A 115,343-nucleotide genomic window follows, 5' to 3' on the forward strand; every position below is an offset into this window, starting at 1 on the left:
TTGGTGTCCGGGGATTTTGCCAAATCAGGAAGTCTTTTTCAGGATTTCCCTAGTGTTCATTACGCCACCATCGAGCGCAGAATCCCCACCTGGCTCAAGCAGGCTCCGCCAGAAACCCAGAGCGCGATGCGCAACTGGCATCAAGCCCCTGCCTGGCTGTCGACGGCAATCCAGCAACAACCGGAAGTCGCCAAGGCATGGCAGGAAGAGCACGCACGTCACCGCGAGCACCAGGTGCAGGTGCACAAGCTGTTCGAAAAGCTTCCAACCCTGGAAGCGTACGCCACCAAGACACTCACCGAAGCCATCAAGCAGCGATTCAGGCTTGACCTGGACGTGCGCAACACCTACCTCGTCGATGCCCGCCAGATCGAAACGACCAATGCCATCGACAGCCGCCAGGCCGTCGACCGGGCTACACGCTCGCTGCTGCACTGCGCCTTGCACAACTTCGACCAGGATGCCGCTGCCGAACATGGCATGGACGCGCCCGCCTCCCTGCTCAAGAGGTCGGTCATAGTCGATCACCGGCGCTTCATGGGCACCGTGCCGATCAACAATGCACTGGATATCGCCGCCGAAGATTTCGCCGACTTGTGTCGTACGCTGGATATCGGCGGCAAATACCATCAACAGGTACATGCCATCTACTATCCAGCGGCCACGCCGCCACTCGGCGCGGATGAAGCCGCACTGGCCGTTTATGAAACACTGGGGCGTGCAGAGGTATCGGCATTCCGGCAATCACTGCATTTCGCCCGCCTCAAGGGGGATATCAGCGAGGCGCTATATTCCGCCGCTCTTGCCACGCCACTTGACCAGGCGCCATCGCCCTCTTCGCCGGTGACGTTCAGCCTGCTCGACTTGTGGGAAGCCGAGCTGACCGGCGTTGTGCTCATCACCCTGCAAGCTGAAGAGCATCACGCAGTGGCGCTGTACATCCCCGAAGACAGCACCACGCCCCTCAAGGAATTCGCCAGCCAGGAAGCCATGAACGAAGAGTTGCGCGACAGGCTCCAGGCCGATATCGGCTACCTGGACAGGCACCTCGCCGACCGCGACAAGGCGCCGATAACCACCCGTCTGAAGGATCGGCTAATGCCCCTGGCCTGGAGTGCCCGCGGCCTGCATGAGCGTGTTCCGGATCCGCACGCCACCCTGTATCCGGTCAAAAAGCCTTTCAGCCACGCCTTCCAGGGCGTGATGACGTTCCAGAAGACCCAGCGTCATGAGAAGGATGTGCTGTTCCACGCCACGCCAACCGAAATCGTCGATCGGCGCACCGCCCAAGCCCACCGAGAGCTGATTGCCGGCCGTGTGCTCACGGCCTTGAACATCGCCGGCTTCTTCGTGCCAGGGCTTGGCGAGGCAATGCTTGCTGTTTGCCTGGCCCAGCTGGCCCATGAGGTGTATGAAGGGATCGACGCCTGGGAAAACGACGAACGTGATACTGCCTATGGCTATCTGGTCGATGTGATCGAAAACGTGGCCATCATGGCCGCCCTCAGCGCAGCAGCCAAAGCTTTGAGAGGCTTGCACGGCAGCGAAACCGGCACGTCGCTGGAAGGGCCGGAGATTGAAGAGCCAGAGGATGAGGAGCCAGGGATAACCCGTATTCCGGTAGAAACGCCTTCATTCATCGAAGAACTGGAAGACGTGGAAACATCCGATGGTCAGACGCGGTTGTGGAAACCCGACCTCACGCCCTACCGGAGTCACGAGACGCTGCCCCATGACCTGGTACCGGACGAACTGGGCCTACGGCATCACCAAGGCAAACGCTGGCTGGTACTGCAGGGCAATCAGTACATCGTCAGCCAAACGCCAACGACTGGCGAATATCGTTTGCAACACCCTGCAAGTCCTCGCCGTTACCAGCCGCCAGTGCGGCACAACGGTGCCGGAGCATGGTTGCACGTTACCGATAAGCCACTGAGTTGGTCGGGCATGACACTCCTGCGCCGCATCGGCCACTTGAGTGGGCACTTCGACGAGCCGACGCTGCAACGGATTATCGCCGTCAGCGGCGTACACGAAGACGAGCTGCGCCGCGCCCTGGCCGAAAGCCAGCGGCTGCCGGCCTTGCTGGAAGACACCCTGCAACGTTTCAAGCTGGACGAAACGGTCCGCCAGCTGGCGGACGAGAGCACTCGGCCCGCTGAGTTTGCCAGGGCCTACGCCGGCCTTTCGCGCGACCTGGCGCCGGGCGCCGAGGCCATCCAGAGGGCGTATCCGAAATTGCCGTCAGCAGTCGCCAATGAGCTGGCGCGCGAGGCCAGTGCCAACGAACTGCAGATACTCGACAACGGCAAGGTACCACTGCGCCTTGCCGAAGAGGCCCGCATCTACCAGCAACAAATTCGCCTTGCCCGCGCCTGCGAAGGGCTGTACCTGTCCAGCGTGCCGAACTGGGATAGCGACCTGTTGATCGTGCATACGCTCGAACGCTTGCCAGGCTGGCCTGCACAGACCAGGCTCCGGCTGCTCCAGCGCATGTCCTGGCCGACCCAGGATCATGCCATAGGCACACTGGACACCCGCCCATTCAAGACCATCACCCATGCCCAGGCAGGGTACATCGTCCACGACGAAAGCCTGCCCAGCGCGGCGGTCAAGGTGTATTCAAGCCTTTACGCTGCATTGTACGAGGCACTGCCAGCGGCCATGGCAAGCATGGACGTCGCCGATCAGCAAGCGCTGCAGCGCCTTGTACAGGAAAGCCCGTTGCTGCCTCGCCCGGCCTTGAGGGTGCTGCTGGGCATGCAGCCCGTACGCCCAGGCTACCGTTCTCCCATGCGCCTGGCTGATGGCCGCCTGGGCTACCCACTCAGTGGCGGCGGCCCGGCCACCCATGGCATCACCCGCCAGCAGCTGTTCGAAGCTATCGAAGCCACAGGGCTCGCCGAACGCACCGGCCGCTCGGCGGCTCAGGTTCTGCAGGCACTTGCCAGCCGCGGCCGTACGCAACTGCAGATATTCGAACATTTGCAGACACTACTGGAGCAGCGCAACGAGCTGCAAAGCAGCCTGGACGATTGGAGTGAAGCCATTTCGCCGGCAAGCGACCAAGCAGCACAGGACTACGACAGCCTGCGTGACTCGATCATGCAACACTGGTACGACACTGCGCTGGACGAGAGCACCGGGCCCACCACGGAACTGCGTATCGCCCGCGTCCCCCTTGCCGATGTGCCCCTCACCTTGCCCGCTTTTTTCAACGCACGCGTGCGCAGCCTGAGCCTGATCGACTTACCGTCAGGGTCCTTGGCGGGCTGGGCGCAAAACGAGCGCCTGCTGCAACGCCTGCTCAGGCAGATGCCGCAGATCGAGTCGCTGGAAATCAGCCGTCCGTTTGACCCCAGGGCAACGCCCTCGCCCTTCCTGTTCAGCGTGCCCACCATCACCGAGTGCCTGCCAGGCTTGCAACGACTGGTGCTCACCAACCAGAACATGGCGCTCTCCGAAAGCGACCTGAACCTGCTGTCAGGGCTTCGCCAATTGAGATACCTGGACCTGAGTGGTAACCGGCTGGCGCAGAGCAACAGGCCAAGTTTCCATGAGTTGACCCTGGACTACCTGGGCCTGGACCAGATGCAGCTGGCCCAATGGCCGATCGGGATTGGCAGCGACGCCCTGGCGCGCATTGCCCACCTGTCGTTGCGCCACAACAATCTCAGGTCTTTGCCCTCGTTCCTGCTTCATGAAGCGGACATGCTGACCACCCCACCGGTGATCTCGCTGGAAGGCAACAGCATCAATGAATCTCACCTGCAGCGATTGTTGCTGAACGAGCGCGTCGACACCTCGGGCATCACCACGGACCAGCCAGAGGCAATGTCCGAACAACTCGCACGCATTCGCGATGAGCGACGGCAGATGCGCGATGCGATCGATGGCTGGGCCCAGGCATCCAGTTCGAGCAACCCATTGACCCAGGCCGCACTGACGGACAGGCAACGTATCGCGTCAGCGATCGATCAATTCTGGGAACAACAGGAGCAGGGCCAGTCATACCTGCGCCTGCAACTCGAGGACGTGGCCATCGAGCATTTCCCCAGGCGGCTTCCAGCGTTCTTCGGCGCCCGCGTACACGCGCTCAGCCTGACGCGGTTGCGGGGCAGCGCCTCGCAGCTCGACGAACTACTCAGCCGGTTCCCTAACATCAGCCGGTTGACCATCGATGCACACCAGGCCGCCATGCCCTCGCTGGCATCTGCCCTGGCTCGCCTTCCCCAACTCACCTACCTGGAGTTTCGCAACATGGGGCTGGAGGTCGACCAGGCCATGATGGACATTTTCGCAGGGCTGCGAAACCTGACCTCGCTGGACCTGTCGGGCAACCGTGCAGGCAACATCGACCATGTGCCCGCATCGCTGGCCAGCAACCTGCAGTCACTCGCATTGACCAACATGAACCTCCAAGCCTGGCCCAGCTGGTGTGACAGTTTGCTGCCATTGGAACTTCTGGACCTGAGCTCGAACAACATCACCCAGTTGCCCGAGCACATCCTGACGAACCTGAACAATCCCATGCCAATCTCGTCGATCGCCTTGTTCGACAACCCGCTGCCTCCTGAAACCATCCTGCGGGTACGCAGCTTCTCGGACAGCCAGCACAGCTATTCCTTTGCCCTGGATATCCCCGACGACCTGATGTTCTTCGATACTTCCAGCGAAGGATCTCTCGACCACCTTCACTTCCCACTGCTGGGCGATGATACGCCCAGGCTGAAGGACTGGATGCTGGGTAGCGAAGCACAGAATGCCGCATTGCAGGACTGCTGGGAGCGGCTCGAAGGTAGTGATCTGTTGCGTCTGGTGGGCCGTTTGCACAATGCCGCCCCATACCTTGACCCAAATACGCAAGCCACCTTCTGCGAACGGGTGCGCTTGATGCTGGTGGTGGCTGCAAGCAACGAAACCGAACGCCCGATCATGGAGAGCATCGCCGCAGCGGCATTGCCAGACCCGGTAACCGGCTCGCAGACCTGCCATGACGGAGCGCTGCAGGAGTTCAACAATATTGAACTGTACCTGATGAGCCAACGCCTGTTGGTCGACGCCGGCGATTCCCTGCAAGCACTGCGTCGTCGGCTATTGCAGCTTTTCCGGATCGAACAGCTGGAGCTGCTGGCCAACCAACGGACTGGCCCGGGTGACCTGGTCTCGGTACGTCTGGCCTACCGCCGGGAACTGGCCAGGGAACTGGACCTGCCGATCGCCGATAGCATGCGTTTTCGAGGTGCTGCGAACCTGGCGCGGGACGAGCTATCCAGTGTGCTGGAAAAGGTTCGGAAAAGTGAACTGAGCGATGCACTGGTCGGATACATGCTGGCGAATACGGATTGGACCACGCGTCTGCGAGCCGAATTTGCCGACCGCTTCGCCGAAATAGAAGCACGTTTCCGCCTGCGGGTGCTTGAGCTGGCAAGCAAGGACCACTCGCTTCAGGACGAGTTGAACTTGCAGCAAGGCCTGCAAGATGACAAGGAGCAGGAAGAGAAGGAGCTACTGCGCGAACTTACCATCAAGCAGATCAACAACAACTGAGCAGTAGTGACTGGCGACGCGAACAACCTGCATCGCGTCGCCATTCTTACTGGCGAACTTCACCGCCCGTAATGCGCCTTGCCCCAGTCCAGCACTGCCTGCAGAAGCTGCTTCAACACCTCCTGTGTCGGCCGTGCCAGGTCTTCGCGGTAAGCGAACGGCTCGGCTTCTTCCATGTAAGTGCTCTGCGCCAGCTCCAGCTGCACCGCATGGATGTGGTTGGCCGGATCGCCGTAATGCCGGGTGATATGCCCGCCCTTGAAGCGGCCATTGAGCACGTGGCTGTAACCTTGGGCCTGGGCGCACACCTCTTTCAGCCGTTCGGCCAGGGCCGGGTCGCAGCTGGCGCCGTTGAAGGTACCCAGGTTGAAGTCCGGCAGCTTGCCGTCGAACAGGTGCGGGATCAGCGAACGGATCGAATGGGCGTCCCACAGCAGGGCGTAGCCGAACTGCTCGCGCAGCCGCGCCAGCTCGCGACGAATCGTGTCGTGGTAGGGGCGCCAGATCTGCTCCAGATACTGCTTGCGCTCCTCGCCTGTCGGCACCAGCCCGTCCTTGAACAATGGCTCGCCATCGAACAGCGTGGCCGGGTACAGGCCAGTGGTGGCACCGGCGTACAACGGCTTGTCGTCATCCGGCCGATTCAGGTCGATGACGAAGCGCGAATACTCCGCCGCCACCACGCTGGCGCCCATTTCACGGGCAAAGTCATACAGCCGTGGAATATGCCAGTCGGTGTCCGGCAGGCTGCGCGCCTGGTCGACCAGGCCGTCTCTTACCGCCGGCGACAGTTGCAGGCCGGCATGGGGCATGCTGATCAGCAGCGGCAGGCGCCCCTGGTGAAAACTCAGTACCTTGTCCATCGTGCCTCACTCAGTTGGAAATCTCGTGGCCCTTGCGCACCACGCGCTTGGGCAGGTCGCCGCCCAGCCAGTAGGCCAGGTCGGCGGGGCGTTCGATCTGCCAGGCGACGAAGTCCGCGACCTTGCCCACTTCCAGCGAGCCGTGGCTGTCGCCCAGGCCCAACGCAGTGGCGGCGTGCACGGTGACACCGGCCAGGGCTTCTTCCGGGGTCATGCGGAAGCAGGTGCAGCCCATGTTCAGCATCAGCCGCAGCGACAACCCTGGCGAGGTGCCGGGGTTGAGGTCGCTGGCCAGGGCAATCTTCACGCCGTGGCGGCGCAAGGCGTCCATCGGCGGCAGCTGGGTTTCGCGCAGGAAGTAGAACGCGCCCGGCAGCAGCACGGCGACCGTGCCGGCTTTTGCCATGGCAATGGCGTCTTCCTCGGTCATGAATTCCAGATGGTCAGCCGAAAGCGCCTGGTAGCGCGCAGCCAGGCTGGAGCCGTGCAGCGACGACAACTGTTCGGCGTGCAGCTTGACCGGCAGGCCCAGCTCGCGCGCCTTGATGAACAGCCGCTCGACCTGGGCCGGGGAGAACGCCAGGTGTTCGCAGAAGGCATCCACTGCGTCCACCAGGCCTTCGGCGGCCAGGGCCGGCAGCATTTCATCGCAGATGTGCGCGATGTAGTCGTCAGCCCGGCCGACGTATTCCGGCGGCAAGGCATGGGCTGCCAGGCAGGTGGCGCGCACCGCCAGAGGCAACTCGTCGGCCAGGCGCCGGGCCACACGCAGCATCTTGCGCTCGTTGGCCAGGTCCAGGCCGTAGCCTGACTTGACCTCGATGGTGGTCACGCCATCGCGCATCAACGCCTGGACCCGCTGGCGAGCACTGGCGAACAGCTCGTCCTCGCTGGCCGCACGGGTGGCCCGCACGGTGCTGGCGATGCCACCGCCCTGTGCGGCGATTTCGGCATAGCTCACACCCTGCAGGCGCTGCTCGAACTCACCGCTGCGGTTGCCACCGAACACCGCGTGGGTGTGGCAGTCGATCAGCCCCGGGGTGACCCAGGCGCCGCCCAGGTCCACCGTACGCTCGGCATCGACCGACGCCAGCTCGACGCGTGGGCCGATCCACTCGATCAGCCCGGCGTTGGTGACGATGGCCGCGTCCTCGATGGCCGAGTAACGGCCCTCGGCCATGGTTGCCACATGGCAGTGCTGCCAGACGGTTCTCATACATTGACTCCTGTACTTAGCGGTGCAGCTCGGCCGGTTCCGCTACCGGTTTGCCCTGCCCTGCGCGCGGCTTGCACCACAGCAGGTAGGACGCCACCAGGAACACCACCCAGACCACGCCGACGAGCAGTGCCGCCTGGGTATCCGGGAAGTAACCGAGCACGCCAAAGATGAACACCATGAACGCAATGGCCATGGCCGGGCCGTAAGGCCAGAACGGTACCGGGAACTGTAGCTGGGCCACTTGTTCACGGCTCATGCTGCGGCGCATGGCCACTTGGGTGAGCAGGATCATCAGCCATACCCACACGGTGGCGAAGGTAGCGATCGAGGCGATCAGCAGGAACACGTTCTCCGGGATCAGGTAGTTGAGCAGCACGCCGATCAGCAGCGCAGCACCCATCACCACCACGGTCATCCACGGCACGCCGTGCTTCGACAGCTTGCTGAAGCCGCGCGGCGCGTGGCCTTGCTGGGCCAGGCCGTACATCATGCGGCCGGCGCCGAAGATGTCGCTGTTGATGGCCGAGATCGCGGCGGAAATCACCACGATGTTCAGCACTGCGGCGGCAGAGCCGATGCCCAGGTTACTGAAGATCTGCACGAACGGGCTGCCCTGGCTGCCGATTTGCGGCCATGGGAACAGGCACATCAGCACGAACAGGGTGAGCACGTAGAACAGCAGGATGCGCAGCGGCACGGCGTTGATCGCCTTGGGGATGACCCGCTGCGGGTCCTTGGCCTCACCGGCGGTGACGCCGATGATTTCGATACCGCCGAACGCGAACATCACCACGGCAAAGGAGGCGATCAGGCCACCCACGCCATTGGGCATGAAGCCGCCGTGGTCGAACAGGTTGCTGACACCCACGGCCTGCCCGGTGCCTACCTGGCTGAAGCCGAAGGCCATGATGCCGAGGCCGGCCAGGATCATCGCCACGATGGCGCCGACCTTGAGCAGCGACAGCCAGAATTCCATTTCGCCAAAGACCTTGACGTTGCACAGGTTGAGGCCGCCGATCAGGAAGACGATGCCCAGCACCCAGATCCAGCGGGCCACTTCCGGGAACCAGAAGCCCATGTAGATACCGAAGGCAGTGACGTCGGCGATGGCGACGATGACCATCTCGAAGGCGTAGGTCCAGCCGAGGATGAAGCCGGCCATGGGGCCGAGGTAGGTGCTGGCGTAGTGGCCGAACGAACCGGCGACCGGGTTGTGCACAGCCATTTCGCCGAGGGCGCGCATGACCATGAACACGGCGGCGCCGCCGATCAGGTAGGCCAGCAGCACAGCCGGGCCGGCCATCTGGATGGCCGAGGCGGAACCGTAGAACAGCCCGGTGCCGATGGCGGAACCGAGGGCCATGAAACGGATGTGGCGGGCACTTAGCCCGCGCTTTAGACCTTGAGCTTGTTGCATGTCACGTCCTTAAATTGTTTTTGTGGTCGTGAGATCGAGGGGGGCTGCCTTGCAGCCCAATCGCCGGCAAGCCAGCCCCCACAGAGATGGTGTGTCGCATCTCCATCTGTGGGAGCCGGCTTGCCGGCAATGAGCCGCACAGCGGCCCCTGGGGGCATTACAGGCTTGGCAGCACACCAGCCGGCAGCAGGCCGGTCAGGCGACCCTTGGCCAACAGTTCCACGGCCTTTTCGATGTCGGGCGCGAAGAAACGGTCACGGTCGTAGTGCGGCACTTCGCTGCGCAGCGCCTGGCGCGCCTGCTCCAGCTTGGCCGAGGTCTTCAGGCCCTTGCGCAGGTCCAGGCCCTGGCAGGCGCCCAGCCATTCGATGGCCAGCACGCCACGGGTGTTTTCGGCCATTTCCCACAGGCGCTTGCCGGCAGCCGGGGCCATCGACACGTGGTCTTCCTGGTTGGCCGAGGTCGGCAGGCTGTCGACGCTGTGCGGATGCGACAGGGCCTTGTTCTCGCTGGCCAGGGCAGCAGCGGTGACCTGGGCGATCATGAAGCCCGAGTTGACCCCGCCGTTTTCCACCAGGAACGGCGGCAGCTGGGACATGTGCTTGTCCATCATCAGCGAGATACGGCGCTCGCTGAGCGAACCGATTTCAGCGATGGCCAGGGCGATGTTGTCGGCGGCCATGGCCACCGGCTCGGCGTGGAAGTTACCGCCGGAAATCACGTCACCTTCGGCAGCGAACACCAGCGGGTTGTCCGACACGGCGTTGGCTTCGATGCCCAGTACCTCGGCGGCCTGGCGCAGCTGGGTCAGGCAGGCGCCCATGACCTGCGGCTGGCAGCGCAGCGAGTACGGGTCCTGAACCTTGTCGCAGTTCTTGTGCGACAGCGACACTTCGCTGGAGTCGCCCAGCAGGTCACGGAAGCAGGCAGCGGTGTCGATCTGGCCGCGCTGGCCACGCACTTCGTGGATGCGCGCATCGAACGGCGAGCGCGAGCCCAGTGCGGCTTCGACGCTCAGGCCGCCGCAGGCGATGGCAGCGGCGTACAGGTCTTCACCCTGGAACAGGCCACGCAGGGCATAGGCGGTGGACGCCTGGGTGCCGTTGAGCAGGGCCAGGCCCTCCTTGGCGGCCAGGGTCAGCGGCTCGAGGCCGGCCACGGCCAGGGCTTCGGTGGCTGGCAGCCACTGGCCCTTGTAGCGGGCCTTGCCTTCACCCAGCAGCACCAGCGACATGTGCGCCAGCGGGGCGAGGTCGCCGGAGGCGCCCACCGAACCCTTCAGCGGGATGTGCGGATAGACTTCGGCGTTGACCAGGGCAATCAGCGCGTCGATGACTTTGCGACGGATGCCGGAGAAACCACGGCTGAGGCTGTTGATCTTCAGCACCATGATCAGCCGCACCAGGGCGTCATCCAGCGGCGCGCCGACACCGGCGGCGTGGGACAGCACCAGCGAGCGCTGCAGGTTTTCCAGGTCGTGGCTGGCGATGCGGGTCGAGGCCAGCAGGCCGAAACCGGTGTTGATGCCGTAGGCGGTACGGTCTTCGGCAATGATCTGCTCGACGCAGGCAACGCTGGCGTCGATGGCCGGCGCGGCGCTGGCGTCCAGTTGCAGGCGCACGGGCGCGGCATGGATGGCGCGCAGCTGGGCCAGGGTCAGGGTGCCGGGCTTGAGGGTCAATTCGGTCACTTCACTACTCCAATCGCGTGGAGCCGCAGGCCCGTTTGTGAGTGCCTGCGTGCTCCTTCTTGTTGTTCAGTATCACCCCTCGTGGGGTGCGATCCAAAGCGTGGCGATCAGCCAGTGATCATCGGCAGGTCCAGGCCCTGCTCCTTGGCGCACTCGATGGCGATGTCGTATCCGGCATCGGCATGACGCATCACACCGGTCCCTGGGTCGTTGGTCAGCACGCGAGCGATACGCTCGGCGGCTTCGTCGGTACCGTCGCAGACGATGACCATGCCAGAGTGCTGGGAGAAGCCCATGCCCACGCCACCACCGTGGTGCAGCGAAACCCAGGTAGCACCGCCGGCGGTGTTCAGCAGGGCGTTGAGCAGCGGCCAGTCGGAGACAGCGTCGGAACCGTCGCGCATGGCTTCGGTTTCACGGTTGGGGCTGGACACCGAACCGGAGTCCAGGTGGTCACGGCCGATCACGATCGGTGCCGACAGCTCGCCGCTGCGTACCATTTCGTTGAACGCCAGGCCCAGCTTGGCGCGCAGGCCCAGGCCAACCCAGCAGATACGTGCCGGCAGGCCCTGGAAGCTGATGCGCTCGCGGGCCATGTCCAGCCAGCGGTGCAGGTGGGCGTCGTCGGGGATCAGTTCCTTGACCTTGGCGTCGGTCTTGTAGATGTCTTCGGCATCACCGGACAGCGCCGCCCAGCGGAACGGGCCGATGCCACGGCAGAACAGCGGGCGGATGTAGGCCGGCACGAAGCCCGGGAAGTCGAAGGCATTGGCCACGCCTTCTTCCTTGGCCATCTGGCGGATGTTGTTGCCATAGTCGAAGGTCGGAACACCCTGCTTCTGGAAATCGAGCATGGCTTGCACGTGCACGGCCATCGACTGCTTGGCGGCCTTGACCACTGCAGCCGGCTCGGTCTGCGCACGGTCGCGGTACTGTTCCCAGGTCCAGCCGGCTGGCAGGTAACCGTTCAGCGGGTCGTGGGCGCTGGTCTGGTCGGTGACCATGTCCGGGCGCACGCCACGCTTGACCAGCTCTGGCAGGATTTCAGCAGCGTTGCCGTGCAGGGCGATGGAGATGGCCTTGCCTTCGGCGGTGTACTTGGCAATGCGTGCCAAGGCGTCGTCGAGGTCAGTGGCCTGCTCGTCGACGTAGCGGGTTTCCAGACGGAAGTCGATGCGGCTCTGCTGGCATTCGATGTTCAGCGAGCAGGCACCGGCCAGGGTGGCGGCCAGTGGCTGGGCACCGCCCATGCCGCCCAGGCCGGCGGTCAGTACCCACTTGCCTTTCAGGCTGCCGCCGTAATGCTGGCGGCCGGCTTCGACGAAGGTTTCGTAGGTGCCTTGGACGATGCCCTGGCTGCCGATGTAGATCCAGCTGCCGGCGGTCATCTGGCCGTACATGGCCAGGCCCTTGGCGTCCAGTTCGTTGAAGTGTTCCCAGTTGGCCCAGTGCGGTACCAGGTTGGAGTTGGCGATCAGTACGCGCGGGGCGTTGCTGTGGGTCTTGAACACGCCGACCGGCTTGCCCGACTGCACCAGCAGGGTTTCGTCGTCTTCCAGGCGGGTCAGGGTCTCGACGATCTTGTCGTAGCACGCCCAGTTACGGGCAGCGCGGCCGATACCGCCGTACACCACCAGTTCTTTCGGGTTTTCCGCGACCTGTGGATCGAGGTTGTTCATCAGCATGCGCAGTGGCGCTTCGGTCAGCCAGCTTTTGGCAGTCAGCTTGTTGCCACGTGGGGCACGGATTTCAACGTCACGGTATTTGTTGTTGTCGGTCACGGGAAAGGTCCTCTGCGGTCGTCCGCGGGCGGGTATGTCGTGGTAGATATACAAACACACCTTTACTTGTATGTACAAGCATGGACAACCAAAATAATTGGACTTTTCCGCTGAGCGGCAAAAGAAATGGGGCCGCTGCGCGGCCCTTCGCGGGCTTGCCCGCTCCCACAGAGAGCTCCACTGCCTTCAAGGCGTGCGCTGTACCTGTGGGAGCGGGCAAGCCCGCGAAGGGCTGCGCAGCAGCCCCCGGCTATCTCAACGTGAAACGAGTTCGATCAGGCAGAACCGCCCCTGCACATCCAACCCCAGCAACTGGTCATTGCCCTCCAGCCGCAGGCAGTCATACAACCCCAACCGCTGCGTCTCGCGCCCGGCAATGCCAACCTCGACCTGGCTGCTGGCAGCGAACAGCAACACTGTCGACGCCGAACTGTACAAGCGGCTGGTGCCATCGAACCACTGCAACCGCGCCCGGTAGCGCTGCGGTGCGTAGATCAGGTTGAAATCGCGGATCGCCCCGCCCAGCAGCTTGCAGCTGACCTGACTCTCGCCACTGAAGGCGAAGGCATCGAACGGCAGCAACGGCCTGCTGGCCTGGCCGTCGACCAGCAGGCGCATGCCGTCACCCTGCAGCACGGTGATGATCCGCTGGTAGCCGGCGAAGGTGGAAAACCCGCCGGACTCCTCAATATCGGCAATCGACAAGCGCCAGCCAAAGCCGTCCAGGCCTTCGCCACTGTCGCGGGTAATCTCTTCGGTGAAACCGCCACCGTTCTTCCACGGCATGCGCGGGTAGCCCTGCGCACGCAACAACTGCAGCTGACTCATTTACTGAAACGTCCTTCCAGGCGGTGACGGGAACCGGGGTGGATCAGCCGCGCGGCGGTCACCGGCTGGCGGCCGGACCAGGTGCGACGGCGGATCAGCAGGCAGGGCTCGCCCCGCTCGATCTGCAACAGGCGGCATTCTTCCGGCTCGGCCAGGATTGCCTCTACCACGTGCTCACCCTCGGTCAGCGGCGCCACCTGCGACAGGTAGGCGTATGGCGTCTGCCGGGTGAAGTCCTGCTTGAGGTAGTCGGGGGCAATCGCCGCATTGACGTAGCGGTCCTCGATCTGCACCGGCACGCCGTTCTCGAAATGCACGATCAGCGAGTGGAACACTCGCTGGCCTTCGCGCATGTCCAGGGCCAGGGCCCGCTCGGAACCGGCCGTTTCCTCGGTGAGGGTAATCACCTGGCAGCTATGCTGGTGGCCACGCGCGGCAATTTCGTCGGCGATGTTGTTGACCTCGAACAACGCCGAACGTCCCTTGGGCTCGGCCACGAAGGTACCGACCCCTTGCATGCGCACCAGCAGGCCTTCTGCGGTGAGCTCGCGCAGGGCGCGGTTGATGGTCATGCGGCTGAAGCCCAGCTCGCTGACCAGTTCGCTCTCCGAGGGCACCCGGTGATGCGGTGGCCAGCTGCCGTTGTCGATCTGCTGGATGATCATCTGTTTGACCCGGGCGTAAAGCGGAGCCGGGCCCTCGCCCATCTGGGCAACCAGCGCGGAGACAGGAGGTGTCGGCACGGCGTTGGATCCTTGTGCAAATGGAATGAGCGGTAGCTTGCCGCAGTTTACCCGGCAGGCAAACGCCTGTATATGTATATACAAGTTAACAATAACAGGATTTTCACCGATGTCCGCCTACTTCGCCGAACGCGCCCTGCTACCCACGGGCTGGGCCAGCCATGTTCGCATCGAGGTCACCAGTGATGGCCATGTGGCCCGCATCGAACCAGGTGCCTCGGCCGAAGGCGCCGAGCGGCTGGCCGGCCCGCTGCTGCCCGGCATGCCCAACCTGCACTCGCATGCCTTCCAGCGCGCCATGGCAGGGCTGGCAGAAGTCGCCGGCAACCCCAACGACAGTTTCTGGACCTGGCGCGACCTGATGTATCGCCTGGTCGGCCAGATCAGTCCAGAGCAGCTGCAGGTCATCGCCCGCCAGCTGTACATCGAAATGCTCAAGGCCGGCTATACCTCGGTCGCCGAGTTCCACTACGTGCACCATGACCAGGCCGGCAGGGCCTACGCCGATCCGGCCGAACTGTCCCACCGCATCAGCGCGGCTGCAGCCGACAGCGGCATTGGCCTGACCTTGCTGCCGGTGCTTTACAGCCACGCAGGCTTCGGCGGCCAAGCCCCGAATGACGGGCAACGGCGCTTCATAAATTCCACTGAACAGTACCTGCAACTACAAGCGCAGCTGGCCCCGCTGCTGGCCGCGCAACCCGCGCAGCAACTGGGTCTGTGCTTCCATTCGCTGCGCGCGGTGACGCCCGGGCAGATCGCCGAAGTGCTGGCAGCCAGCGACAAACAGTGCCCGGTGCATATCCATATCGCCGAGCAGCAGAAGGAAGTCAACGACTGCCTGGCCTGGAGCGGCCTGCGCCCGTTGCAGTGGCTGTACGAGCATGTAGATGTGGACCCGCGCTGGTGCCTGGTGCACGCAACCCACGCAGAGCCGGATGAAGTCACCGCCATGGCCCGCAGCGGCGCGGTAGCCGGGCTTTGCCTGACCACCGAGGCCAACCTGGGCGACGGGATTTTCCCGGCAGTGGACTACCTGGCGCAGGGTGGGCGCATGGGCATTGGTTCGGACAGCCATGTGTCGCTGAGCGTTGTGGAGGAACTGCGCTGGCTGGAATACGGCCAGCGGCTGCGCGACCAGCGGCGTAACCGCCTGTATCGCGGCGACCAGCCGATGGTCGGGCGAGCGCTGTATGACGCTGCCCTGGCGGGCGGTGCGCAGGCGCTGGGGCAGGCGGTCGGGGAACTGGCCGTGGGCAAGCGCGCCGACTGGCTGGTGCTCGATGGGCAGGACCCTTACATCGCCATGGCCGATGGGGATGCGATTCTCAACCGCTGGCTGTTTGCTGGCGGCGATCGGCAGGTGCGGGATGTGATGGTGAATGGGCAGTGGGTGGTGCGCCAGGGGCGGCATGCGCAGGAAGAGCAAAGCGCGCTGGCGTTTGCCGAGGTACTGCGGCAGCTTTTGGGCTGATCTGCCGGCAGTTCTATCGCATTCGCGGGTAAACCCGCTCCCACAGGTGAGGCGCTGAACTCAGATACTGTGCAGTACCTGTGGGAGCGGGTTTACCCGCGAACACCGGCGAAGCCGGTGCCATAAATCGCGGTTGCGGGTAGGCCCACACCCACAACTACTCTGAACCTCAGTGCATCTTGACGATCTGCTGGTCAGACGCGCGCCAGATCAGCCGGCTGGTGTCATAACCCTGCTGCCGGGCCTTGGACATCAGGTTCTCGCGCTCCCAGGCTGGTAGCGTCGGCGTACGCGACAGCAGCCACAAGTGCTTGCGGTCCGGGCTGCCGACCACCGCCGTGCGATAGCGATCATCCACATACAGAATCCAGTACTCGCCCCTCGCCACCCCTGGCACCAGCTTGGTGAACCAGTTGTCGAACTCGACCCACAATTTGTCGGTGTGCCCTGGCTCCTGGATGTTCGCATGCCCTTCGGCGCGCAGCCATTCGTCACCCATGGTGCGGCAGCGGTTGAGCACGCCGAGGCTACCATCGAGTCTGAGGTTGTAGTGCGCTTCGGACTGCTCACAGCCGGTCTGGTAGCGCATTGGCAGGCGCGCCAGTTCGTACCACTTGCCCTGGTAGCGCTTGAGGTCGATGTTGCCCGCGGTCTTCGGCGCCAGCGGGTCGTGCACGGAGCCGGCACAACCGCCCAGCAGCAACGCCAGGCATACCCCCATCAGCAGATACACGCGCCTCATTTGAGACCCTGCCCTGAATACATGAGCACCTTGTCAGCCGCGTACTGCACACTGATGAAGCTCTTCTCGTCCCCCCAGGTGCAGCTGCTCATCCCCAGCGCGCCAGAGCACTCGGTCGGCGTGCCGAGCAGCTGCTCGACCTCGGCCTTGTTCATACCGGCCTTGATCTTGGAATAGTTTTCCTGGTTGATCTTGCTGCAGGCAGTCAGGACGACGCACAGCGACAACAGGGCGAGGGAACGCAACGACATGAAGGACACTCCTGGAGAGGGGATACAGGCGAGTGGCCTGCAGTGACCTTCGACGGTAAAAACCCTCCCAGGTTCCCTGCTCCCCCTCCTCTACCCCTACGCCATTGGTCGGATGGCCACTACTGTGCGATTAATCACAAAGCATTACCCCGCACAAACAAAAAGGCCGCCCCGTGCAGGAGGCGGCCTTGCGTCGCGACGGCCTGCGCAGCAGGCCACGAAACCTCAGAACCTGGACCCAGGTTCCAGCAAAAAGTCCATCTCTTCGCTGGTACTCGGCCGCTCCAGCACCAGGTTGCGGTGCGGGAAGCGCCCGAAACGGGCAATTACCCGCTGGTGCTGCTCGGCATAGTCGAGGAAGCCTTCGAACAACCGGCGGTTGGCTTCGGGTTGCTCGTCCAGCAGCACCTGGTAGCGCTCGACGCACAGGTTCTGCCAGTCCAGCACTTCGGCATGTTCCAGAACCAGCAGCACGAACACCCGCTGTATCGGCAGCAGTTGGTAATCCCAGTTCTTCTGCAAACCCTGCATCGCCACCACCTGGGCACGCCGGTCGCCCTCGAAGGCACGCGGCGTGTCGCGGTAGATCATGCGCGGCAACTGGTCCAGCAGGATCAGCAGGCCCAGCCAGCCCTGCGGGCTTTGCTGCCACTCGTCGAGCCCACCCGCCAGGGCATGCTCGACCAGGTCGCCAAACAGCGCATGGGCGTCGGCGTCATGATGCTTGCCGAACCACAGCGTGCTCTTCTCGTCAGCCACGGCCTGGGGACTGGTGCCCCAACCGAACCACCACTCCAGCAACGGCTGCCAAGGTGCGAGCATGACTTACTCCTTGTGGTAGGCGGTGACGCGCTCGACCTCTTCCTTCGAGCCGAGGATTACCGACACACGCTGGTGCAGGCTTTCTGGCTGGATGTCGAGGATGCGATCGTAACCGTTGGTGGAGGCACCGCCGGCCTGTTCGATGATGAAGGACATCGGGTTGGCTTCGTACATCAGGCGCAGCTTGCCCGGCTTGCTCGGTTCGCGAGCGTCACGTGGGTACATGAACAGGCCGCCACGGGTCAGGATGCGGTGTACGTCCGCCACCATCGAGGCGATCCAGCGCATGTTGTAGTTTTTCTTCAGCGGGCCGGTCTCGCCTGCCAGCAGTTCGCCCACGTAACGCTGAACCGGGGCTTCCCAGTGGCGCTGGTTGGACATGTTGATGGCGAATTCTGCGGTAGTTTCCGGCACGCGGATGTTTTCGTGGGTGAGGACGAAGCTGCCCAGTTCGCGGTCCAGGGTGAAGCCCTTGACGCCGTTGCCCAGGGTCAGGATCAGCATGGTCTGCGGGCCGTAGATGGCGTAACCGGCGGCGACCTGCTGGGTGCCTGGTTGCAGGAAGGCTTTTTCGTTCAGGGTTTCGTTCTGGCTCAGGTATTCGTTAGGGCAACGCAGTACCGAGAAGATGGTGCCGACCGAAACGTTGACGTCAATGTTGGACGAGCCGTCCAGCGGGTCGAATACCAGCAGGTAGGCGCCTTTCGGGTACTTGCCCGGGATCTGGTAGGCGTTGTCCATTTCTTCGGAAGCCATGCCGGCCAGGTGGCCGCCCCACTCGTTGGCTTCCAGCAGGATATCGTTGGAAATCACGTCCAGTTTCTTCTGGACTTCGCCCTGCACGTTTTCAGTGCCCATGCTGCCCAGCACGCCACCGAGGGCGCCTTTGGACACGTGATGGCTGATTTCCTTGCACGCACGCGCCACCACTTCGATCAGGAAGCGCAGATCGGCAGGGGTATTGTTGCTGCGGGTCTGCTCAATCAGATAGCGACTCAGGGTAACGCGGGACATGTATGGCTCCGAAAGGATTGGGGGATAAAAACCCCCGCAGTTTACAGGGAGAGTTGCAGGCTAGCGAGTGATGAGACTCGCAACGGCTCTCAGACGGCACAATAGGTCGGTAGTTCAGCGCGCGCCAGGCCGGTGGTCTGGTTGTGGGCCCATTCGCGGGCACGCCCGCTCCCACAGGGACTGCACAAGATTTCCAAGGTTGTGCAAATCCTGGGGGAGCGGGCGTGCCCACGAAGAGGCCGGCACAGGCTTACCTCAATCCAAAGCCTTCCAGATCTCGCTGGCATATTCCCGAATGGTCCGGTCCGAGGAGAACCAGCCCATCCGCGCGGTATTCAGCACCGCCATGCGCCACCATTCCTGCGGCGTGTGCCAAAGCTCCTCGACCCGTCGCTGGGCATCCCAGTAGGCATCGAAATCGGCACACACCAGGAAACGGTCATGAGCTACCAGCCCGTCGATCAGCGCGCTGTAGCGCGACGGGTCGTCCGGTGAGAACACCCCGCTGCGAACAGCCTGCAACACGTCGTTCAGGCGGCTGGACGCGGCAATCGCCGCACTGGCGCCAAAGTCACCGTCGCGCCGCCTGGCCTCCACCTGCTGCGCAGTAAGGCCGAAGATGAACATGTTTTCGGTACCCACCTGCTCGCTCATCTCGACATTGGCACCATCCAGGGTACCGATGGTCAACGCGCCGTTCAGGCCGAACTTCATGTTGCTGGTGCCGGACGCTTCGTAACCGGCGGTGGAGATCTGCTCGGAAAGGTCCGCCGCCGGGATGATGCTTTCAGCCAGACTGACGTTGTAGTTGGGCAGGAACACCACCTTCAGCAGGCCGCGCACGGTGGGGTCGTTGTTCACCACCCGGGCGATGTCGTTGGCCAGCTTGATGATCAGCTTGGCCTGGTGATAGCTGGCCGCGGCCTTGCCGGCGAAGATCTTCACCCGCGGCACCCAGTCGGTACCGGGGTCGTTGCGCATGGCCTGGTACAACGCCACGGTGTGCAGCAGGTTGAGCAACTGGCGCTTGTATTCGTGGATGCGCTTGACCTGCACGTCGAACAACGCCTCGGGGTTCACCGTAACGCCCAGGCGGTCCTGGATGATGCTGGCCAGGGCACGCTTGCTGTGCAGGCGCTGCGCGGCGAACTGCTTGCGGAAACCGCTCTTGTCGGCGAACGGTACCAGATTGGCCAGGCGTCCTTCGGGGTCGTCCAGCAGCTCAGGGCCCAGCGCCTCGATCAGCATCGCGGTCAGCTGCGGGTTGGACTGGTACAGCCAGCGGCGGAAGGTAATGCCGTTGGTCTTGTTGTTGATCCGTTGCGGGTAGAGCTTGTGCAGCTCGGCGAACACCGTGCTTTTCATCAGTTTGCTGTGCAGCGCCGACACACCGTTGACGCTGTGCGAGCCGAGGAACGCCAGGTTGCCCATGCGCACCCGGCGGCCATTGTCTTCCTCGATCAACGACACAGCCCGCAACACGTCGAAGTCGTGCAGGCCTTTCGCCCGCAGCGCGTCGATGTGGTAGGCGTTGATCAGGTAGATGATCTGCATGTGCCGCGGCAGCATGCGTTCCATCAGCGCAACGGGCCAGGTTTCCAGGGCTTCGGGCAGCAAGGTGTGGTTGGTGTAGGCCAGGGTGCCGACGGTCAGCTCCCAGGCGGTATCCCAAGGGATCTCATGCTGGTCGACCAGCAGGCGCATCAGCTCGGCCACGGCGATCGACGGGTGGGTGTCGTTGAGCTGGATGGCCGCCGCATCCGGCAGGTTGAGCAGGTTGTCGTGCATGTTCAGATGGCGGCGCAGCAGGTCCTGCAACGAAGCCGAGACGAAGAAGTATTCCTGGCGCAGGCGCAGTTCCTGGCCCGCCTCGGTGCTGTCGGCCGGGTACAGCACCCGCGAAATGCTTTCGGCCCGTGCCACCTCGGCCACCGCGCCCAGGTGGTCGCCGGCATTGAAGCGTTCCAGGTGCAGCTCTTCCAGCGCCCGCGCACGCCACAGGCGCAGGGTATTGACGCTGGCCCCGCGCCAACCGACCACCGGGGTATCGTAGGCCACCGCCCGCACGGTCTCGCCCGGCCACCACACCTGACGCTGCTGGCCGTGGGTGTCGTGCACCGTTTCGACGCTGCCGCCAAAGCTGATGGGGTAGATCACCTCGGCGCGCTCGAACTCCCAGGGGTTGCCGAAGTCGAGCCAGTTCTCGGTCTGCTCCTGCTGCCAGCCATCGACCATGGCCTGACGGAACAGCCCGTGCTCATAGCGGATGCCATAACCGTGAGCAGCGATGCCCAGGGTCGACATGCTCTCCATGAAGCACGCCGCCAGGCGGCCCAGGCCACCGTTGCCCAGCGCAGCATCGGGCTCGAGCAGGCGAATGCGCTCCAGGTCCACGTTCAGCCCTTCCAATGCGTCGCGGGCAATGTCGAGCAGGCCCAGGTTGCTCAGGCTGTCATACAGCAGCCGGCCGATGAGGAATTCGAGAGAAAGGTAATAGACCCGCTTCTGGCTGCAGCGATACGCCTGGCGGGTGTGGTCCATCCAGTGATCGACCATGTGATCGCGCGCGGCCAGGGCGATGGCCTCGAACCAGTCGTGGTCGAAGGCGTGCTCTGGGTCCTTGCCAACCGCGTAGGTCAGCTTGTCCAGTACAGCGGCGCGAAATTCGGCCACCTCGGCGTCACGAGCTTTGGGTTCCTGGGACATGCGGCATCCTCGGGCAAGTTGACGAAAACGGAGGGAGACTGTTGAGCCTAGACCCTTCGACAGGGAGTGACAGTTAGCGTTCGCAGTTTTCATGCCCACTTTGCGATTCCGGCAAAAGGTTGTTCATAAATTGAACAATTCCGGTATGATCGCGCGCCCCAAGACCGTGATACACCCCATAAAGATGAAAACGACCCTGATCGCCGCAGCCGAAGTCGACCGCCTGGAGACCTGGCAGCGCTACACCAGCAACATGTGCCATGGCTGCCATTCGACCTGCTGCACCCTGCCGGTGGAGGTGAAGATCAAGGATCTGATCCGTATCGGCGTGGTCGACGAGTTCGAGAAAGACGAACCGCCGAAGAACATCGCCAAGCGCCTGCAGAAGGACGGCATCATCGAACGCTTCAACCAGAAGTCGGGGATCTTCACCCTGACCCGGATGAGCAATGATGACTGCCTGTATCTGGATCGTAAAAGCCGGCTGTGCACCATTTATGACAAGCGGCCGGATACCTGCCGCAACCACCCCAAGGTCGGGCCACGGCCGGGGTATTGTGCATACAAGCCCAAGGTGGTCGGGCGCTGATCGCTAGACTTCAAGGGCCTCTTCGCGGGCTTGCCCGCTCCCACAAGGGTCGCGCAAATCATGGGTTCAGCGACACACCTGTGGGAGCGGGCAAGCCCGCGAAGGGCCGCAAAGCGGCCACTGCTGGCCAATTATGTGCCAAGCCAGATTTCTACTTTCCGCCAGAGGGAAAGCTCCTGCATGCACCACCCTGCTCCGCCGGTGGATGTTCGGGATAGGTCTGCGGCAGCACGCTGACCGGGCTGGTAGCGATAAAGCCATCAGCAAACTTCGCTTCGACGAACTGCGCCTGCCATCCCACCGCCGGCGGCGTGCGCTGCAGGGTGAAGCTCTGCATGGGAGCGAGCGTCTCGGATTGGTAGCGCACCCCGCAGGCAAAACGGAAGTCGCGGTCCTGGCTGTTGCTCGCCGTCCACACCTTCACCGCCACTGGCGGCTCAGAGAAGTCGACGCTCATCTGCCCGGCATACCCGCTGGCCGACACCTGCACGCTTGGCAAAGGTGTGCCATCGCGCAGGCGCGTCACTGCAGGTACCAAGGTACTGACTACCGCTTGACGCACCCCGCCATGGTCAGAGTTCGGCAATACCCTGAGGCTGGTCTGGCCCGGCAGGCGCTGCTGATAATCGGTGACCGGGTCAGGGGCGAAGAAATCGTCACCACTGGCGGACACCAGGTACTTGGGAATGGCCAGACGCTGCCTTTTCTCGTTCAGGTACTGCATCGGGTCCATCATCGCCATCAGCCGCTCGAATGCCGGGGTACCCAGCTGCTGCAGGACACCAGCCTGCTGGTAGGAACCCAGCGCCAAGGGCCAGTGACCACCATAACGCTTGCGCAATCCGGCCAGCATGTCCGAAGTATCCGCGACGTCGATCACACTGGGCACGATGGCCATCACCCGCTCATCGGCCAATGCCGTGAGCCATGCGCTCCAGCCGCGCTTGGAGGCACCCGTGATAATGAAGCGGTCCACCGTGAGCCCTTGCCCTGCCAGCTCTTGCTCGGCCAGATCCATCGCCCGGCTTGCCGCCGCGGCCATCGGCACGTGCAGTGGCAATTCCGGCGCGGCGCCGCGAAGCGCATGAGCCCAGGTATGGGCCACGGCGTCATCCTCGCGCAAGGGCTTCTCGTTATCGTTGAAGGTCACATACTGATTGGGCACATCGCTGATCATGACCACGGCCATCCGCGCCTTGAGGGCGACCTCGCGCAATGCCTCGCGGGTATAGTCCGGGGTTTGCGCCGGTCCGAACCGTACACCGTTGTTCACCACCAGCAAGGCTTTGCCGGGCACGGCATTGTGCGGGATATGCAGCTCGACATCATGCTCCCAGCGGCGCGGCTCAACCACCGGCGCTGGCTCCCAAACCTGCGAAACCATCTGCAAGCGACGGAACGCATACCCAGGCTCGGAGGCTTGCTCGAGCAATACGGCTTCCAAGGGTGCCTGACGCACCTTGCCAATATGGCACTGGACAACATCCTGCGGACGCAGGCTGGCACAATCCTGCAGGGTGCAAGCCTGCAAGCCAGCCATCAGGCAGGGGATGGCCAGCGCTAAACGGTAATTCATGTGCATGCTTCCTGCTTCGAGAAAGCACTTCACGCTAGGCATCACAACAAGCGCGCACAAGTCGCAAAAGGCCGTGAAAGATGCCACCTACATCAGCTTGAGATATCACCTACAAAAACCTGCGTCAGACAAACAAAAACGCCCCCGGCCTTTCGACCGGGGGCGTTTTCGTTTCAGCTCAAGCTAGACGATCAAGCCTTGGCTTTCTTGGCAGCGCGGGTACGCTCGCCTTCGTCCAGGATCTTCTTGCGCAGGCGGATCGACTTCGGAGTCACTTCGCACAGCTCGTCGTCCTGGATGAATTCCAGGGCCTGTTCCAGGGTGTGGCGAACCGGCGGTACCAGGGCGATGACTTCGTCTTTGCCCGAAGCACGCATGTTGTCGAGCTTCTTGCCTTTGGTCGGGTTCACGCCCAGGTCGTTGTCACGGCTGTTCAGGCCGATGATCTGACCGTTGTAGATGTCCTGGCCGTGCTCGATGAACAGCTTGCCGCGAGCCTGCAGGGTTTCCAGCGAGTAGGTCAGCGCCTTGCCGGTCTCGATCGAAACCAGTACACCGTTCAGACGACCGGACATCTGGCCGGCTTTCATGGTGTCGTAGCGATCGAAGATCGAGGTCAGGATGCCAGCACCGTTGGTCAGGGTCAGGAACTGGTTACGGAAACCGATCAGACCACGAGCAGGTACGTTGTACTCCAGACGTACACGGCCTTTGCCATCCGGCGCCATGTTGGTCAGGTCGCCTTTACGCAGGCCCATTTCTTCCATGACCTTGCCCTGGGATTCTTCAGGGATGTCGATGGTGACGTTCTCGAACGGCTCCTGCTTCACGCCGTTGACTTCGCGGATGATCACTTCAGGGCGGCCTACAGCCATCTCGAAGCCTTCACGACGCATGGTTTCGATCAGAACCGACAGGTGCAGCTCACCACGGCCGGAAACCTTGAACTTGTCAGCCGAGTCGCCTTCTTCAACGCGCAGTGCAACGTTGTACAGCAGCTCTTTGTCCAGACGTTCCTTGATGTTACGGCTGGTGACGAACTTGCCTTCCTTGCCGCAGAACGGCGAGTCGTTGACCTGGAAGGTCATCGAAACGGTCGGCTCGTCAACGGTCAGTGGCTTCATCGCCTCGACGTTGTTCATGTCGCACAGAGTGTCGGAGATGAACAGCTCGTCGAAACCGCTGATGCAGACGATGTCGCCAGCCTGGGCTTCTTCAACGTCGACGCGGTGCAGGCCGTGGTGGCCCATCAGCTTGAGGATACGGCCGTTACGCTTCTTGCCTTCGGTGTCGATGGCAACAACCGGGGTGTTCGGCTTGATACGACCACGGGCGATACGGCCAACGCCGATAACACCGAGGAAGCTGTTGTAGTCCAGAGCGGAGATCTGCATCTGGAACGGGCCATCGACGTCAACGTTCGGCGCCGGTACGTTGTCGACGATCGACTGGTACAGCGGGGTCATGTCTTCGGCCATGTCGGTGTGGTCCAGACCGGCGATGCCGTTCAGGGCCGAGGCGTAGACAACCTGGAAGTCCAGCTGGTCGTCGGTGGCACCGAGGTTGTCGAACAGATCGAAGATCTGGTCCAGAACCCAGTCAGGACGCGCGCCCGGGCGGTCAACCTTGTTGATCACGACGATCGGCTTCAGGCCAGCTTCGAAAGCCTTCTTGGTCACGAAGCGGGTTTGCGGCATCGGGCCGTCCTGGGCATCGACCAGCAGCAGCACGGAGTCGACCATCGACATTACACGCTCAACCTCGCCACCGAAGTCGGCGTGGCCGGGGGTGTCGACGATGTTGATGTGGTAGCCGTTCCAGTTGATGGCGGTGTTTTTCGCCAGGATGGTAATGCCGCGCTCTTTTTCCTGGTCGTTGGAGTCCATCACGCGCTCGTCGTTGAGCTCGTTACGCTCCAAGGTGCCGGACTGGCGCAGGAGTTTGTCGACCAGGGTGGTTTTACCATGGTCAACGTGGGCGATGATGGCGATGTTACGCAGATTTTCGATCACAACTGTATCTCGATCAGAGGATTCGGTTGCCGCCAGTGTAGGCGGCGAATATGTACGGTTTGAGGCTCAGCGGGCCCGGTGGTCGGGAGGGCGATGGCGGATGCTGCCGCCATACAGCCCTGGCGTCTTATGCCGGACGATAAACACGCACATTGGCATGTCCCTCACTGAGCAGGTGGTGTGCGTGCAGACGGCTCATCACACCTTTGTCGCAATACAGCAAGTACTGGCGGTTGGCATCCAGCTGCTTGAACTTGCTGTTGATGGCATAGAACGGCATGGCCTGGACTTCGATACCGTCCAGCACCAGAGGTTCGTCTTCCTGGGCATCGGGGTGACGAATGTCGATGACGATCTGGCCGGGCAGCGCCTCGGTCACTTCCTCGATTTCGATGTCCTTGCCCAATTCGTCGATCACATGGTCGATGGAGATCAACCGGGCGCGTTCCAGGGCGCGCTCCAGCACGGCCATGTCGAACTGCTTCTCTTCATGCTCCATGCGGTGGCGCTTGGCGTGGGTGGTCGGGTTTACCGAGATCACGCCGCAGTATTCTGGCATGTGCTTGGCGAAGTCGGCAGTGCCGATCGCGTAGGCCTGGTCGATGATGTCCTGCTTGTGGCTGGCCAGCAGGGGGCGCAGCACCAGCTTGTCGGTGGCCGAGTCGATGATCGACAGGTTCGGCAAGGTCTGGCTGGACACCTGGGAAATCGCTTCGCCGGTGACCAGGGCATCGATCTCCAGGCGGTCGGCCATGTGCGCGGCACCACGCAGCATCATGCGTTTGAGGGTCACGCCCATGTAGCTGTTGTCGACCTTGTTCAGAATCTCGCCGACCACTTCCTCGAACGGCACGCTGATGAACAGCACGCGCTGGCTGCTGCCGAACTTCTTCCACAGGTAGTGAGCCACTTCCATCACGCCCAGCTCGTGGGCACGGCCACCGAGGTTGAAGAAGCAGAAGTGGGTCATCAGGCCGCGGCGCATCATCTGATAAGCCGCCACGGTGGAGTCGAAGCCACCGGACATCAGTACCAGTGTCTGCTCCAGGGCGCCCAGCGGGTAGCCGCCGATGCCCTGGTGCTGGTTATGGATCACGTACAGGCGCTGGTCGCGGATTTCGATGCGCACCAGGACTTCCGGGTTCTTCAGCTCGATGCCGGCGGCGCCGCACTGCTGGCGCAGCTGGCTGCCGACGTAACGGTCGACGTCCATCGAGGTGAAGTCGTGGTGACCACCGCGCTTGCAGCGCACGGCGAAGTGCTTGCCGGCCAGCAGGTGGCCGAAGTGCTGCTTGCACTTGGCGACGATGTCATCGAAGTCGCCGAGCGGGTATTCCTCTACCTGCAGGAAGTGGGTGATACCCGGGGTGCAGGTGAGGCGCTCGATCATCTCGCGCTGGACCTTTTCGTCCTCGACGCGGGTGACCACTTCGAGATTGTCCCAGACACCATCGACCACGAGCTCAGGATCGAGGTCCTTGAGCACGTTGCGGATGTTCTTGCCGAGCTGGCGGATGAAGCGCTTGCGCACCGGCCGGCTCTTGATGGTGATTTCTGGGAAGACTTTGACGATAAGTTTCATTGGTTAACAGCGCGCGCAGGGCCTGCCGAAAATGAGGGGCGCGAATTATAGCGGAAATTGCTCAGGATTTGACCAACTTTTGTACAGAAGGTCGGATTTATATTGCCTGCACCGGCCTCATCGCCGGCAAGCCAGCTCCCACAGGCTATCCACAGTCCTCAAGACCTGCGCCCTGCCTGTGGGAGCTGGCTTGCCGGCGATGAGGCCCTCAAAGAAAGCACATAACTCAAGCAATGCACACTATTGGTGCACTGCTACCAAAATTCGCATCTTAAGGGTGCACTTTTCCCCAGCAACCCACCCCCAGATGCCCGCAAACGCCCCCTTTTATCCCGCCCTCGCCATTTTCGGGCACTGGCATGCAATTTGCTCCCTTGTGAGGCAGGTAAGCTTGGCCGACTATCCGCGCCCGGCAACACCCTTTTTCCAGGGCAGCGGCCCACCGCGCTCTAGACCATCCGGAGGACAACATGTCGAAGTCGGTTCAACTCATCAAAGATCATGACGTCAAGTGGATTGATCTGCGTTTCACGGACACCAAAGGCACTCAGCACCACGTGACCATGCCGGCGCGTGATGCACTGGAAGACGACTTCTTCGAAGTCGGCAAGATGTTCGACGGTTCCTCCATCGCTGGCTGGAAAGGCATCGAAGCCTCCGACATGATCCTGATGCCGGTCGACGAAACTGCCGTACTGGACCCGTTCACCGAAGAGCCGACCCTGATCCTCACCTGCGACATCGTCGACCCATCGAGCATGCAGGGCTACGATCGTGACCCTCGCGCCATTGCCAAGCGCGCCGAAGAGTACCTGAAGAGCACCGGCATCGGTGACACCGTATTCGCAGGCCCGGAGCCAGAGTTCTTCATCTTCGACGAAGTGAAGTTCCAGTCGGACATCTCCGGCTCGATGTTCAAGATCTTCTCCGAGCAAGGCTCGTGGATGACCGGCGCTGACGTGGAAGGCGGCAACAAAGGCCACCGTCCAGGCGTTAAAGGCGGCTACTTCCCGGTTCCGCCGTTCGACCACGACCACGAAATCCGTACTGCCATGTGCAACGCACTGGAAGAAATGGGCCAGACCGTCGAAGTTCACCACCACGAAGTGGCGACTGCCGGCCAGAACGAAATCGGCGTCAAGTTCAACACCCTGGTGAAGAAGGCTGACGAAGTACAGGCGCTGAAGTACGTCGTGCACAACGTTGCCGACGCCTACGGCCGCACCGCCACCTTCATGCCGAAGCCACTGTACGGTGACAACGGCTCGGGCATGCACGTGCACATGTCGATCTGGAAAGACGGCAAGAACACCTTCTCGGGTGAAGGCTATGCCGGCCTGTCCGACACCGCCCTGTACTTCATCGGCGGTATCATCAAGCACGGTAAGGCCCTGAACGGCTTCACCAACCCGTCGACCAACTCCTACAAGCGTCTGGTCCCAGGCTTCGAAGCCCCGGTAATGCTGGCCTACTCGGCTCGCAACCGTTCCGCCTCGATCCGTATTCCTTACGTCGGCAGCCCGAAAGCCCGCCGTATCGAAGCTCGCTTCCCGGACCCATCGGCCAACCCATACCTGGCCTTCGCGGCCCTGCTGATGGCCGGCCTGGACGGTATCCAGAACAAGATCCACCCAGGCGATGCTGCCGACAAGAACCTGTACGACCTGCCGCCTGAAGAGGCCAAGGACATTCCGCAGGTTTGCGGCAGCCTGAAGGAAGCTCTGGAAGAGCTGGACAAGGGCCGTGCGTTCCTGACCAAGGGCGGCGTGTTCTCCGACGACTTCATCGATGCCTTCATCGAGCTGAAGAGCGAAGAAGAAATCAAGGTCCGCACCTTCGTTCACCCGCTGGAATACGAGCTGTACTACAGCTGCTGATCTGATCGGCGCCTCGCGCCGATGACATGATCACGAACGGCCTCCTTCGGGAGGCCGTTTTCGTTTCCGTGGCTGCGTCCTCGATTTCATACAGAACCGGCAGATGCCGCTGACATTTCGCCGCCCCCCTCAGCACGCAGGGTAGGCGTCCCTTCAGTCAAAGGACATCACGCCATGCGCAAACTTCTACCTGCAATGATTACCGTATCCGCCCTCCTCACCGGCTGCGCCAGCAATGGCACCGCGCCAGGCCAGGCAACGTCACAGGTGCTTCACCGCGCCACCGGCAGTTGGGACGGTACTCCCTATCTCGATTACCCCGAAGGACGACCAGTGCTGTCGCTTGTGAAAGTCAGCATTCCCGCCCACACCACCCTTGGCTGGCACTGTCACCAGGCGCTCAATCTAGGCTATCTGACCGAGGGACGACTCGAGGTGGAAACCCGCGACGGCAAGCGGACAAGCCTGGTTGCAGGCCAGACGCTGGCCGAACTTCAAGGGGAAGTGCACCGCGGGCACACCACTGGGCAGCCCGCCACTGTCATGGTGTTCCACGCAAGCAATGAAGACCTTGCGTTTTCAACGCCAGAAGCCGAATGCCCGCCAACTGTGCGATAAACCCTGAAACCACCTATGCTCCATATTGGTGCGCGCTGTGGACTAACGCCCCCGAATGCACCCCAAAAGCGATCACATGAACCGTTTAATCAGTTCATTCTGGTGCGAATTTTCCCGTTTCCAGGGCTTTATCGGCAAATTCCGCTTCTTTTCGGAGCCTTGGTTTGGTTCTTGCATTTTTTGCCCAAAGACTGGAATCAGCGGATCCACCGCGCGCCCGACCATGGCCGCGCCCATGCCCGACACGCGCCAAAAGAGGTCGACGACGCCCTATGACCATCAGCGATGCCCAGCACCGTCTACTTCTGGACAACCTGACCACCGCCACGCTGCTGCTCAACGCCGAGCTGCGCCTGGAGTACATGAACCCGGCCGCGGAAATGCTTCTGGCAGTGAGTGGCCAGCGCAGCCATGGGCAGTTCATCAGCGAGCTGTTCACCGAGTCGACCGAAGCGCTCAGCTCGCTGCGCCAGGCGGTCGAGCAGGCGCATCCGTTCACCAAGCGCGAAGCGCAGCTCACCTCGCTGACCGGGCAGACCATCACCGTCGACTACGCGGTTACGCCGATCCTGCACCAGGGCCAGACCCTGCTGCTGCTCGAGGTGCACCCGCGCGACCGGCTGCTGCGCATCACCAAGGAAGAGGCCCAGCTGAGCAAGCAGGAAACCACAAAGATGCTGGTACGCGGCCTGGCCCATGAAATCAAGAACCCCCTCGGCGGCATTCGCGGCGCAGCTCAGCTGCTGGCCCGCGAGCTGCCTGAAGAAGGCCTGCGCGACTACACCAACGTGATCATCGAGGAAGCCGATCGCCTGCGTAACCTGGTCGACCGCATGCTCGGCTCGAACAAGCTGCCGTCGCTGGCCATGACCAACATCCACGAAGTGCTTGAGCGGGTCTGCAGCCTGGTCGAGGCCGAAAGCCAGGGTTGCATCACTTTGGTGCGCGATTATGACCCCAGCCTGCCTGACGTATTGGTCGACCGCGAGCAGATGATCCAGGCGGTGCTCAACATCGTGCGCAATGCCATGCAGGCGATCAGTTCGCAGAACGAACTGCGCCTGGGCCGCATCACCCTGCGCAGCCGTGCCCTGCGCCAGTTCACCATCGGCCATGTGCGCCATCGCCTTGTGGCGAGGGTGGAGATCATCGACAACGGCCCGGGCATCCCGCCGGAACTGCAGGACACCCTTTTCTATCCCATGGTCAGCGGTCGCCCGGACGGTACCGGGCTGGGCCTGGCCATTACCCAGAACATCATCAGCCAGCACCAGGGCCTGATCGAGTGTGAAAGCCATGCAGGCCACACCGCATTCTCGATCTACCTGCCCCTGGAACAAGGAGCCACCGCCTCATGAGCCGAAGTGAAACCGTATGGATCGTCGACGATGATCGCTCCATCCGCTGGGTCCTGGAAAAAGCCCTGCAACAGGAAGGCATGACCACCCAGAGCTTCGATAGCGCCGATGGCGTCATGGGCCGCCTGGCACGCCAGCAACCTGACGTGATCATTTCCGACATCCGCATGCCGGGCACCAGCGGCCTTGACCTGCTGGCACAGATCCGTGAGCAGCACCCGCGCCTGCCGGTCATCATCATGACCGCCCACTCCGACCTGGACAGCGCCGTTGCGTCGTACCAGGGCGGTGCATTCGAGTACCTGCCCAAGCCATTCGATGTGGACGAGGCGGTCTCGCTGGTCAAGCGCGCCAACCAGCACGCCCAGGAGCAACAAGGGCTGGATGTGCCGCAGAGTCTGGCGCGCACCCCGGAAATCATCGGTGAAGCACCGGCAATGCAGGAGGTGTTCCGCGCCATCGGCCGCCTCAGCCACTCCAACATCACCGTGCTGATCAACGGTGAGTCCGGTACCGGCAAGGAGCTGGTGGCCCACGCCCTGCACCGCCACAGCCCGCGTGCGGCCTCACCGTTCATCGCCCTGAACATGGCAGCCATCCCCAAGGACCTGATGGAGTCCGAGCTGTTCGGCCATGAAAAGGGCGCCTTCACCGGCGCCGCCAACCTGCGCCGAGGGCGCTTCGAGCAGGCCGACGGCGGCACCCTGTTCCTCGACGAGATCGGCGACATGCCCGCCGACACACAGACCCGCCTGCTGCGAGTGCTGGCCGATGGCGAGTTCTATCGCGTGGGCGGCCACGTACCGGTCAAGGTCGATGTGCGCATCATCGCCGCCACTCACCAGAACCTGGAGTCGCTGGTGCAGGCCGGCAAGTTCCGCGAGGACTTGTTCCACCGCCTGAACGTGATCCGCATCCACATTCCGCGGCTGGCCGACCGCCGCGAAGATATCCCTGCCCTCGCCCGCCACTTCCTCGCCCGCGCCGCCCAGGAACTGGCGGTCGAACCGAAGATCCTCAAGCCGGAAACCGAGGAATTCATTCGCAATCTGCCGTGGCCGGGCAACGTACGGCAGATGGAGAACACCTGCCGCTGGATCACCGTGATGGCCTCCAGCCGCGAAGTGCTGATCGGCGACCTGCCGCCGGAGCTGTTGAACCTGCCACAGGACGCCGCACCGGTAACCAACTGGGAGCAGGCCCTGCGCCAGTGGGCCGACCAGGCGCTGGCGCGCGGGCAGACCAGCCTGCTGGACAGCGCAGTGCCGAGCTTCGAGCGGATCATGATCGAGACAGCCCTCAAGCACACTGCTGGCCGTCGGCGCGATGCGGCACTGTTGCTGGGTTGGGGACGCAACACCCTGACGCGCAAGATCAAGGAGCTGGGGATGAATGTGGCGGGGGGCGATGATGAGGAAGGTGACGAGCACTGAGTTCCAGGTAAACCAATAGTTGTTAGGGGCCGCTTTGCGGCCCCTAACATTTCAGCCCTTCGATGCACCGATCCTGTGCCCGATGCACCTCACTAAGGCACAAATCCCCTCAAAAAACGGCCAATTCACCCTGAAAGCCCAGATTCACGGGCTTTTCAAAACTGGCACGCCCCCTGCAATAAACAATACATATCCAGTTTCGGGGGCCCTGGTACAGGCAGGCCGGGTGAACCCCTCTTTTATTCGCAACATCGCCAGTTTTGGGGACCTCGGTACAGGCAGGCCGGGCCATCCCCTCTTTATACGCAGTACCCCTTTCGGGGACCCTGGTACAGGCAGGCCGGGATATCCCCTCTTTTATTCGTGAAGTTTCACCTGCAACCGCCAGCGCCCAGCGTCCTCTGCACCGGCCCACTCGCCGTGCAGGGGGCGCGCGGCCACCACCGTCAGCAACAGCCCTTCCTTGCTATTCTGCACCCGCCAACTCACAGGCTTGCCCTGCAGGCTCAGTTGCCCTTGCCGGGCCTTGCCTTGGGCCTGGAACAACAGTGCTACGGTTCCGTCCACATTCTCGCCATGCAGCTGAGGCTCTTCGTTGAACCACAGCTCCAGGCCATCCTGCACCACCTCCACCTGCTGCAACTCGCGCTCGTCGGGTGTAGTCAGGCGGCCGATCATCAACCCTACCATCAAGCCGACGATCGCCAGCGACAGCATCACCCGCGGGAACGCCTTCGAACGCACGTCCGGTTCGGGGGTAGAATGCCCGTCATCTTCACGCTTGGAGCCGTGCATGTTTCACGTCATCCTTTTTCAACCAGAAATTCCGCCGAATACCGGCAACATCATTCGCCTCTGCGCCAACAGCGGCTGCGACCTGCACCTGATCGAGCCCATCAGCTTCGAACTGGACGACAAGCGCCTGCGGCGCGCGGGGCTGGATTACCACGAGTATGCCACGCTCAAGCGCCACGAGAGCCTGGCCGGATGCCTGGAAAGCCTGGGCAACCCACGGCTGTTCGCCTTCACCACCAAGGGCTCGCACCCGTTCCACGAAGTGGCTTACCAGCCGGGTGATGCCTTCCTGTTCGGGCCAGAAAGCCGCGGCCTGCCGGCCGAAGTACTGGACAGCCTGCCGGCCGAACAACGCCTGCGCCTGCCGATGCGGCCGGGGTGCCGCAGCCTGAATCTGTCCAATACCGTGGCTGTGACGGTGTATGAGGCGTGGCGGCAGAATGGGTTTGCCGGCAGTTGATGCGCTGCCGGCGATAGGGCCGGAACAGGCCAACAAAAAAGGCGACCGAAGTCGCCTTTTTTCAAACGCAGCTATTACTGCACAGTCGGCGCTTCGCCGGCTTCCTGCATGCGCTGCATTTCTTGCGCGTACAGGGCGTCGAAGTTGACCGGCGACAGCATCAGGGCCGGGAACGAACCGCGGGTCACCAGGCTGTCGAGGGTCTCGCGGGCGTACGGGAACAGGATGTTCGGGCAGAACGCACCCAGGGTGTGGCTCATCGAAGCCGCGTCCAGGTTCTTGATCAGGAAGATACCGGCCTGCTGCACTTCAGCGATGAAGGCCACTTCGTCACCGTTCTTGACGGTAACCGACAGGGTCAGTACCACCTCGTGGAAGTCGCCTTCCAGGGCTTTCTGCTTGGTGTTAAGGTCCAAGGCAACGCTCGGCTCCCAGGTCTGGCGGAAGATCTGCGGGCTTTTCGGGGCTTCGAACGACAGGTCGCGCACATAGATGCGCTGCATGGAGAACTGAGGGCTGTTGTCTTCTGCAGCAGCGCCGTTGGTCTGTTGGTCAGTCATGGCAGATCCTTATCCTAATGTTTTTGAATGCAGTGCAAATCAGGCCGCCAGCAGCGCGTCGAGCTTGCCGGCGCGCTCCAGGGCATAAAGGTCATCGCATCCACCGACGTGGGTGCTGCCGATCCAGATCTGCGGCACAGATGTACGGCCGGCCTTCTGGCTCATCTCGGCACGAACCTGTGGCTTGCCGTCGACCTTGATTTCCTCGAAGGCCACGCCCTTGCTCTCGAGCAGGTACTTGGCGCGCATGCAGTAGGGGCAGTAGTCGCTGGAATAGACGATGACGGGCTTCATATCACTTCACCAGGGGCAGGTTATCGGCTTTCCAGCTGGAAACGCCACCGCTCAGTTTGGCGGCGTTGTAACCAGCCTTGAGCAGCTCGCGGCAGATGGTGCCGGACTGCTGGCCCATCGAGTCGACGACGATCAGGGTCTTCTCTTTGTGCTTGTCCAGCTCGCTCATGCGGTTGACCAGCTTGTCCTGCGGGATGTTCACCGCACCGACGATGTGACCGGCGGAGTATTCCTTGGTCGGGCGGATGTCGATGACCAGGGCTTTCTCGGCATTGACCAGGGCAGTCAGCTGGCCGTTGCTCAGGCTCTGGCCGCCGCGACGGATTTCGTTGACCAGCAGCGCGACCAGCAAAACAACGAAGATCGCCACCAGGATGTAGTGGTTTGTCGCAAATTGAATCAGGTTAGCAACCATCTGGGGTGTTCCACGCGATTGAAAATGCCGGCCAGTATACACAGGCCCTTATTGCCACCAAAGCCCGACGGGCCGGCCGGAAAGGTACCTTCATGTTGCCACATTGGCCACGCTGGTCAGGGAACAGGACGAATATTCGCCGCCGGTGGCGCATTTGCCCTAAAATGCGTGTCTTTATCATCTTTGAACAACCGTGAGTTTGATTGATGACGAGTACGCCCAAACCCCTGGTCCTGATCATCCTGGATGGCTTCGGCCACAGCGAAAGCCCCGAATACAACGCCATCTATGCCGCCAACACACCGGTCTATGACCGCCTGCGCGCCAGCCAGCCGCATGGCCTCATTTCCGGCTCGGGCATGGATGTCGGCCTGCCGGACGGGCAGATGGGCAACTCCGAAGTCGGTCACATGAACCTCGGCGCCGGCCGCGTGGTGTACCAGGACTTCACCCGAGTGACCAAGGCCATCCGCGACGGCGAGTTCTTCGAGAACCCGGTTCTGACCGGCGCCGTGGACAAGGCAGCCAGTGCCGGCAAGGCCGTGCACATCCTCGGCCTGCTGTCGGACGGCGGCGTACACAGCCACCAGGACCACCTGGTAGCCATGGCCGAACTGGCCGCGCAGCGCGGTGCGGAAAAGATCTACCTGCACGCCTTCCTCGATGGTCGCGACACGCCACCACGCAGCGCGCAGTCGTCCATCGAACTGCTCGACGCCACCTTCGCCAAGCTGGGCAAGGGCCGCATCGCCAGCCTGATCGGCCGCTACTACGCCATGGACCGCGACAACCGCTGGGACCGCGTCAGCGCCGCCTACAACCTGATCGTGGACAGCGCTGCCGAATACACCGCCGACACCGCCTTGGCCGGCCTGGAAGCGGCCTACGCCCGCGACGAGAGCGACGAGTTCGTCAAGGCCACGCGCATCGGTGAAGCCGTCAAGGTCGAAGACGGCGATGCGGTGATCTTCATGAACTTCCGCGCCGACCGCGCTCGCGAACTGTCGCGCGTGTTCGTCGAAGCCGACTTCAACGAATTCCCGCGTGCCCGCCTGCCAAAACTGGCCGCCTACATCGGCCTGACTCAGTACTCGGCGAAAATCCCGGCCCCCGCCGCCTTCGCCCCGGCCAGCCTGAACAACGTGCTGGGCGAGTACCTGGCGAAGAACGGCAAGACCCAGCTGCGCATCGCCGAGACCGAGAAATACGCCCACGTCACCTTCTTCTTCTCCGGTGGCCGCGAAGAGCCGTTCGAAGGCGAAGAGCGCATTCTGATCCCATCGCCGAAGGTCGCCACCTACGACCTGCAGCCGGAAATGAGCGCACCGGAAGTTACCGACCGCATCGTCGAGGCTATCGAGCAACAGCGTTATGACGTGATCGTGGTCAACTACGCCAACGGCGACATGGTCGGCCATACCGGCGTGTTCGAGGCTGCGGTGAAAGCCGTCGAGGCCTTGGATGGCTGCGTCGGGCGCATCGTCGAAGCTCTGGACAAGGTCGGCGGCGAAGCGCTGATCACCGCCGACCACGGCAACGTCGAACAGATGGAAGACGAATGCACCGGCCAGGCGCACACCGCGCATACCACCGAGCCGGTGCCGTTCATCTATGTCGGCAAGCGCAACGTCAAGGTGCGTGACGGCGGCGTGCTGGCCGATGTGGCGCCGACCATGCTGAAGCTGCTGGGGCTGGAAAAGCCGGTGGAAATGACTGGTACCTCGATCCTGGTCGACGCCTGATTCTGTTTATTGGGGCCGCTCTGCGGCCCCAATAACACATGAATTCCAGACAAACGCCCCTCTGCACCCGCAGCGAGGCGTTTTTTTTGCCCGCCCGCGCGGGCATACTAGGCCAGTCTCCATCCTTGGTACGCCAAACCCCATGCTTCGCGCCCTGATCCTCCTAGCCCTGTCTTGCCTGCTCAGCCCGGCCTTTGCCGATGAGCGTGCGCAGACCCAGCAGCAACTGGACGCCACCCGCCAGGACATTGCCGAGCTCAAGAAGACGCTGGGCAAGCTCCAGGAAGAAAAGGCCGGTGTGCAAAAGGACCTCAAAGCCACCGAGACCGATATCGGCAACCTCGAAAAGCAGGTGGAGGCCCTGCAGCAAGAACTAAAAAAGACCGAGGGCGAGCTGGAGCGCCTTGATACCGAGAAAAAAAAACTCCAGAGCGCCCGCGTTGAACAACAGCGACTGATCGCCATCCAGGCCCGTTCGGCCTACCAGAACGGCCGCGAGGAATACCTCAAGCTGCTGCTCAACCAGCAGAACCCCGAGAAGTTTGCCCGCACCCTCACCTACTACGACTACCTGAGCAAGGCGCGCCTGGAGCAACTGCGCACCTTCAACGAAACCCTGCGCCAGCTGGCCAACGTCGAACAGGAAATCGCTACCCAGCAGCAACAGTTGCTGGCCCAGCGCGCCGACCTCGACAGCCGCCGCCAGGCCCTGGAAACCGAGCGTGGCAAGCGCCAGCAGGTGCTGGCCAAGCTCAACAGCGACATGAAGGACCGCGACCAGAAGCTGCAATCGCGCGAGCAGGATCAGGCCGATCTGTCCAAGGTACTCAAGACCATCGAGGAAACCCTCGCCCGCCAGGCCCGCGAAGCCGAAGAAGCGCGCAAGAAGGCCCTGCTGGCCCAGCAGGAAGCGGAAAAACGCCGCCAGCAGGAAGCCCTGGCCGCCGCTGCCGCCCGCGAGCAGGCCCGCGAACCGGTGGAGCCACCGAAAAAGGCCCGCACCACCCTGGGCCCGCTGGTTTCCAGCGACGGCGCGAACTACGGCGGCGCATTTTCTGCCGCACGGGGAAAACTTCCCTGGCCAGTCAATGGTCGATTGCTGGCACGTTTCGGTGATGCCCGCGGCAGCGATGCCCGTGCCAAGTGGGACGGGGTGATGATCAGCGCCAACCCGGGCACCCAGGTCCGTGCCGTGCACGGCGGGCGCGTGGTGTTCGCCGACTGGTTGCGCGGTGCCGGGCTTCTGGTCATTCTCGACCATGGCAACGGTTACCTGAGCCTGTACGGCCATAACCAGAGCCTGCTCAAGAGCGCCGGTGATATCGTCAAGGCTGGCGAGGCCATTTCCACCGTTGGCGACAGCGGCGGCCAGGACGCTTCCGGCTTGTACTTCGCCATCCGCCAGCAGGGCCGGCCTACCGACCCTTCGCAGTGGTGCCGGGGCTAAGTCAAATTTCTACGGGGTAGCCCACGGGCTGCGCCGATGCTCCCAAGGGAGCGCTTACAGGATCAGGAGTTCGTTCGACATGCTGCACTCGCCTCGTCTCACCCAGCTGGCCCTGTCCATCGCCCTGGCGGTCGGCGCGCCCCTGGCCACTGCCGCGGAGCCGGCCAAGCCGGCCGCAGTACCGGCCACCGAGGTGACCGCCAAGGCGCCACTGCCGCTTGAAGAGCTGCGCACCTTCGCCGAGGTCATGGACCGTATCAAGGCGGCCTATGTGGAGCCGGTGGATGACAAGACCCTGCTGGAAAATGCCATCAAGGGCATGCTCAGCAACCTCGACCCGCACTCGGCCTACCTCGGCCCAGAGGACTTCCAGGAGCTGCAGGAAAGCACCAGCGGCGAGTTCGGCGGGCTGGGCATCGAAGTAGGCCAGGAAGACGGCTTCATCAAGGTGGTCTCGCCGATCGATGACACCCCGGCCTCGCGTGCCGGCGTGCAGGCCGGCGACCTGATCGTCAAGATCAACGGCGCCCCGACTCGTGGCCAGACCATGACCGAAGCGGTCGACAAGATGCGCGGCAAGGTGGGCGAGAAAATCACCCTGACCCTGGTGCGCGACGGCGGCAATCCCTTCGACGTGACCCTGGCCCGGGCGGTCATTCAGGTCAAGAGCGTGAAGAGCCAGCTGCTGGAGAACGACTACGGCTACATCCGTATCACCCAGTTCCAGGTCAAGACCGGCGACGAAGTAGGCAAGGCCCTGGCCAAACTGCGCAAGGACAACGGCAAGAAGCTGCGCGGCGTGGTGCTGGACCTGCGCAACAACCCGGGCGGCGTGCTGCAGTCGGCGGTGGAAGTGGCCGACCACTTCCTGACCAAGGGCCTGATCGTCTACACCAAGGGCCGCATCGCCAACTCCGAGCTGCGCTTCTCGGCCGACCCGGCAGACGCCAGCGACGGCGTGCCACTGGTTGTGCTGATCAACGGCGGCAGTGCCTCGGCCTCGGAAATTGTCGCCGGCGCCCTGCAAGACCAGAAACGCGCCGTGCTGATGGGCACCGACAGCTTCGGCAAAGGCTCGGTGCAGACCGTGCTGCCACTGGCCAACGATCGTGCGCTGAAGCTCACCACCGCGCTGTACTTCACCCCCAACGGCCGCTCGATCCAGGCCCAGGGCATCGTCCCCGACATCGAAGTGCGCCCGGCCAAGCTCACCGCCGAAGCCGACACCGACAACTTCAAGGAAGCCGACCTGCAGGGCCACCTGGGCAACGGCAACGGCGGCGCCGACCGACCGACCGGCAGCGGCAAGCGCAAGGAGCGCCCGCAGGATGACGACTTCCAGCTGAGCCAGGCCCTGAGCCTGCTCAAAGGCCTGAACATCACCAAGGGCGACTGATCCACCCCATGCGTTATCTGCTGTGTCTGCTGTTCTGCCTGATGGCCGGGGTCGCGCAAGCGGCACCGGCCGGCAAGGCCTACATGAGCATCATCATCGACGACCTGGGCCAGAGCAGCGAGCGCGACAGCCGTACCTTGGCCCTGCCCGGCCCGGTGACCATGGCGATCATGCCCGACACCCCGCATGCCACAACGTTCGCCCGTCAGGCGCACAAGGCCGGCAAGACGGTGATCCTGCACATGCCCATGGACCCGGCCACCGGCCCTTACGCGTGGCACCCCGGCACGCCGATCGATGAACTGGCCAAACGCCTGGACGCAGCCCTGGCCAAGGTTCCGTATGCCGCCGGCATCAACAACCACATGGGCAGCCTCATGACCGCCCAGCGTGAGCCGATGGCCTGGCTGATGGGAGAACTGCAGCGCCGACACCTGTTCTTCGTCGACAGCCGCACCAGCGCCGCCACCGTAGCGGCGGCCGAGGCCCAGGCGCTGGGGCTGGCACATGTTTCGCGGGATGTGTTCCTGGATGACGTGCGCACCCCCGAGGCGATTACCCTACAGCTTCAGCAAGGCATCGCACTGGCGCGCAAGCAGGGTTCTGCCGTGCTGATCGGCCACCCCTACCCGCAGACACTTGAAGTATTGGCGCACGAGCTACCACACCTGCGCAGCCAGGGCGTCAGGCTGATAAACCTGCAGCAGATGATCGCCGAGCGGAGTAATCAGGCCATGCCCGCACATGGCAAGCATGGCCGCTACAGCAACCGCTGAAACATCCACCACTTGGCCGCTGCACTATTCGGGTGGAAGCCTTCAGTCGAACGGAATGATCCCGTCTACCTGCTCCAGGCGCAGGTCACCGCGGTAGATCGATAGCAGCTCTTTACGCTGGGTCGCTGCACGCAACTGGGCCTTGCGCCCTAGCTTGCGCTCCCTCCAGAGCTTGAGGTGGCCTTTGACGAACTCGCGTGCCGCTGCACTTTCACTCGTATAGTGGAAGTGCGCCTCCCACACACAAATGCCCTGTGTTCGCCCAGTCGCCGGCGGCCGACGGATCTCGTAGATGTCGAGGTAGTCCTCGACACTGATCCGCTTCCGCTCAGGGACGCGAGAGATGGTCACTAGGCGCCGCTTCCACAGAAACCGCAAACTTTCAGCCGTGGGACGGTGGCTAGAAAGGTATAGTTCCGTCAAACATTCATCATGCGAAGTTTCCAGCCGGGTGATGCCATCGCTCAGCGCCTCGATCACCTGTTTCGTCGAGTCGAGACGCGGCAACCGCCCAAGCACTTCTTCAAGTTTTTCCTTATGCCCGTCAATGATGGTTGAAAGACTAATGGGCTGATCAGACTTGATATATTGCCTGGCAAGCTTGATGACCGACTCGATGTCACCTATCAGCGCTTGCGCCTGCTTGGTGAGCGCACCCGAAGCCACGGGCGTTACTAAATCCTCTGGAGTAACCGTGACATCCTCGACCCACTTCCCATCCTTTTCACGGAACGTTTTCAGCACGGCCTTGCGATAGTCGAGTTGCTCAATGACCGACCGCCCATCGACCTCCCGCTGTAGGCCGACAACGCTCCTGCCCCGCTGGGTCCGCACGACTCGGCGCTTACCGCCGCGGGCGGGGTAAAGTGATACCCGCGGCCTTGGCTGCTCGGCCAGCTCCTGCTCGCGCACGAGCTCCTCAAACGCAGCCTCGGCCCTTGCCTTCAATCCCTTCAGAACCCTTCGGTAGTCTTGCAGCGACGCCGCTCTGATCGCCTCGCCGCCAAAACTGCGCAGGTACTCACTCATGGCCAGCGCCTGCTCGTAGGCGTCCACCACACCTTTCAGAATTTCAATGCGTTCCACGGTAGAGAACACGCCTCCCGCAAGATCTGCATGAGCGGCCCCGGCGCTCTGCAATTCAGGCCCATTCAGATAGGCCTCGTATTCCACGAGTACGCGCTCGTCGACCTCCGCCAGGCGGTCCAGGCTAGCTTCCGCCAAGTCCGTCAACTGACGAAACGCCAGGTCTGTTGCCGACAGCCGACGCCGCTCGATGAGACCGTTGAGTTCCTTCGTTTTACTCATACTCTTGCCAGTGACGGCATCGGTAAAGACAATCTCGTCGTCCTTGAGCGTGCACTCCAGTAGCCGGTCGAAGTCGACCAATATTTTTTCAAGGTCGCGCTCCCACTCCACCACTTGCTGAAGCTTTGTGTAGAAGTCCCGATAGTGCTGCTTCTCACCTTCCAGTTCAGGCAGGACGACCAGGGATTCGGCAAGCGTGTTTATATCAGCAGCGTTAATCAGGCTCGCCAATTCGTTGTAGTAACTTTCGCAGTTCGAGATCAGCTCTTGCCGGCTTGAACTGCGTTGCTGCTTCAAGGCGTCTTCCAGGCTGAGCCCATAAGAGCTCAGCGGAATGATCTTGGTGAGTACCTCATCGTGCTCGAGCGCGTTGCGTATCACACTTTTCAAATCAGCCAGAACCCGCAACTTGGCTTGGTGATTGAGTGACTCCAGGAGTTTGACCTGTTCACTGCCGCTGCTTCTGGCCGCCTCGAGCTTCTTGGTACTGTCCAGCAGAAACTCACGATGTTTGCGGAATTCCTCGCTAAGTGCGTTATTTTTCAGGGTCAAGTTTTTTTCAAGGTCCATCAATTCTTCAAGCTTCTGCCTGTTCTGCCGCTGCAGAATTTCCCGGCGGGTTTTCGGCCCTCCACCCAACAGTCGCAATGACCGGTCGATGCGCCATGCGCCGTTTTCCAAACTTAGCCAAGGCCCGATGCTGCCCTGCGGACCGACGATGCGGACCTGATCAGTGATCAGCTCGACCCTGTAGACCTCTGCACCCATCTGCGCATATAGCCGATCTTCGATCTGGTACAGCCCTTTGGTAGAGCCTGAAACCACCGGCGTTCGAGCGCTCAAGTCCTGGCCCGAGCGTAGCGCCTTGAGCGATTCACGCTGGGACGGTGTTATCCAGTTGAAACCCTGGTTTCCTCGCCAGGAGAAGTCCAGTTGAATGCCAGTCAGAGACCCTGGCAGCCCCACCTTGCCTTGAGCAGGCACCACCTGCTGCTGGCTGCCTGACGGCAAGGGCCGAGCGCCCCACTCCAACGCCACGGCAGAAGGGGGCGACGCCAGTTGTGGGCCGGGCAACCGCGCGTGCATCAGGGTCATGCCGACGTTGAGTATCAGGTCGACCACCGCAGCCGAACGCTCGAACTCGCTGCCTTCACTCAAAGCCGACACATCGTCCCTGACTGCCGCAACACCCTGCGCCAACCAGGCCACAACGGCGACAGGCCCTCGCAGCAGCGGCGTAACGGTCTGGAACAGCAACCAGGCACCGCGCTCGAGCAGCGCCCAGCGGCTTTCGGCATTGGACGTGACATCTTGCTCTGCAATCGCCACCAGCAGGTCACGATTGGCGTTGTAGAGCTTGGTATCCACATCGATGCTCCACAGACGCAGGGCAAGCTGTGCCGACTCAGGCAGCAGCAAAGGGTCTCCTCCCACGTGCACCAGGCGAGTGTCAGCGCTCAGATCGCTGTGGTAGAACGCACGCGCTTCAGCGCTCATCCACTGCAAGATGCTCGCTTGCAGCGACTCCGACTGGGCAATGTAGGCTTTGAGTTTATCCAGGCTGGCAAACTCCCGGAGCGCTTCGCTTTTGTACAATGGCCGATAGAGCAGAACCACGGAAGGCTCCGCGCAATACAGCAGGTACATGCCCGAGACCAGGTCGTAGCGTTCGGACTGGGTAGCCGTGGTGAATGCCAGCGGGATCAACGACGCCGCCGGCCCCGCGCTGTAAAAGCCTCGGCAGTAGTCGGTAACAACCTGCAGACCGGCATCACTGAGCCTGCGCTCCAGCCTCGCGTCGAGCGCACTGAATATCATCGTCTGCCGCCATTCGCGGGCAAAACGCTCGACCCGTTGCGGGCGCTTCACGGGCTCGTTCATGGCCTGCGCCACATACGCGGGATATTTGCCGCCTATATCAACGCGCTGGACCAGTTCACGCAGGTAGGCGCCTGTCAGCCAAGGCATGATCAACTGGTCATTCTTATGCCGGATACCGGTGATGACGGCATCACCCAGCGAGCTGAGGTTACCGATGGCGAATTCGGTCAACGTCTTGTCGGCAAGCCGTACCCACGGCTCCCCACCGCCCGCCCCAGTAGCAGCACCACCCGGCACGCCTTGGGACAACTTGAGCTCCAGTATCAGATCATCAGGCTGGTAATTGGCCTCGAGCGGATAGTCCGCCAGTAGCGCTTCGCGAAGTTTCTGGCGGGTATAGGAATGCAGATCCAGAATCTCATCCGGCGCCGTGGAGCCTTCGCATATCGCCTGCTCCAGGGCCAGTTCGAATACCGCATCCTGATAGGCAAAACTGTCAGCCGCCTTGGCCTTGAGCAGGCCAGGCAGGGGCTTCGCCGGCTCATCCTGACCGACGAAGTAGCCGTCGATGAACCACTGCTCCGGGGCGCTCAGCGCGTCGAACACCTGCTCCAGTTCCGCCACGTTACCCAGGTGATAATGCCGGACGCCGCTGGCACGGGTAAGCATATTGTCCAGCAGAAGTGCCGTTTGCTGGGCGAAAATATCGCCTTCCAGCTCCTGACGGTGCCAGGTGAATGCATCGTATTGGAACCGTTCAGCCAATGTGTCCCGCAGGGCTTCGGCAAACTCATCAAGCGAATCGAACGCACGAACAACGCTTGAGGGAGAACACCACAGCACGACCTGCCTTTCATCCCATTCTCCGGTAACCAGCAGCATGGTCTGCATCTCGCGGGTTTGCTGCCCGCGCAAATCCAGTTGCACTTCCACGACGAACACTGAAGGCGATGCCGTACCACCACCCAGCAGCCCGTGCACACAGGCCTGCTGCTGGGCATCCAGGCCCTGCAGAGGCAAATTACTCAGCAATGCTGTCTTCAGCAGCAACTGCAACCAGCGGTCGCGTGACACACCTGCTGAGCCAATGGCTTGCCAGTAGTCGATCTGCGCCTGGCACCAGTCTTCGTCCAACTGCGCGATCAATGCGTCGAAACCATCCGTCCCGGCAACCAGTTGTATCACACCGAATGCGTCATCGGCCCCTGGGAACAGGAAAGGGGAAGCCAGAGTCAGCGCAAAAGCTCGCCCGTTTATCGGCTCCAGATCTAGCGACTTGCCATCCAGCCAAGCCTGCAGCACTGCATCAATCAGGGGCTTTCGATCCCAGTGCGGCTGGCTTGGATGAGGTATCAGCAGCTCCAGCGCTTCAGCGGTAAGTACCGGTTCGACATCAGTCAACACTGGGTGCCGCACTTTCAGCTGCGCCAGCAATTGGTCGCCGACCACCTTTCGCAGGGTAGGTCGGCCTGCGAACTGGCGAGCGACCGCCGCCTTGAAATCGAATACAGAATCAGGGGGGGTTGGCATGACAGGTCCTCTTGTTGGTGGGGTGGCCAACCTAGAGAAACCGCTCTTATCCATGGTGCTGGATAAATAGCACCCGCCCAACAAAAAAGGCCCTGTTCTTGGGAACAGAGCCTTTCTCACTCAACGCAGCGATCAGCTGTACACACGCCCCAGCAACTGGCGGTGGCTTTCGAACTGGTCCAGCACATCACGCACGATCTGCTCCGGCGCAAAGCCCATCAGGTCGTACTCCTGGCTGCCATCGTGCAGGTACACCTCGGCGCGGTAGAAGCGCTGGCGCACTTCCGGCTCACCTTCCACCGGCGCTTCGCTCGGCGCGGCCAGGTAGCCATCCAGGCTTACTTCATAGACGAACGGGTTGCCCTCTTCCATCAACACCCGCAGGCCCATCATGTTGCGCGACTGGCCAACCCGGGTTTCCACCTCGAAGCCCAGGGTCTGCAACTGCGCGGCGGCTTCTTTCAGCGCCGGGCTGACCTGCTTGTCCATGAAACGCTGCACCACGGCCTGGGTCGGCTGCAGTTCCAGCTGGGTCAGGCGCTCGCTGAAGCCACGACGGCCACGTGCGGCCAGCTCGGCACGCTCCTGCTCCACCACCACGTCCTGCTTCATGGCCTTGTACAGGCCGAACATGAACAGCACCAGCACCACCGAGAACGGCAGGCCCGCCAGTACCACCATGGTCTGCATGGCCTCGAAGTTACCGGCGAACAGCAGGCCGATGGTGACCAGGGTGATGACCACCGACCAGAACACCACCATCCAGTGCGGGGCGTCTTCGTCAACCTTGCCACCTTTGCACGACAGGTTGGCCATCATCACCGCGCCGGAGTCGGCCGGGGTGAGGAACAGCACGAAGCCGACGAACACCGCTACACCGATGACGATCTTGGCCGCCGGGAAGTATTCCAGCAGCTGGTAGATCGACATCGACGGCTGTTCCAGGGCGGTCTTGCCGAGTTCCACGGCGCCCTGGTTGATCACCAGGTCCAGCGCGGTGTTGCCGAAGATCGACAGCCAGGCCAGGGTGAAGCCCAGCGGGATCAGCAACACGCCGCTGACCAGTTGGCGCACGGTGCGGCCCTTGGAGATACGGGCAATGAACATGCCGACGAACGGGCCCCAGGAGATCCACCAGGCCCAGTAGAACACGGTCCACAGGCCCAGCCAGCGCTCGGACTTGCCGGCTTCGCCTTCATACACATAGAGGTCGAAGGTTTTCAGCACGATGCCGTTGAGATAGTCGCCGATGTTCTGCACGAAGCCGTTGAGCAGGTGCAGGGTTTCGCCGCCCAGCAGGACGAAGATCAACAGGCCGCTGAACAGCACGATGTTCAGGTTGGACAGGCGGCGAATGCCGTTTTCCACACCCGAGACCGCCGCCACGGTGGCAACGCCGGCCATGACCAGGATCACCACCAGCAGGTTGGTCTTGCTGTGGTCCATGCCGAACAGGTATTCCAGCCCGGAGGCCACCTGCATCGAACCGATGCCCAAGTTGGTCACCAGGCCCAGAAGTGTGACGAACATGCCGAAGATGTCCACGGCATTGCCGGCAGCACCCTTGACCCAACGCTCACCCACCAGCGGGTACAGCGCCGAGCGCAGCGCCAGCGGCTGGTTGTGGCGGTAGGCGAAGTAACCCACGGCCAGGCCGACCAGGGCGTAGATCGCCCAGCCATGCAGGCCCCAGTGCAGGAAGGTCAGCTGCAGGCCCTGGCGCGCTGCGTCGAGGCTGGCAGAAGTGCCTTCCGGTGGGTTGAAGTAGTGGTCCAGCGGCTCGGAGGCGCCGAAGTACAACAGCGAAATGCCGATACCGGAGGAGAACAGCATGCCGGCCCAGGCGCCATAGCTGAAGTCGGGCTGGTCATCCTTGCCGCCAAGCTTGAGCTTGCCGTAGTCGGAGAAGGCCAGGTAGATGACGAACAGCAGGTAACCGCCGATTACCAGCATGTAATACCAGCCGAAGGTGCGCGTCAGCCATTTCTGGGCTACGCCCAGCACTTGGCCGGCGGTTTCGGGTACAGCGATAAGCAAGGCAGTCAAAACGAGAATCATCAGCGCGGAGGTGAAGAACACCACGCGGTTGACCCGTACCCTCTCGGCCGGAGGGTTGGTAAGTGAGGCAGAACTCATTGCACGAATGCTCCGGGCAGTGCGGCTGTGGAGGCTAATCAGTCTTTCCCGAGCAATTGGTGGAATATCCCCACTGCATCAGGTGTTATAAAAGCACCCTTGGAAACCGTGATCCCGAATCGATACGTTGCAAAAAACAGACAGGTGGCCTGCTGCAAATGCCACGCCTCAGCTGAGGTGCGCGCATTCGTCACAGATCACCCCGCCCGCTCCAAGGGCCCGCCGCAGGGTCCATGACCGCACGGCAGAATCTGCATTTCGCATCGCTCATGCCCGTCAACGCCTTGTATTCAGGGGGTTACGCGATTTCCTGGGGTGTCAATCCGTGCTTTCTCGACCGCCTTAAAAACTGTCAATGGCACAAATTGTCGCAGAGCTTATTCTTTATTGATTGAACGTTCAATCAAAACAAAATAGACTGGCCTTCGCCGAGTCAGCCGCCCGTCGTCTGCTCGCAGGCCTGAGGAGAACGCAAGATGCCCAAGGTCGGTATGCAACCCATCCGCCGCCAGCAGTTGATCGAAGCCACGTTGCAGGCGGTCGATCAGGTCGGACTGGGTGACGCCAGCATTGCGCTGATTGCCCGTTTGGCCGGTGTGTCGAACGGCATCATCAGTCACTACTTTCGGGACAAGAACGGCCTGATAGCAGCGACGATGGGTTACATCATGAACATGCTCAACGAAGGTGTCAGAGCACGTCGCCAGGCCCTGACGGACGACAGCCCGCGCGCCCACCTGAAAGTGATCATCGAGGGCAACTTCGATGCCAGCCAGGTAAACGGCCCGGCGATGAAAACCTGGTTGGCCTTCTGGGCTTCCAGCATGCACCAGCCCGATTTGCACAGGTTGCAGCGGATCAACGACCACCGCTTGTATTCCAACCTGTGCTGCCAGTTCCGCCGCGCCCTGCCGCTCTACCATGCGCGCAAGGCAGCCCGCGGCCTGGCAGCTTTGATCGACGGCTTGTGGCTGCGTGGCGCCCTGTCGGGTGATGCATTCGACACCGACCAGGCGATACGGATTGCTTACGAATACATGGATCTACAACTGGCTAAACAGCACACCCTGGGTACAAACGACCAGGCCGCTGAACAACCGCGCACGGCCCTTGCCAACCCAGCAGGAGCGTGACGCGCAAGCCAAACCACACACTGCACTTGCGAGGACACTATGGCCCGTTTCGGAACGCAAAAACTCTACATTGATGGCGCTTACGTCGACGCTGGCAGCGATGCCACCTTCGAAGCCATCAACCCGGCTACCGGCGAAGTCCTCGCCCACGTGCAACGTGCCACCGAGGCTGACGTCGAGAAAGCCGTCGAAAGCGCCGAGCGTGGCCAGAAAGTCTGGGCCGCGATGACCGCCATGCAGCGTTCGCGCATCCTGCGCCGCGCCGTCGAGATCCTGCGCGAGCGCAACGACGAGCTGGCCATGCTGGAAACTCTGGACACCGGCAAGTCGTACTCGGAAACCCGCTACGTCGACATCGTCACCGGCGCCGACGTGCTGGAGTACTACGCAGGCCTGGTTCCGGCCATCGAAGGCGAGCAGATCCCGCTGCGTGAATCGTCCTTCGTCTACACCCGCCGCGAGCCGCTGGGCGTGACCGCCGGTATCGGCGCCTGGAACTACCCGATCCAGATCGCCCTGTGGAAATCCGCTCCGGCCCTGGCCGCCGGCAACGCGATGATCTTCAAGCCGTCGGAAGTCACCTCGCTGACCACCCTGAAACTGGCCGAGATCTACACCGAAGCCGGCTTGCCGAACGGCGTGTTCAACGTCCTGACCGGCAGCGGCCGTGAAGTCGGCACCTGGCTGACCGAACACCCACGCATCGAAAAAGTCTCCTTCACCGGCGGCACCACCACCGGCAAGAAGGTCATGGCCAGCGCCTCGAGCTCGTCGCTCAAGGAAGTCACCATGGAGCTGGGCGGCAAGTCGCCACTGATCATCTGCGCCGACGCCGACCTGGACAAGGCCGCCGACATCGCCATGATGGCCAACTTCTACAGCTCGGGCCAGGTTTGCACCAACGGCACCCGCGTGTTCATCCCGGCTGAAATGAAAACTGCCTTCGAGGCCAAGATCGTCGAACGCGTTGCCCGCATCCGCGCTGGCAACCCGGAAGACGAAAACACCAACTTCGGCCCGCTGGTCAGCTTCCAGCACATGGAAAGCGTGCTTGGCTACATCGCCAAGGGCAAGGAAGAAGGTGCCCGCGTGCTGTGCGGTGGCGAGCGTCTGACCGCCGGTGATTTCGCCAAGGGTGCATTCGTGGCCCCGACCGTGTTCACCGACTGCACCGACGACATGACCATCGTCAAGGAAGAGATCTTCGGCCCGGTGATGAGCATCCTCACCTACGAAACCGAAGAAGAAGTCATCCGTCGTGCCAACGACACCGAGTACGGCCTGGCCGCCGGTGTCTGCACCAACGACATCACCCGCGCCCACCGCATCATCCACAAGCTGGAAGCCGGTATCTGCTGGATCAACGCCTGGGGCGAATCGCCGGCCGAAATGCCGGTCGGTGGCTACAAGCAGTCGGGCGTCGGCCGTGAGAACGGCGTCAGCTCGCTGGCTCAATACACTCGCATCAAGTCGGTCCAGGTCGAGCTGGGCGGCTACAACTCGGTCTTCTAAGGCCCTGTCCAGCCACGCCCGTGCCTCAGCGCACGGGCGTTCCTGCTCCCTGAACACCGCCAACACGAGGGTACTTTCATGTCCCAAGAATTCGATTACATCATCGTCGGTGCCGGTTCGGCCGGTAACACCCTGGCGACCCGCCTGACCGAAGACGCAGGCGTCACCGTATTGCTGCTGGAAGCCGGTGGCCCCGACTACCGCTTCGACTTCCGCACCCAGATGCCAGCAGCCCTGGCCTTCCCGCTGCAGGGCCGCCGCTACAACTGGGCCTACGAGACCGATCCGGAGCCGTACATGGACGGCCGCCGCATGGAATGCGGTCGCGGCAAAGGCCTGGGTGGCTCGTCGCTGATCAACGGCATGTGCTACATCCGCGGTAATGCCCTGGACTTCGATGGCTGGGCAGAACTGCCAGGCCTGGAAGACTGGACCTATCTGGACTGCCTGCCGTACTTCCGCAAGGCCGAAACCCGCGACATCGGCCCGAACGACTACCACGGTGGCGAAGGCCCGGTCAGCGTGACCACGCCGAAAGCCGGCAACAACCCGCTGTTCCACGCCATGGTCGAAGCCGGCGTGCAGGCCGGTTACCCGCGCACCGAAGACCTGAATGGCTACCAGCAGGAAGGCTTCGGCCCGATGGACCGTACGGTGACCAAGAACGGCCGCCGCTCCAGCACCGCCCGCGGCTATCTGGACCAGGCCAAGAAGCGCCCGAACCTGACCATCGTCACCCACGCCCTGACTGACCGCGTGCTGTTCGACGGCAAGCGCGCCATCGGCGTGACCTACCTGGTCGGTGACAGCGAAGAGCGCGTTGAAGCCCGTGCCCGCAAGGAAGTCATCGTCAGCTCCGGCGCCATCGCTTCGCCGCAGCTGTTGCAGCGCTCCGGCGTTGGTCCGCGCGCCCTGCTGGAAAGCCTCGACATCCCGGTGGTGCACGATCTGCCAGGCGTTGGCGAAAACCTGCAGGACCACCTGGAGCTGTACCTGCAGTACGCCTGCACCCAACCGGTGTCGCTGTACCCATCGTTGCTGTGGTGGAACCAGCCGGCCATCGGTGCCGAGTGGATGTTCAACGGCACCGGCATCGGCGCCAGCAACCAGTTCGAGGCCGGTGGTTTCATTCGTACCCGCCCTGAATTCAAATGGCCGAACATTCAATATCACTTCCTGCCAGTGGCCATTAACTACAACGGCTCCAATGGCGTGAAGGAACACGGCTTCCAGGCACACATGGGTTCCATGCGCTCGCCTGCCCGCGGCCGCATCCAGGCCAAGTCGAAGGACCCGCGCCAACACCCGAGCATTCTGTTCAACTACATGTCCACCGAGCAGGACTGGCAGGAATTCCGTGACGGCATCCGCCTGACCCGTGAAATCATGGCCCAGCCGGCACTGGACCCGTACCGTGGCCGTGAGATCAGCCCCGGCGCGCACGTGCAGACCGATGAAGAGCTGGACAAGTTCATCCGCGAGCACGCCGAAACCGCCTTCCACCCGTCCTGCTCGTGCAAGATGGGCACCGACGACATGGCGGTGGTCGACGGCGAAGGCCGCGTGCATGGCATGAAGGGCCTGCGTGTGGTCGATGCGTCGATCATGCCGCTGATCATCACCGGTAACCTCAACGCCACCACGATCATGATCGCCGAGAAAATCTCGGACAAGATCCGTGGCCGCAAGCCGCTGCCGCGCAGCACTGCCAAGTACTACGTGGCGGGCGATGCACCGGTGAAGGGCAAGCCGATGCGCGAGGTCAAGCAGGCGTAAGCCTGCACCGGCCTCTTCGCGGCTAAAGCCGCTCCCACAGGGCTCACACAGGTTTTGCAACTGTGCAGTACCTGTGGGAGCGGGTTCACCCGCGAAAGGGCCCGCCCAGGCAACACCCGAAAAGGCACCCACCGCGGTGCCTTTTTTTCATCTGCAGAAACGCTTTACAGCCTGCCAATTCATCAGGTTAGAATCATTTGGCACGCGACCTGCTAGCGTCATGCTATCAAGTCCCCTCCCCCGCGGTCCCCGGAGTACCTGCCTTTGGATGCAAGCACCATCAACAGCCTGTTCCTGATCGGCGCATTGCTGGTGGGCGCAAGTATCCTGGTCAGTTCGCTGTCGTCGCGCCTGGGCATCCCTATCCTGGTCATCATCCTTGCGGTCGGCATGATCGCCGGCGTCGATGGTGGCGGCATCATCTTCAACAACTATCCGACCGCCTACCTGGTGGGCAACCTGGCGCTGGCCGTGATCCTGCTCGACGGTGGCCTGCGCACACGGGTGGCGAGCTTCCGCGTGGCGCTGTGGCCGGCGCTGTCGCTGGCCACCATCGGCGTAATGATCACCACCGCCCTCACGGGCCTGGTCGCCGCCTGGCTGTTCGACCTGAGCCTGATCCAGGGCCTGCTGATCGGCGCCATCGTCGGTTCCACCGACGCTGCGGCGGTGTTCTCGCTGCTCGGCGGCAAAGGCCTGAACGAGCGGGTCACCGCCACCCTGGAGATCGAGTCGGGTAGCAACGACCCGATGGCAGTTTTCCTCACCGTCACCCTGATCGACATGATCGCCAGCGGCCAGACCGGCCTGCACTGGAGCCTGCTCACCCACCTGCTGCGCGAATTCGGCATCGGCGGGCTGGTGGGCCTGGGCGGCGGCTGGCTGATGCTGCAACTGGTCAACCGCATCAAGCTGGCTGGCGGCCTGTACCCCATCCTGGTGATCGCCGGCGGCCTGGTGGTGTTCTCGCTGACCAACGCCCTGCACGGCAGCGGATTCCTTGCCGTGTACCTGTGCGGCCTGGTGCTGGGCAACAAGCCCATCCGCAGCCGCCACGGCATCCTGCACATGCTCGACGGCATGGCGTGGCTGGCGCAGATCGGCATGTTCCTGGTGCTGGGGCTGCTGGTCACGCCCCACGACCTGCTGCCCATCGCCCTGCCGGCGCTGGGCCTGGCGCTGTGGATGATCCTGGTGGCGCGCCCGCTGTCGGTGGTCGCCAGCCTGTTGCCGTTCAAGGCCTTCCACGGCCGTGAAAAAGCCTTCATTTCCTGGGTCGGCCTGCGCGGTGCGGTTCCGATCATCCTCGCGGTGTTCCCGCTGATGGCCGGCCTGCCGGACGCCCAGCTGTTCTTCAACCTGGCCTTCTTCATCGTGCTGGTGTCGCTGCTGGTGCAAGGCACCAGCCTGCCGTGGATGGCCAAGCTGCTGAAAGTGACGGTACCGCCAGACCCGGCGCCGATCTCCCGTTCGGCGCTGGAAGTGCACATCACCAGCGAGTGGGAAATGTTCGTCTACCGCCTGGGTGCCGAAAAATGGTGCATCGGCGCCGCCCTGCGCGAGCTGAAGATGCCCGAAGGCACGCGAATCGCCGCGCTGTTCCGGGGCGAGCAACTGCTGCACCCGTCCGGCAGTACGGTACTGGAAGTAGGCGACATGCTCTGCGTGATCGGCCACGAGCACAACCTGCCGGCCCTGGGCAAGCTGTTCAGCCAGGCACCACAACGTGGCCTCGACCTGCGTTTCTTCGGCGACTTCGTGCTCGAAGGCGATGCCGAACTGGGTGCGGTGGCAGCGTTGTACGGTCTGAAACTCGACGGCCTGGACGCGAAAATGCCACTGGCCCAGTTCATCCGACAAAAGGTCGGAGGCGCTCCAGTAGTAGGTGACCAGGTCGAATGGCATGGCACGATCTGGACCGTGGCCACCATGGACGGGAACAAGATTCAGAAAGTAGGCGTCAGATTCCCCGAAGGAACGCGACCCGGACCAGGATTGTTCCTCTAAACTTCGTTTCTGCCGGATCCACAAGTAGTCTGCCTATGTCCCTGCGCGTGTACCTCCGCACAGCCCTGTTCGGGCTGTGCCTGTCTCTCTCGTTCGCCGCTGGCGCGGCCGAGCTTCCCACCACGACTAGCATCCAGAGCAGCCTGAACAAGATTTCCCAGCCCAAGGGTGCCGAGGCCGACCCCAAGGCTGCGCAACAGACACCGGAGCAGAAGGCCCAGCAACAGGTGCTGGAACAGACCCTGGCACTGCTGCTCAGCAAGGAAGACAGCGAAAAGAAGCTTGAGGCACTCAAGCAGCAATTGGCTGGCGCGCCCAAGGAAACCGCCGACAGCCAGCGCGAGCTGATCAAGCTCAAGGCCAGCAAGCCACTGCCGGTGGCCCAACGCTACGCCACCCTGAACGTGCCACAGCTGGAGCAGATGCTCAGCGAGCGCAGTACGCAACAAGGCGAACTGCAAAAGGCACTGTCGGATGCCAACAGCCTGATCATCAACTCGCAGACCCGCCCAGAGCGGGCTCAGGCAGAAATCAGCAACAACCAGACACGTACCCAGCAGATCAACCTCAGCCTCAAGAGCGGCAAGGAGAACGGCAAGCCACTCAACAGCGACCAACGCAACAAGCTCAATGCCGAGCTGGCGTCGCTCAATGCCCTGACCTCGTTGCGTCGCCAGGAACTGGCCGGCAACGGCCTGCTGCAGGACCTGGGCAATGCCCGTCACGACCTGCTGATCGAGCGCGCCACACGAATGGAGCAGGAAATCCAGGACCTGCAATCGCTGATCAACGAAAAGCGCCTGGCCCAGTCGCAGCAGGCGGTCACCCAGCAATCGATCGAAGCGCAGAAAGCCGGCGGCAGCACCCTGCTGGCCAACGAAAGCGCTGCCAACCTGAAACTGTCCGACTACCTGCTCAAGAGCACCGACCGCCTCAACGAGCTGACCCAGCAGAACCTGCGCAGCAAGCAGCAGCTAGACAGCCTGACCCAGGCCGACCAGGCCCTCGATGAACAGATCAGCGTGCTCAAGGGCAGCCTGCTGCTGTCCAAGATCCTCTACAAGCAGAAACAGGCCCTGCCGCACCTGAAAGTGGACCGCGACCTGGCTGACCAGATCGCCGATATCCGTCTTTACCAGTTCGAGGTGAACCAGCAACGCGAGCAGATGAGCAGCCCCGCCGCGTACGTCGACAACCTGCTGCTTGGCCAGCCACAGGAGCAGGTTACCCCTCAGCTGCGCAAGGCGCTGCTGGAGGTGATGATTACCCGCGTCGACCTGCTCGAACGCCTCAGCCGGGAGCTGTCGGCACTGCTCAACGAATCGATCACCTTGCAGCTCAACCAGAAGCAGCTGCTCGGCACCGCCCAGGGCTTGCGCACCACGCTCGAAGAGCAGATGTTCTGGATTCCCAGCAACAAGCCACTGGACTGGGAATGGCTGAGCCTGGTGCCGGCACGCTTTGCCGACCAGGTAGCCAGCCTGCCCTGGGGTTCGGGCCTCAAGGAACTGGCCGATGGGCTGGGCCAGCGCCCGCTGCTGTTCCTGCCCTTGCTGTTGGTGATCGGCGGCCTGCTGTGGCGGCGCAAATACCTGTACCAACGGCTGGGCAAGGTGCACCAGGACATCGGCCACTTCCGCCGTGACAGCCAGTGGCACACGCCCCAGGCGATCTTCATCAACATCCTGCTGGCAATGCCGGTCAGCCTGGGCCTGGCCCTGTGCAGCTACGCCCTGCAGATCGACGCCCGCGGGCAGAATGCCAACCTCGGCGCCGCCCTCTGGCAACTGGCCCAGGCCTGGCTGGTGTTCTACACCGCCTACCGCATCCTCGCCCCGGGCGGCGTGGCGGAAATCCACTTCCGCTGGCACAAGCCGCAGGTCGAGTTCCTGCGCGGCTGGGTGCGGCGCCTGGGCACCGTGGTACTGGCACTGGTCGGTGTGGTGGCGGTGGCCGAACATCAGCCTTCGGCGCTGGCCGATGATGTGCTGGGTATCGGCGTGGTACTGACCTGCTACGCACTGATGGCCTGGCTGCTCAGCCGCCTGCTGCTCAGCAGCCCGGCACACCGCGACACCTCGCTGTTCCGCAAGGCCGTGGGCGTGGCCTTCACCGCCCTGCCCATCGCCCTGTTCGTGGCCGTGTGCTTCGGCTACTACTACACCGCGCTGAAACTTACCGACCGGCTGATCTACACCCTGTACCTGCTGCTGTTCTGGCTGGTGATCGAAGCCGCGTTCGTGCGTGGCCTGTCGGTGGCGGCACGGCGCCTGGCCTACCAGCGCGCGCTGAGCAAGCGGGCGGCGGCCAAGGAAGGGCTGGATGGCGAAGTCATCACCGAAGAACCAACGCTGGATATCGAACAGGTCAACCAGCAGTCGCTGCGCCTGATCCGCCTGGCCCTGCTCGGCGGCTTCATCGCCGGCCTGTACTGGGTGTGGTCGGACCTGATCTCGGTGTTCGCCTACCTCAACAATTTCACCCTGTACGAGTACTCCAGCGGCACCGGAGCCACCGCCAGCATGGTGCCGATCAGCCTGGGCGACTTCCTCGGTGCGCTGGTCATCATCGGCATCACCTTCGCCCTCGCACGGAACTTGCCCGGCCTGCTCGAAGTCCTGGTGCTGTCGCGGCTCAACCTGGCCCAGGGCAGTGCGTATGCCACTACAACCTTGCTGTCCTATGTCATCGTCGGCGTCGGTATCGTCAGCACCCTGTCGACCCTGGGGGTCAGCTGGGACAAGCTGCAATGGCTGGTGGCCGCGCTGTCGGTGGGCCTGGGCTTCGGTATGCAGGAGATCTTCGCCAACTTCATCTCCGGCATCATGATCCTGTTCGAGCGCCCGGTACGGATTGGCGACACCATCACCATCGGCAACCTGTCAGGCACGGTGAGCAAGATCCGCATCCGCGCCACCACCATCACCGACTTCGACCGCAAGGACATCATCGTCCCCAACAAGACCTTCATCACCGGCCAGCTGATCAACTGGTCGCTGACCGACACGGTCACGCGGGTAACGCTGAAGCTGGGCATCGACTATGGCTCCGACCTGGACCTGGTCCGCGACCTGCTGCTCAAGGGTGCCCACGAAAACCCGCGGGTGCTCAAGGACCCGGAGCCGATCGTGTACTTCCTCAACTTCGGTGAGAGCTCGCTGGACCACGAGCTGCGCATGCACGTACGCGACCTGGGCGACCGCAACCCGACGCTGGACGAGATCAACCGCTACATCAACCGCGAGTTCAAGGCTCACAACATCAAGATCTCGGTGCGCCAGGTCGAGGTGTTTCTGATGGATCCGAAGGGCGGCAAACAGCAGCTGATTCCGGTGGAGCAGCCGAAACCGGATGGCACTGCTTCGGCCTGAGTGGGCTCTAATACTTTATTCTGTGCAGAATCCCTGCGAGGGCTTCGCCCTCGTGCGCGCCTGCTCCCACAAGGGCCGCGCCGCTCTCAGGCACTGCGCAATACCTGTGGGAGCGGGCTTGCCCGCGAAGGGCCGCAAAGCGGCCCCAGTCCATCAATTTCTGGAGCCGGCCCCGTGAAAGCCCTCGACCAACTCACCTTCGACAATCGCTTCGCCCGCCTGGGCGACGCGTTCTCCACCCAGGTCCTGCCCGAACCCATCGCAGACCCACGCCTGGTGGTAGCGAGCGAGTCGGCCATGGCGCTGCTCGACCTCGACCCAGCCCAGGCAGACCTGCCGGTTTTCGCCGAGCTGTTCAGCGGCCACAAGCTATGGGAAGAGGCCGACCCGCGGGCGATGGTCTATTCCGGCCATCAGTTCGGCTCCTACAACCCACGCCTGGGTGATGGCCGCGGCCTGCTGCTGGCCGAAGTGCTGAATGACCAGGGCGAGCACTGGGACCTGCACCTCAAGGGCGCCGGCCAGACGCCCTACTCGCGCATGGGCGACGGCCGCGCCGTGCTGCGTTCCTCGATCCGCGAGTTCCTCGCCTCCGAGGCCCTGCACGCCCTGGGCATTCCCAGCAGCCGGGCACTGTGCGTGATCGGCTCGAGCACCCCGGTTTGGCGCGAAACCCGCGAAAGCGCGGCCATGCTCACCCGCCTGGCGCAGAGCCATGTGCGTTTCGGGCATTTCGAATACTTCTACTACACCAGGCAGCCGGAACAGCAGCGCGTGCTGATCGACCACGTGCTGGAGCAGCACTACCCCGAATGCCGCGATGCCGAGCAGCCTTATCTGGCCATGTTCCGCACCATCGTCGAGCGCAATGCCGAGCTGATCGCCCGTTGGCAGGCCTACGGTTTCTGCCACGGGGTGATGAACACTGACAACATGTCGATCCTCGGCATCACCTTCGACTTCGGCCCGTACGCCTTCCTCGACGACTTCGACGCCAACTTCATCTGCAACCACTCCGACGACCGTGGCCGCTACAGCTACGCCAACCAGGTACCGATCGCCCACTGGAACCTCAGTGCGCTGGCCCAGGCGCTGACCACGGTGATCGAAGTCGAACCACTCAAAGAGGCGCTGGGCCTGTTCCTGCCGCTGTACCAGGCACACTACCTGGACCTGATGCGCCGCCGCCTGGGCCTGACCACCGCGGAAGAGGACGACATGGCGTTGGTCGAGCGCCTGTTGCAGCGCATGCAGAGCGGTGGTGTGGACTACAACCTGTTCTTCCGCAAGCTGGGCGATCAGCCCGTGGCCGAGGCGCTGAAGGTGGTGCGTGACGACTTCATCGACCTGGCCGGTTTCGATGCCTGGGGGGCGGACTACCTGGCCCGCTGCGAGCGCGAAGCGGATAATGTCGAAGGGCGGCGTGAGCGCATGCATGCGGTGAACCCGCTGTATGTGCTGCGCAACTACCTGGCACAGAAAGCTATCGAAGCGGCCGAAGCGGGGGACTACAGTGAAGTGCGACGGTTGCATCAGGTGTTGAGCAAACCGTTCGAGGAGCAGGCCGGGATGCAGGGCTATGCCGAACGCCCGCCGGAATGGGGCAAGCACCTGGAAATCAGCTGCTCCTCCTGACCAACTCCGAACCCTGTGGGAGCTGGCTTGCCGGCGATAGGGCCCGAACAAACAACACAAGGAATTGATATGTCCGAACCACTGGTTATCCCCTGCCCCCACTGTAACGGCCTCAACCGCCTGCCCGCCGAGCGCCTGGGCGACGCGCCGAAATGCGGCCGCTGCAAACAGGACGTGCTGCTGAGCACCCCCTTCGAACTCACCGAAGCCAGCTACGCCAGCCAGATCAAAGGCGACCTGCCACTGCTGGTCGACATCTGGGCCGACTGGTGCGGCCCGTGCAAATCCTTCGCCCCCACCTTCGAACAGGCCGCCCGCCAACTGGCCGGCCGCTGCCGCCTGGCCAAGCTCGACAGCGAAGCCAACCGCAACCTGGCCGGGCAACTGGGCATCCGCTCTATCCCCAGCCTGCTGCTGTTCAAGAATGGCCGTGAAGTCAGCCGTCAGGCCGGGGCGTTTCCACTCCAGTCATTGCTGGAGTGGTTGCGTAGCCAGGGGGTTTAAGCGTTCTCTTCGAGCAGCGAATGCAACTCGACAAACTGCTGGGTCAGCTTGTGCCTGGGCTCCAGGTGAATCAGCGGAAGGCTGGCATGGTGCGACTCACGCATCTTCACCGAGCTGCCCAGGTACACCGGTAGCACCGGGAGCCCTTCGGCCAGCAGCTCGTCGAGCATCTGCTGTGGCAGGCTGGCACGGGACTGGAACTGGTTGACCACGATGCCTTCGACCACCAGGTCTTCGTTGTGGTCATCCTTGAGCTCTTCGATCTCAGCCAGCAGGCCATACAGGGCCTGGCGCGAGAAGCTGTCGCAGTCGAAAGGAATCAGCACGCGATCGGCGGCGATCAGTGCGGAAACCGCATAGAAGTTCAGCGCTGGCGGGGTATCGATGTAAATGCGCTCGTAGTCCTCGTCCAGTTCGTCGAGCAACTTACGCAGCTTGTTGATCTTGTGCTTCGCCTCAAGCTTCGGCTGCAGATCGGCCAGCTCGGCCGTGGCGGTGACCACATGGAGGTTGTCGAACGGGGTTTCGTAGATATCGACCTGGTTCTTCTTGCTGAACGGCCCGCTGGACAGGCTTTGCTTGAAGAAGTCGGCGATGCCCATGGGGATATCGTCGCCGGTCAGGCCAGTCAGGTACTGGGTCGAGTTGGCCTGGGCATCCAGGTCGATCAGCAGGGTCCGATAACCTTCGCTGGCGCTCACAGCCGCCAGGTTGCAAGCGATGCTCGACTTGCCCACACCACCTTTCTGATTGAACACCACGCGCCGCATGATTGACCTCCGTGTATCAACGAATGCCCGAGTATGTGGCGCCGCTGCGGCAATGACCAGTGCCATTTGCCCGGAACAACTACACTGCCCCGCCAACCACCTGCCCCGTGAGCAACTCGGCAAATGCCCGTGCCATCGCCGACCCACCATGCTCGCGCTGCACCAGCCACACAGCCGACATCGCCCCTTCATCCAGCAGCGTACGATAGACCACCCCCTCGATGCGCATGCGCTGGAACGACGCCGGCAGCACCGATACCCCAAGCCCTGCCGATACCAGCCCGATGATGGTCATCGCCTCCCCCGCCTCCTGGGCAAAATGCGGGCTGAAACCCGCCTGGCGCGCCAGGCTCAGCAACTGTGCGTGCAACCCGCTGCCATAGCTGCGCGGGAAGAACACGAACGGCTCATTGGCCAGGGCGGTCATGTGCACGCCATGCTCCGTACCTTCGGCAAGTGGATGCGAGGCGTTGATCACCGCCACCAGCGGCTCGCGAAACAGTTCGGTGGCCATCAGCCCTTCCGGCAGCGGCATCGGCCGCATCAGCCCGACCTCGATGGACTCGTCGAACACCCCTTCCGCCACATCGCGGCTGCTCATTTCCTTGAGGTTCAGGTGCACCGCCGGGAAGCGCTGGCGAAACGCGTGGATGGCCTTGGGGATCTTCGAGGTGAACGGTGCCGAGGAGGTAAAGCCGATCTTCATCTCCCCCAGCTCCCCCAACTGCGCACGCCGGGCGACATCGGCAGCCTTTTCCACCTGCGCCAACACCTGACGGGCCTCCTCGAGGAACAATCGACCTGCCTCGCTCAGCTCCACCCGACGGTTGGTGCGCTCGAACAGCCGGGCACCCAGTTCCTGCTCCAGCGCCTGGATCTGCTGGCTCAAGGGCGGCTGCGAAATACCCAGTTGCTGGGCAGCGCGGCCAAAATGCAGCTCTTCGGCCACGGCGATGAAGTAACGCAAATGGCGCAGTTCCATGATCAGCTCCGAACAGGTCGCAAAACATCTCAAATAGGTCGAACAATATATTGGATCTAATCATTAGCCAGCTATATGCTTTTTTCATTGCGCCAGAGGTACCCCCCGTGAAAACTGCTGCAGCTGCCCTTCCCGCCGAGCCCGAACCTGCCCCGCTGAACGAAATGTGGATCGAAAAAGGCACCCCCGCCTTCATGAAGACCGTGCTGGCGCTATTCAGCGGCGGCTTCGCCACCTTCGCCCTGCTGTACTGCGTGCAGCCGATGATGCCGTTGCTGTCGAAGGAATTTGCCATCAATGCGGCGCAGAGCAGCCTGGTGCTGTCGGTCTCCACAGCCATGCTGGCGTTCGGCCTGCTGATCACCGGCCCTATCTCCGACCGCATCGGGCGCAAGCCGGTGATGGTGTTTGCCCTGGTATGCGCCGCCCTTTCCACCCTGGCCAGCGCGGTGATGCCGAGCTGGGAGCTGGTACTGGCCACCCGCGCCCTGGTCGGCCTGTCGCTGAGCGGCCTGGCGGCGGTGGCGATGACCTACCTGAGCGAAGAGATCCACCCGCAGCACATTGGCCTGGCCATGGGCCTGTACATCGGCGGCAACGCCATTGGCGGCATGAGCGGGCGCCTGATCACCGGCGTGCTGATCGATTTCGTCAGCTGGCACACGGCGATGCTGACCATCGGCGGCCTGGCCTTGGTTGCGGCGCTGGTGTTCTGGAGGGTGCTGCCCGAATCGCGCAATTTCCGCCCGCAGACGATGAACCCACGCAGCCTGCTGGATGGCTTCGTCATGCACTTCAAGGATGCCGGACTACCCTGGTTGTTCCTCGAAGCCTTCCTGCTGATGGGCGCCTTCGTCACCCTGTTCAACTACATCGGCTACCGCCTGCTGGCCGAGCCCTATCACATGAACCAGGCGCTGGTCGGCTTGCTGTCAGTGGTGTACCTGTCTGGCATCTACAGCTCGGCGCAGGTCGGCGCGCTGGCTGACAAACTGGGCCGGCGCAAGGTGTTCTGGGCCAGTATCGTGGTGATGGCGGGCGGTTTGCTGATGACTCTGGCCAGCCCGCTGGTGATGGTGATCCTCGGTATGCTGGTGTTCACCTTCGGCTTTTTTGGCGCGCACTCGGTGGCCAGCAGCTGGATCGGCCGCAGGGCTTTGAAGGCCAAGGGACAGGCGTCGTCGTTGTACCTGTTCAGCTATTACGCAGGGTCGAGTGTGGCCGGTACGGCGGGCGGGGTGTTCTGGCACCAGTGGGGCTGGAATGGCATCGGGCTGTTCATTGGCGGCCTGCTGGCGGTGGCGTTGCTGGTGGCGCTGCACCTGAGCAGGCTACCACCGAAAACTGCTTGAGGCCCATTCGCGGGTAAACCCGCTCCCACAGGGACCGCGTTGGAAATAAGGGAAGCGCCGTACCTGTGGGAGCGGGTTCACCCGCGAAGAGGCCAGCGGATCAGTTGATGATCTCGACCATATCCACATCCACCTCCCGGCTCATCAGGTGCTTCTCCACCTCACCGGTCAGCTTGACCTTGGTATTGTCGTTGAACGGCGTCGGTGGCAAGTCTTCATCATCGATTTCCACGGTGATGGTGCCGGTGTTGTCCTTGAACTCGTACTTGTCGTCGTTGTTGATCTTCTTGGTCACGAAGCCTTGCAGCACCACTGGAGTGTCGTCGGCAGCATCGTTGGCCGCAGCTACGGTGGTGACCGACTGGGCGCCAGGGCCGGTGTAGCCGGCAGCCAGGGCGGCAGTGCTGAACAAGGGGGCAAGAATCATCGCAATGTAACGTGCTTTCATGAGGATCAGGTCCTGTTTCGGTTTCGATGGGACCAGATTAACGACGATCGCTGAATTAAAACTTAATGAACAAAAAGCCCGACACATGGCCGGGCTTCGTGTTCAGCGATCGACTCACTGATGGTACTGCGCCGACAGCTCATGCACGGCGTTGATGAACACGCCGGCGTGCTCTGGGTCGACTTCCGGTGTGATGCCGTGGCCGAGGTTGAACACATGGCCTGTGCCGTGGCCATAGCTGGCCAGGATGCGCGCCACTTCCTTGCGGATGGCCTCGGGCTTGGCGTACAGCACGGTCGGGTCCATGTTGCCCTGCAGCGCAACCTTGTCACCCACGCGGCGGCGGGCATCGCCGATCTCGCAGGTCCAGTCCAGGCCCAGCGCGTCGGCGCCGGCTTCGGCGATGCTTTCCAGCCACAGGCCGCCATTCTTGGTGAACAGGATCACCGGCACCTTACGCCCTTCGTGCTCGCGAATCAGGCCGCTGACGATCTTGCGCATGTAGGCCAGGGAGAACTCCTGGTAAGCGGCCGCCGACAGGTTGCCGCCCCAGGTGTCGAAAATCTGCACGGCCTGGGCACCAGCGAGGATCTGGCCGTTGAGGTAGCTGGTGACCGACTGGGCCAGCTTGTCCAGCAGCAGGTGCAGGGCCTGCGGATTGTCGTAGGCCATGGCCTTGGTCTTGCGGAAGTCCTTCGACGAGCCGCCTTCGACCATGTAGGTGGCCAGGGTCCACGGGCTGCCGGAGAAGCCGATCAGCGGCACGCGGCCGTTGAGCTCACGGCGGATGGTGCTGACCGCGTCCATCACGTAGCCGAGGTCTTTCTGCGGGTCGGGGATTGGCAGCGCCTCGATGTCAGCCGGGGTGCTGACGACTTTCTTGAAGCGCGGGCCTTCGCCGCTTTCGAAGTACAGGCCCAGGCCCATGGCATCGGGGATGGTGAGGATGTCCGAGAACAGGATCGCCGCGTCCAGCGGGTAGCGGTCCAGCGGCTGCAGGGTGACCTCGCAGGCGAACTGCGGGTTCATGCACAGGCTCATGAAGTCACCGGCCTTGGCGCGGCTGGCGCGGTACTCCGGCAGGTAGCGGCCGGCCTGGCGCATCATCCACACCGGGGTGACGTCTACGGGTTGCTTGAGCAGTGCACGCAGGAAACGATCGTTCTTCAGGGCAGTCATGTCGGCATCCGGAAAAATAGTGCGGGCATTTTCTCAGACGCCAGCGCAAAAGGCACGGTCAAGGCCATGCGTTTTGTCTATTGGATGCCATGGATCAAGGGTTTTTGTATACAAAAAATGCCTTTGGGGCTGCTTTGCAGCCCATCGCGACACAAGGCCGCTCCTACAGGAAGTACGCGATCCCTGTAGGAGCGGCCTTGTGTCGCGATGGGCCGCGAAGCGGCCCCGACAATCAATCAGACTTCCAGGTAGTCCAGAATGCCTTCAGCAGCAGTACGCCCTTCGAAGATAGCCGTCACCACCAGGTCCGATCCACGCACCATGTCGCCGCCGGCAAACACTTTCGGGTTGCTGGTCTGATGCTTGAACTTGCCTTTCTCCGGTGCAACCACGCGGCCCTGGCTGTCCAGTTGGATGCCATGCTGCTCGAACCAAGGCGCCGGGCTTGGGCGGAAGCCGAAGGCGATGACCACGGCATCGGCCGGCAGAATCTCTTCAGACCCCGGGATCGGTTCCGGGCTGCGGCGGCCACGGGCGTCCGGTTCGCCGAGACGGGTCTCGACCACCTTCACGCCTTCGACCTTGTCCTCGCCGACAATGGCGATAGGCTGGCGGTTGTAGAGGAACTTCACGCCCTCTTCCTTGGCGTTCTTCACCTCACGACGCGAACCCGGCATGTTGGCCTCGTCACGGCGATAGGCGCAGGTCACCGATTTGGCGCCCTGGCGGATCGAGGTGCGGTTGCAGTCCATCGCGGTGTCACCACCGCCCAGTACCACCACCTTCTTGCCCTGCATGTCGACGAAGTCTTCCGGCGACTTCTCGAAGCCCAGGTTGCGGTTGACGTTGGCGATCAGGAAGTCGAGCGCGTCATGCACGCCCGGCAGGTCCTCGCCCGGGAAGCCGCCCTTCATGTAGGTGTAGGTACCCATGCCCATGAATACCGCGTCGTACTCGGCGAGCAGTTGCTCCATGGTCACGTCCTTGCCCACCTCGGTGTTCAGGCGGAACTCGATGCCCATGCCGGTGAACACTTCACGGCGGTTGCTGAGCACGGTCTTTTCCAGCTTGAACTCGGGAATACCGAAGGTCAGCAGGCCGCCGATTTCCGGGTTGCGGTCGAACACCACCGGGGTCACGCCGGCACGTACCAATACGTCGGCACAGCCCAGGCCGGCCGGGCCGGCACCGATGATGGCAACGCGCTTGCCGGTTGGCTTGACCTTGGACATGTCCGGGCGCCAGCCCATGGCGAAGGCGGTGTCGGTGATGTACTTCTCCACCGAGCCGATGGTCACCGCACCGAAGCCGTCGTTCAGGGTGCAGGCACCCTCGCACAGGCGGTCCTGCGGGCATACGCGGCCGCACACTTCCGGCAGGGTATTGGTCTGGTGCGACAGCTCCGCCGCAGCCAGGATGTTGCCTTCGGAAACCAGCTTCAGCCAGTTGGGGATGAAGTTGTGTACCGGGCACTTCCATTCGCAATACGGGTTACCGCAGCCCAGGCAGCGGTGTGCCTGCTCCACGGACTGCTGCGGCTTGAACGGCTCGTAGATTTCCACGAACTCCTTCTTGCGCTGGCGCAGCAGCTTTTTCTTCGGGTCCTTGCGGCCCACTTCGATGAACTGGAAGTCGTTGTTCAGACGTTCAGCCATTTTTCAAAACCTCTTTACCGCAGTTGCCAGCCTCAGGCTGCAAGCTGCAAGACGATCACTTGAGCACGACGGGCCCCGCGCACGGGGCCGTCACTTGCAGCTGTTGTTACTGCGGGTTGGCACGGGTGCTGGACAGCAGTTGCTTCAGGTTGGCTGCCTTCGGCTTGACCAGCCAGAAGCGCCGCACGTAGTCGTCCAGGTTCTCCGAGAGCTCACGCCCCCACTCGCTGCCGGTCTCTTCCACGTACTCGGCAAGGACCCGCGCCAGGTGGCTGCGGTACGCCTCCATCGCTTCACCACTGATACGCTGGATTTCCACCAGCTCATGGTTGAGCTTGTCAACGAAGGTATTGTCCATGTCGAGCACGTAGGCGAAGCCGCCAGTCATGCCAGAACCGAAGTTGTAACCGGTCTTGCCCAGCACACAGACAAAGCCGCCGGTCATGTATTCACAGCAGTGATCGCCAGTGCCCTCGACAACAGCGTGGGCGCCGGAGTTACGTACAGCGAAGCGCTCGCCAGCAGTACCGGCGGCGAACAACTTGCCGCCGGTGGCGCCGTACAGGCAGGTGTTGCCGACGATGGCGCTGTGCTGGGTTTCGAACGGGCTGCCGGCTGGCGGCACGATGGTGACCTTGCCACCGGTCATGCCCTTGCCGACGTAGTCGTTGGCATCGCCTTCCAGGTGCAGGTTCAGGCCACCAGCGTTCCACACGCCGAAGCTCTGGCCCGCAGTGCCCTTGAAGCGGAAGGTGATCGGTGCCGCGGCCATGCCCTGGTTGCCGTGCAGGCGGGCGATTTCACCCGAGACCCGCGCACCGATGGAGCGGTCGCAGTTGCAGATGTCGAGGCTGAACTCGCCACCGGCCTGGTCGCGGATGGCCGGCATGGCCATTTCCACCATCTTCTCGGCCAGCTCGCCCTGGTCGAACGGCGGGTTCTTGTCGACTTCGCAGAACTGCGGCTTGTCAGCCGGGATGTGCGAGCTGCCCAGCAGCGGCGTCAGGTCCAGGTACTGCTGGCGCTCGGTGTCGCCTGGCAGCACGTCGAGCAGGTCGGTACGGCCGATCAGCTCGCCGAGGCTGCGTACGCCCAGCTTGGCCAGCCACTCACGGGTTTCTTCGGCGACGAAGGTGAAGAAGTTGATCACCATGTCGACGGTGCCGATGTAGTGATCCTTGCGCAGCTTGTCGTTCTGGGTGGCCACGCCGGTAGCGCAGTTGTTCAGGTGGCAGATGCGCAGGTACTTGCAGCCCAGTGCGATCATCGGCGCGGTACCGAAGCCGAAGCTTTCGGCGCCGAGGATGGCTGCCTTGATCACGTCCAGGCCAGTCTTCAGGCCACCGTCGGTCTGTACCCGTACCTTGCCGCGCAGGTCGTTGCCGCGCAGGGTCTGGTGGGTCTCGGCCAGGCCCAGCTCCCATGGGGCGCCGGCGTACTTGATCGAGGTCAGCGGCGAAGCACCGGTACCACCGTCGTAGCCGGAGATGGTGATCAGGTCGGCATAGGCCTTGGCCACACCGGCGGCGATGGTGCCGACGCCGGCTTCTGCCACCAGCTTGACCGAAACCAGGGCCTGCGGGTTGACCTGCTTGAGGTCGTAGATCAGCTGGGCCAGGTCTTCGATCGAGTAGATGTCGTGGTGCGGCGGTGGCGAGATCAGGGTCACGCCCGGTACCGCGTAACGCAGCTTGGCGATCAGGCCGTTGACCTTGCCGCCTGGCAGCTGGCCGCCTTCACCGGGCTTGGCGCCCTGGGCAACCTTGATCTGCAACACTTCGGCGTTGACCAGGTACTCCGGGGTCACGCCAAAGCGGCCGGTGGCCACCTGCTTGATCTTCGAGCTCTTGATGGTGCCGTAGCGCGCCGGGTCTTCACCGCCCTCGCCAGAGTTGGAACGCGCGCCCAGGCGGTTCATCGCCTCGGCCAGCGCTTCGTGAGCCTCCGGCGACAGTGCACCCAGCGAAATACCGGCGGAGTCGAAGCGTTTGAGGATCGCCTCCAGCGGCTCGATCTGCTCCAGCGGCAGCGGCTGGTCAGCCACTTTCACCTTCAGCAGGTCGCGGATCATCGACACCGGACGCTGGTCGACCAGCGTGGTGTATTCCTTGAACTTGGCATAGTCGCCCTGCTGCACGGCAGCCTGCAGGGTGTTGACCACATCCGGGTTGTAGGCGTGGTACTCGCCACCGTGAACGAACTTCAACAGGCCGCCTTGCTGGATCGGCTTGCGCGCGCTCCAGGCTTCGGCTGCCAGCAGCTTCTGGTCGCTTTCCAGGTCTGCGAAACGCGCACCCTTGATGCGGCTGGAAACGCCCTTGAAGCTCAGGCCGACCACTTCCTCGGACAGGCCGATGGCTTCGAACAACTGCGCGCCACGGTACGAGGCGATGGTGGAGATACCCATCTTCGACAGGATCTTCAGCAGGCCCTTGGAGATGCCCTTGCGGTAGTACTTGAAGACTTCGTCCAGGTCGCCCAGCACTTCGCCGGTACGAATCAGGTCAGCCAGCACTTCATAGGCCAGGTACGGGTAAACGGCCGAGGCACCGAAGCCCAGCAGCACGGCGAAGTGGTGCGGGTCGCGGGCGGTGGCGGTTTCCACCAGGATGTTGCTGTCGCAACGCAGGCCCTGTTCGGTCAGGCGGTGGTGTACCGCACCAACGGCCAGCGAGGCGTGCACCGGCAGCTTGCCAGGGGCAATGTAGCGGTCGCTCAGCACCAGCTGGGTCTTGCCAGCGCGCACTGCTTCTTCAGCCTGATCGGCGATGTTGCGGATGGCCGCTTCCAGGCCGACGCTCTCTTCATAGTTGAGGTCGATCAGCTGGCGGTCGAAACCTTCGCGCTCCAGGTTCATCAGCGAACGCCACTTGGCGGGCGAGATGACCGGCGAGCTGAGGATTACCCGCGAAGCGTGCTCGGGGGATTCCTGGAAGATGTTGCGTTCGGCGCCCAGGCAGATTTCCAGGGACATGACGATCGCTTCGCGCAGCGGGTCGATCGGCGGGTTGGTCACCTGGGCGAACTGCTGGCGGAAGAAGTCGTACGGCGAACGCACGCGCTGCGACAGAACGGCCATCGGCGTGTCGTCACCCATCGAGCCGACCGCTTCCTGGCCCTGCTCGCCGAGCGGGCGCAGCACCTGGTCACGCTCTTCGAAGGTGACCTGGAACATCTTCATGTATTGCTTGAGCTGGTCAGCGTCGTAGCTGGCCACGCCCTGATCATCGGTCAGCGTCGCCTGGATACGCGTGGCGTGCTGACGCAGCCAGCGCTTGTACGGGTGGCGCGACTTCAGGCGGTTGTCGATGGCGTCGGTGTCGAGGATCTGGCCGGTTTCGGTGTCCACGGCGAAGATCTGGCCTGGGCCAACGCGGCCCTTGGCGATGACGTCCTCGGGCTTGTAGTCCCATACGCCGATTTCCGACGCCAGGGTGATGTAGCCGTTCTTGGTGGTCACCCAGCGCGCCGGGCGCAGGCCGTTACGGTCGAGCAGGCACACCGCATGGCGGCCTTCGGTCATTACGATACCGGCCGGGCCATCCCACGGCTCCATGTGCATGGAGTTGTATTCGTAGAAGGCGCGCAGGTCGGCGTCCATGGTCTCGACGTTCTGCCAGGCTGGCGGTACCAGCATGCGCACGCCACGGAACAGGTCGATGCCACCAGTGACCATCAGCTCCAGCATGTTGTCCATGCTAGAGGAGTCGGAGCCGACGCGGTTGACCAGCGGGCCGAGCTCCTCGAGGTCGGGGATCAGGTCGTTGGCGAACTTGGTGCGACGGGCCATGGCCCAGTTGCGGTTGCCGGTGATGGTGTTGATCTCGCCGTTGTGGGCGAGGAAGCGGAACGGCTGCGCCAGCGGCCATTTCGGCAGGGTGTTGGTGGAGAAGCGCTGGTGGAACACGCAGATCGCGGTTTGCAGGCGCTCGTCACCCAGGTCCGGGTAGAAGGCCGCGAGATCGCGCGGCATCATCAGGCCTTTGTAGATGATGGTCTTGTGCGAGAAGCTGCAGATGTAGTGGTCGGCGTCGTGGGCGTTGGCCACGGAGGAACGGCGACGGGCACTGAACAGCTTGATGGCGAATTCCTGGTCGCTCAGGCCTTCACCGCCGATGAACACCTGCTCGATCTGTGGCAGGCGCTCAAGGGCCAGGCGGCCGAGCACGCTGGTATCGATCGGCACCTTGCGCCAGCCGACCAGTTTCAGGCCAGCAGCGAGGATTTCGCGGTCCATGTTGGCGCGGGCGGCTTCCGCTTTGACCGGGTCCTGGTTGAAAAACACCATGCCGACAGCGTACTGCTTGGGCAGCTCGACGGCGAAGTGCTCCTGGGCCACGGCACGCAGGAATTGATCGGGCTTCTGCATGAGCAGACCGCAACCGTCACCGGTCTTGCCGTCGGCGTTGATACCGCCGCGGTGGGTCATGCAGGTCAGTGCCTGCATGGCGGTTTGCAGAAGGTGGTGGCTCGGTTCGCCCGTCATATGGGCGATCAGGCCAAAACCACAGTTGTCCTTGAATTCTTCGGGATGGTACAGACCTGTTTTCATAGACACATTCTCACCAGGTTCACCTCTCAACGGAGGTAAATCTCTTTTTTAACAACCACTTACCATCCACGCCGATCAAACGCCAGCTTTTTTGCGGTGGCCATGGAAAACCATTGTTGCACAGCGACAGCGATGCTCACAAATTTTCATGTCTCACCATTGAAAATTTATGTCGCAATTTTGAATGTTTTTGCGCCATGCGCCGTGATAGCGGCTTGGCTCGAGTCTGAAGCGTTTCAGCCATGACTGCAAGTAAGGCTTGTGGCCGGCAGTCTGGGACAGAAAAGCCTGCCGCGTGACAACGCAGCAGGCTAGTCGAAAGTCAGTAATCGCTCAGCAACTGGGCGGCGGGGTGGTGCCGCCCGGAAGGTATCAGCGGGCCGAGGCCAGCTCTTGTTGGACGCTGGCGACGGTACGTGGCCAAGGTTTACCAGCCTGGACCTTCGCTGGCAAGTTCTTGATTGCCGCAACCGCTGCGTCGCGGTTGGCGAAGTTGCCGTAAGTGACTACGTACAGCGGCTTGCCCTGCAGGTTTTTCTTGAAGTAGCGATAGTCGCCACCTTGAGCCTTCACGAACGCCTGAGCCGAAGCCTCGGAGCTGGTACCCAGGATCTGCACCACGTAATTGCCCGGTTTCTGCCCGGCGTACCAGCCGCTGTTGCCGCTGCCACCGGCTGCCGGCTTCTCGACAGGCTTGGCGGCCGGCTTGGCCACGGCGACCTGGGTCGGTGCTGGGGCAGGCTTGGCAGGCGCAACCGGCTTGGCAGGTTGGGTTGCGACAGGTTTTGGCGCAGGCGCAACCGGCTGCGGTTGCGTCTGTACTGGCTGGGCAGGTACCGGTGCCGGGCCCGCTGGCACACCTTGCGGCGGTGCGATGGTGGTCACGGTTGGCGGCGGGTTGCCTGGCTGCAGGGCGGTATCACCGGCCGGGCTGCCCTCTTCACCCTCGCCCATGCCCGCGGCCTGGGCCAGTGGCTCGCGCATCACCGGCTGCGACTGGCCAACCAGCGGCAGCGGCATCGGCTGGGACGAACCCGAGAACTCGATGGCGGGATTGCCACCATTGGCCTGGCCCTCGCCAAGCGGCAGCTGGGCCTGGGCGGCCGGCGCTTCGGCAGGCGCCTTGTCACCTTTCTTCGGCATCAACACCGCGGCCGCAACGGCGACCACAACCACAGCGGACAGCGCGAGCACATGTTTTTTAGGCATCTTGAACCCCATGGATGGTCGCTTGGCCGTCGAGCGGCTGGCGATCATGGCTTCGATCAAAGTGTCACGGGCGACCTGGTTGATGTTGCCAGGCCAGCCGTCGGAGTTTTCATGGATATCGACGATCTGTTCACGGCTGAACACCTCGATGCCCCGGCCAGCGCCTTCCAGGCGCTGCTCCAGGTACTCGCGGGTTTCTTCTTCACTGTAAGGGGCGAGTTCGATGATGTGGAAGCGTTCTTCCTCGATATTGATCTCGTCCAGCCCGGCAATCAGCGACGGCTCACCGAACAGGAACACGTGCGGGCGCCCTTCCGGTACACCCGCCGCCAATTCCAGCAACGCTTGGAGTGCCGACTCGTCGAGTTGTTCCGCATCGTCCACCAGCAAATACACTTCCTGGCCGGTCAGTGCCAGTTGCACCACCTTGGCCAGGATCGCCTGCATTTCGGCCTCGGCCACATCCAGGTTCTGTGCAACCTGGCCGAGTACGCTGGCGGCATCGCTGGCGCCACGGGCGGACACCACCACGCTCTGCACCGCCTGCTTGTTGGTACTGGCCACCAGGGCCTGGCGCAGCAGGGTCTTGCCACTGCCCAGCGGGCCGGTGACAACCAGCATCAGCTGGCTGTAGCGCGCCAGGTGATGCAGCTGGCCGAGCACGGGCTTGCGCTGGGCCGGGAAGAACTTGAAGCCGGGCACACGGGGCGCGAACGGATCATGGCTCAACTGGTAATGGTCGAGAAAGGCCTCATCGGCATGCAAACTGGTCATTGCGCTGTCACAACCTCAAAGCTGGGCCACGATCGCGCGGTAATCCGCCGACAACGTGGCCTGTAGAATCTCTTTCGGATAGTCGTCGGTCACCACGGCCTCGCCCATCTGGCGCAGCAGCACCAGACGCAGGCGGCCGTCGAGCACTTTCTTGTCGACCGCCATGTGCTCCATGAAATGCGCCGGGGTCATCTCCTGTGGTGGCACCACCGGCAAGCCTGCGTCCTGCAACAGGCGGATTCCGCGATCGCGCTCGGCCTGGTCGATCCAGCCAAGGCGCATGGACATCTCCAGAGCCATCACCGTGCCCGCCGCCACGGCTTCGCCGTGCAGCCACACGCCGTAACCCATGTGGGTCTCGATAGCATGCCCGAAGGTGTGCCCCAGGTTCAGCGTGGCGCGCACGCCAGACTCGCGCTCGTCGGCACCCACCACCGCGGCCTTGGCCGCGCAGGAGCGGCGGATGGCTTCGGTCAGCGCCACCGGGTCGAGGGCACGCAGTGCCTGCATATTGTCCTCGAGCCAGGCGAGGAACGGTTTGTCGCAGATCAGTCCGTACTTGATCACTTCGGCAAGGCCTGCGGACAGCTCGCGCGATGGCAGGGTCTTGAGGCTGGTGGTGTCGATCAGCACCGCATTGGGCTGGTAGAAGGCACCGACCATGTTCTTGCCCAACGGGTGGTTGATGCCGGTCTTGCCGCCGACCGAGGAGTCGACCTGGGACAGCAAAGTGGTCGGCACCTGGATGAAGTCGACGCCGCGCTGGTAGCAGGCGGCAGCGAAGCCGGCCATGTCACCGATCACGCCGCCGCCCAGGGCAACCACGGTGGTGCGGCGGTCGTGCCGTGCTGTCAGCAGGCCATCGAAGATCAGCTGCAGGGTTTCCCAGTTCTTGTGGGCTTCGCCATCGGGCAATACCACCGGCAGCACCGAATAGGCCCCCAGGGTCTTGCTCAGGCGTTCGAGATACAGGGGCGCGACGGTCTCGTTGGAAACAATGGCAACCTGCCGCCCGGCAATGTGCGGCGCCAGCAGCTCAGGCTGGTCCAGCAGGCCTTCGCCAATGTAGATCGGGTAGCTACGCTCGCCCAGGTCGACCTTTAGTGTCTGCATGTATCCCCACAATGTACTTGTGCGCGGCGCCGCTCGGGCACCTACGCGGTTACGTTGAACCTCGCCTCGGCGCTGGTGGCCGAGAATAGTCCCGGGCTAACGGGGCGGCAACTGCTGCAAGCGCTCGAGAATATCGATCACCACCATGCGTGGCGGCCGCTCGTCGGTTTCTACCACCAGGTCGGCGATCTCGCGGTAGAGCGGGTCGCGGGCTTCCAGCAGGGCGCGCAAGGTCGCCTCGGGATTGGCGGTGCGCAAAAGGGGGCGATTGCGATCACGCGCGGTGCGACCAACCTGCTGTTCGACCGAAGCATGCAGATAGATCACCCGGCCACCCTGATGCAGGGCCTTGCGGTTGGCTTCGCGCATTACCGCGCCACCGCCGGTCGCCAAGACCACGCCGTCGAGTGCGCACAGCTCGGCGATCATCGCCTGCTCGCGGTCACGGAAACCCGGCTCGCCTTCCTTGTCGAAAATCCACGGGATGTTGGCGCCGCATCGCAGTTCGATTTCCTTGTCGGAATCCTTGAACAGCAGGCGCAGCTCTTTGGCCAATAGGCGTCCGATGGTGCTTTTACCAGCACCCATGGGCCCCACAAGTATCAAATTTCGCACAGAATCAACGACTCACAGCAATCGCCTGGTCACTCATGATACGCGGAGTCAGGAAGACCAGCAGCTCGGATTTTTTCTCTTGTAATGCATCGCGTCGAAACAGCCGCCCAACATACGGCAGATCGCCGAAAAATGGCACCTTGTCGACCACATTGTTTTGCGAAGTCGAGTACACGCCACCGATCACGATCGTTTCTCCGTCCGTCACGCGAACCTTGGCATTGACCTCGTTCTTGCGGATCGGCGGTACGTTGTTCAGGGCATTGACGTAATCCGGCTCGTCCTTGGTCACCCTGACGGTCATGATCACCTTGTTGTCCGGAGTGATCTGCGGGGTCACTTCCAGCGACAACGAGGCTTCGCGGAATGCTACCGAGGTGGCGCCGCTCTTGCTGGTTTCCTGGTACGGCACCTCGGTGCCTTTGAGGATCCTGGCCGTTTCCTTGTCGGCCGTGACCACCTTGGGCTGCGAGATGATTTCGCCGTTGCCGCTCTTTTCCATGGCACTGAGTTCCAGGTCGAGCAGCACATCGCCACGCAACAGGCCCAGACCGATGCTACCGCCCACCCGCTCCACCCCGAGATCGACGAACAGATCCTTGCCCGGGCGCGGGCTCTCGACATACAGCGGCCCACCCCAGCGCACCCCCAGGCTTTTCTCGTAATCGACGTTGGCCTCGACGATACGTGCCTCGATCGCCACCTGACGCACCGGCACATCCAGCTGCGCCACCAGTTGCCTCAGCTCGGCAAGGCGGTCTGCCGGCTGGTGCACCACCAGCGTATTGGTGCGCTCATCGACACTGAGGCTGCCCCGACTGGTGAGGATGCCGTCATCCGCCAGGCTCGCCAGCAGCAGCTCTGCCAGATCGGCGGCCTTGGCGTGATGAATGGGCAACAGCTCCCGACGCAATGGCTGCAACTGTGCATCCAGCGCCTGGCCCACATGGGCATCGACAGACTGCGCGGCAAACTCCGCTGCGGGCGCCACCAGCAGCACATTGCCCTCCTGTCGCCGGGCCAAGCCCTTGGTGCGCAGCACCAGATCCAGCGCCTGGTCCCATGGAACATCCTCAAGGCGCAAAGTGACGCTACCCTGCACGGCATCGCTGGCAACCAGGTTGACACCGGCATAGTCAGCCAGCACCTGCAGCACCGAGCGCACTTCCACATCCTGGAAGTTCAGCGACAGTGGTTCACCCTGATAAGGCATTGCCGACGCCAGCGGGAACGGCAGCAGGGCTGCCAGCATCCATTTCATCAATCTTTTCATCGTCATCCGGGGCCTCCTTGCCCAGGTGCTTTGCCAGCGTGATGAACGCCGTGCGTTCATGCCACCCCCCGGCCATGAACAGCCGTTCGCGTACTTCGACCTGGGATTGATCAACTCTCGCCACCACCCCCTGGTCACGCCCGACCCGGTCCCCAGGGCGTACGCGATAGAGCCTGCCCGCCGCCATCAGCAGTGCTTCGTGTTCCGCTCCACGTGACAGGCTGCCGACCATCTCCAGTTGCGCCAAAGGCACGCCGGCCAACCCGCTGGCCGACAATCGCGTCGCTCCAGGCGCAAACGGGTCGACTGCGGGCGCTGCCGTCACGCCCCTGGCTGGCATACGCGCTAGCATCGCAGGCTGCGGCACTGGCGCCAGCGCCTGATAGGCATCAACCCGCAACTGCAGGCGCAGCAGCCCAGGCTTGCCATCTGCTGGAGCCAGTTGCAGGTCACCACTACGCAAAACACGCGCCTGGCCCAACCAGTCACCCAGCCACTGGCGCAATGCCGCGTATCGCCCCACCACCTGTAGCTCCAGCGGCACCTGGCGGAAACCGGCCTGCTGTTCGTCTTCATGAACGTCGAAGCGCTCGATCAGCAAGCCATGCGCGTGCCCCGAAGCCGCCAGACGTTCGAGAAGGTCACTCATGCCCTCACCGGCCGCCAGGTGCCAGTGCGCCTCGCGCAAGCGTTGCTCGGCGATGGTTACCGACGCGTGGAGTTGCTCCAACTCGGCCAGTTGCACCGCGCCGGCTGAATGCTGTTCGTGCAACTCGGCGTGCCGAGCCTCCTCCTGCGCCTGCTGTTGCAGCGCTGCAGGCAGACGTATGGCACAGCCCAGGCCGAACAACGCCAAGGCCACCAGCACTGGCGCCAGCTGCCTGAAGCGGCTGGAGCTCTCGGCCATGGCCAGCCAGCCGAGCACCTGCGCAGCATTCACGACCAGAACGCCGAAACGCGCGCCCCCAGCAGGAATTCATCGCCGCCTGGCAGGCTCCTGATGCGCTTGAGCTCCAGACCAACCAGCGCACTCGAGCGGCTCAGGTCACGCATGAACTGCGCGACCACGGCACCTGACTTGGCCAGCCCGGTCATCTGCAAATTGCCATCTTCCAGGCTGAGGTCGAGCAGTTGCACACCCACCGGCAACGCCCGCTCGAGGTCAGCGAACACCCCGGCCAGCACATCCTGATGGGCGCGCAGTGCTTCCAGCGCCGCCGCGCGTGCCAGCAGCGCCTCATGCTGCGCATGCACATCGGCCAGCGGCTGCAACTGCTCGCCCAACACTTCAAGGGCTGCCTGGTGCCGGGTATTGGCCAGCGCCTGCTGCTCCCCGCGCTGGCGGGCCAGCTGGTCGACCAACATCACGCCACACAGGGCCAGTAGAGCGCCGGCGACCAGTTGCCTGCGGAAAGACCGCAACGCCGCTTGGCGCTGCCGTTCGCGCCAGGGCAGAAGGTTCAGCCGCATCATCGACGCAATCCTCCGAGAGCCAGGGCGCAAGCCAGAATCATCGCACCATCGACGTGCTCCAGGCGCGCCAGGTCAGGCACCAGGCGACACGGAAGGTTCAGCTGGGAGCCGAGGCTTTGCAACTGGCCCGCTTCGACCGGAGAACAGCTGGCAATCAACAGGCATTCCGGCAAAGGCTCACCGGCAAGCAAGGCCAGCAGGCGCTCTGGCAGCGCCCCGGTTATCGTCGACAGCCCCAGGCTCAGCTCACGCCGTTGCTGAGGCTGCCCCGAATGCCAGCCATAAAGGATGGTGCTGTGCGCCTCGATACGCAGCAACGCCGAGCTCTGGTGCCGGCCCTGCGGCAGCATGCGCCCCAAGGCAATGCTGTCGACCTCCACGGCCTCCAGTTGCAACCCTGCCTCCTCGACGATACCTTCAAGTGGCGCCAGTGCGCTCTGCCGACATGCCGCCACCATCACCTCGGCGCAGCCTGGCTGGACGCGAGAACCGCCCAGGACCTGAAAATCCAGGGCCAGGTCTTCCAGCGGAAATGGAAACAGCCGTTCGGCGTCAGCCAGCAGCTGCGCCTCCACTTCTGCACCGCCCTGTTCCACTGGCAGGTGGCACAGCTTGCATATCACCTGGTTACCCGGCAGTGCCAGCGCGACCCGGCGCTGTTTGAGGCCGCTGCGCCTGTAGGCGCGCCTCAAGGCAGCCGCCACGGCGCCAGGCTCTGCCGCCCAATCACTGCCAGCCAATGATTCGAACGGCTCTTGTACCGAGGCAAGCACCCGGCAGCGCCGGTTACGCCGCTGCAGTTGCACAATCCGAACGGAGTCAGGGGCAATTTCCACCCCCACAAGTGAACCGGCATCCTTGCCGAAGCGTCCTAGCATCGTGGCATCCTTGTTGTCTGTCGCCGCCATCCTTCGCGGCTACCTGCCCCAACCCCGCGTCAGCACTAGGCCGCGCCTGCCCATCGAGGCGACGGGCAGCCTGGCCGGTAACCCGGAGAGGCGAAAAAATGCTTATAATGCCCAGCGTTGTGCGACACGTTTTGCGTGTCTCCTCCCACCAAGCTGTATGGTCAGCTTGATGTGGTTTTCCAAAGGAAACCGAAAACTTGGGTACCCATCCCCAAGAAACAAAACCAACCCAGAAGTCCACTGCCTTCAAGGACTTAACGCTGCGGCGGATGGCAAAACCCAAGGTCGTTCAGCTCTCGGTAGCACGACCGCAGGACCGGCAATCCCGGTTTTGGAGAGCCCTCTACACACCAACCCAAGCGGGGGAGAAGACCCCCGCAGGGGTCCCCTCCTGCTTATTTTGAAACAGGAGGTAACAACTTCCCGACCAACGGTCATTTCACCGTCTTGGTTCGGTCCTTCCTCTGGAGACATGAGCGGAAGCTCTGTCTGTCATTGTCCAACTGCCGCCTACATGGAGCAGTAGCGGACTCGTTGTGCGACCAACGGTAGCCTACGACGGCATGCATCACTGGCAACGGTGGTGTGTGAAGCCCGTCTGACAATGTAGCCCCCACCTCGGGTGCATTCTCTCCGCGAGGAGAGGTGCGGAGACTCGGAGCAGTGCCGGGTTGAGGCGCTAGGCTGACTGGTATGGGTAACGTATGTGAACCACTGATAAACACCGTAAGCATTGCCAAGCCAAAGCTGCTGACAGGCTTGAACCAAAAGGTACGTGATCGGATATCTCCGTAGCGCTTGGGGATACGTCGCCTTCAAGATCACCGGTGAAAAGGTGGGCCCTAACCCAGTCGTGTGACAGACAGGGAACGTGGTAAGCCCGTATCGCTGCCCTGTGGGCAGGTGAACCGTAAGGAACACTGTTGGCGGTGCGGGTATGGGATCGCAGAGAAAGCGAACGCCAGGCTGTAATGGCTTGGATAGGGGTTGGAACATCACCCCACGGGAAACCGGGCAGACTTCTGCGTGGTCTTCTGCCGCAATGACTCTGACTGAGACCGTCTCATCAACTTCAGGGCTGACTTCATTGGCCCTTGATCATCCAACCCTGACGGGGTGCACGCGCCCCTCAGGGGTACGTGCGCCTTCCGCTCGGGTGGTATCACTTTGAGAGGAAAGCAGCATGAAAGAGCTCAGCCAGCAAGGTGAGCCTGCGCTTTCCGGCACTCCGCAGCAGTGGCATGACGTCGATTGGCGTCGGGTTCAGCGGAATGTCCGGGGAATGCAGGTGCGAATTGCGAAGGCTTGTCGGGAAGGCAAATGGCGCAAGGTTAAATCCCTGCAACGGATGCTTACCCACTCGAAGTCGGCCAGATACTTGGCCGTACGGAGAGTCACGGAAAATCAGGGAAGCCGCACGGCGGGAGTCGATAGGCAACTCTGGGACACACCCAACGCTAAATGGAATGCGGTTGGTCAGTTGAAGACGCGGGGTTACCGGGCTCGGCCACTACGGCGAGTCTACATCCCGAAGTCGGATGGACGGGAACGCCCTCTGGGCATACCGACCATGACGGATAGGGCCATGCAAGCACTGTACATGCTGGCCCTGTCTCCCATCGCAGAAACCCAGGGCGATCCGAATAGCTACGGCTTTAGGATCGAACGTTGTACGGCGGATGCGATGGCGCAGCTCTTCCTGTGTCTTTCCAAACAGGCTTCCGCCTGTTGGGTTTTGGACGCAGACATCGAAGGGTTCTTCGACAACATCAACCATGAATGGCTGTTAGGAAACGCCCCTACGGATAACCGGATGCTTCGGCAGTGGTTGAAGGCTGGAGTCATCCACAAGGGGCAGTTGCACGCAACGGATGCAGGCACGCCACAAGGGGGAATTATCTCCCCGGTGTTGGCGAATCTGGCACTGGATGGTCTGGAAACACTCCTCAAGCAACACCTAGGAGTGACAAGGGCGAAGAAGCTGAAGGTGAATGTGGTGCGATACGCGGATGATTTCGTGATTACTGGCACTTCCTCGGAAGTGCTGGAGAACGAAGTAAAACCTTGGGTAGAACAGTTCCTCGCGAAGCGTGGACTGCGGTTGTCACTCAAGAAAACGCGTATTGCTCACATCGACGAAGGCTTCGACTTCCTTGGATGGAATTTCCGGAAATACGAAGGAAAGCTGCTGATCAAACCGAGCAAAAAGAACGTTAAAGCGTTCTACGGCAAGATCAGGGAGGCAATCAACACCCACAAGACGAGTAAGCAAGAGGATCTAATCCAACTGCTAAATCCGATGCTGAGGGGTTGGGCGCTATACCATCAGCCAGTGGTAGCCAAGCAAACGTACAGCCGGATGGACCACCGAGTGTTTGTAAAACTGTGGCGTTGGGCGAAACGGCGACATCCAAACAAGTCCCTCGACTGGGTTAGGAAGAAGTACTTCCGAGCCTCCGGAGAACGGAACTGGGTTTTCGCCACCACGACAGTGGACGATGCTGGGAGGAGACGGGAGATCGAGCTTTGCTCGCTCGCGAGCACGCCGATCGAGCGACACAAAAAGGTGAGTGGGGATTACAACCCTTATGACCCTGCCATGGAGGCCCAAAGCGAAAAACTGCGGATGGACCGGATGCTGAAAAAGCTGCAGTACCGGAAACAAATCGGCAGCCTATACGCCAGCCAAAACGGCCTGTGTTTGCTTTGCAAGCAACCGATCACCAAGGAAACGGGGTGGCACGACCACCACATCATCCACCGGGCCGTTGACGGTGGTGACGCCTTGGCCAATCGGGTACTCTTGCACCCCAACTGTCATAACCAGCTCCACACGCGTGGTCTGTACGTGACCAAGCCGGCTCCCCTTGGGGGCTTAAAGAAGGCTTGAGCCGTATGCGCTGAAAGGCGCACGTACGGTTCTTAGGGGGGAGTCAGCCAGCAATGGCTGGCTCCCACCCGACTTTTGGTCCGCCGGACCTGCGTGCAATCCACTCCCAACCTGGACACCGAAAAGCCTTGATACGTCTGCTGAAGTTCTTCTGGTGGTCTTCCGTCGCAGTCATCTGCGCGCTCGTACTCGGTGTGAGCGGTGCGTTTCTGTATCTTAGCCCCAACCTGCCCTCGGTCGAGTCGCTCAGAAGCATCCAGTTGCAGATCCCCCTCAGGGTGTACAGCAGCGACGGCAAGCTGATTGCCGAGTTCGGCGAAATGCGTCGCTCACCGATCCGCTTCGAGGAAATTCCCCCACAATTCATCCAGGCGCTTCTGTCGGCCGAGGACGACAACTTCCTCAATCACTACGGTGTCGACCCCAGCAGCCTGATGCGCGCCGCGACCCAGTTGGTGAAAACCGGCCATATCCAGACCGGCGGCAGTACCATCACCATGCAGGTGGCGAAGAACTTCTTCCTCACCAGCGAGCGCAGCTTCTCGCGCAAGACCAACGAAATCCTGCTGGCCCTGCAGATCGAGCGTGAGCTGACCAAGGACGAGATCCTCGAGCTGTACGTGAACAAGATCTACCTGGGCAACCGCGCCTACGGTATCGATGCCGCCGCGCAGGTGTACTACGGCAAGTCGATCCGCGACGTGAGCCTGGCGCAGATGGCGATGATCGCCGGCCTGCCCAAGGCACCCTCGCGCTTCAACCCGCTGGCCAACCCCGTACGCGCCAAAGAGCGCCGCGACTGGATCCTCGGCCGCATGTACAAGCTGGGCAAGATCGACGAAGCCAGTTACCAGGCGGCCCTGGCCGAGCCGCTCAACGCCAGCTACCACGTGCCCACGCCTGAAGTGAATGCGCCTTACATCGCCGAAATGGCCCGCGCCGAAATGGTCGGTCGCTACGGCAGCGACGCCTACACCGAAGGCTTCCGCGTCACTACCACGGTGCCCAGCGACATGCAGGAAATGGCCAACAAGGCCATCCTCAACGGTCTCTCCGACTACGATGAGCGCCACGGCTACCGCGGCCCCGAAGCACGCTTCCCGGGCCGCACCCAGGCAGCCTGGCTGCAGGAACTGGGCAAGCAGCGCAGCCTCGGCGGCCTGGAGCCGGTCATCGTCACCCAGGTCGAAAAAACCGGCCTCAAGGTGCTGACCCGCAGCGGCCAGGAAGAGCAGGTGGCCTGGGACACCATGAAATGGGCGCGCCCGTTCATCAACAGCAACTCCCAGGGCCGTGCGCCGCAGTCACCGGCAGATGTGGCCCAGGTTGGCGACCTGGTGCGCGTGCAGCGCCTCGAGGATGGCAAGCTCAAGTTCAGCCAGGTACCTGGCGCGCAGAGTGCGCTGGTCACCCTCGACCCTTACAACGGCGCCATCCGCGCCCTGGTCGGCGGTTTCTCGTTCGAGCAGAGCAACTACAACCGCGCCATGCAGGCCAAGCGTCAGCCGGGCTCGAGCTTCAAGCCGTTCATCTACAGCGCCGCACTGGACAGTGGCTACACCGCATCCAGTCTGGTCAACGATGCACCAATCGTGTTCGTCGACGAGTACCTGGACAAAGTCTGGCGACCGAAGAACGACACCAATACCTTCCTTGGTCCGATCCGCATGCGCGAAGCGCTGTACAAGTCGCGCAACCTGGTGTCGATCCGCCTGCTGCAGGCCATGGGCGTGGACCGCACCATCGACTACATCGCCAAGTTCGGCTTCAACAAGCAGGACCTGCCACGCAACCTGTCGCTGGCACTGGGCACCGCCACCCTGACCCCTATGGAAATCGCCACAGGCTGGAGTACTTTTGCCAACGGCGGGTACAAGATCACCCCGTACCTGATCGAACGCATCGAAAGCCGCAGCGGCGAGACGCTGTTCACCGCCAACCCGGCTCGGGTACCGCAAGGTGCCGAGGACCAGGCGGGTGTGGCCGCGCCCGAACAGCCGATCAGCACAACCGCCATGCCTGGCGAGGCACCCGCTGCCTTCAGCCAGGTGGCTTCTGCACCGCAGGCGCCGGCCGTGGCCGAGCGTATCATCGACGGTCGCACCACCTACATCCTCACCAGCATGCTGCAGGACGTGATCAAGCGCGGCACCGGACGCCGGGCGCTGGCCCTGGGCCGCACCGATCTGGCAGGCAAGACCGGTACTACCAACGAGTCCAAGGACGCCTGGTTCTCCGGCTACAACGCCGACTACGTGACCACCGTGTGGGTCGGCTTCGATCAGCCCGAAACCCTTGGACGCCGCGAGTACGGCGGCACGGCGGCACTGCCGATCTGGATGAGCTTCATGGGCGCGGCACTCAAGGACAAGCCTGCGCATGCGCCGGCAGAACCGGAAGGCATCCTCAGCCTGCGCGTCGACCCGGTCAGCGGCCGTGCCGCTTCGCCGAGCACGCCGAATGCCTACTTCGAGCTGTTCAAGGCCGAGGACTCGCCGCCGTCGGTGGACGAACTGGGCACTGGCGCAGCACCGGGCAGCCCACTGCCGGCGGATGAAGCGGCGCCGATGGACCTGTTCTGACCAGATGTAAAGCCGGGGGGCGCTTTGCGCCCCTATCGCGACACAAGGCCGCTCCCACAGGAAACGCCTAGCCCTTGTGGGAGCGGCCTTGTGTCGCGATGGGCTGCAAAGCAGCCCCAGAATCCGACAGGCAGCCAAAAATAGCAGCATGGCGCACCGCCAAACAAAAAGCCCCGGCTCATACGAGCCGGGGCTTTTTTATGTCGCCAGGCAGCAATCAGCCTTTGAACACGTCATCCACGCTGGTCAGCGGGTAGTGCTTCGGATACGGCAGGGTAGCCACGCCGGATTCGATGGCGGCCTTGGCCACAGCGTCGGAAACGACGGTGATCAGGCGAGCGTCCAGCGGCTTCGGAATGATGTACTCACGGCCAAATTCCAGAGCCTGTACGCCGTAGGCGTCGCACACTTCCTTCGGCACTGGCAGCTTGGCCAGGTCTTTCAGGGCGATGGCGGCGGCGATCTTCATTTCTTCGTTGATGCGCTTGGCGCGAACGTCCAGGGCACCACGGAAGATGAACGGGAAGCCCAGTACGTTGTTGACCTGGTTCGGGTAGTCGGAACGACCGGTAGCCATGATCACGTCGCTGCGAGTGGCGTGCGCCAGCTCTGGCGAGATTTCCGGGTCCGGGTTCGAGCAGGCGAACACGATCGGGTTGGCAGCCATCGACTTCAGGCCTTCAGCGCTCAGCAGGTTCGGGCCGGACAGGCCTACGAACACGTCGGCACCGTCGAGGGCGTCAGCCAGGGTGCGCTTGTCGGTGGCGTGGGCGAACTGCGCCTTGTACTGGTTCAGATCGTCACGGCCAGCGTGGATCACGCCGCTGCGGTCGATCATGTAAATGTTTTCGACCTTGGCACCCATGCTTACCAGCAGCTTCATGCAGGAGATGGCGGCAGCGCCGGCACCCAGGCAGACGATCTTGGCGTCTTCCAGCTTCTTGCCGGCGATTTCCAGGGCGTTGATCATGCCGGCAGCGGTCACGATGGCGGTACCGTGCTGGTCATCGTGGAATACCGGAATGTCGCACTGTTCGATCAGGGTGCGCTCGATTTCGAAGCACTCAGGCGCCTTGATGTCTTCGAGGTTGATGCCACCGAAGGTGATCGAGATGCGGCGAACGGTGTCGATGAACGCCTGCGGGCTTTCCGACTCCACTTCGATGTCGAACACGTCGATACCGGCGAAACGCTTGAACAGAACACCCTTGCCTTCCATGACCGGCTTGGAAGCCAGTGGGCCGAGGTCACCCAGACCGAGGATGGCGGTGCCATCGGAAATCACCGCAACCAGGTTGCCTTTGCCGGTGTATTTGTAAGCCAGCTCTGGATCACGGCCGATTTCACGCACGGGCTCAGCAACACCTGGGCTGTAGGCCAGGGCGAGGTCACGGGCGGTGGCTGTGGGCTTGGAGAGTTCGACGCTCAGTTTCCCCGGACGAGGTTGAGCGTGATATTCGAGAGCGGCGGTTTTCAGGTCTGACATGGTGGGCATTCCGCTATTTACTGTTCTGACGGACCGCCGAGGATACGCAAAGAGCCGGGGAGCCACAAGACTGGTCGGTCACTTGTGTCAAGGCCTTTAGCCTACGACTTTACGCTATAACCCACGGGGCATACGCCTAACAGTGTGTACAATCTAATAGCGAAATGTCTACATCTTTTAGCCTGAAATGCGCTCCAACATGCTCGGATCGGTCAACGGCAACAGCCAACGTCGCTGCCCGGGCTTGAGGCCGCCCTTGCGGGAACGATCCAGCACCCAGCCACGCGCCTCGACTTGGCGTCCCTTGAGGTTATCGAAGAAGCTGGCGGGGAAGTTGCGCTGCAGACGAGCGGGAACCTGCAGCACCACCGCACCGTCCAGGTTCAGCCAGACCCCGCCACGGTTGCGCTCCACGCCTTCGATGCGGCCCGCAATGACCGCGAAACCCGACTGCCGGACATCCCCGGCACGCACCACCGGCGAACGGCGCCACAGCCCGGAGCCAGCCTTGCGCGCAGCCTGCTCGGCAAGCTGCTGGCAAGCGCTGAGGCGTACATTGGGGGCAACCGCAACGCGATAGCCCAAGCCCTCGCTGAGCAGCTGTGCTTCGATATTGTCGCCATTGCGGTCGTAGATATGCGCCAGCGTGCGACCGTATTTGTCCTTGGACTCGACGCCCGGCTCCAGCCCGACACGCCCGTCGCTGGCCTTGACCAAGGCCTGCAAACGCTGCCTGGCGGCCTCGGCATAGGGCTCGCTGGTGCGCCCGTTACGGCCGATTTCCGGGGCATTGATGCCGATCAATCGCACGCTGCGGCCATCGACCAGGCGCAAGGTATCGCCATCGACCACCTGGCGCACCGCCACCTCCTGAGGGCTGCCTGGTAACGGGCAGAACGCCAGGGCCGGGAAATGCCAGATGACGCCCATAAAAAAGGCGCCCACAAGGGGCGCCTTTTTTTGCAGCAATGCGAAACCCGAGGGGTTCGCCATGCGCATGATTACTTCTTGGTACCGAACATACCGAAGCGATCGGCGAACTTCTGTACGCGACCACCGGTGTCCAGGACTTTCTGCTTACCGGTGTAGAACGGGTGGCACAGGTTGCAAACGTCGATCGCCAGGGTGCTGCCCAGGGTCGAACGGGTTTCAAACTTGTTGCCGCAGCTGCAGGTGACTGCAACTACTTCGTAGTTCGGATGAATATCTGCTTTCATGGTCACTTCCTCGAGCTGCGTGCCGCCACCCAACACCAATTGTTGAATACCGCACGTAATTAGGCGGCGAATAATACCAGAGCATCACGCCAACGCAAGTTGTCGCTTGCACCGACCGTCGTCTGCTAGGCTCGCCAGTCTTTGAAACGCCCTCCGAGACTTTCCGCGTGTCCGACGTCATCCTGCGCCTTGCCCTGCCCTCCCCGCTGCGTCGCCTGTTCGACTACAAGGCGCCGGCAAGCATGGCGCGCCAGGCCTTGACTCCGGGCATTCGCATTCGCGTGCCATTCGGCCGCCGCGAAATGATCGGGGTGCTGGTGGAGGTGTGCGAGCAAAGCGAAGTGCCCGCCGACAAGCTCAAGCCGGCCAGCGCCCTGCTCGACCCGGTATCACCGATCCCGCCGTCGCTGTTCAAGTTGTGCCTGTGGACCGCCCAGTACTACCAGCACAGTCTGGGGGACACGCTGAGCTGGGCCTTGCCGACCCTGCTGCGCCAGGGCGAACCTGCCGAAATGCGCCAGGAGCGCTTCTGGCACGTCGCCCCCGGCGCCCGCCTGGAAGACCCGCGCATCGCCCGCGCTCCGCGCCAGCGCGATGCCCTCAAGACCCTGGCCCAGCACCCGCATGGCGTGGCCCACAGCCTGCTGGCCAAGCTCAATCTGAACAAGGACAGCCTGGACCTACTGCTGGCCAAGGACCTGGTGCAGATCGAGGTCCGCCGCCATCTGCCGGCACTGCGCCACGAACACTGGCTGGCACAGCCGGAACTACCGCTCAACGAAGAGCAACGCGATGCATTCGACGCCGTGCGCGAAGGCTTTGGCGGCTTTGGCGCCTTCCTGCTGGCCGGTGTCACCGGCAGCGGCAAGACCGAGGTGTACCTGCAACTGATCCGCGAAACACTGGAAGCCGGCAAGCAGGCCCTGGTGCTGATCCCGGAGATCAACCTCGGCCCGCAGACCCTGGCCCGCTTCGAGCAGCGCTTCAACGCCCGCATCGCCCTGCTGCATTCGGCGGTGAACGACCGCGAACGCCTGGATGCCTGGCTGGCAGCCCGGGACGGCGAGGCCGACATCATCATCGGCACCCGCTCGGCACTGTTCACGCCGATGAAGAACCCCGGCCTGATCATCATCGACGAGGAGCACGACGGCTCCTATAAACAGCAGGAAGGCCTGCGCTACCACGCCCGCGACCTGGCTCTGGTGCGCGCCCACCAGGAAAACGTCCCGATCCTGCTCGGTTCCGCCACGCCATCGCTGGAAACCCTGCACAACGCCCTGACCGGTCGCTACCGCCTGCTGCGCATGAACCAGCGCGCCGGCGGTGCCCGCCCGCCACGCATGCTGCGCCTGGATGTGAAGAGCCTGCCGCTGGACAGCGGTATCAGCGGCCCACTGCAGCAGGCCATCCGCCAAACCCTGGAGGCAGGCCAGCAAGTGCTGGTATTTCTCAATCGCCGCGGTTTCGCCCCGACCTTGCTGTGCCACGATTGTGGCTGGCTGTCCGAATGCCCGCGCTGCGATGCACGCATGACCGTGCACCAGCGCTCCGGCGTGCTGCGCTGCCACCATTGCGGCTATGACGAGCGCCTGCCGCAGCAGTGCCCGCAGTGCAACCATGTTGACCTGCGCCCGGTCGGCGCCGGCACCGAGCGTGCCGAGGAGCGCCTGAAAGTGCTGTTCCCGGATTACCCGATCCTGCGTGTGGACCGCGACAGCACCGCGCGCAAGGACGCCATGCACAACCTGTTCAGCACCATCCAGCGCGGCCAGCCGAGCATCCTCGTCGGCACCCAGATGCTCGCCAAGGGCCATCACTTCCCGCGGGTGACCCTGGTGGCCATCCTCGATGCCGATGGCGGGCTGTTCTCCGGCGACTTCCGTGCCAGCGAACGCATGGCACAGTTGATCGTGCAGGTCGCCGGGCGGGCCGGGCGGGCCGAAGAGCCCGGCAAGGTCATCATCCAGACCCACCTGGCCGACCATCCACTGCTGGTGCAGCTTACCGAGCAGGGCTACTTCGCCTTCGCCGAGCAGGCCCTGGACGAACGCCGCGCCGCCGGGCTGCCGCCTTACTCGCACCTGGCGCTGCTACGCGCCGAAGCGCACAAGCCCGGGCAGGCCGAAGGTTTCCTCGACGAGGCCTGCGCCGCCGCCGAGCGCCTGGTGGCCGAACAGCGCCTACCTGGCATCGAGCTGCTGGGGCCGGTGCCAGCACCGATGGAGCGCCGCGCCGGGCGCTTCCGCGCACAACTGTTGATACAGGCCAATACGCGGGCGCCTTTGCATCGACTGATCAGCGCCTGGTTGCTAGTGTTGGAGCAGATGCCGAGCGGGCGCCAGGTGCGGTGGTCGCTGGATGTCGACCCGGTAGACCTTTATTGATCCTGCGGGCTGCTTTGCAGCCCCAAAGGTTGGCAACCCGCCCCCAGCCACGGATAATGCCCAGTTTTTCCACCTGCGCATCCAAGCGCTCCACCGCGCTTGCGGTCGAAAAGAGATCCCCATGAAAGACACCATTCGCCAGCTGATCCAGCAAGCCCTCACCCAACTCGTCACCGACGGTGTGCTGCCTGAAGGGCTGTCGCCGGCGATCCAGGTGGAAAACGCCCGGGACAAGACCCACGGCGACTTCGCCAGCAACATCGCCATGATGCTGGCCAAGCCGGCCGGCATGAAGCCGCGCGACCTGGCCGAGAAACTGATCAATGCCCTGCCGGCCAGCGCCGACATCAGCAAGGTCGAAATCGCCGGCCCCGGCTTCCTCAACTTCTTCCAGAACACCGACGCCCTGGCCAACCGCCTGGATGCCGCACTGGCCGACGCCCACCTGGGCGCGCGCAAGGCCGGCCCTGCGCAAAAGGTTGTGATCGACATGTCGGCACCCAACCTGGCCAAGGAGATGCACGTCGGCCACCTGCGTTCGACCATCATCGGTGACAGCGTGGCGCGCGTGCTGGAGTTCCTCGGCGATGACGTGATCCGCCAGAACCACGTGGGCGACTGGGGCACCCAGTTCGGCATGCTGCTGGCCTACCTGGAAGAAAACCCGATCACCAGCGACGAGCTGTCGGACCTGGAAAACTTCTACCGCGCCGCCAAGAAGCGCTTCGACGAATCCGAAGAGTTCGCCACCCGTGCCCGTGGCCTGGTGGTCAAGCTGCAGGCCGGCGACCCGGACTGCATGGCCCTGTGGACGCGCTTCAAGGACATTTCGCTGTCGCACTGCCAGAAGACCTACGAGCTGCTGAACGTCAAGCTGACCATGGCCGACGTGATGGGTGAAAGCGCCTACAACGACGACCTGGCCAACGTGGTCGCCGACCTCAAGGCCAAGGGGCTGCTGGTCGAAGACCAGGGCGCCCAGTGCGTGTTCCTCGACGAGTTCAAGAACAGCGAAGGCGAGCCACTGCCGGTGATCGTGCAGAAGGCCGACGGCGGCTACCTGTACGCCACCACCGACCTGGCCGCCGTGCGCTACCGCAGCAACGTCCTCAAGGCGGACCGCGCCCTGTACTTCGTCGACCAGCGCCAGGCCCTGCACTTCAACCAGGTGTTCGAAGTTGCACGCCGCGCAGGCTTCGTGGGCCACCCGATGCAGATGGAGCACATGGGCTTCGGCACCATGAACGGTGCCGACGGCCGCCCGTTCAAGACCCGTGACGGCGGTACCGTGAAGCTGATCGACCTGCTCACCGAGGCCAAGGAACGCGCCTACGCGCTGGTCAAGGAAAAGAACCCGAGCCTGGCCGACGAAGAACTGCGCCACATCGGTGAAGTGGTTGGCATCGGCGCTGTGAAGTACGCCGACCTGTCCAAGCACCGCACCAGCGACTACAGCTTCAACTTCGAGCTGATGCTCAACTTCGAAGGCAACACCGCGCCTTACCTGCTGTACGCCTACACCCGCGTGGCCGGCGTATTCCGCAAACTGGGCAAAGGCTTCGATGAAGTCGATGGCAACATTGTGCTGCAGGCTGCCCACGAGCAGGACCTGGCCGCGCGCCTGGCGCAGTTTGGCGAAATCCTCAACAACGTCGCCGACAAGGGTACGCCGCACGTGCTGTGCAGCTACCTGTACGACCTGGCCGGCCTGTTCTCCAGCTTCTACGAGAACTGCCCGATTCTTGCCGCCGAAACCCCGCAGCAGCAGCAGAGCCGCCTGCGCCTGGCGGCCCTGACCGGCCGCACCCTCAAGCAAGGTCTGGAACTGCTCGGCCTGGAAACCCTGGAGCGCATGTAAGTTGGCTGCCAAGAAAAAACCTGCACCCAAACGCGGCGCCAGCCGCCAGACGGCGCCGGCCAAGCAGCCGATTCCCGGTTGGGTATGGCTGGCGGTCGGCCTGACCGTAGGCGCGTTCATCGTGTTCCTGATGAAGCTCGAGCCTGGTGGCGAAGACATCAAGCGCACCAAGCCGGAGCAGCAGAAAGCGGACAAGGTGGCCGAAGCCGGCAAGTCGGCGCAGCCCACTCCGCAGCAGCCGGTGAAGCCGAAGTACGACTTCTACACGCTGCTGCCGGAGTCCGAGGTGATCGTACCGCCGGAGGCCGTACCAGAGAAGACGCCACCCGTCCCGGCCCAGCCGGTGACCCCGGTGACGCCAGCCGAAGCGGCAAAGATCGACACGGCGCGAGCCCAGGCAGCATTGATGGGCCAGACACCGCCACCGGCACCGCCAGTCATCAAGCCGGCGGCGACCACCCAGTTCTTCCTGCAGGCCGGCTCGTTCCGCAAGCAGGCCGATGCTGACAAGGTGCGCGCGCAGATCATCCTGCTGGGGCAGTCGGTAAAGGTAGAGTCGGGCACGGTCAAGGACGAAACCTGGTACCGCGTGCTGGTGGGGCCGTTCAGCAACCGCGAGCAGCTGACCGGGGCGCAGAAGCAACTGGCCGGGGCAGGCTTCAGCAACCTGCTGCTGCAACAGCGGCAGACCCGTCAGTAACCTGGAATTCGGGGGCGCTTTGCGCCCCCTGTGTCCTCAACCCCGCCCCGCATTCCGCTCGGAAACCTGGCTGTTCAGCGTCCAGAAGTCGTACAGCACCCCCACCAGAAACAGCCCGCCGGTAAAGAAGTAGATGATCGCGGTGATCCACTTGCCCTGATACAGCCGGTGCAGACCAAACACCCCGAGGAAGGTCAGCAGGATCCAGGCGATGTTGTAGTCAATGCGCCCGGACTGGAACCGGAGGTCGGCTTCACGGTCCATGGACGGGATCAGGAACAGGTCGATCAACCAGCCGATGCCCAGCAGGCCCAGGGTGAAGAACCAGATAGTGCCGGTTACGGGCTTGCCGTAATAGAAACGATGCGACCCGGTAAAGCCGAAAATCCATAGCAGGTAGCCAATGGTCTTGCTGTGGGTGTCGTGAAACGGCGCCCCCTGTTGATAACTGTTCATTCATAGCCCCCGTGGGTTATCCGAAAATTTTCTAAGAAAAAATGTGACTTTCTCGTCGCAGGCCGACGTACGGCACCTGGACAATCGACCAACGGATCAAAGATTGATCAAAAAGCTGTTATAAAGTTGCGCGCCCAACACATAACTATTCATAAGAGCTTCATCTATGCCGCCTTTACTCAAGACATGGCTGACCCTCTGCCTATTATTGCCCCTGGCCGCCCACGCCACCAATCGTGAGCAACGTCTTCCCAATGGTTTTACCGGCTACACCACCAATGCCTCGGTAAAACATGCACCGGTCAAGCAGACCGCAATGCGCACCCGTCCAAGCAATGCCGCCAACAGCCGCGGCGTGCCCGGTGTGCCAGTCGCGGCAATGTCGCCGAAGCAGAGCAGCGATGTGCTCAGCCGTGCGGTGAATGTGCTCGGCACCCCTTATGTCTGGGGCGGCAGCAGCCCGAAGAAAGGCTTCGACTGCAGCGGGCTGGTCAAATACGCCTTCAACGACGTCGCCGACGTCGACCTGCCGCGCACCTCCAATGCCATGGCCCAGGGCCACGGCGTCAAGGTAGCCAAGGGTGACCTGAAGCCAGGTGACCTGATCTTCTTCAACATCAAGAGCCGTCGGGTGAACCACGTTGCCATCTACCTGGGCAACGACCGCTTCATCCATGCTCCACGCCGTGGCAAGCGGGTAAGCATCGACACCCTGAGCAAGCCTTACTGGCAGAAGCATTACGTGGTGGCCAAGCGAGTGCTGCCGAAAGAACAGCAGCAACTGAGCCTGGCCAAGCGCTGATCTGATCGGCGCTCTCCTGTCCGGGCCTCTTCGCGGGTAAACCCGCTCCCACAGGTACACCACAGCATTCGAAGGCTGTGTTATCCATGTGGGAGCGGGTTTACCCGCGAAAGGGCCAGCACAGGCACTATAGATCGCTGATCAGCCCCCTCTCCTTCAACCCCCGCATCGCCCCTTCCATCGTCCGCATCCCGTCCGCACCACCCGCCTGCATCACCGAACACAACTGCGCCATCCGCCCTTCCCGAACCAGGTTACGCACCGCTGGCGTCACCACCAGCACTTCCCGCGCAGCAACCCGCCCTCCGCCCGCGCGCCTGACCAGCATCTGCGCTACCACCAGGCGCAACGACTCGGCCAGCATCGCCCGCACCAACGGCTTCTCTTCGGCAGCGAACACCTCCACCAACCGGTCAACACTGCTCACCGCCGAACGGGTATGCACTGTCGCCAGTACCAGGTGCCCGGTCTCAGCCGCACGCAAGGCCAGGCGAATGGTTTCCAGGTCGCGCAGCTCACCGATCATGATCACATCCGGGTCTTGGCGCAGGGCACTGCGCAGCCCCTGGGCGAACCCACCGCAATGGCGGCCGACCTCACGCTGGTTGACCAGGCTGCGCTGGCTGCTGTGGATAACTTCGACAGGGTCCTCAAGGGTGATGATATGCAGAGCACGATCGCGGTTCAGCTGGTCGAGCAGTGTCGCCAAGGTGCTGGACTTGCCACTGCCGGTCGGCCCACCGACGAGGATCAAGCCATCTCGGCACTGCGCAACAGCTTGAAACACATCGCCCAGGTCGAGTTCATCGAGCGTGGCGATATGCCCCGGGATCAGGCGAAAGGTGGCCGCAGGGCCGTGCAACTGGCGAAACAGATTCAGCCGAAAGCGCCCTAGCGCCGGCAATTCCAGCGCCAGGTCCAGCTCATCACCCTGGGCCCACTGTCGGCGCTGGTCTTCATCCAGCATGGGTGCCATGCCCTCGATCAAGGCGACCGGGCCCAAGGTCGGCAGGGCCATGCGCTGCAGCTCGCCATCCAGGCGCAACATCGGTAACTGGCCCGCCGCCAGGTGCAGGTCGGAAGCCCCCGCATCCACGGCCCGGGCCAACAGGTCGGTCACATCCATGAGACTCCCCAAAGGCCTTCAAGTAGGTAGAATGCCGCAAACCCTCCAGCCGCCGGCATCAGTCCATGTCCACCCTAGCAGACAACCTTTCCGCTATTTCCGCCCGTATCGCCAGCGCTGCCCAGGCTGCCGGGCGTGATCCGGCCAGCGTCCAGTTGCTGGCCGTGAGCAAGACCAAGCCAGCCAGCGCCATCCGCGAAATCCACGCCGCCGGCGTATGCGATTTCGGGGAAAACTACCTACAGGAAGCGCTGACAAAGCAGCAGGCACTCGGCGACCTGCCCTTGATCTGGCACTTCATCGGCCCCATCCAGTCGAACAAGACCAAAGCCATCGCCGAGCATTTCGACTGGGTACATTCCGTGGACCGCCTGAAAATCGCCCAACGCCTCTCGGAGCAGCGCCCGGCCGGTCTGCCACCACTGAACATCTGCCTGCAGGTGAACGTCAGCGGCGAAGACAGCAAATCCGGCTGCACCCCTGCCGACCTGCCGGCCCTGGCCAAAGCGGTAGCCGCACTGCCCAACCTGCGCCTGCGCGGGCTGATGGCCATTCCCGAACCCACTGATGACCGCGCCGCCCAGGAAGCCGCCTTCGCCACCCTGCGCCAGTTGCAGGAAGGCCTTGGCCTTGGTCTGGACACCCTGTCCATGGGCATGAGCCACGATCTGGAAGCGGCCATTGCACAGGGTGCGACCTGGGTGCGTATCGGTACCGCCCTGTTCGGTGCCCGCGATTACGGGCAGCCCTGATTCCATGCTTTACTCACTCTTTCCTACAAGGACCTGACATGAGCAAGACTCGTATTGCCTTTATCGGCGCCGGCAACATGGCCGCCAGCCTGATCGGTGGTCTGCGTGCCCAGGGCCTGGACGCCTCGCAGATCCGCGCCAGCGACCCGGGCGCCGAGACCCGCAGCCGCATCCAGGCCGAGCACGGCATCGAAACCTTCGAGAACAACGCCCAGGCCATCGATGGCGCCGACGTCATCGTGCTGGCGGTCAAGCCGCAGGTCATGAAAGCCGTATGCCAGGCCCTGCAACCGAACCTGCAGGAAGGCCAGCTGATCGTTTCCATTGCCGCCGGCATCACCTGCGCCAGCCTGCAAAGCTGGGTCGGCGCTCGCCCTGTCGTGCGCTGCATGCCCAACACCCCGGCACTGCTGCGCCAGGGCGTCAGCGGCCTGTACGCCACCGCGGAAGTATCCAGCGAACAACGCCAGCAGGCCGAGCAACTGTTGTCGGCCGTGGGCACCGCCCTGTGGCTCGAGCAGGAGCAGCAACTGGACGCCGTGACGGCAGTCTCCGGCAGCGGCCCGGCGTACTTCTTCCTGCTGATCGAAGCCATGACCGCGGCAGGCGAAAAGCTTGGCCTGCCACGTGAAACTGCCTCCCGCCTGACCCTGCAGACAGCCTTGGGCGCCGCACGCATGGCGGTTGCCAGCGATGTCGACGCTGCCGAACTGCGCCGCCGAGTCACCTCGCCTGCAGGCACTACCGAAGCGGCGATCAAGTCGTTCCAGGCCAGCGGCTTCGAAGCCATCGTCGAACAGGCGCTGCAGGCTGCGGCTACACGTTCCGCCGAGCTGGCCGAACAACTGGGCAAATAAGGAGCTTCAGATGAATGCACTGTCCGGCGCCGCGATCTTCGTGGTGCAAACCCTGGTCAGCCTGTACCTGGTGATCGTCCTGCTGCGCTTTGTCCTGCAGCTGGTCAAGGCCAACTTCTACAACCCGCTGTGCCAGTTCGCCGTGCGCGCCACACAGCCGCTGCTCAAGCCGATTCGCCGAGTCATCCCCAGCGTTGGTGGGCTGGATACCTCGTCGCTGCTGTTGTCGGTGGTCATCCAGGCGCTGCTGATGGCTTTCGTGCTGATGGTCACCTACGGGACCTTCGGTGACATCCTGCACCTGCTGATGTGGGCCATCATCGGTATCACCTCGCTGTTCCTGAAGATTTTCTGGGTCGCGATGATCGTCATGGTGATCGTGTCCTGGGTTGCTCCCAACAGCCACAACCCGGCGGCTGAGCTGGCCTACCAGATCAGTGAACCGGTGCTGGCACCGTTCCGCCGCATCGTGCCCAACCTGGGTGGCATGGACATCTCGCCGATCTTCGCCTTCCTCGCGATCCAGGTAATCCAGTCGTTCGTCATGCCGCCTCTGGCCGCCTACGCCGGCATGCCACAAGAGCTGTGGCGGATGATCTGAGCCCCACCTGACTCTGGTTGCTTCCAGCGACAAGCCTCTGCTTGCCGCTGGGGGTAGCGCTCTTTAGACTTACGCCTCCGTCAAGCGTGAGCAGGGTCGATGTCCACTGTCTTTCCCGAAGATTCCGTCGGTCTGGTAGTACCGCAAACCGCCCGGTTCGATGAACCGCTGGCCCTGGCCTGCGGCCGCTCCCTGGCCAGTTACGAACTGGTCTACGAGACCTATGGCACCCTGAACGCCAGCGCGAGCAACGCCGTGCTGATCTGCCATGCCCTCTCCGGCCACCACCATGCCGCTGGCTACCATGCCGCCACCGACCGCAAGCCGGGCTGGTGGGACAGTTGTATCGGCCCTGGCAAGCCGATCGACACCAACCGCTTCTTCGTGGTCAGCCTGAACAACCTGGGCGGCTGCAACGGCAGCACCGGCCCCAGCAGCATCAACCCGGCCACCGGCAAGCCCTACGGCGCCGACTTCCCGGTGCTGACCGTGGAAGACTGGGTGCACAGCCAGGTGCGCCTGGCCGAGCGCCTGGGCATCCAGCAGTGGGCCGCCGTGGTCGGTGGCAGCCTGGGTGGCATGCAGGCGCTGCAGTGGACCATCAGCTACCCCGAGCGCGTGCGCCATTGCGTCGACATCGCCTCGGCGCCCAAGCTGTCGGCACAGAACATCGCTTTCAATGAAGTGGCACGCCAGGCCATCCTCACCGACCCCGAATTCCACGGCGGTTCGTTCCAGGACCAGGGCGTGATCCCCAAGCGTGGCCTGATGCTGGCGCGCATGGTCGGCCACATCACCTACCTGTCGGATGACTCGATGGGTGAAAAATTCGGCCGCGAGCTGAAGAGCGACAAGCTCAACTACGACTTCCACAGCGTCGAATTCCAGGTCGAGAGCTACCTGCGCTACCAGGGCGAGGAGTTTTCCGGGCGCTTCGACGCCAACACCTACCTGTTGATGACCAAGGCGCTGGACTACTTCGACCCCGCCGCCGCCCAGGGCGGCGACCTGGCAGCCACCCTGGCCCACGTCAAGGCGGATTACTGCATCATGTCGTTCACCACCGACTGGCGCTTCTCCCCGGCCCGTTCGCGCGAGATCGTCGACGCCCTGATGGCCGCGCGCAAGAATGTCTGCTACCTGGAGATCGACTCGCCTTACGGGCACGATGCCTTCCTGATCCCCACGCCTCGCTACATGCAGGGTTTCTCGAACTACATGAACCGCATTGCCATCTGAGGACAGCATGAGAGCCGATCTGGAAATCATCCACGACTGGATCCCCGCCGGCAGCCGGGTACTCGACCTGGGCTGCGGCAGCGGCGAACTGCTGGCCTCGCTGCGCGACCGCAAGCAGGTCACCGGCTATGGCCTGGAGATCGACGCCGACAACATCGCGGCCTGTGTGGCCAAGGGCGTCAACGTCATCGAGCAGGACCTGGACAAGGGCCTGGGCAACTTCGCCAGCAACAGTTTCGACGTGGTGATCATGACCCAGGCCCTGCAGGCCGTGGAGTACCCCGACCGCATTCTGGACGAGATGCTGCGCGTGGGCCGCCAGTGCATCATCACCTTCCCCAACTTCGGCCACTGGCGTTGCCGCTGGTACCTGGCGACCAAAGGCCGCATGCCGGTTTCGGACTTCATGCCGTACACCTGGTACAACACGCCAAACATCCACTTCTGCACCTTTGCCGACTTCGAAGAGCTGTGCCACGAGCGCCGCGCCAAGGTGCTAGACCGCCTGGCAGTCGACCACTTGCACCGCAACGGGTGGGCTGGCCGGCTTTGGCCTAATCTTCTAGGTGAGATCGGCATCTATCGTGTCAGCAGCCCGGGCCTGCAAGAACATCAGCTCGCGGTCTGACGCCCACCGGAGGAATCACCCCATGCGTCGCCTAGCCCTGTTCCTGATCAGCCTGTGCCTGGCCCTGCCGGTACTGGCTGCCGATGCTGCCCGCCCCGAGCGCAAGGAAGTGTTTGGCGACGTGACGGTGCACTACAGCGCGTTCACCTCGAGCATGCTTACACCGGAGGTGGCCGCAGCCACCGGCCTGGTACGCAGCAAGAACCAGGGCGTACTCAACATCGCCGTGCTCAAGGCCAACAAGCCCGCCATGGCGGTGGTCAGCGGCACGGTCAAGGACTTGACCGGGCGCAGCAGCCCGCTGTCGTTCAAGCAGATCACCGAACAGGGCGCGGTGTACTACATTGCCCAGTTCAAGATCGACCAGCCAGAAACCGTCACCTTCGACCTGAATATCGAAACCGGCGGCATCAGCAACTCCCTCAGTTTCAACCAGGAAGTGTTCCCAGGCGAATGATGAATTTCCAGCAACTCGTATTGGCCAGCCACAACGCCGGCAAACTCAAGGAACTCCAGGCCATGCTCGGCGCGTCCGTGCAACTGCGCTCGATCGGTGAGTTCAGCCAGGTCGAGCCGGAAGAAACCGGCCTGTCGTTCGTCGAGAACGCCATCCTCAAGGCGCGCAACGCCGCACGCATTTCCGGCCTGCCGGCCCTGGCCGACGACTCGGGCCTGGCGGTGGACTTCCTCGGCGGCGCGCCGGGCATCTACTCGGCGCGCTATGCAGACGGCAAGGGTGATGCGGCGAACAATGCCAAGCTGCTCGAAGCACTGAAAGACGTGCCTGAAGCCGAGCGCGGCGCACAGTTCGTCTGCGTCCTGGCACTGGTGCGCCATGCTGACGACCCGCTGCCGATCCTGTGCGAAGGCCTGTGGCACGGGCGCATCATGTTCGAGGCCAGTGGCGAGCACGGCTTTGGCTACGACCCGCTGTTCTGGGTACCGGAGCGCAGCTGCTCCAGCGCCGACCTGGCCCCTGTGGACAAGAACCAGCTCAGCCACCGCGCCCGCGCCATGGCCCTGCTGCGCCAACGTCTGGGCCTGGCATGATCGAAACGCTGTCCAACCCCGGCGCGGCGGGCTTCACCAGCCTGCCGCCGCTGGCGCTGTACATCCACATCCCGTGGTGCGTACGCAAATGCCCTTACTGCGACTTCAACTCCCACGCTGCCGGGCCTGAACTGCCGGAAGATGCCTACGTCGCCGCCCTGCTGACCGACCTCGACCAGGAGCTGGCTGCCGTGCAAGGCCGGCCGATCAGCTCAATCTTCTTCGGCGGCGGTACCCCCAGCCTGTTCAGTGCCGACGCCCTTGGCTGGCTGCTGCGTGGCGTGGAACAACGTATCCCGTTTGCACCGGACATCGAAATCACCCTGGAGGCCAACCCGGGCACGTTCGAGCAGGACAAGTTCAAGGCCTACCGGCAAACCGGTATCAATCGTCTGTCCATCGGTGTGCAGAGCTTCCAGCCAGCCAAACTGCAGGCGCTGGGGCGTATCCACAATGGCGATGAAGCGGTCCGCGCCGCCGGCATGGCGCGCGCCGCCGGCTTCGACAACTTCAACATGGACCTGATGCACGGCCTGCCCGACCAGTCGCTCGACGACGCGCTGGGCGACCTGCGCCAGGCCATCGACCTGGGGCCAACGCACCTGTCGTGGTACCAGCTGACCGTGGAGCCGAACACGGTGTTCTGGAACCAGCCGCCCGAGCTGCCCGAGGACGACATCCTCTGGGATATCCAGGAGGCCGGCCAGGCACTGATGGCCGAACACGGCTTCCGCCAGTACGAAGTCTCGGCCTATGCCCAAGCGGGGCGCGCTGCCCGGCACAACCTCAACTACTGGCGCTTTGGCGACTTCATCGGCATCGGCGCTGGTGCCCACGGCAAGCTGACCTTCGCCGACGGGCGCATCCTGCGCACCTGGAAGACCCGCCTGCCCAAGGACTACCTGAACCTGGCCAAGCCGTTCAAGGCCGGCGAAAAGCTACTGCCAGTCGACGAGCTGCCGTTCGAGTTCCTGATGAACGCCCTGCGCCTGACCGATGGGGTGGAAGCCGAACTGTTCACCCAACGCACCGGTTTGCCGCTGGCACAACTGCGCGAGGCACGCCGCGCTGCCGAACAAAAGGGCCTTTTGCAGGTCGAACCGGATCGGCTGGTGGCCACGCCGAGGGGCCAGTTGTTCCTCAATGACCTGCTGCAGTATTTCTTGACCTAAGGATGACCCATGGATCTGGTACTTGATCTGCTCGCGACGGTTTCTCGCTGGAGCCGCAGCAACCTGTCGGAGATTTCACTGGCCTTGGTAGGCTGCCTGCTGGTGCTGTTCGGCACCGATATCAAGGGCTGGGTGGAACAGCGCCTGGGCGGCCTGGCGGGCGCCCTGCGCGTACCGTTCATGGCCTTGCTGGTGATGATCGGCAGCGGTGCGGCGCTGATCTATGCCACGCCTTGGGTGGTGAAAGGGCTGAGCCAGTTCAACAACTACGCGCTGGCGCCGGTGCTGCTGGTGGTACTGGTGCTGATCGGGGTGGTGGCGGATCGACGGGGCTGAGCCACGGCCTTGCACTGAACCTTGCAGGAGCGGCCTTGAGTCGCGATGGGCCGCAAAGCGGCCCCAGCAATTGCTGCCTCACCGCTGACATCCTGGGGCCGCTACGCGGGCCATCGCGACACAAGGCCGCTCCTACAATGACCGCGTAATCTGGCGAGTACAGAGATGGGTTGTAAAAGCTGCCCCGGAGAACCAGGGCAGCCCTACCACCTGACTAGCCCTTACTGGGCATCATCGAAGTGATCGCGCATGAAGTCCCGAACGGTCTTGAGCACAGTCAAGATCCGGATGAACGTCCAAACGCGGCTCAGCGCATCAAGCAAACGCTTCATATGCCTTGGCCTCCGTGTTGGCGGGCCAATCTTCCAGCATCTAACCGGTACTTCGATGCCTTCAAAAACTGTGTGAGAGTCTTCTGTGAAGTGGCCAGGTCAATGGCCCTTCGAGAGGTGCACCGGCACGGTTCTCAGGCCGTGTCGAAGGGGCCGGAAAGCAGAATTCTTCTCCTACCCGGCCCATCACTGATTTCATCCACACAGGAGCAGCGCGATGATACTTGGAATGCTCACCCAAGACTGTTAACCGCTCCGACACACGTGATGCCGGATATTTCTGAGCATTGACGTTCCCCCGCTACGCTGCCTATGATCAGCCAACTGTGTGAGGGTTTTCTGTGAAACCTCAGAGCGAAGGATACTCAGTCCTGTTGCTCACATAAAAAACCGCCCTTTCAAAGGCGGTTTTTTTTCGCCTGCATTTCTGCAGGCATCGGCAAATCGAAAGGCCGTATCAGCCGGTCAATCCACCTTCTCGAACTTCAAATCCCAAACCCCATGCCCCAGCCGCTCGCCGCGGCGCTCGAACTTGGTGATCGGGCGTTCTTCCGGCCGTGGCACGTAAGTACCGTCGGCCGCACGGTTGCGATAGCCCGGGGCAGCGCTCATCACTTCCAGCATGTACTCCGCATACGGTTCCCAGTCGGTGGCCATGTGGAACACGCCACCGGGCTTGAGCTTGCGCCGTACCAGTTCGGCGAACTCCAGCTGGACGATGCGGCGCTTGTGGTGGCGCGCCTTGTGCCATGGGTCGGGGAAGAACAGCATCAGGCGGTCGAGGCTGTTGTCCGCCACGCAGCGGTTCAGCACTTCGATGGCATCGCAGTCATATACCCGCAGGTTTTTCAGGCCCTGGGTCAGCACGCCGTTGAGCAGCGCACCAACACCCGGGCGGTGTACTTCCACACCAATGAAGTCCTGTTCAGGCGCGGCAGCAGCCATTTCCAGCAGGGAATGGCCCATGCCGAAGCCGATCTCCAGGGTGCGCGGCGCCGAGCGGCCGAACACCTGGTCGTAGTCCACCGGGCTGTCGGCCAGCGGCAGGATGTACAGCGGGCCGCCCTGCTCCAGGCCACGTTGCTGGCCTTCGGTCATGCGCCCGGCGCGCATCACGAAACTCTTGATGCGGCGGTGCGGGCGGGCTTCGCCGTCGGGGGTGATCGGCGTATCGTGCGATTCAGTCATCAGGGGCTCTTACTTGATCAGACCATCCAGCGGCGAAGAGGCGCTGGCATAGAGTTTCTTCGGCATACGGCCGGCCAGGTAGGCCATGCGACCGGCGACGATGGCGTGCTTCATGGCCTCGGCCATCAGCACCGGCTGCTGGGCGTGGGCGATGGCCGAGTTCATCAGCACAGCTTCGCAGCCCATTTCCATGGCGATGGTGGCGTCGGACGCAGTACCCACACCAGCATCCACCAGCACCGGCACCTTGGACTCTTCCAGGATGATCTGCAGGTTGTAGGGGTTGCAGATACCCAGGCCGGTACCGATCAGGCCAGCCAGCGGCATGACCGCAATGCAACCGGCTTCGGCCAACTGGCGGGCGATGATCGGATCATCGCTGGTGTAGACCATCACATCGAAACCGTCTTTGACCAACACTTCGGCGGCCTTGAGGGTTTCGATCACATTGGGGAACAGGGTTTTCTGGTCGGCCAGTACTTCCAGCTTGACCAGGTTGTGGCCATCCAGCAGTTCGCGGGCCAGGCGGCAGGTGCGCACGGCTTCGACCGCGTCATAGCAGCCAGCAGTGTTCGGCAGGATGGTATAGCGGTCCGGAGGCAGCACATCGAGCAGGTTCGGCTCGCCCGGGTTCTGGCCAATGTTGGTGCGGCGCACGGCTACGGTGACGATCTCGGCACCCGAGGCTTCGATGGCCAGGCGGGTTTCTTCCATGTCACGGTACTTGCCGGTACCGACCAGCAGGCGCGACTGGAAAGTACGCCCGGCCAGGGTGAAGGGCTTGTCGCTACGAACGTTGCTCATGGTTGTTCCTCGGGAAAAGGTTGCTGGGCTTGCAGGTGAATCGCCGGCCAGAATCAGCCGCCACCGATGGCGTGGACCACTTCGACCTGATCGCCGTCGTTCAACAGCGTGCTGTCGTGCTGGCTACGCGGCACGATATCCAGGTTCAGTTCCACCGCGACGCGGCGCCCGGTCAGCTCCAGGCGGGCCAGCAGGGCCGCGACGCTTTCGCCAGCGGGCAATTCGTAAGGTTCACCGTTCAGTTGAATGCGCATGCGCACGGCCACCATTGTTCTTTGGGGGCCCGCATTCTAGCGCTGAACCGCCCTGCAACCCAAGGGCGCTGCACGCCATTAGTCGCGATTGTGGACCACTCGGTCAACCGAGCCGCCAGGCTGCCAGGCCCAGGCACAGCCAGCCGGCCAGGAAGCACAGGCCACCAAGCGGGGTGATGATGCCGAGCTTGCCCAGGCCGCTGAGGGTCAGCAGGTACAGGCTACCGGAGAACAGCACTATCCCCAGGGCAAACAGGCCGCCAGCCCAGCCGACCAGGCGCCCTGGCAGGTGCACCGAAAGCACGGCGACAGCGAAGATGGCCAGGGTATGTACCAACTGGTAGGTCACACCAGTCTGGAAGATCGCCAGGTAGTCGGCCGTCAGCCGGCTTTTCAGGCCGTGGGCGGCGAAAGCGCCCAGGGCGACACCGGTGAAGCCGAAAAAGGCGGCAAGCATCAGGAAGCTGCGAAGCATGGGACGACTCCTTGGATCGGGTCTGTATAATGGCCCCTTCCACCCGTACGGCCAAGCCATCGCCATGCTGCCAACCCTTCTCCGCCGCCTCTCTCGCGCCCTGCTCTGGTTCGCTGCCGGCAGCATCGTGCTGGTACTGGTGTTCCGCTGGATCCCACCACCCGGTACGGCGTTGATGGTGGAGCGTAAGGTGCAGTCCTGGGTGAATGGCGAGCCGATCGACCTGCAGCGCGACTGGGAGCCGTGGGAGAACATCTCCGACGACCTCAAGGTCGCGGTCATTGCCGGCGAGGACCAGAAGTTCGCCAACCACTGGGGCTTCGACATCCCGGCCATCCAGGCAGCGCTGGCCTACAACGAGCGCGGCGGCAGCATTCGCGGTGCCAGCACCCTGACCCAGCAGGTGGCCAAGAACCTGTTCCTGTGGTCCGGGCGCAGCTGGTTCCGCAAAGGCCTGGAGGCCTGGTTCACCGCGTTGATCGAGCTGTTGTGGTCGAAGGAGCGGATTCTCGAGGTCTACCTGAACAGTGCCGAATGGGGCAAAGGTGTGTTTGGCGCCCAGGCGGCAGCGCGCTACCACTTTGGCGTCGATGCCAGCCGGCTTAGCCGCCAGCAGGCGGCGCAGCTCGCAGCGGTGCTGCCGAGCCCGATCAAGTGGAGCGCCAGCCGGCCGAGCACCTATGTGGCCAGCCGGGCCGGCTGGATACGCCGGCAGATGAGCCAGTTGGGTGGGCCCAGCTACCTGATGCAGCTCGACACTTCGCGCAAGCCTTGAGGGCCTCTTCGCGGGCACGCCCGCTCCCACAGGGCCAGCATTACCCCTGAGGCCTGTGCAGTACCTGTGGGAGCGGGCGCGCCCGCGAAGAGGCCGGTAAATCTTGCACAAAAAAAAGCCGCTAACCCTATGCGGGCCAGCGGCTTTTCCTTGCAGCCAGGGCTCGATCAGGCCGCGATCAGCGCCTTGACCTTGTTCATCGCATTCTTTTCCAGCTGGCGAATCCGCTCAGCCGAAACGCTGTACTTGTCCGCCAGCTCATGCAACGTGGCCTTCTCTTCCGCCAACCAGCGCTGGTAGAGAATGTCGCGGCTACGCTCGTCCAGCCCTTGCAATGCTTCGTGCAAGTTGCTGGTAGAGTTGTCGCTCCAGTCGGCATCCTCCAGCTGCACCGCCGGGTCGTAACGGTGGTCTTCCAGGTAATGCGCAGGCGACTGGAAGGCACTGTCGTCGTCAGCTTCCGCTGCCGGGTCGAACGCCATGTCCTGGCCGCTGAGGCGGCTTTCCATCTCGCGCACTTCACGTGGCTCCACGCCCAGGCTTTCCGCCACGCGGTGCACTTCGTCGTTGTTCAGCCAGGCCAGACGCTTCTTCTGGCTGCGCAGGTTGAAGAACAGCTTGCGCTGGGCCTTGGTGGTGGCCACCTTGACGATGCGCCAGTTGCGCAGGATGAACTCGTGGATCTCTGCCTTGATCCAGTGCACGGCGAACGACACCAGGCGCACGCCCATTTCCGGGTTGAAGCGCTTGACGGCTTTCATCAGGCCGACGTTGCCTTCCTGGATCAGGTCGGCCTGGGCCAGCCCGTAGCCGGCATAGCTACGGGCGATATGTACGACGAAACGCAGGTGGGCCATCACCATTTGACGAGCGGCCTCGACATCCTGCTCATAATAGAGACGCTCGCCCAGATCACGCTCCTGCTCGACAGTCAGCAGCGGGATGCTGTTGACCGTGTGCACGTAGGCTTCCAGGTTTGCACCAGGTACCAGGGCATAGGCAGGTTGCAACGATGTGGTCATTCAAGAACCTCCGACTTACAGAACTCGCGCCTTGTGGGCGCTGCCAACATTGACCTGGAACGACGGTACAAGTTCCATGGTGAATAATTTGTCAATGCTGGCACGTAAAAACTATCGCGGCGCCAGCTCGTTCAGATGGCGGGCCACTGCGATCCATGCACCGATATACCCCAACAGCACCGCTCCGATCAAGAGCGACAGACCATCGGACGCCGGCACCCCACCTAGGGCGAAGTCGCTGCCGTACAGCCCGGAAAGCCCTACCACCGCCTCGTTCAGCCAGTTCAGGCCAAACGCCAGGATACCCCAGGCAATCACCCCTGCACCCAGGCCATACAGTGCGCCCATGTAAAGGAAAGGCCGGCGTACGTAGGCGTCTGTACCACCGACCAGCTTGATCACTTCGATCTCGGTACGGCGGTTTTCAATATGTAGACGAATTGTGTTACCGATTACTAACAGCAGGGCAGAAATCAGCATCACGGCCAGGCCGAAGACGAAGCGGTCACCCAGTTTGAGGATGGCCGCAAGGCGCTCGACCCATACCAGGTCGAGTTGCGCCACTTCCACCCGCGGCAGCTCCGACAGGCGCTGACGCAAGGCTTCCAGGGCCGGCTTGTCGACTTCGGTCGGGGTCACCACCACTACGCCGGGCAGCGGGTTGTCAGGCAGTTCACGCAGAGCTTCGCCCAGGCCGGACTGTTGCTGGAACTCCTCCAGCGCCTGCTCGCGGCTGACATACTGGGCGTCGGCCACACCGGGCATGCCCTTGATCTCGTCGCGCAGCGCCTCGCCTTCGCGGCTACCGGCATCGAGCTTGAGGTATAGCGAGATCTGTGCGGCGCGCTGCCACGAGCCGCCAAGCTTCTCGACGTTCTTCAGCAGCAATGACAGGCCCATGGGCATGCTCAGCGCCACCGCCATCACCAGGCAGGTGAAGAAGCTGCCGATCGGCTGCTTGCCCAGCCGGCGCAGGCTGTCGGCCATGCTGGCACGGTGGCTTTCCAGCCAGGCATGCAGCAGTGTGCGGAAATCCGGGCCGTCATCGTCGTCGTGCTTTTTCTTCGCCGGTTGCGGGTCGGCCGGCTTCGGCGCAACCCGCTCGGAAACCTTCGGCGTACGTGTAGTGCTCATTGCCCGGCCTCCCCATCGCCGATCAAGCGGCCGCGCTGCAAGGTCAGCATGCGGTGGCGCATGCGCGCAATCAGTGCCAGGTCGTGGCTGGCGATCAATACCGTGGTACCCAGGCGGTTGATGTCCTCGAACACCCCCATGATCTCCGCGGCCAGGCGCGGGTCGAGGTTACCGGTGGGTTCGTCGGCCAGCAGCAGGGCTGGCTGGTGAACGATGGCGCGGGCGATGCCCACCCGTTGCTGCTGCCCGGTGGACAGGTCGGCCGGGAACAGCTCGCCCTTGTCGGCCAGCGACACTCTCTCCAGCGCCGAGTCCACGCGCTTGGCGACCTCGGCCTTGGACAGGCCGAGAATCTGCAGCGGCAAGGCGATGTTGTTGAACACCGTGCGGTCGAACAACAGCTGGTGGTTCTGGAACACCACGCCGATCTGCCGGCGCAGGAACGGGATCTGCGAGTTGCTGATCTGGCCCAGGTCCTGCCCGGCCAGCATCAGCTTGCCGCTGGTCGGGCGCTCCATGGCCAGCAGCAGGCGCAGCAAGGTGCTCTTGCCCGCGCCCGAGTGGCCGGTGACGAACAGGAATTCGCCCCGGCGCGCCCGGAAACTCAGCTCATGCAAACCCACATGACCATTGGGATAGCGCTTGGCAACCTGTTCGAATCGGATCATGTTCAGTCTCGCTCGGCGAACAGAGCCTTGACGAACGGCTCGGCTTCGAAGGTACGCAGGTCGTCGATGCCTTCACCGACACCGATGAAGCGGATCGGCAGCTTGAACTGCTTGGCCAGGGCGAAGATCACCCCGCCCTTGGCAGTGCCGTCCAGCTTGGTCAGGGCCAGGCCGGTCAGTTCGACGCTCTGGTTGAAGTACTTGGCCTGGCTGATGGCGTTCTGGCCGGTGCCGGCATCGAGTACCAGCAGCACCTCGTGTGGCGCTTCGGCGTCGAGCTTGCCGATGACCCGGCGGACTTTCTTCAGCTCTTCCATCAGGTTGTCTTTGGTGTGCAGGCGGCCAGCGGTGTCGGCGATCAGCACGTCGACGCCACGGGCCTTGGCGGCCTGTACGGCATCGAAGATCACCGAAGCAGAGTCGGCGCCGGTGTGCTGGGCGATTACCGGGATCTGGTTACGCTCGCCCCACACCTGCAGCTGCTCGACTGCAGCGGCACGGAAGGTGTCGCCAGCAGCCAGCATCACTTTCTTGCCTTCGAGCTGCAGCTTCTTGGCCAGTTTGCCAATGGTGGTGGTCTTGCCGGCGCCGTTCACACCGACCACCAGAATCACATAGGGTTTGTTCTGCGCCTGCACCACCAGCGGCTGCTCGACCGGGCGCAGCAGCGCAGCCAGTTCTTCCTGCAGCGACTTGTACAGGGCATCGGCATCAGCCAGCTGCTTGCGGGCAACCTTCTGGGTCAGGTTCTGGACGATGGTGGAAGTGGCTTCCACACCAACGTCGGCGGTCAGCAGGCGGGTTTCGATTTCGTCGAGCAGGTCGTCATCGATGACCTTCTTGCCCAGGAACAGGCTGGCCATGCCCTCGCCGATACTGGCGCTGGTCTTCGACAGGCCCTGCTTGAGGCGGGCGAAGAAACCGGGCTTGGCCTGCTCGGCCTGCACGGCGACCGGGGCTGCAGCCACAGGGGCAGCAGGCTCTGGTGCAGGGCGTTCCGGGATGGCGGGCGGCGCTTTCGGCTCCAGATCCGGCACCAGAGCCACGGGCTCTTCAGCAACCGGCAGCACCAGGTTGCTGACCGGCGCGGCCGGTTCGACGACCGGGGCCGCCTCGACAGGGGCTGGCTCGATCGGGGCCGCCTGCAAGGGCATCGACGCGACCGGCCGCGGTGCAGGTGCCACCAGCGGCTGGGAAGCGACCGGCTCGGGTTCAGGGGCCTGCAACGGTTGGGAAGCAAGCGGTTCGGGGACAGGGGCCTCGACCACCGGGGATTGGACGGGTGCGGCGACCTGCTGCGGTTCTGTCAGCTGTGGGGCCGCAGGGGCCTGAACGGGTTCAGGGGCCTGTGGCGCTTCGGCGGTAGCCCCTTCGACCGGAGCGGCTGCAGGCTGCTCGACGGCTGGGGGTTCATTCGCGGGCACGCCCGTTGCCACAGGTTGCTGCGGCTTCTTGCGAAACCAGCTGAACAGGCCTTTCTTCTCACCAGCCTCGGCTGGCGCTTTTTTGTCGTCGTTGGAACCAAACATGGAAGACGGCTATCTCAGGGTAGCGATGGGCCAGCTATGGCGCATCGGGAATTCTCTCTACGCAGAACAGACTATCTTGAAGCCGGCTGGTTCATGCGCAACGTTTTGTCTTAGTGTCCTGCGGGCCAGAACGGCGACAGGCATGGTCGCCAGGCAACCGGATCAGTATCCTAGCACCTCCTGGCCCGCCGACGCTAAACCAGCGGGCCGCCGAACAGGTTAAACACCGTATGAATGCTCTAGCCCGCCGCGCCGCTGGCCTGTTGCTCGGCACGCTCTGCCTGCCGCTCGCGGCCTTCGCCGCCGATGTGCAACCCACCCACGAATTCATCCTCGACAACGGCCTGAAAGTAGTCGTGCGCGAGGACCACCGCGCCCCGGTGGTGGTCTCGCAGATCTGGTACAAGGTTGGCTCCAGCTACGAAACCCCTGGCCAGACCGGCCTGTCCCACGCGCTGGAACACATGATGTTCAAGGGCAGCGCCAAGGTCGGCCCCGGCGAGGCCTCGCGCATCCTGCGTGACATTGGCGCCGAAGAAAACGCCTTCACCAGCGACGACTACACCGCCTATTACCAGGTGCTGGCCCGCGACCGCCTGCCGGTGGCCCTGGAGCTGGAGGCCGACCGCCTGGCCAGCCTGCGCCTGCCCGCTGACGAATTCAGCCGCGAAATCGAGGTGATCAAGGAAGAACGCCGCCTGCGTACCGACGACCAGCCCAACTCCAAGGCGTTCGAGCTGTTCCGCGCCATGGCCTACCCGGCCAGCGGCTACCATACCCCGACCATCGGCTGGATGGCCGACCTGGAGCGCATGAAGGTCGAGGAACTGCGCCACTGGTACGAATCCTGGTACGCCCCCAACAACGCCACCCTGGTGGTGGTCGGCGATGTCTCCGTCGATGAGGTCAAGGGCCTGGCGCAGAAGTACTTCGGCAGCATCCCCAAACGCGCCGTGCCACCGGCCAAGTTGCCGCTCGAGCTGGCCCAACCAGGCCAGCGCCAGCTGACCCTGCACGTGCGCACCCAGTTGCCGAGCCTGATCTACGGTTTCAACGTACCTGGCCTGCCCACCGCCAAGGATCCGCGTACGGTGCATGCCCTGCGCCTTATCTCGGCATTGCTCGACGGCGGCTACAGCGCCCGCATGCCGGCACGCCTGGAACGCGGCCAGGAACTGGTGGCCGGCGCTTCGTCCAGCTACAACGCCTTCACCCGCGGCGACAGCCTGTTCCTGATCTCGGCCACGCCGAACGTCCAGAAGCAAAAAACCCTCGCCGATGTCGAGAAAGGCATCTGGCAGCTGCTTGATGAGCTCAAGACCACCCCGCCCAGCGCCGAAGAGCTGGAGCGCGTACGCGCCCAGGTCATTGCCGGCCTGGTCTACGACCGCGACTCCATCAGCAGCCAGGCCACTACCATCGGCCAGCTGGAAACCGTCGGCCTGTCGTGGAAGCTGATCGACAGCGAGCTGGATGAGCTCAAGCGCGTTACTCCGCAGGATATCCAGAACGCCGCGCGTACCTACTTCACCCGCGAACGCCTGAGCGTTGCCCATGTACTGCCCGAGGAGTCCGCTCATGAGTAATCGCCGCGTACCACGCCCAACCCTGCTGACCACGGGCATCCGCGCCCTGGCGCTGGCGGCGGTGCTGGCCGCCCCGGCCATGGCTGACAATGACGCCAAAGCCGACAGCAACGCGGCACGCCCGGCCAATACCTTGCAGTCACTGGCCGAACTGGATGGCAAGGCGCCCAGCCGGCGCCAGTTGAACATACAGCACTGGAACACTGCAGAAGGCGCCCGCGTGCTGTTCGTCGAGGCCCGCGAACTGCCGATGTTCGACCTGCGCATCACCTTCGCCGCCGGCAGCAGCCAGGATGGCGGCACGCCAGGCCTGGCCGCCCTGACCAACGCCATGCTCAACGAAGGCGTGGCCGGCAAGGATGTGACTGCCATCGCCGAAGGCTTCGAGGGGCTGGGTGCCGACTTTGGCAACGGCTCCTACCGCGATATGGCCGTGGCTTCGCTGCGCAGCCTCAGTGCCAAGGACAAGCGTGAACCGGCGCTCAAGCTGTTCACCGAAGTGACTGGCAAGCCGACCTTCCCTGAAGACGCCCTCAAGCGCATCAAGAACCAGATGCTGGCCGGCTTCGAGTATGAAAAGCAGAACCCTGGCAAGGTCGCTGGCAAGGCCCTGTTCGCCAAGCTCTACGGCGACCACCCCTACGCCCACCCGAGCGACGGCACTGCCGAAAGCATCAGCGGCATCACCCTGGAACAGCTGCGCGCCTTCCACGCCAAGGCCTACACCAGCGGCAACGCGGTCATCGCCCTGGTCGGCGACCTCAGCCGCGCCGAGGCCGAAGTCATCGCCGCCCAGGTATCAGCTGGCCTGCCCAAGGGCCCCGCGCTGGCCGCACCGGCCCAACCCGGCGAAGCCAAGGCAGGCCTGACCCACATCGACTTCCCGTCCAAGCAGACCCACCTGATGCTGGCCGAACTCGGCATCGACCGCCAGGACCCGGACTGGCCGGCCCTGTCACTGGGCAACCAGATCCTCGGCGGCGGTGCGTTCGGCACCCGGCTGATGAGCGAGGTACGTGAAAAGCGCGGCCTGACCTACGGTGTGTACTCGGTGTTCAGCCCGATGCAGGTTCGCGGCCCGTTCATGATCAACCTGCAGACCCGTGCCGAACTCAGCGAGGGCACGCTCAAGCTGGTGCAGGATATTCTCGCCGACTACCTCAAGGCCGGCCCCACCCAGCAGGAGCTGGACGATGCCAAGCGCGAACTGGCCGGCAGCTTCCCGCTGTCCAATGCCAGCAACGCCAGCATCGTCGGCCAACTGGGTGCCATTGGCTTCTACAACCTGCCGCTGACCTGGCTGGAGGACTTCATGCAGCAGTCCCAGGCCCTCACCGTCGAGCAGGTAAGGACGGCCATGAACAAACACCTGTCAGCCGATAAACTGGTGATCGTCACCGCTGGCCCGAAAGTGCCGCAAAAACCGCTGCCAGCCCCTACTGACAAGCCCTCCGAGCAGCCGCTCGGGGTACCGGAGCACTAATGCCAAGATCCACCCCTACCGCCCGCCCACAACCGGGCCACAGCAAGGGCCAGGGCCACCTGCGCATCATCGCCGGCGAGTGGCGCAGCCGACGTCTGGCGGTGCCGGAAGGCGAAGGCCTGCGGCCAACGCCTGACAGAGTGCGGGAAACCCTGTTCAACTGGCTGGCCCCCTGTATCGAGGGTGCCCGCGTTCTGGACGCCTTCACCGGCAGCGGTGCCCTGGTGCTCGAAGCCCTGTCCCGCGGGGCCGAGGACGCGGTCGCGCTGGACAGCAACCCGGCGGCCATCGCCAACCTGAAGAACAACCTCGAGATCCTGCGCTGCCCGCGCGGGCAAATCCTGCAGACCGACGCCCTGCGCTATCTGCAAGGCCCGGCCAAGCAGCAGTTCGACGTGGTGTTCCTCGACCCGCCGTTCCACCAGGACCTGCTGGCAGACACCTGCAACCTGCTGGAACAGAACCAGTGGCTGCGCGAGCAGGCGTGGGTCTACACAGAAAGCGAGGCTGCCCCGTCGACCTTGCAGTTGCCGGGCAACTGGCGCCTGCACCGCGAGAAAAAGACCGGCCAGGTGCACTACGCACTTTGGCAACGGGGTTGATCCGGTAACCCTGGGTTGCCGTATTTAGTTACCACAAACCCGCCGCCTTCATGGCTGAAGCTGCTCCTCCGATTCCTGCAGGAGCACTTCAACCATGACCGACCACCCCGCCCCACCCGCGCCGGCAGGCTCGGTGCACAGCTTTACCCTCGCCAACGGCCTGCGCGTCTACCTGCGTGAAGACAACCGCGCGCCGCTGGTCAGCGTGCAGCTGTGGTACCACGTAGGCTCCAGCTACGAGCCTGAGGGCCACACCGGCCTGTCCCACGCCCTGGAGCATCTGCTGTTCGAGGGCAGCAGCAAACTGGCTCCAGGCCAGTATTCAGCCCTCATGAGCCGCCTGGGCGGTGACCCAAATGCCTTTACCTACCCCGATGCCACGGTCTTTCCGCTGACTTTGCCACGCAACCGCCTGGAAATTGCCTTGGAGGCGCTGGCCGACGTCATGGCCAGCGCCACCCTCAGCGACGTGCCTTTTGCCCGTGAACTGGCAGTAGTCATGGCCGAGCGCCGCGAGGATATCGACAACAGCCCCTTGGCACTGGCAGTGGAACATCACCAGTTGCTGGCCTATGGCAACAGCGGCTATGGCAACCCCGTGACCGGCCACAAGACCGACCTCGACCATATGACCCCGACGGCGGCGCGCACCTGGTACCAGACCTGGTACCACCCCAACAATGCCACGCTCGCCGTGGCTGGTGACATTGCCCTGGCCCAGCTGCAAAAGCTGGTTACACGGCACTTTGCAGCGATCCCCGCCAACCGCCTGCCAACACGGCAAAAACCCACAATGCCTTCTGGGCAGGTTCGGCGCAGCCAGACCCTGCGCTGGCATGGCCTGAACACCGGCGTGCTCATCAGCTTCAACCTTCCCAGCCAATGCACCGCCCGCTCTGGCTCACAAGCCTGCGCACTGCGCCTGCTGCCGGACATTCTTGCTGAAGGCCACGCCAGCACGCTGCAGCGCCTGTTGATACAAGACACTCCGCTGCTACAGGGCCTGAGAGCGACCTATGAGCCATGGCAGCGCGGTGACAGCCTGCTGACCTTGTACGCGTTCTGCAGCCCGCAGGTTACGCCGGAGGCAGCAGCCGAAAGGCTGATGCAGGAAATCGAAGCGTTCCGCCAGTCGGCCCCCTCCAAGGAAGATCTTCAACGCGCCAAGGCTCGCCTGCTGGCCAGGCAACTATTCGCAAGAGACGACATCGGCAAACAGGCAGAGGCCATCGGCAAACAGGCCGCCTGCGGTCTGGACCCCGTTGCCCTGGACGATGAGCGACAAGCCATCGAAGCCGTGACAGCCGAGCAGGTAGGCCTGATTGCGCTGGAATTCCTGACTGAAGCCCGTGCGGCCATCACCTTCATGCACCACAAGGAAAGTACCGATGAATGACAAGATCGCGAGCATCCCGCAACCGGCTGTAGCCAACGGAAGTCACAGTGGTCTGGTCTCGGTCCAAGGCGTTGATCTGGACCAGCTCGAAACCCCTCAGACGCAGGTGCAGGCGTGGACCACGGAAGCAGGTACAGGCGTGAAGTTCGTCGAAGCCCGCGGGCTGCCTATCGTAGATGTGGTCTTGCGGTTCAAGGCAGGCACGGCCCAGGACACCTTGCAACCCGGCCTGGCAGCCTTGACGCTGTACATGCTCGACGAGGGCAGCCGGCGCTACACCAGCGCCAGGCAAGCTGAGGGCATGGAGCGCCTGGGCGCGATCATGGAAAAGCAGATACGCCTGGAGCATGCAACGCTGAGCCTGCGCAGCGTGAGCACGAAAACGATACTCGCACCAGCCCTGGACCTGTTTACCGACCTTGTGGCAAACCCGGCTTTCCCCGCGCCTGCCCTGGAAAAGATCAAGCGCCAGTTCGTGCAGCACAACGCATCCCGCGAACGGCGCCCCAGGCTCAGGGCGCGTAGCGAGGCGTTTCGCCATCTGTTCCAGGGGCATCCCTATGGCAACCCGCTGGGCAGCACCATTCAAGGCGTGAACGCCGTCAGCCCTGAAGACTTGCGGGCATTCCACCAACGCGCCTATAGCGCCAGCAACCTGGAAATGGTGCTTGTCGGGGACCTGGCCCTGAGCGAGGCGCAAGCCATCGCGCAACAGATCAGCCAAGCCCTGCCGCAAGGCTGGTCCGCCGCTGACCTGCCAGCCGTTCCGGAAGCTACCCATGCAACCATCAACGTCGAACAGCCCGGCAACAGCAGCGCAGTGCTGCTGGCATTGCCCATGAACGTTCCCGCCAATGACCCGGATTTCCCAGCCATTGTGCTAGCCAGTGAAGTGTTGGCTTCAGGCCTTGAATCGCGCCTGATGGTGGAACTGCGCCAACGTCGCGGGTTGACCTACGGCATCTACAGCCGCGCTTCGCCGTTGAGTGCCGGCGGGCTGTTCACCATAGAGTGGGACATCGCGCCACGGTACGTGCAATGCTCGCAGGAACTGGTAGCAACCTTGCTGTGCGATTTCATCGAGCAAGGGCCAACCAAGGCCGAACTGCAGCTGGCGTGCAAACAGCTGGCCGGGCAATTACTGCGTGGTGTGGCGCAAAACAACAGCCTGGCAGCATTGCTGACGGAGATAACCCACCAACATCAGCCTGCAGACCACCTGAACAGCTACATCGAGCGCATCGGTAGGCTGAGCCCGGCAGATATCTGCGCGGCGATGCAAGACCGTCTCGACTTGAACTGCGAGGTACTGGTCAGTGTCGGCCCACGTGTCGACCAGCAACCGCTGCCAGCCACCGACCAATAGCGCAGGTACAGTGGCGTTGTTTCATGGCACTCTAGGCAGGCACATCACGAGTCGCCTAGCATGCCCAGCCCCAGCGCCACATTCCGCCCGGCCATCGGCCTGTCCAACCCCCACCTGCAAACTCTGTGGGGGCCACTGTGGCGCAAGCTGCCTGAACTGCAGCGCAACCGCGAGCGGCTATGGCTGGCCGATGGCGACTTCATCGACCTGGACTGGCACGGCCCGCACCAGCCCCACGCGCCGTTGGTGCTGGTCCTGCACGGTTTGACCGGCTCCTCCCACTCGCCCTACGTCAAAGGTTTGCAGCAAGCGCTGCACGGCCGCGGCTGGGCCAGCGTGGCGGTGAACTGGCGCGGTTGCTCGGGCGAGCCCAACCTGCTGCCACGCAGCTACCATTCCGGTGCCAGCGAAGACCTGGCCGAAATCGTCAGCCACCTGCGCGCCCAGCGCCCGTTGGCGCCGTTGTATGCGGTGGGTTATTCGCTAGGGGGCAATGTGCTGCTGAAATACCTTGGCGAAAGCGGTGTCGCCAGCCAGTTGCAGGCTGCGGTGGCAGTGTCGGTGCCGTTTCGCCTGGATCACTGCGCCGACCGCATCGGCCAGGGCTTTTCAAAGGTGTACCAGGCGCATTTCATGCGCGAGATGCTGGCTTATGTTCAGCTCAAGCAGCGGCACTTCCACGACAAGGGCCAGCATGAACGGCTAGCGACGCTGCAACGGCTGGGGCCGCTGGTCAACCTGCGCACGTTCTGGGAATTCGACGGCAAGGTCACCGCACCGCTGAACGGTTTTCGCGATGCGCACGACTACTACCGCCGCTCATCGAGCCATTTCTTCCTCGGCCAGAACCGCACGCCGACGCTGATCATCCATTCCAGCGATGACCCTTTCGTCTCCGGCCACAGCCTGCCAACGGCCCGCGAACTGGCGCCGCAGACCCGCTTCGAACTGCACAGCCGCGGCGGCCATGTGGGGTTTGTCGATGGCAGCCTGCGTAACCCGGGGTATTACCTGGAGCGGCGGATTCCACAGTGGTTGGTGGAAGGCCAATAGGAGCTGCAGTTTTCATTGGCAGTACCGACCTAATCGCCGGCAAGCCAGTTCCCACAGGTGTGGCACAGGCCCGATGGGTAGTGATGTACCTGCGGGAGCTGGCTTGCCGGCGATGAGGCCGGGCCTGCTTACTCGCCAGTGGCTACGCCATGCTGCGGATCGTTGATCCACTCGCTCCACGACCCGGCATACAGCTTGCCCAGTGGATATCCCGCCAACGCCAAGGCGAAAAGGTTATGACACGCCGTCACCCCCGACCCGCAATACGCCACCAACTGCTCCGGTGCACGCCCGGCGAGCTTTTCAGCAAAGCGCTGTTTTAGCTGGTCCGAAGGCAGAAAACGCCCATCAGCCCCAAGGTTGTCGGTAAACGCCGCGCACTGCGCCCCCGGAATATGTCCCGCAACCGGGTCGATCGGTTCCACTTCGCCACGGAAGCGCGGCAAGGCACGCGCATCGATCAAGGTCAGG

90 protein-coding genes (1 of these 90 running past the window's edge) are annotated in these 115,343 nt (G+C 62.9%); 42 read left to right on the forward strand and 48 right to left on the reverse strand.

Annotated elements, in window-relative coordinates; translation table 11 throughout:
• The first annotated feature begins 126 nt into the window (after positions 1-126).
• A complete protein-coding gene (locus MJ643_RS05420) occupies positions 127-5,550 on the forward strand; it encodes a DUF6543 domain-containing protein (RefSeq protein ID WP_023663056.1) in 5,424 nt (1,807 codons plus the stop codon).
• A gap of 59 nt (positions 5,551-5,609) precedes the next feature.
• Here the strand turns inward: MJ643_RS05420 and hutG are convergent, their stop codons facing one another.
• The 7 genes from hutG to hutC form a co-directional block, all read right to left on the reverse strand.
• On the reverse strand, positions 5,610-6,413 hold the full coding sequence (hutG, locus tag MJ643_RS05425; RefSeq protein WP_013974557.1) for an N-formylglutamate deformylase: 804 nt from the start codon (positions 6,411-6,413) through the stop codon (positions 5,610-5,612).
• Between the two features lie 10 nt (positions 6,414-6,423).
• Positions 6,424-7,629, reverse strand: coding sequence for an imidazolonepropionase (gene hutI / locus MJ643_RS05430; RefSeq protein WP_013974558.1), 1,206 nt, complete (start codon positions 7,627-7,629; stop codon positions 6,424-6,426).
• Between the two features lie 16 nt (positions 7,630-7,645).
• Positions 7,646-9,049, reverse strand: coding sequence for an amino acid permease (locus tag MJ643_RS05435; protein ID WP_023663049.1), 1,404 nt, complete (start codon positions 9,047-9,049; stop codon positions 7,646-7,648).
• A gap of 157 nt (positions 9,050-9,206) precedes the next feature.
• The gene (gene hutH / locus MJ643_RS05440; protein WP_038410196.1) at positions 9,207-10,739 is read right to left on the reverse strand and encodes a histidine ammonia-lyase; all 1,533 of its coding nucleotides are present in this window, start codon (positions 10,737-10,739) and stop codon (positions 9,207-9,209) included.
• Between the two features lie 107 nt (positions 10,740-10,846).
• Positions 10,847-12,520: a urocanate hydratase gene (gene hutU, locus MJ643_RS05445; RefSeq protein WP_013974561.1), complete on the reverse strand. Its 1,674-nt coding sequence runs from the start codon at positions 12,518-12,520 to the stop codon at positions 10,847-10,849.
• A gap of 255 nt (positions 12,521-12,775) precedes the next feature.
• Positions 12,776-13,348 (reverse strand): HutD family protein, encoded by a 573-nt coding sequence (locus tag MJ643_RS05450; protein ID WP_013974562.1) that lies wholly within the window; start codon positions 13,346-13,348, stop codon positions 12,776-12,778.
• Positions 13,345-14,055 carry a histidine utilization repressor gene (hutC, locus tag MJ643_RS05455; protein ID WP_013974563.1) on the reverse strand — a complete coding sequence of 237 codons (711 nt, stop codon included), beginning with the start codon at positions 14,053-14,055 and terminating at the stop codon, positions 13,345-13,347. Before hutC ends, MJ643_RS05450 begins: the two co-directional genes overlap by 4 nt.
• 145 nt (positions 14,056-14,200) lie before the next feature.
• On the opposite strand from hutC, the gene MJ643_RS05460 reads away from it, so the two are divergent.
• The gene (locus tag MJ643_RS05460; RefSeq protein WP_013974564.1) at positions 14,201-15,565 is read left to right on the forward strand and encodes a formimidoylglutamate deiminase; all 1,365 of its coding nucleotides are present in this window, start codon (positions 14,201-14,203) and stop codon (positions 15,563-15,565) included.
• Positions 15,566-15,734: 169 nt separating this feature from the next.
• On the opposite strand, the gene MJ643_RS05465 is transcribed toward MJ643_RS05460, so the two are convergent.
• The 5 genes from MJ643_RS05465 to MJ643_RS05485 all read right to left on the reverse strand — a co-directional run bounded on the left by MJ643_RS05465 (position 15,735) and on the right by MJ643_RS05485 (position 21,100).
• Entirely contained in the window at positions 15,735-16,307 is a 573-nt protein-coding gene (locus MJ643_RS05465; RefSeq protein ID WP_003259870.1) for a lipocalin family protein, read from the reverse strand.
• Positions 16,304-16,558 carry an outer membrane protein assembly factor BamE gene (bamE, locus tag MJ643_RS05470; protein ID WP_003249234.1) on the reverse strand — a complete coding sequence of 85 codons (255 nt, stop codon included), beginning with the start codon at positions 16,556-16,558 and terminating at the stop codon, positions 16,304-16,306. The genes MJ643_RS05465 and bamE overlap by 4 nt, the downstream gene beginning before the upstream one ends.
• Before the next feature lie 225 nt (positions 16,559-16,783).
• On the reverse strand, positions 16,784-17,380 hold the full coding sequence (locus MJ643_RS05475; RefSeq protein WP_013974567.1) for a DUF924 family protein: 597 nt from the start codon (positions 17,378-17,380) through the stop codon (positions 16,784-16,786).
• Positions 17,381-17,383: 3 nt separating this feature from the next.
• Positions 17,384-18,394 carry a class 1 fructose-bisphosphatase gene (locus MJ643_RS05480; protein ID WP_013974568.1) on the reverse strand — a complete coding sequence of 337 codons (1,011 nt, stop codon included), beginning with the start codon at positions 18,392-18,394 and terminating at the stop codon, positions 17,384-17,386.
• Positions 18,395-18,649: 255 nt separating this feature from the next.
• Positions 18,650-21,100, reverse strand: coding sequence for a glycogen/starch/alpha-glucan phosphorylase (locus tag MJ643_RS05485; protein WP_013974569.1), 2,451 nt, complete (start codon positions 21,098-21,100; stop codon positions 18,650-18,652).
• 184 nt (positions 21,101-21,284) lie between these two features.
• Here MJ643_RS05485 and MJ643_RS05490 point away from each other — a divergent pair, with 184 nt between their 5' ends.
• Positions 21,285-21,689, forward strand: coding sequence for a YkgJ family cysteine cluster protein (locus MJ643_RS05490; protein WP_003259873.1), 405 nt, complete (start codon positions 21,285-21,287; stop codon positions 21,687-21,689).
• 151 nt (positions 21,690-21,840) lie between these two features.
• Here the strand turns inward: MJ643_RS05490 and MJ643_RS05495 are convergent, their stop codons facing one another.
• The 3 genes from MJ643_RS05495 to thiI all read right to left on the reverse strand — a co-directional run bounded on the left by MJ643_RS05495 (position 21,841) and on the right by thiI (position 26,859).
• On the reverse strand, positions 21,841-23,265 hold the full coding sequence (locus tag MJ643_RS05495) for a PhoPQ-activated protein PqaA family protein (RefSeq protein WP_044039913.1): 1,425 nt from the start codon (positions 23,263-23,265) through the stop codon (positions 21,841-21,843).
• A gap of 191 nt (positions 23,266-23,456) precedes the next feature.
• Positions 23,457-25,277, reverse strand: a complete 1,821-nt coding sequence (gene typA, locus MJ643_RS05500; RefSeq protein WP_003259874.1) for a translational GTPase TypA — start codon at positions 25,275-25,277, stop codon at positions 23,457-23,459.
• 127 nt (positions 25,278-25,404) lie between these two features.
• Complete coding sequence (gene thiI / locus MJ643_RS05505; RefSeq protein ID WP_013974574.1) at positions 25,405-26,859, reverse strand: tRNA uracil 4-sulfurtransferase ThiI; 1,455 nt, start codon at positions 26,857-26,859, stop codon at positions 25,405-25,407.
• 470 nt (positions 26,860-27,329) lie between these two features.
• Here thiI and glnA point away from each other — a divergent pair, with 470 nt between their 5' ends.
• The 4 genes from glnA (at position 27,330) to ntrC (ending at position 32,145) form a co-directional block, all read left to right on the forward strand.
• Complete coding sequence (gene glnA, locus MJ643_RS05510; protein WP_013974575.1) at positions 27,330-28,736, forward strand: type I glutamate--ammonia ligase; 1,407 nt, start codon at positions 27,330-27,332, stop codon at positions 28,734-28,736.
• Between the two features lie 174 nt (positions 28,737-28,910).
• Complete coding sequence (locus MJ643_RS05515) at positions 28,911-29,354, forward strand: cupin domain-containing protein (protein WP_015272116.1); 444 nt, start codon at positions 28,911-28,913, stop codon at positions 29,352-29,354.
• A gap of 272 nt (positions 29,355-29,626) precedes the next feature.
• Positions 29,627-30,712: a nitrogen regulation protein NR(II) gene (gene glnL / locus MJ643_RS05520; protein ID WP_013974577.1), complete on the forward strand. Its 1,086-nt coding sequence runs from the start codon at positions 29,627-29,629 to the stop codon at positions 30,710-30,712.
• Positions 30,709-32,145 carry a nitrogen regulation protein NR(I) gene (gene ntrC, locus MJ643_RS05525; RefSeq protein WP_013974578.1) on the forward strand — a complete coding sequence of 479 codons (1,437 nt, stop codon included), beginning with the start codon at positions 30,709-30,711 and terminating at the stop codon, positions 32,143-32,145. Before glnL ends, ntrC begins: the two co-directional genes overlap by 4 nt.
• A gap of 357 nt (positions 32,146-32,502) precedes the next feature.
• Here the strand turns inward: ntrC and MJ643_RS05530 are convergent, their stop codons facing one another.
• A complete protein-coding gene (locus tag MJ643_RS05530; RefSeq protein ID WP_015272117.1) occupies positions 32,503-32,940 on the reverse strand; it encodes a hypothetical protein in 438 nt (145 codons plus the stop codon).
• Between MJ643_RS05530 and trmL the strand changes: the two genes are divergently transcribed.
• On the forward strand, positions 32,939-33,400 hold the full coding sequence (gene trmL, locus MJ643_RS05535) for a tRNA (uridine(34)/cytosine(34)/5-carboxymethylaminomethyluridine(34)-2'-O)-methyltransferase TrmL (RefSeq protein ID WP_013974580.1): 462 nt from the start codon (positions 32,939-32,941) through the stop codon (positions 33,398-33,400). The genes MJ643_RS05530 and trmL overlap by 2 nt on opposite strands.
• Before the next feature lie 74 nt (positions 33,401-33,474).
• Here the strand turns inward: trmL and secB are convergent, their stop codons facing one another.
• From secB to MJ643_RS05550, 3 genes are read right to left on the reverse strand one after another with little or no spacing between them, the layout of a single operon-like run.
• On the reverse strand, positions 33,475-33,960 hold the full coding sequence (gene secB / locus MJ643_RS05540; RefSeq protein WP_013974581.1) for a protein-export chaperone SecB: 486 nt from the start codon (positions 33,958-33,960) through the stop codon (positions 33,475-33,477).
• Between the two features lie 39 nt (positions 33,961-33,999).
• Positions 34,000-34,254, reverse strand: a complete 255-nt coding sequence (gene grxC, locus MJ643_RS05545; RefSeq protein WP_003249204.1) for a glutaredoxin 3 — start codon at positions 34,252-34,254, stop codon at positions 34,000-34,002.
• A 1-nt stretch (position 34,255) separates the two neighbouring features.
• Positions 34,256-34,669, reverse strand: a complete 414-nt coding sequence (locus MJ643_RS05550) for a rhodanese-like domain-containing protein (RefSeq protein ID WP_003259887.1) — start codon at positions 34,667-34,669, stop codon at positions 34,256-34,258.
• 206 nt (positions 34,670-34,875) lie between these two features.
• On the opposite strand from MJ643_RS05550, the gene gpmI reads away from it, so the two are divergent.
• The 4 genes from gpmI to MJ643_RS05570 all read left to right on the forward strand — a co-directional run bounded on the left by gpmI (position 34,876) and on the right by MJ643_RS05570 (position 40,030).
• Positions 34,876-36,411 (forward strand): 2,3-bisphosphoglycerate-independent phosphoglycerate mutase, encoded by a 1,536-nt coding sequence (gene gpmI, locus MJ643_RS05555; RefSeq protein WP_013974582.1) that lies wholly within the window; start codon positions 34,876-34,878, stop codon positions 36,409-36,411.
• 142 nt (positions 36,412-36,553) lie between these two features.
• On the forward strand, positions 36,554-37,858 hold the full coding sequence (locus MJ643_RS05560; RefSeq protein WP_038410203.1) for a murein hydrolase activator EnvC: 1,305 nt from the start codon (positions 36,554-36,556) through the stop codon (positions 37,856-37,858).
• A gap of 79 nt (positions 37,859-37,937) precedes the next feature.
• Positions 37,938-39,254 (forward strand): S41 family peptidase, encoded by a 1,317-nt coding sequence (locus MJ643_RS05565; RefSeq protein WP_023660970.1) that lies wholly within the window; start codon positions 37,938-37,940, stop codon positions 39,252-39,254.
• Positions 39,255-39,262: 8 nt separating this feature from the next.
• Positions 39,263-40,030, forward strand: coding sequence for a divergent polysaccharide deacetylase family protein (locus MJ643_RS05570; RefSeq protein WP_024087848.1), 768 nt, complete (start codon positions 39,263-39,265; stop codon positions 40,028-40,030).
• A gap of 42 nt (positions 40,031-40,072) precedes the next feature.
• Here MJ643_RS05570 and MJ643_RS05575 read toward each other — a convergent pair whose 3' ends face one another.
• Together MJ643_RS05575 and MJ643_RS05580 are read right to left on the reverse strand one after the other, a co-directional pair.
• Positions 40,073-44,689 (reverse strand): DUF6543 domain-containing protein, encoded by a 4,617-nt coding sequence (locus MJ643_RS05575; protein ID WP_247726708.1) that lies wholly within the window; start codon positions 44,687-44,689, stop codon positions 40,073-40,075.
• Between the two features lie 132 nt (positions 44,690-44,821).
• Positions 44,822-46,768 carry a BCCT family transporter gene (locus MJ643_RS05580; RefSeq protein WP_230684671.1) on the reverse strand — a complete coding sequence of 649 codons (1,947 nt, stop codon included), beginning with the start codon at positions 46,766-46,768 and terminating at the stop codon, positions 44,822-44,824.
• 533 nt (positions 46,769-47,301) lie between these two features.
• On the opposite strand from MJ643_RS05580, the gene betI reads away from it, so the two are divergent.
• From betI to trxC, 7 genes are all read left to right on the forward strand, one after another.
• A complete protein-coding gene (gene betI / locus MJ643_RS05585; RefSeq protein WP_003259891.1) occupies positions 47,302-47,958 on the forward strand; it encodes a transcriptional regulator BetI in 657 nt (218 codons plus the stop codon).
• A gap of 39 nt (positions 47,959-47,997) precedes the next feature.
• On the forward strand, positions 47,998-49,470 hold the full coding sequence (gene betB, locus MJ643_RS05590; protein WP_013974588.1) for a betaine-aldehyde dehydrogenase: 1,473 nt from the start codon (positions 47,998-48,000) through the stop codon (positions 49,468-49,470).
• Positions 49,471-49,548: 78 nt separating this feature from the next.
• Positions 49,549-51,246 (forward strand): choline dehydrogenase, encoded by a 1,698-nt coding sequence (betA, locus tag MJ643_RS05595; RefSeq protein WP_013974589.1) that lies wholly within the window; start codon positions 49,549-49,551, stop codon positions 51,244-51,246.
• 264 nt (positions 51,247-51,510) lie between these two features.
• Positions 51,511-53,253 carry a potassium/proton antiporter gene (locus MJ643_RS05600; RefSeq protein ID WP_013974590.1) on the forward strand — a complete coding sequence of 581 codons (1,743 nt, stop codon included), beginning with the start codon at positions 51,511-51,513 and terminating at the stop codon, positions 53,251-53,253.
• A 35-nt stretch (positions 53,254-53,288) separates the two neighbouring features.
• Positions 53,289-56,624, forward strand: a complete 3,336-nt coding sequence (gene mscK / locus MJ643_RS05605) for a mechanosensitive channel MscK (RefSeq protein WP_013974591.1) — start codon at positions 53,289-53,291, stop codon at positions 56,622-56,624.
• Positions 56,625-56,798: 174 nt separating this feature from the next.
• A complete protein-coding gene (gene selO, locus MJ643_RS05610; RefSeq protein ID WP_169774620.1) occupies positions 56,799-58,259 on the forward strand; it encodes a protein adenylyltransferase SelO in 1,461 nt (486 codons plus the stop codon).
• A gap of 69 nt (positions 58,260-58,328) precedes the next feature.
• Positions 58,329-58,763: a thioredoxin TrxC gene (gene trxC, locus MJ643_RS05615; RefSeq protein WP_013974593.1), complete on the forward strand. Its 435-nt coding sequence runs from the start codon at positions 58,329-58,331 to the stop codon at positions 58,761-58,763.
• Here the strand turns inward: trxC and MJ643_RS05620 are convergent.
• Together MJ643_RS05620 and MJ643_RS05625 are read right to left on the reverse strand one after the other, a co-directional pair.
• Positions 58,760-59,533, reverse strand: coding sequence for a ParA family protein (locus MJ643_RS05620; RefSeq protein WP_013974594.1), 774 nt, complete (start codon positions 59,531-59,533; stop codon positions 58,760-58,762). The genes trxC and MJ643_RS05620 overlap by 4 nt on opposite strands.
• Before the next feature lie 79 nt (positions 59,534-59,612).
• Positions 59,613-60,515, reverse strand: coding sequence for a LysR family transcriptional regulator (locus MJ643_RS05625; RefSeq protein ID WP_123085565.1), 903 nt, complete (start codon positions 60,513-60,515; stop codon positions 59,613-59,615).
• 164 nt (positions 60,516-60,679) lie between these two features.
• Between MJ643_RS05625 and MJ643_RS05630 the strand changes: the two genes are divergently transcribed.
• Positions 60,680-61,867 (forward strand): MFS transporter, encoded by a 1,188-nt coding sequence (locus MJ643_RS05630; protein ID WP_206695157.1) that lies wholly within the window; start codon positions 60,680-60,682, stop codon positions 61,865-61,867.
• 100 nt (positions 61,868-61,967) lie between these two features.
• Here the strand turns inward: MJ643_RS05630 and MJ643_RS05635 are convergent, their stop codons facing one another.
• The 11 genes from MJ643_RS05635 to pilM all read right to left on the reverse strand — a co-directional run bounded on the left by MJ643_RS05635 (position 61,968) and on the right by pilM (position 77,036).
• Entirely contained in the window at positions 61,968-62,315 is a 348-nt protein-coding gene (locus MJ643_RS05635) for a NirD/YgiW/YdeI family stress tolerance protein (RefSeq protein WP_169774622.1), read from the reverse strand.
• Positions 62,316-62,429: 114 nt separating this feature from the next.
• Positions 62,430-63,494, reverse strand: a complete 1,065-nt coding sequence (gene hemE / locus MJ643_RS05640) for a uroporphyrinogen decarboxylase (protein WP_013974598.1) — start codon at positions 63,492-63,494, stop codon at positions 62,430-62,432.
• Positions 63,495-63,730: 236 nt separating this feature from the next.
• Positions 63,731-65,149, reverse strand: a complete 1,419-nt coding sequence (locus tag MJ643_RS05645; RefSeq protein ID WP_013974599.1) for an FAD-dependent oxidoreductase — start codon at positions 65,147-65,149, stop codon at positions 63,731-63,733.
• Between the two features lie 106 nt (positions 65,150-65,255).
• Positions 65,256-69,701: a glutamate synthase large subunit gene (gene gltB, locus MJ643_RS05650; RefSeq protein WP_013974600.1), complete on the reverse strand. Its 4,446-nt coding sequence runs from the start codon at positions 69,699-69,701 to the stop codon at positions 65,256-65,258.
• A 372-nt stretch (positions 69,702-70,073) separates the two neighbouring features.
• The gene (locus MJ643_RS05655; RefSeq protein WP_013974601.1) at positions 70,074-71,684 is read right to left on the reverse strand and encodes an AAA family ATPase; all 1,611 of its coding nucleotides are present in this window, start codon (positions 71,682-71,684) and stop codon (positions 70,074-70,076) included.
• A 15-nt stretch (positions 71,685-71,699) separates the two neighbouring features.
• Entirely contained in the window at positions 71,700-72,797 is a 1,098-nt protein-coding gene (aroB, locus tag MJ643_RS05660; RefSeq protein ID WP_013974602.1) for a 3-dehydroquinate synthase, read from the reverse strand.
• A 96-nt stretch (positions 72,798-72,893) separates the two neighbouring features.
• A complete protein-coding gene (aroK, locus tag MJ643_RS05665; protein ID WP_015272136.1) occupies positions 72,894-73,412 on the reverse strand; it encodes a shikimate kinase AroK in 519 nt (172 codons plus the stop codon).
• A gap of 4 nt (positions 73,413-73,416) precedes the next feature.
• Positions 73,417-74,685 carry a secretin N-terminal domain-containing protein gene (locus MJ643_RS05670; protein ID WP_080563829.1) on the reverse strand — a complete coding sequence of 423 codons (1,269 nt, stop codon included), beginning with the start codon at positions 74,683-74,685 and terminating at the stop codon, positions 73,417-73,419.
• Positions 74,609-75,610 (reverse strand): pilus assembly protein PilP, encoded by a 1,002-nt coding sequence (locus MJ643_RS05675; protein ID WP_031325416.1) that lies wholly within the window; start codon positions 75,608-75,610, stop codon positions 74,609-74,611. Before MJ643_RS05675 ends, MJ643_RS05670 begins: the two co-directional genes overlap by 77 nt.
• Positions 75,611-75,621: 11 nt before the next feature.
• Positions 75,622-76,158: a PilN domain-containing protein gene (locus tag MJ643_RS05680; RefSeq protein WP_023662590.1), complete on the reverse strand. Its 537-nt coding sequence runs from the start codon at positions 76,156-76,158 to the stop codon at positions 75,622-75,624.
• Entirely contained in the window at positions 76,155-77,036 is an 882-nt protein-coding gene (gene pilM, locus MJ643_RS05685; RefSeq protein ID WP_024087852.1) for a pilus assembly protein PilM, read from the reverse strand. The genes MJ643_RS05680 and pilM overlap by 4 nt, the downstream gene beginning before the upstream one ends.
• 1,213 nt (positions 77,037-78,249) lie before the next feature.
• Here pilM and ltrA point away from each other — a divergent pair.
• Both ltrA and MJ643_RS05695 read left to right on the forward strand, forming a co-directional pair.
• Positions 78,250-79,956 (forward strand): group II intron reverse transcriptase/maturase, encoded by a 1,707-nt coding sequence (gene ltrA, locus MJ643_RS05690; RefSeq protein ID WP_012312325.1) that lies wholly within the window; start codon positions 78,250-78,252, stop codon positions 79,954-79,956.
• A 128-nt stretch (positions 79,957-80,084) separates the two neighbouring features.
• Complete coding sequence (locus MJ643_RS05695) at positions 80,085-82,538, forward strand: penicillin-binding protein 1A (protein WP_038410209.1); 2,454 nt, start codon at positions 80,085-80,087, stop codon at positions 82,536-82,538.
• Positions 82,539-82,755: 217 nt separating this feature from the next.
• Here the strand turns inward: MJ643_RS05695 and MJ643_RS05700 are convergent, their stop codons facing one another.
• From MJ643_RS05700 to rpmE, 3 genes are all read right to left on the reverse strand, one after another.
• Positions 82,756-84,024, reverse strand: a complete 1,269-nt coding sequence (locus MJ643_RS05700; protein WP_024087853.1) for a malic enzyme-like NAD(P)-binding protein — start codon at positions 84,022-84,024, stop codon at positions 82,756-82,758.
• 177 nt (positions 84,025-84,201) lie between these two features.
• Positions 84,202-85,023, reverse strand: a complete 822-nt coding sequence (locus MJ643_RS05705) for a thermonuclease family protein (protein ID WP_169774623.1) — start codon at positions 85,021-85,023, stop codon at positions 84,202-84,204.
• Positions 85,024-85,025: 2 nt separating this feature from the next.
• Positions 85,026-85,241: a 50S ribosomal protein L31 gene (gene rpmE / locus MJ643_RS05710; protein WP_003257833.1), complete on the reverse strand. Its 216-nt coding sequence runs from the start codon at positions 85,239-85,241 to the stop codon at positions 85,026-85,028.
• A gap of 167 nt (positions 85,242-85,408) precedes the next feature.
• Here rpmE and MJ643_RS05715 point away from each other — a divergent pair, with 167 nt between their 5' ends.
• The 3 genes from MJ643_RS05715 to MJ643_RS05725 all read left to right on the forward strand — a co-directional run bounded on the left by MJ643_RS05715 (position 85,409) and on the right by MJ643_RS05725 (position 90,186).
• Complete coding sequence (locus MJ643_RS05715) at positions 85,409-87,628, forward strand: primosomal protein N' (protein ID WP_169774624.1); 2,220 nt, start codon at positions 85,409-85,411, stop codon at positions 87,626-87,628.
• A 121-nt stretch (positions 87,629-87,749) separates the two neighbouring features.
• Positions 87,750-89,486: an arginine--tRNA ligase gene (gene argS, locus MJ643_RS05720; RefSeq protein ID WP_013974613.1), complete on the forward strand. Its 1,737-nt coding sequence runs from the start codon at positions 87,750-87,752 to the stop codon at positions 89,484-89,486.
• A gap of 1 nt (position 89,487) precedes the next feature.
• Complete coding sequence (locus tag MJ643_RS05725) at positions 89,488-90,186, forward strand: SPOR domain-containing protein (protein ID WP_003257831.1); 699 nt, start codon at positions 89,488-89,490, stop codon at positions 90,184-90,186.
• Between the two features lie 36 nt (positions 90,187-90,222).
• On the opposite strand, the gene MJ643_RS05730 is transcribed toward MJ643_RS05725, so the two are convergent.
• Positions 90,223-90,642 (reverse strand): TM2 domain-containing protein, encoded by a 420-nt coding sequence (locus MJ643_RS05730; RefSeq protein WP_013974614.1) that lies wholly within the window; start codon positions 90,640-90,642, stop codon positions 90,223-90,225.
• 166 nt (positions 90,643-90,808) lie between these two features.
• Between MJ643_RS05730 and MJ643_RS05735 the strand changes: the two genes are divergently transcribed.
• A complete protein-coding gene (locus tag MJ643_RS05735) occupies positions 90,809-91,444 on the forward strand; it encodes a C40 family peptidase (RefSeq protein ID WP_013974615.1) in 636 nt (211 codons plus the stop codon).
• 127 nt (positions 91,445-91,571) lie between these two features.
• Here MJ643_RS05735 and MJ643_RS05740 read toward each other — a convergent pair whose 3' ends face one another.
• Positions 91,572-92,570, reverse strand: coding sequence for a PilT/PilU family type 4a pilus ATPase (locus MJ643_RS05740; protein WP_023661483.1), 999 nt, complete (start codon positions 92,568-92,570; stop codon positions 91,572-91,574).
• A 65-nt stretch (positions 92,571-92,635) separates the two neighbouring features.
• Here MJ643_RS05740 and MJ643_RS05745 point away from each other — a divergent pair, with 65 nt between their 5' ends.
• The 9 genes from MJ643_RS05745 to MJ643_RS05785 all read left to right on the forward strand — a co-directional run bounded on the left by MJ643_RS05745 (position 92,636) and on the right by MJ643_RS05785 (position 99,205).
• A complete protein-coding gene (locus MJ643_RS05745; RefSeq protein WP_013974617.1) occupies positions 92,636-93,322 on the forward strand; it encodes a YggS family pyridoxal phosphate-dependent enzyme in 687 nt (228 codons plus the stop codon).
• 38 nt (positions 93,323-93,360) lie between these two features.
• Positions 93,361-94,179 (forward strand): pyrroline-5-carboxylate reductase, encoded by an 819-nt coding sequence (proC, locus tag MJ643_RS05750; RefSeq protein ID WP_023661482.1) that lies wholly within the window; start codon positions 93,361-93,363, stop codon positions 94,177-94,179.
• A 10-nt stretch (positions 94,180-94,189) separates the two neighbouring features.
• A complete protein-coding gene (locus MJ643_RS05755; protein WP_013974619.1) occupies positions 94,190-94,780 on the forward strand; it encodes a YggT family protein in 591 nt (196 codons plus the stop codon).
• 99 nt (positions 94,781-94,879) lie between these two features.
• On the forward strand, positions 94,880-96,019 hold the full coding sequence (locus MJ643_RS05760; RefSeq protein WP_013974620.1) for a homoserine O-acetyltransferase: 1,140 nt from the start codon (positions 94,880-94,882) through the stop codon (positions 96,017-96,019).
• A gap of 7 nt (positions 96,020-96,026) precedes the next feature.
• Entirely contained in the window at positions 96,027-96,647 is a 621-nt protein-coding gene (gene metW / locus MJ643_RS05765; protein WP_013974621.1) for a methionine biosynthesis protein MetW, read from the forward strand.
• Between the two features lie 22 nt (positions 96,648-96,669).
• Entirely contained in the window at positions 96,670-97,104 is a 435-nt protein-coding gene (locus MJ643_RS05770) for a DUF4426 domain-containing protein (protein ID WP_013974622.1), read from the forward strand.
• Positions 97,101-97,697, forward strand: a complete 597-nt coding sequence (gene rdgB, locus MJ643_RS05775) for an RdgB/HAM1 family non-canonical purine NTP pyrophosphatase (protein ID WP_003257822.1) — start codon at positions 97,101-97,103, stop codon at positions 97,695-97,697. The genes MJ643_RS05770 and rdgB overlap by 4 nt, the downstream gene beginning before the upstream one ends.
• Positions 97,694-98,869, forward strand: a complete 1,176-nt coding sequence (gene hemW / locus MJ643_RS05780; protein WP_013974623.1) for a radical SAM family heme chaperone HemW — start codon at positions 97,694-97,696, stop codon at positions 98,867-98,869. Before rdgB ends, hemW begins: the two co-directional genes overlap by 4 nt.
• Before the next feature lie 9 nt (positions 98,870-98,878).
• The gene (locus MJ643_RS05785) at positions 98,879-99,205 is read left to right on the forward strand and encodes a DUF3392 domain-containing protein (RefSeq protein WP_003257821.1); all 327 of its coding nucleotides are present in this window, start codon (positions 98,879-98,881) and stop codon (positions 99,203-99,205) included.
• Positions 99,206-100,002: 797 nt separating this feature from the next.
• Here the strand turns inward: MJ643_RS05785 and trmB are convergent.
• From trmB to MJ643_RS05805, 4 genes are all read right to left on the reverse strand, one after another.
• Positions 100,003-100,725, reverse strand: a complete 723-nt coding sequence (gene trmB, locus MJ643_RS05790; protein ID WP_013974624.1) for a tRNA (guanosine(46)-N7)-methyltransferase TrmB — start codon at positions 100,723-100,725, stop codon at positions 100,003-100,005.
• Between the two features lie 9 nt (positions 100,726-100,734).
• The gene (locus MJ643_RS05795) at positions 100,735-101,529 is read right to left on the reverse strand and encodes a thiazole synthase (protein ID WP_013974625.1); all 795 of its coding nucleotides are present in this window, start codon (positions 101,527-101,529) and stop codon (positions 100,735-100,737) included.
• 53 nt (positions 101,530-101,582) lie between these two features.
• Positions 101,583-101,783, reverse strand: coding sequence for a sulfur carrier protein ThiS (gene thiS, locus MJ643_RS05800; protein ID WP_003257817.1), 201 nt, complete (start codon positions 101,781-101,783; stop codon positions 101,583-101,585).
• 103 nt (positions 101,784-101,886) lie between these two features.
• Positions 101,887-102,258 carry a DUF423 domain-containing protein gene (locus tag MJ643_RS05805; protein ID WP_013974627.1) on the reverse strand — a complete coding sequence of 124 codons (372 nt, stop codon included), beginning with the start codon at positions 102,256-102,258 and terminating at the stop codon, positions 101,887-101,889.
• A 64-nt stretch (positions 102,259-102,322) separates the two neighbouring features.
• Between MJ643_RS05805 and mtgA the strand changes: the two genes are divergently transcribed.
• Positions 102,323-103,033 (forward strand): monofunctional biosynthetic peptidoglycan transglycosylase, encoded by a 711-nt coding sequence (gene mtgA, locus MJ643_RS05810; RefSeq protein WP_013974628.1) that lies wholly within the window; start codon positions 102,323-102,325, stop codon positions 103,031-103,033.
• A gap of 167 nt (positions 103,034-103,200) precedes the next feature.
• Here mtgA and rpoH read toward each other — a convergent pair whose 3' ends face one another.
• The 4 genes from rpoH to ftsY all read right to left on the reverse strand — a co-directional run bounded on the left by rpoH (position 103,201) and on the right by ftsY (position 107,386).
• Complete coding sequence (gene rpoH / locus MJ643_RS05815) at positions 103,201-104,055, reverse strand: RNA polymerase sigma factor RpoH (RefSeq protein ID WP_003249083.1); 855 nt, start codon at positions 104,053-104,055, stop codon at positions 103,201-103,203.
• A gap of 111 nt (positions 104,056-104,166) precedes the next feature.
• The gene (gene ftsX, locus MJ643_RS05820) at positions 104,167-105,189 is read right to left on the reverse strand and encodes a permease-like cell division protein FtsX (protein ID WP_013974629.1); all 1,023 of its coding nucleotides are present in this window, start codon (positions 105,187-105,189) and stop codon (positions 104,167-104,169) included.
• On the reverse strand, positions 105,186-105,857 hold the full coding sequence (ftsE, locus tag MJ643_RS05825) for a cell division ATP-binding protein FtsE (protein ID WP_013974630.1): 672 nt from the start codon (positions 105,855-105,857) through the stop codon (positions 105,186-105,188). Before ftsE ends, ftsX begins: the two co-directional genes overlap by 4 nt.
• A 2-nt stretch (positions 105,858-105,859) precedes the next feature.
• The gene (ftsY, locus tag MJ643_RS05830; RefSeq protein ID WP_024087859.1) at positions 105,860-107,386 is read right to left on the reverse strand and encodes a signal recognition particle-docking protein FtsY; all 1,527 of its coding nucleotides are present in this window, start codon (positions 107,384-107,386) and stop codon (positions 105,860-105,862) included.
• Between the two features lie 230 nt (positions 107,387-107,616).
• Here ftsY and MJ643_RS05835 point away from each other — a divergent pair, with 230 nt between their 5' ends.
• The 6 genes from MJ643_RS05835 to MJ643_RS05860 all read left to right on the forward strand — a co-directional run bounded on the left by MJ643_RS05835 (position 107,617) and on the right by MJ643_RS05860 (position 114,872).
• Positions 107,617-108,972: a pitrilysin family protein gene (locus MJ643_RS05835; RefSeq protein ID WP_024087860.1), complete on the forward strand. Its 1,356-nt coding sequence runs from the start codon at positions 107,617-107,619 to the stop codon at positions 108,970-108,972.
• The gene (locus tag MJ643_RS05840) at positions 108,965-110,455 is read left to right on the forward strand and encodes a pitrilysin family protein (RefSeq protein ID WP_169774625.1); all 1,491 of its coding nucleotides are present in this window, start codon (positions 108,965-108,967) and stop codon (positions 110,453-110,455) included. The genes MJ643_RS05835 and MJ643_RS05840 overlap by 8 nt, the downstream gene beginning before the upstream one ends.
• Entirely contained in the window at positions 110,455-111,057 is a 603-nt protein-coding gene (rsmD, locus tag MJ643_RS05845) for a 16S rRNA (guanine(966)-N(2))-methyltransferase RsmD (RefSeq protein ID WP_013974634.1), read from the forward strand. The genes MJ643_RS05840 and rsmD overlap by 1 nt, the downstream gene beginning before the upstream one ends.
• 94 nt (positions 111,058-111,151) lie before the next feature.
• Positions 111,152-112,453, forward strand: a complete 1,302-nt coding sequence (locus tag MJ643_RS05850; protein WP_013974635.1) for a pitrilysin family protein — start codon at positions 111,152-111,154, stop codon at positions 112,451-112,453.
• A complete protein-coding gene (locus MJ643_RS05855) occupies positions 112,446-113,819 on the forward strand; it encodes a pitrilysin family protein (protein ID WP_023663003.1) in 1,374 nt (457 codons plus the stop codon). The genes MJ643_RS05850 and MJ643_RS05855 overlap by 8 nt, the downstream gene beginning before the upstream one ends.
• Before the next feature lie 60 nt (positions 113,820-113,879).
• Positions 113,880-114,872 (forward strand): hydrolase, encoded by a 993-nt coding sequence (locus MJ643_RS05860; protein ID WP_013974637.1) that lies wholly within the window; start codon positions 113,880-113,882, stop codon positions 114,870-114,872.
• Between the two features lie 128 nt (positions 114,873-115,000).
• Here MJ643_RS05860 and MJ643_RS05865 read toward each other — a convergent pair whose 3' ends face one another.
• Positions 115,001-115,343: the 3' portion of a sulfurtransferase gene (locus MJ643_RS05865; protein WP_013974638.1), read on the reverse strand. The gene runs 512 nt beyond the window's last position; only the last 343 of its 855 coding nucleotides appear in the window; its start codon lies beyond the right edge, outside the window — the gene reads right to left on this strand; its stop codon occupies positions 115,001-115,003.

It is taken from the genome of Pseudomonas sp. PNPG3 (genome assembly GCF_023093815.1).
Taxonomy (GTDB): Bacteria; Pseudomonadota; Gammaproteobacteria; order Pseudomonadales; family Pseudomonadaceae; genus Aquipseudomonas; species Aquipseudomonas asiatica.

Coding starts and splice junctions, on each gene's coding strand:
- MJ643_RS05850 (WP_013974635.1), top strand. CDS start 111,152: ATGACCGACCACCCCGCCCCACCCGCGCCGGCAGGCTCGGTGCACAGC.
- MJ643_RS05515 (WP_015272116.1), top strand. CDS start 28,911: ATGCGCAAACTTCTACCTGCAATGATTACCGTATCCGCCCTCCTCACC.
- MJ643_RS05490 (WP_003259873.1), top strand. CDS start 21,285: ATGAAAACGACCCTGATCGCCGCAGCCGAAGTCGACCGCCTGGAGACC.
- ltrA (WP_012312325.1), top strand. CDS start 78,250: ATGAAAGAGCTCAGCCAGCAAGGTGAGCCTGCGCTTTCCGGCACTCCG.
- trxC (WP_013974593.1), top strand. CDS start 58,329: ATGTCCGAACCACTGGTTATCCCCTGCCCCCACTGTAACGGCCTCAAC.
- betI (WP_003259891.1), top strand. CDS start 47,302: ATGCCCAAGGTCGGTATGCAACCCATCCGCCGCCAGCAGTTGATCGAA.
- gltB (WP_013974600.1), bottom strand. CDS start 69,701: ATGAAAACAGGTCTGTACCATCCCGAAGAATTCAAGGACAACTGTGGT.
- MJ643_RS05730 (WP_013974614.1), bottom strand. CDS start 90,642: ATGAACAGTTATCAACAGGGGGCGCCGTTTCACGACACCCACAGCAAG.
- MJ643_RS05495 (WP_044039913.1), bottom strand. CDS start 23,265: ATGAATTACCGTTTAGCGCTGGCCATCCCCTGCCTGATGGCTGGCTTG.
- rsmD (WP_013974634.1), top strand. CDS start 110,455: ATGCCAAGATCCACCCCTACCGCCCGCCCACAACCGGGCCACAGCAAG.
- MJ643_RS05570 (WP_024087848.1), top strand. CDS start 39,263: ATGCGTTATCTGCTGTGTCTGCTGTTCTGCCTGATGGCCGGGGTCGCG.
- metW (WP_013974621.1), top strand. CDS start 96,027: ATGAGAGCCGATCTGGAAATCATCCACGACTGGATCCCCGCCGGCAGC.
- MJ643_RS05655 (WP_013974601.1), bottom strand. CDS start 71,684: ATGACCAGTTTGCATGCCGATGAGGCCTTTCTCGACCATTACCAGTTG.
- MJ643_RS05560 (WP_038410203.1), top strand. CDS start 36,554: ATGCTTCGCGCCCTGATCCTCCTAGCCCTGTCTTGCCTGCTCAGCCCG.
- MJ643_RS05755 (WP_013974619.1), top strand. CDS start 94,190: ATGAATGCACTGTCCGGCGCCGCGATCTTCGTGGTGCAAACCCTGGTC.
- mtgA (WP_013974628.1), top strand. CDS start 102,323: ATGCTGCCAACCCTTCTCCGCCGCCTCTCTCGCGCCCTGCTCTGGTTC.
- MJ643_RS05700 (WP_024087853.1), bottom strand. CDS start 84,024: ATGTCAGACCTGAAAACCGCCGCTCTCGAATATCACGCTCAACCTCGT.
- MJ643_RS05670 (WP_080563829.1), bottom strand. CDS start 74,685: ATGAAAAGATTGATGAAATGGATGCTGGCAGCCCTGCTGCCGTTCCCG.
- rdgB (WP_003257822.1), top strand. CDS start 97,101: ATGATGAATTTCCAGCAACTCGTATTGGCCAGCCACAACGCCGGCAAA.
- MJ643_RS05530 (WP_015272117.1), bottom strand. CDS start 32,940: ATGCACGGCTCCAAGCGTGAAGATGACGGGCATTCTACCCCCGAACCG.
- MJ643_RS05485 (WP_013974569.1), bottom strand. CDS start 21,100: ATGTCCCAGGAACCCAAAGCTCGTGACGCCGAGGTGGCCGAATTTCGC.
- MJ643_RS05475 (WP_013974567.1), bottom strand. CDS start 17,380: ATGCTCGCACCTTGGCAGCCGTTGCTGGAGTGGTGGTTCGGTTGGGGC.
- MJ643_RS05450 (WP_013974562.1), bottom strand. CDS start 13,348: ATGAGTCAGCTGCAGTTGTTGCGTGCGCAGGGCTACCCGCGCATGCCG.
- MJ643_RS05480 (WP_013974568.1), bottom strand. CDS start 18,394: ATGTCCCGCGTTACCCTGAGTCGCTATCTGATTGAGCAGACCCGCAGC.
- pilM (WP_024087852.1), bottom strand. CDS start 77,036: ATGCTAGGACGCTTCGGCAAGGATGCCGGTTCACTTGTGGGGGTGGAA.
- MJ643_RS05465 (WP_003259870.1), bottom strand. CDS start 16,307: ATGAGGCGCGTGTATCTGCTGATGGGGGTATGCCTGGCGTTGCTGCTG.
- MJ643_RS05855 (WP_023663003.1), top strand. CDS start 112,446: ATGAATGACAAGATCGCGAGCATCCCGCAACCGGCTGTAGCCAACGGA.
- glnA (WP_013974575.1), top strand. CDS start 27,330: ATGTCGAAGTCGGTTCAACTCATCAAAGATCATGACGTCAAGTGGATT.
- thiS (WP_003257817.1), bottom strand. CDS start 101,783: ATGCGCATTCAACTGAACGGTGAACCTTACGAATTGCCCGCTGGCGAA.
- ntrC (WP_013974578.1), top strand. CDS start 30,709: ATGAGCCGAAGTGAAACCGTATGGATCGTCGACGATGATCGCTCCATC.
- MJ643_RS05740 (WP_023661483.1), bottom strand. CDS start 92,570: ATGGATGTGACCGACCTGTTGGCCCGGGCCGTGGATGCGGGGGCTTCC.
- proC (WP_023661482.1), top strand. CDS start 93,361: ATGAGCAAGACTCGTATTGCCTTTATCGGCGCCGGCAACATGGCCGCC.
- hemW (WP_013974623.1), top strand. CDS start 97,694: ATGATCGAAACGCTGTCCAACCCCGGCGCGGCGGGCTTCACCAGCCTG.
- MJ643_RS05630 (WP_206695157.1), top strand. CDS start 60,680: ATGTGGATCGAAAAAGGCACCCCCGCCTTCATGAAGACCGTGCTGGCG.
- MJ643_RS05625 (WP_123085565.1), bottom strand. CDS start 60,515: ATGGAACTGCGCCATTTGCGTTACTTCATCGCCGTGGCCGAAGAGCTG.
- ftsX (WP_013974629.1), bottom strand. CDS start 105,189: ATGAGCACTACACGTACGCCGAAGGTTTCCGAGCGGGTTGCGCCGAAG.
- MJ643_RS05760 (WP_013974620.1), top strand. CDS start 94,880: ATGTCCACTGTCTTTCCCGAAGATTCCGTCGGTCTGGTAGTACCGCAA.
- MJ643_RS05420 (WP_023663056.1), top strand. CDS start 127: ATGCGCAACTGGCATCAAGCCCCTGCCTGGCTGTCGACGGCAATCCAG.
- hutI (WP_013974558.1), bottom strand. CDS start 7,629: ATGAGAACCGTCTGGCAGCACTGCCATGTGGCAACCATGGCCGAGGGC.
- MJ643_RS05460 (WP_013974564.1), top strand. CDS start 14,201: ATGTCCGCCTACTTCGCCGAACGCGCCCTGCTACCCACGGGCTGGGCC.
- mscK (WP_013974591.1), top strand. CDS start 53,289: ATGTCCCTGCGCGTGTACCTCCGCACAGCCCTGTTCGGGCTGTGCCTG.
- MJ643_RS05435 (WP_023663049.1), bottom strand. CDS start 9,049: ATGCAACAAGCTCAAGGTCTAAAGCGCGGGCTAAGTGCCCGCCACATC.
- MJ643_RS05805 (WP_013974627.1), bottom strand. CDS start 102,258: ATGCTTCGCAGCTTCCTGATGCTTGCCGCCTTTTTCGGCTTCACCGGT.
- MJ643_RS05550 (WP_003259887.1), bottom strand. CDS start 34,669: ATGGTTGCTAACCTGATTCAATTTGCGACAAACCACTACATCCTGGTG.
- hemE (WP_013974598.1), bottom strand. CDS start 63,494: ATGACTGCCCTGAAGAACGATCGTTTCCTGCGTGCACTGCTCAAGCAA.
- aroB (WP_013974602.1), bottom strand. CDS start 72,797: ATGCAGACACTAAAGGTCGACCTGGGCGAGCGTAGCTACCCGATCTAC.
- MJ643_RS05795 (WP_013974625.1), bottom strand. CDS start 101,529: ATGAGCAACGTTCGTAGCGACAAGCCCTTCACCCTGGCCGGGCGTACT.
- rpmE (WP_003257833.1), bottom strand. CDS start 85,241: ATGAAAGCAGATATTCATCCGAACTACGAAGTAGTTGCAGTCACCTGC.
- MJ643_RS05840 (WP_169774625.1), top strand. CDS start 108,965: ATGAGTAATCGCCGCGTACCACGCCCAACCCTGCTGACCACGGGCATC.
- ftsE (WP_013974630.1), bottom strand. CDS start 105,857: ATGATCCGATTCGAACAGGTTGCCAAGCGCTATCCCAATGGTCATGTG.
- hutC (WP_013974563.1), bottom strand. CDS start 14,055: ATGGGCGAGGGCCCGGCTCCGCTTTACGCCCGGGTCAAACAGATGATC.
- betA (WP_013974589.1), top strand. CDS start 49,549: ATGTCCCAAGAATTCGATTACATCATCGTCGGTGCCGGTTCGGCCGGT.
- MJ643_RS05645 (WP_013974599.1), bottom strand. CDS start 65,149: ATGGCTGAACGTCTGAACAACGACTTCCAGTTCATCGAAGTGGGCCGC.
- betB (WP_013974588.1), top strand. CDS start 47,998: ATGGCCCGTTTCGGAACGCAAAAACTCTACATTGATGGCGCTTACGTC.
- trmB (WP_013974624.1), bottom strand. CDS start 100,725: ATGACTGAATCGCACGATACGCCGATCACCCCCGACGGCGAAGCCCGC.
- MJ643_RS05680 (WP_023662590.1), bottom strand. CDS start 76,158: ATGATGCGGCTGAACCTTCTGCCCTGGCGCGAACGGCAGCGCCAAGCG.
- MJ643_RS05565 (WP_023660970.1), top strand. CDS start 37,938: ATGCTGCACTCGCCTCGTCTCACCCAGCTGGCCCTGTCCATCGCCCTG.
- MJ643_RS05575 (WP_247726708.1), bottom strand. CDS start 44,689: ATGCCAACCCCCCCTGATTCTGTATTCGATTTCAAGGCGGCGGTCGCT.
- secB (WP_013974581.1), bottom strand. CDS start 33,960: ATGACTGACCAACAGACCAACGGCGCTGCTGCAGAAGACAACAGCCCT.
- trmL (WP_013974580.1), top strand. CDS start 32,939: ATGTTTCACGTCATCCTTTTTCAACCAGAAATTCCGCCGAATACCGGC.
- bamE (WP_003249234.1), bottom strand. CDS start 16,558: ATGTCGTTGCGTTCCCTCGCCCTGTTGTCGCTGTGCGTCGTCCTGACT.
- glnL (WP_013974577.1), top strand. CDS start 29,627: ATGACCATCAGCGATGCCCAGCACCGTCTACTTCTGGACAACCTGACC.
- argS (WP_013974613.1), top strand. CDS start 87,750: ATGAAAGACACCATTCGCCAGCTGATCCAGCAAGCCCTCACCCAACTC.
- hutG (WP_013974557.1), bottom strand. CDS start 6,413: ATGGACAAGGTACTGAGTTTTCACCAGGGGCGCCTGCCGCTGCTGATC.
- MJ643_RS05835 (WP_024087860.1), top strand. CDS start 107,617: ATGAATGCTCTAGCCCGCCGCGCCGCTGGCCTGTTGCTCGGCACGCTC.
- MJ643_RS05745 (WP_013974617.1), top strand. CDS start 92,636: ATGTCCACCCTAGCAGACAACCTTTCCGCTATTTCCGCCCGTATCGCC.
- thiI (WP_013974574.1), bottom strand. CDS start 26,859: ATGAAACTTATCGTCAAAGTCTTCCCAGAAATCACCATCAAGAGCCGG.
- grxC (WP_003249204.1), bottom strand. CDS start 34,254: ATGAAGCCCGTCATCGTCTATTCCAGCGACTACTGCCCCTACTGCATG.
- MJ643_RS05770 (WP_013974622.1), top strand. CDS start 96,670: ATGCGTCGCCTAGCCCTGTTCCTGATCAGCCTGTGCCTGGCCCTGCCG.
- MJ643_RS05635 (WP_169774622.1), bottom strand. CDS start 62,315: ATGAAAGCACGTTACATTGCGATGATTCTTGCCCCCTTGTTCAGCACT.
- MJ643_RS05785 (WP_003257821.1), top strand. CDS start 98,879: ATGGATCTGGTACTTGATCTGCTCGCGACGGTTTCTCGCTGGAGCCGC.
- rpoH (WP_003249083.1), bottom strand. CDS start 104,055: ATGACCACATCGTTGCAACCTGCCTATGCCCTGGTACCTGGTGCAAAC.
- MJ643_RS05860 (WP_013974637.1), top strand. CDS start 113,880: ATGCCCAGCCCCAGCGCCACATTCCGCCCGGCCATCGGCCTGTCCAAC.
- ftsY (WP_024087859.1), bottom strand. CDS start 107,386: ATGTTTGGTTCCAACGACGACAAAAAAGCGCCAGCCGAGGCTGGTGAG.
- gpmI (WP_013974582.1), top strand. CDS start 34,876: ATGACGAGTACGCCCAAACCCCTGGTCCTGATCATCCTGGATGGCTTC.
- MJ643_RS05620 (WP_013974594.1), bottom strand. CDS start 59,533: ATGCGGCGCGTGGTGTTCAATCAGAAAGGTGGTGTGGGCAAGTCGAGC.
- MJ643_RS05705 (WP_169774623.1), bottom strand. CDS start 85,023: ATGCGCATGGCGAACCCCTCGGGTTTCGCATTGCTGCAAAAAAAGGCG.
- MJ643_RS05735 (WP_013974615.1), top strand. CDS start 90,809: ATGCCGCCTTTACTCAAGACATGGCTGACCCTCTGCCTATTATTGCCC.